Origin of the sequence: Paenibacillus sp. USHLN196 (assembly GCF_037144955.1) — a bacterium.
GTDB classification, from domain to species: domain Bacteria; phylum Bacillota; class Bacilli; order Paenibacillales; family Paenibacillaceae; genus Paenibacillus; species Paenibacillus xylanexedens_C.
Window position 1 is genome coordinate 230687 of the sequence record NZ_JBBCYH010000006.1, and the last position, 115343, is coordinate 346029.

General features: G+C 48.8%; 90 protein-coding genes and 1 riboswitch (1 of these 91 cut by a window edge). Of the genes, 25 read left to right on the forward strand and 65 right to left on the reverse strand.

What is annotated here, in order from left to right; translation table 11 throughout:
- Positions 1 to 842: the 3' portion of an MFS transporter gene (locus WFI24_RS16775; RefSeq protein ID WP_336762569.1), read on the forward strand. The gene continues 388 nt to the left of window position 1, outside the view; 842 of the gene's 1230 nt are visible here — the last part of the coding sequence; its start codon lies beyond the left edge, outside the window; its stop codon occupies positions 840 to 842.
- Between the two features lie 661 nt (positions 843 to 1503).
- Here WFI24_RS16775 and WFI24_RS16780 read toward each other — a convergent pair.
- On the reverse strand, positions 1504 to 3237 hold the full coding sequence (locus WFI24_RS16780) for a glutamine--tRNA ligase/YqeY domain fusion protein (protein ID WP_336762571.1): 1734 nt from the start codon (positions 3235 to 3237) through the stop codon (positions 1504 to 1506).
- A 444-nt stretch (positions 3238 to 3681) separates the two neighbouring features.
- On the opposite strand from WFI24_RS16780, the gene WFI24_RS16785 reads away from it, so the two are divergent.
- Both WFI24_RS16785 and WFI24_RS16790 read left to right on the forward strand, forming a co-directional pair.
- Positions 3682 to 3939 carry a DUF2164 domain-containing protein gene (locus tag WFI24_RS16785; protein WP_336762573.1) on the forward strand — a complete coding sequence of 86 codons (258 nt, stop codon included), beginning with the start codon at positions 3682 to 3684 and terminating at the stop codon, positions 3937 to 3939.
- Between the two features lie 215 nt (positions 3940 to 4154).
- Positions 4155 to 4703, forward strand: a complete 549-nt coding sequence (locus tag WFI24_RS16790) for a GNAT family N-acetyltransferase (RefSeq protein WP_145324523.1) — start codon at positions 4155 to 4157, stop codon at positions 4701 to 4703.
- 113 nt (positions 4704 to 4816) lie between these two features.
- Here WFI24_RS16790 and WFI24_RS16795 read toward each other — a convergent pair whose 3' ends face one another.
- Complete coding sequence (locus WFI24_RS16795; protein ID WP_336762576.1) at positions 4817 to 5605, reverse strand: SDR family oxidoreductase; 789 nt, start codon at positions 5603 to 5605, stop codon at positions 4817 to 4819.
- 26 nt (positions 5606 to 5631) lie between these two features.
- Entirely contained in the window at positions 5632 to 6132 is a 501-nt protein-coding gene (locus tag WFI24_RS16800; protein WP_145324527.1) for a GNAT family N-acetyltransferase, read from the reverse strand.
- A 258-nt stretch (positions 6133 to 6390) separates the two neighbouring features.
- Between WFI24_RS16800 and WFI24_RS16805 the strand changes: the two genes are divergently transcribed.
- Positions 6391 to 7590: a methyltransferase domain-containing protein gene (locus tag WFI24_RS16805; RefSeq protein WP_336762579.1), complete on the forward strand. Its 1200-nt coding sequence runs from the start codon at positions 6391 to 6393 to the stop codon at positions 7588 to 7590.
- A gap of 902 nt (positions 7591 to 8492) precedes the next feature.
- On the opposite strand, the gene WFI24_RS16810 is transcribed toward WFI24_RS16805, so the two are convergent.
- Positions 8493 to 11885 (reverse strand): GH36-type glycosyl hydrolase domain-containing protein, encoded by a 3393-nt coding sequence (locus WFI24_RS16810; RefSeq protein WP_336762581.1) that lies wholly within the window; start codon positions 11883 to 11885, stop codon positions 8493 to 8495.
- 160 nt (positions 11886 to 12045) lie between these two features.
- Complete coding sequence (locus WFI24_RS16815) at positions 12046 to 13035, reverse strand: LacI family DNA-binding transcriptional regulator (protein WP_336762583.1); 990 nt, start codon at positions 13033 to 13035, stop codon at positions 12046 to 12048.
- 529 nt (positions 13036 to 13564) lie between these two features.
- On the opposite strand from WFI24_RS16815, the gene WFI24_RS16820 reads away from it, so the two are divergent.
- From WFI24_RS16820 to WFI24_RS16830, 3 genes are all read left to right on the forward strand, one after another.
- Entirely contained in the window at positions 13565 to 15199 is a 1635-nt protein-coding gene (locus tag WFI24_RS16820) for an AraC family transcriptional regulator (protein WP_336762585.1), read from the forward strand.
- A gap of 110 nt (positions 15200 to 15309) precedes the next feature.
- On the forward strand, positions 15310 to 16338 hold the full coding sequence (locus WFI24_RS16825) for an ABC transporter substrate-binding protein (RefSeq protein WP_237177352.1): 1029 nt from the start codon (positions 15310 to 15312) through the stop codon (positions 16336 to 16338).
- A gap of 240 nt (positions 16339 to 16578) precedes the next feature.
- A complete protein-coding gene (locus WFI24_RS16830; RefSeq protein ID WP_336762918.1) occupies positions 16579 to 18291 on the forward strand; it encodes an ABC transporter ATP-binding protein in 1713 nt (570 codons plus the stop codon).
- 337 nt (positions 18292 to 18628) lie between these two features.
- Here WFI24_RS16830 and WFI24_RS16835 read toward each other — a convergent pair whose 3' ends face one another.
- The 12 genes from WFI24_RS16835 to WFI24_RS16890 all read right to left on the reverse strand — a co-directional run bounded on the left by WFI24_RS16835 (position 18629) and on the right by WFI24_RS16890 (position 34862).
- Complete coding sequence (locus WFI24_RS16835; RefSeq protein ID WP_336762589.1) at positions 18629 to 19933, reverse strand: ABC transporter substrate-binding protein; 1305 nt, start codon at positions 19931 to 19933, stop codon at positions 18629 to 18631.
- Positions 19930 to 21687 (reverse strand): sensor histidine kinase, encoded by a 1758-nt coding sequence (locus WFI24_RS16840; RefSeq protein ID WP_336762592.1) that lies wholly within the window; start codon positions 21685 to 21687, stop codon positions 19930 to 19932. Before WFI24_RS16840 ends, WFI24_RS16835 begins: the two co-directional genes overlap by 4 nt.
- A 92-nt stretch (positions 21688 to 21779) precedes the next feature.
- Positions 21780 to 23429 carry an ABC transporter substrate-binding protein gene (locus WFI24_RS16845; RefSeq protein ID WP_336762594.1) on the reverse strand — a complete coding sequence of 550 codons (1650 nt, stop codon included), beginning with the start codon at positions 23427 to 23429 and terminating at the stop codon, positions 21780 to 21782.
- Between the two features lie 26 nt (positions 23430 to 23455).
- A complete protein-coding gene (locus tag WFI24_RS16850; protein ID WP_076209737.1) occupies positions 23456 to 24325 on the reverse strand; it encodes a carbohydrate ABC transporter permease in 870 nt (289 codons plus the stop codon).
- Positions 24326 to 24340: 15 nt separating this feature from the next.
- On the reverse strand, positions 24341 to 25201 hold the full coding sequence (locus WFI24_RS16855; RefSeq protein WP_235193717.1) for an ABC transporter permease: 861 nt from the start codon (positions 25199 to 25201) through the stop codon (positions 24341 to 24343).
- 334 nt (positions 25202 to 25535) lie between these two features.
- The gene (locus tag WFI24_RS16860; protein WP_336762597.1) at positions 25536 to 27083 is read right to left on the reverse strand and encodes a response regulator; all 1548 of its coding nucleotides are present in this window, start codon (positions 27081 to 27083) and stop codon (positions 25536 to 25538) included.
- Positions 27084 to 27353: 270 nt separating this feature from the next.
- Entirely contained in the window at positions 27354 to 28268 is a 915-nt protein-coding gene (locus WFI24_RS16865) for a class I SAM-dependent methyltransferase (protein WP_336762599.1), read from the reverse strand.
- 205 nt (positions 28269 to 28473) lie between these two features.
- Positions 28474 to 29697: an MFS transporter gene (locus WFI24_RS16870; RefSeq protein WP_145325000.1), complete on the reverse strand. Its 1224-nt coding sequence runs from the start codon at positions 29695 to 29697 to the stop codon at positions 28474 to 28476.
- A 184-nt stretch (positions 29698 to 29881) separates the two neighbouring features.
- Positions 29882 to 31945, reverse strand: coding sequence for a molybdopterin-containing oxidoreductase family protein (locus WFI24_RS16875; protein WP_336762601.1), 2064 nt, complete (start codon positions 31943 to 31945; stop codon positions 29882 to 29884).
- Positions 31946 to 32153: 208 nt separating this feature from the next.
- On the reverse strand, positions 32154 to 32354 hold the full coding sequence (locus WFI24_RS16880; RefSeq protein ID WP_336762603.1) for a hypothetical protein: 201 nt from the start codon (positions 32352 to 32354) through the stop codon (positions 32154 to 32156).
- A gap of 15 nt (positions 32355 to 32369) precedes the next feature.
- On the reverse strand, positions 32370 to 33221 hold the full coding sequence (locus WFI24_RS16885; protein WP_336762605.1) for a formate/nitrite transporter family protein: 852 nt from the start codon (positions 33219 to 33221) through the stop codon (positions 32370 to 32372).
- 279 nt (positions 33222 to 33500) lie between these two features.
- Positions 33501 to 34862, reverse strand: coding sequence for an FAD-dependent oxidoreductase (locus WFI24_RS16890; RefSeq protein WP_145324555.1), 1362 nt, complete (start codon positions 34860 to 34862; stop codon positions 33501 to 33503).
- A gap of 461 nt (positions 34863 to 35323) precedes the next feature.
- On the opposite strand from WFI24_RS16890, the gene pelA reads away from it, so the two are divergent.
- Complete coding sequence (gene pelA, locus WFI24_RS16895; RefSeq protein WP_336762609.1) at positions 35324 to 36499, forward strand: pectate lyase; 1176 nt, start codon at positions 35324 to 35326, stop codon at positions 36497 to 36499.
- Positions 36500 to 36609: 110 nt separating this feature from the next.
- On the opposite strand, the gene WFI24_RS16900 is transcribed toward pelA, so the two are convergent.
- The 10 genes from WFI24_RS16900 to WFI24_RS16945 form a co-directional block, all read right to left on the reverse strand.
- Positions 36610 to 37089 carry a glutathione peroxidase gene (locus tag WFI24_RS16900; protein ID WP_336762611.1) on the reverse strand — a complete coding sequence of 160 codons (480 nt, stop codon included), beginning with the start codon at positions 37087 to 37089 and terminating at the stop codon, positions 36610 to 36612.
- A gap of 145 nt (positions 37090 to 37234) precedes the next feature.
- On the reverse strand, positions 37235 to 38047 hold the full coding sequence (locus WFI24_RS16905) for a (2Fe-2S)-binding protein (RefSeq protein WP_336762613.1): 813 nt from the start codon (positions 38045 to 38047) through the stop codon (positions 37235 to 37237).
- 93 nt (positions 38048 to 38140) lie between these two features.
- A complete protein-coding gene (locus WFI24_RS16910) occupies positions 38141 to 39025 on the reverse strand; it encodes an ABC transporter ATP-binding protein (RefSeq protein ID WP_145324561.1) in 885 nt (294 codons plus the stop codon).
- Between the two features lie 488 nt (positions 39026 to 39513).
- Entirely contained in the window at positions 39514 to 42696 is a 3183-nt protein-coding gene (locus WFI24_RS16915; protein WP_336762616.1) for a GAP1-N2 domain-containing protein, read from the reverse strand.
- A complete protein-coding gene (locus WFI24_RS16920; RefSeq protein WP_024632789.1) occupies positions 42693 to 43952 on the reverse strand; it encodes a TRAFAC clade GTPase domain-containing protein in 1260 nt (419 codons plus the stop codon). Before WFI24_RS16920 ends, WFI24_RS16915 begins: the two co-directional genes overlap by 4 nt.
- 90 nt (positions 43953 to 44042) lie before the next feature.
- Entirely contained in the window at positions 44043 to 44690 is a 648-nt protein-coding gene (locus tag WFI24_RS16925) for a beta-mannanase (RefSeq protein WP_336762623.1), read from the reverse strand.
- Between the two features lie 19 nt (positions 44691 to 44709).
- Positions 44710 to 45993, reverse strand: a complete 1284-nt coding sequence (locus WFI24_RS16930; protein WP_336762625.1) for a vWA domain-containing protein — start codon at positions 45991 to 45993, stop codon at positions 44710 to 44712.
- 85 nt (positions 45994 to 46078) lie between these two features.
- A complete protein-coding gene (locus WFI24_RS16935) occupies positions 46079 to 48529 on the reverse strand; it encodes a transcription initiation factor TFIID (RefSeq protein ID WP_336762627.1) in 2451 nt (816 codons plus the stop codon).
- A gap of 1 nt (position 48530) precedes the next feature.
- Positions 48531 to 51920, reverse strand: coding sequence for a tubulin-like doman-containing protein (locus WFI24_RS16940; protein ID WP_336762629.1), 3390 nt, complete (start codon positions 51918 to 51920; stop codon positions 48531 to 48533).
- Positions 51921 to 51938: 18 nt separating this feature from the next.
- Positions 51939 to 53732, reverse strand: a complete 1794-nt coding sequence (locus tag WFI24_RS16945; protein ID WP_336762631.1) for a vWA domain-containing protein — start codon at positions 53730 to 53732, stop codon at positions 51939 to 51941.
- Positions 53733 to 53993: 261 nt separating this feature from the next.
- On the opposite strand from WFI24_RS16945, the gene WFI24_RS16950 reads away from it, so the two are divergent.
- Both WFI24_RS16950 and WFI24_RS16955 read left to right on the forward strand, forming a co-directional pair.
- A complete protein-coding gene (locus tag WFI24_RS16950) occupies positions 53994 to 54137 on the forward strand; it encodes a hypothetical protein (protein WP_336762633.1) in 144 nt (47 codons plus the stop codon).
- A gap of 2 nt (positions 54138 to 54139) precedes the next feature.
- A complete protein-coding gene (locus WFI24_RS16955; protein WP_336762635.1) occupies positions 54140 to 55072 on the forward strand; it encodes a hypothetical protein in 933 nt (310 codons plus the stop codon).
- 380 nt (positions 55073 to 55452) lie between these two features.
- Here WFI24_RS16955 and WFI24_RS16960 read toward each other — a convergent pair whose 3' ends face one another.
- From WFI24_RS16960 to WFI24_RS17100, 29 genes are all read right to left on the reverse strand, one after another.
- Positions 55453 to 57060, reverse strand: coding sequence for a DEAD/DEAH box helicase (locus tag WFI24_RS16960; protein WP_336762637.1), 1608 nt, complete (start codon positions 57058 to 57060; stop codon positions 55453 to 55455).
- Between the two features lie 755 nt (positions 57061 to 57815).
- Positions 57816 to 59303: a SulP family inorganic anion transporter gene (locus WFI24_RS16965; protein ID WP_442956232.1), complete on the reverse strand. Its 1488-nt coding sequence runs from the start codon at positions 59301 to 59303 to the stop codon at positions 57816 to 57818.
- A 742-nt stretch (positions 59304 to 60045) separates the two neighbouring features.
- Positions 60046 to 61716: an ABC1 kinase family protein gene (locus tag WFI24_RS16970; RefSeq protein WP_237177321.1), complete on the reverse strand. Its 1671-nt coding sequence runs from the start codon at positions 61714 to 61716 to the stop codon at positions 60046 to 60048.
- Entirely contained in the window at positions 61717 to 62097 is a 381-nt protein-coding gene (locus WFI24_RS16975; RefSeq protein ID WP_091036091.1) for a phasin family protein, read from the reverse strand. It abuts the gene before it with no gap.
- A gap of 72 nt (positions 62098 to 62169) precedes the next feature.
- Positions 62170 to 62808 (reverse strand): ThuA domain-containing protein, encoded by a 639-nt coding sequence (locus WFI24_RS16980; protein WP_145324581.1) that lies wholly within the window; start codon positions 62806 to 62808, stop codon positions 62170 to 62172.
- 42 nt (positions 62809 to 62850) lie between these two features.
- Positions 62851 to 63573 carry an SDR family oxidoreductase gene (locus WFI24_RS16985; RefSeq protein ID WP_336762643.1) on the reverse strand — a complete coding sequence of 241 codons (723 nt, stop codon included), beginning with the start codon at positions 63571 to 63573 and terminating at the stop codon, positions 62851 to 62853.
- Positions 63574 to 63726: 153 nt separating this feature from the next.
- Positions 63727 to 65241, reverse strand: coding sequence for a cobyrinate a,c-diamide synthase (locus tag WFI24_RS16990; protein WP_336762644.1), 1515 nt, complete (start codon positions 65239 to 65241; stop codon positions 63727 to 63729).
- A gap of 137 nt (positions 65242 to 65378) precedes the next feature.
- Positions 65379 to 66467 carry a cobalt-precorrin 5A hydrolase gene (locus tag WFI24_RS16995; RefSeq protein ID WP_336762645.1) on the reverse strand — a complete coding sequence of 363 codons (1089 nt, stop codon included), beginning with the start codon at positions 66465 to 66467 and terminating at the stop codon, positions 65379 to 65381.
- On the reverse strand, positions 66460 to 67257 hold the full coding sequence (cobM, locus tag WFI24_RS17000) for a precorrin-4 C(11)-methyltransferase (RefSeq protein WP_145324589.1): 798 nt from the start codon (positions 67255 to 67257) through the stop codon (positions 66460 to 66462). Before cobM ends, WFI24_RS16995 begins: the two co-directional genes overlap by 8 nt.
- Positions 67254 to 67970 (reverse strand): precorrin-2 C(20)-methyltransferase, encoded by a 717-nt coding sequence (gene cobI / locus WFI24_RS17005; RefSeq protein WP_336762647.1) that lies wholly within the window; start codon positions 67968 to 67970, stop codon positions 67254 to 67256. The genes cobM and cobI overlap by 4 nt, the downstream gene beginning before the upstream one ends.
- Positions 67971 to 68002: 32 nt before the next feature.
- Positions 68003 to 69283 carry a precorrin-6y C5,15-methyltransferase (decarboxylating) subunit CbiE gene (cbiE, locus tag WFI24_RS17010; RefSeq protein ID WP_336762649.1) on the reverse strand — a complete coding sequence of 427 codons (1281 nt, stop codon included), beginning with the start codon at positions 69281 to 69283 and terminating at the stop codon, positions 68003 to 68005.
- On the reverse strand, positions 69246 to 70382 hold the full coding sequence (locus tag WFI24_RS17015) for a cobalt-precorrin-5B (C(1))-methyltransferase (RefSeq protein WP_336762651.1): 1137 nt from the start codon (positions 70380 to 70382) through the stop codon (positions 69246 to 69248). Before WFI24_RS17015 ends, cbiE begins: the two co-directional genes overlap by 38 nt.
- 941 nt (positions 70383 to 71323) lie before the next feature.
- A complete protein-coding gene (locus WFI24_RS17020; protein WP_062836865.1) occupies positions 71324 to 71971 on the reverse strand; it encodes a precorrin-8X methylmutase in 648 nt (215 codons plus the stop codon).
- Positions 71972 to 72042: 71 nt separating this feature from the next.
- Positions 72043 to 72813, reverse strand: a complete 771-nt coding sequence (gene cobK / locus WFI24_RS17025) for a precorrin-6A reductase (RefSeq protein WP_336762654.1) — start codon at positions 72811 to 72813, stop codon at positions 72043 to 72045.
- The gene (locus tag WFI24_RS17030; protein WP_336762656.1) at positions 72810 to 74060 is read right to left on the reverse strand and encodes a sirohydrochlorin chelatase; all 1251 of its coding nucleotides are present in this window, start codon (positions 74058 to 74060) and stop codon (positions 72810 to 72812) included. Before WFI24_RS17030 ends, cobK begins: the two co-directional genes overlap by 4 nt.
- 219 nt (positions 74061 to 74279) lie before the next feature.
- Entirely contained in the window at positions 74280 to 76211 is a 1932-nt protein-coding gene (gene cobJ / locus WFI24_RS17035) for a precorrin-3B C(17)-methyltransferase (protein WP_336762658.1), read from the reverse strand.
- A gap of 345 nt (positions 76212 to 76556) precedes the next feature.
- Positions 76557 to 76746: riboswitch (cobalamin riboswitch) on the reverse strand.
- Between the two features lie 208 nt (positions 76747 to 76954).
- Complete coding sequence (locus WFI24_RS17040) at positions 76955 to 77785, reverse strand: uroporphyrinogen-III synthase (RefSeq protein ID WP_336762660.1); 831 nt, start codon at positions 77783 to 77785, stop codon at positions 76955 to 76957.
- Between the two features lie 130 nt (positions 77786 to 77915).
- Positions 77916 to 79118, reverse strand: a complete 1203-nt coding sequence (locus tag WFI24_RS17045; protein WP_336762662.1) for a GerAB/ArcD/ProY family transporter — start codon at positions 79116 to 79118, stop codon at positions 77916 to 77918.
- Between the two features lie 33 nt (positions 79119 to 79151).
- Entirely contained in the window at positions 79152 to 79373 is a 222-nt protein-coding gene (locus WFI24_RS17050; RefSeq protein ID WP_145324609.1) for a hypothetical protein, read from the reverse strand.
- A complete protein-coding gene (locus WFI24_RS17055) occupies positions 79366 to 80565 on the reverse strand; it encodes a Ger(x)C family spore germination protein (protein ID WP_336762665.1) in 1200 nt (399 codons plus the stop codon). The genes WFI24_RS17050 and WFI24_RS17055 overlap by 8 nt, the downstream gene beginning before the upstream one ends.
- Before the next feature lie 4 nt (positions 80566 to 80569).
- Positions 80570 to 82165, reverse strand: coding sequence for a spore germination protein (locus WFI24_RS17060; protein ID WP_336762667.1), 1596 nt, complete (start codon positions 82163 to 82165; stop codon positions 80570 to 80572).
- Positions 82166 to 82336: 171 nt separating this feature from the next.
- The gene (locus WFI24_RS17065; protein WP_336762669.1) at positions 82337 to 82672 is read right to left on the reverse strand and encodes a hypothetical protein; all 336 of its coding nucleotides are present in this window, start codon (positions 82670 to 82672) and stop codon (positions 82337 to 82339) included.
- Positions 82673 to 82716: 44 nt separating this feature from the next.
- Positions 82717 to 83418, reverse strand: a complete 702-nt coding sequence (locus WFI24_RS17070) for a pirin family protein (protein ID WP_336762671.1) — start codon at positions 83416 to 83418, stop codon at positions 82717 to 82719.
- Positions 83419 to 83584: 166 nt separating this feature from the next.
- On the reverse strand, positions 83585 to 83998 hold the full coding sequence (locus WFI24_RS17075; RefSeq protein WP_336762673.1) for a DoxX family protein: 414 nt from the start codon (positions 83996 to 83998) through the stop codon (positions 83585 to 83587).
- A gap of 52 nt (positions 83999 to 84050) precedes the next feature.
- Positions 84051 to 84911 carry a M56 family metallopeptidase gene (locus WFI24_RS17080; RefSeq protein ID WP_336762675.1) on the reverse strand — a complete coding sequence of 287 codons (861 nt, stop codon included), beginning with the start codon at positions 84909 to 84911 and terminating at the stop codon, positions 84051 to 84053.
- Between the two features lies 1 nt (position 84912).
- Entirely contained in the window at positions 84913 to 85329 is a 417-nt protein-coding gene (locus WFI24_RS17085; RefSeq protein WP_017691824.1) for a BlaI/MecI/CopY family transcriptional regulator, read from the reverse strand.
- A gap of 200 nt (positions 85330 to 85529) precedes the next feature.
- Positions 85530 to 86993, reverse strand: a complete 1464-nt coding sequence (locus WFI24_RS17090) for a catalase (RefSeq protein WP_336762923.1) — start codon at positions 86991 to 86993, stop codon at positions 85530 to 85532.
- 226 nt (positions 86994 to 87219) lie between these two features.
- Positions 87220 to 88026, reverse strand: a complete 807-nt coding sequence (locus WFI24_RS17095; RefSeq protein ID WP_145324625.1) for a winged helix-turn-helix transcriptional regulator — start codon at positions 88024 to 88026, stop codon at positions 87220 to 87222.
- The gene (locus WFI24_RS17100) at positions 88002 to 88397 is read right to left on the reverse strand and encodes a Fur family transcriptional regulator (protein ID WP_145324627.1); all 396 of its coding nucleotides are present in this window, start codon (positions 88395 to 88397) and stop codon (positions 88002 to 88004) included. The genes WFI24_RS17095 and WFI24_RS17100 overlap by 25 nt, the downstream gene beginning before the upstream one ends.
- Before the next feature lie 284 nt (positions 88398 to 88681).
- On the opposite strand from WFI24_RS17100, the gene WFI24_RS17105 reads away from it, so the two are divergent.
- Positions 88682 to 89794, forward strand: a complete 1113-nt coding sequence (locus WFI24_RS17105) for a GGDEF domain-containing protein (protein WP_336762679.1) — start codon at positions 88682 to 88684, stop codon at positions 89792 to 89794.
- A 125-nt stretch (positions 89795 to 89919) separates the two neighbouring features.
- On the opposite strand, the gene WFI24_RS17110 is transcribed toward WFI24_RS17105, so the two are convergent.
- Positions 89920 to 90858 carry an aldo/keto reductase family protein gene (locus tag WFI24_RS17110; protein WP_336762681.1) on the reverse strand — a complete coding sequence of 313 codons (939 nt, stop codon included), beginning with the start codon at positions 90856 to 90858 and terminating at the stop codon, positions 89920 to 89922.
- Positions 90859 to 91033: 175 nt separating this feature from the next.
- Positions 91034 to 92671, reverse strand: coding sequence for an ATP-binding response regulator (locus tag WFI24_RS17115; RefSeq protein ID WP_336762682.1), 1638 nt, complete (start codon positions 92669 to 92671; stop codon positions 91034 to 91036).
- A gap of 480 nt (positions 92672 to 93151) precedes the next feature.
- On the opposite strand from WFI24_RS17115, the gene WFI24_RS17120 reads away from it, so the two are divergent.
- From WFI24_RS17120 to WFI24_RS17130, 3 genes are all read left to right on the forward strand, one after another.
- Positions 93152 to 95113, forward strand: coding sequence for an anaerobic ribonucleoside triphosphate reductase (locus tag WFI24_RS17120; RefSeq protein ID WP_336762684.1), 1962 nt, complete (start codon positions 93152 to 93154; stop codon positions 95111 to 95113).
- Positions 95110 to 95619 (forward strand): anaerobic ribonucleoside-triphosphate reductase activating protein, encoded by a 510-nt coding sequence (gene nrdG / locus WFI24_RS17125; protein WP_336762687.1) that lies wholly within the window; start codon positions 95110 to 95112, stop codon positions 95617 to 95619. Before WFI24_RS17120 ends, nrdG begins: the two co-directional genes overlap by 4 nt.
- A 182-nt stretch (positions 95620 to 95801) precedes the next feature.
- The gene (locus WFI24_RS17130; RefSeq protein WP_336762689.1) at positions 95802 to 96641 is read left to right on the forward strand and encodes a methyl-accepting chemotaxis protein; all 840 of its coding nucleotides are present in this window, start codon (positions 95802 to 95804) and stop codon (positions 96639 to 96641) included.
- A 73-nt stretch (positions 96642 to 96714) separates the two neighbouring features.
- Here WFI24_RS17130 and WFI24_RS17135 read toward each other — a convergent pair whose 3' ends face one another.
- Positions 96715 to 99537 (reverse strand): glycoside hydrolase family 3 C-terminal domain-containing protein, encoded by a 2823-nt coding sequence (locus WFI24_RS17135; protein ID WP_336762690.1) that lies wholly within the window; start codon positions 99535 to 99537, stop codon positions 96715 to 96717.
- Between the two features lie 368 nt (positions 99538 to 99905).
- Here WFI24_RS17135 and WFI24_RS17140 point away from each other — a divergent pair, with 368 nt between their 5' ends.
- From WFI24_RS17140 to WFI24_RS17160, 5 genes are all read left to right on the forward strand, one after another.
- Entirely contained in the window at positions 99906 to 101450 is a 1545-nt protein-coding gene (locus WFI24_RS17140; RefSeq protein WP_336762692.1) for an FAD-dependent oxidoreductase, read from the forward strand.
- Between the two features lie 296 nt (positions 101451 to 101746).
- The gene (locus tag WFI24_RS17145; RefSeq protein WP_336762694.1) at positions 101747 to 102076 is read left to right on the forward strand and encodes a PadR family transcriptional regulator; all 330 of its coding nucleotides are present in this window, start codon (positions 101747 to 101749) and stop codon (positions 102074 to 102076) included.
- Positions 102069 to 102662 carry an HAAS signaling domain-containing protein gene (locus WFI24_RS17150; protein ID WP_336762696.1) on the forward strand — a complete coding sequence of 198 codons (594 nt, stop codon included), beginning with the start codon at positions 102069 to 102071 and terminating at the stop codon, positions 102660 to 102662. The genes WFI24_RS17145 and WFI24_RS17150 overlap by 8 nt, the downstream gene beginning before the upstream one ends.
- Complete coding sequence (locus WFI24_RS17155; protein WP_336762698.1) at positions 102659 to 103558, forward strand: DUF4097 family beta strand repeat-containing protein; 900 nt, start codon at positions 102659 to 102661, stop codon at positions 103556 to 103558. Before WFI24_RS17150 ends, WFI24_RS17155 begins: the two co-directional genes overlap by 4 nt.
- A 77-nt stretch (positions 103559 to 103635) precedes the next feature.
- Positions 103636 to 104355, forward strand: a complete 720-nt coding sequence (locus WFI24_RS17160; protein WP_145324649.1) for a 3-ketoacyl-ACP reductase — start codon at positions 103636 to 103638, stop codon at positions 104353 to 104355.
- Positions 104356 to 104403: 48 nt separating this feature from the next.
- Here WFI24_RS17160 and WFI24_RS17165 read toward each other — a convergent pair whose 3' ends face one another.
- A complete protein-coding gene (locus WFI24_RS17165; protein WP_336762700.1) occupies positions 104404 to 104949 on the reverse strand; it encodes a helix-turn-helix domain-containing protein in 546 nt (181 codons plus the stop codon).
- A 43-nt stretch (positions 104950 to 104992) separates the two neighbouring features.
- Positions 104993 to 105358, reverse strand: coding sequence for a glyoxalase superfamily protein (locus WFI24_RS17170; RefSeq protein ID WP_336762701.1), 366 nt, complete (start codon positions 105356 to 105358; stop codon positions 104993 to 104995).
- Positions 105359 to 105586: 228 nt separating this feature from the next.
- Here WFI24_RS17170 and WFI24_RS17175 point away from each other — a divergent pair, with 228 nt between their 5' ends.
- The 5 genes from WFI24_RS17175 (at position 105587) to WFI24_RS17195 (ending at position 109482) form a co-directional block, all read left to right on the forward strand.
- A complete protein-coding gene (locus tag WFI24_RS17175) occupies positions 105587 to 106261 on the forward strand; it encodes an alpha/beta hydrolase (protein ID WP_336762703.1) in 675 nt (224 codons plus the stop codon).
- On the forward strand, positions 106261 to 107031 hold the full coding sequence (locus WFI24_RS17180; RefSeq protein WP_336762705.1) for a DODA-type extradiol aromatic ring-opening family dioxygenase: 771 nt from the start codon (positions 106261 to 106263) through the stop codon (positions 107029 to 107031). The genes WFI24_RS17175 and WFI24_RS17180 overlap by 1 nt, the downstream gene beginning before the upstream one ends.
- 355 nt (positions 107032 to 107386) lie before the next feature.
- The gene (locus WFI24_RS17185; RefSeq protein WP_336762707.1) at positions 107387 to 107575 is read left to right on the forward strand and encodes a hypothetical protein; all 189 of its coding nucleotides are present in this window, start codon (positions 107387 to 107389) and stop codon (positions 107573 to 107575) included.
- Positions 107576 to 107726: 151 nt separating this feature from the next.
- The gene (locus tag WFI24_RS17190) at positions 107727 to 108728 is read left to right on the forward strand and encodes a cation diffusion facilitator family transporter (RefSeq protein ID WP_336762709.1); all 1002 of its coding nucleotides are present in this window, start codon (positions 107727 to 107729) and stop codon (positions 108726 to 108728) included.
- Positions 108729 to 108981: 253 nt separating this feature from the next.
- Complete coding sequence (locus WFI24_RS17195; protein WP_017691802.1) at positions 108982 to 109482, forward strand: hypothetical protein; 501 nt, start codon at positions 108982 to 108984, stop codon at positions 109480 to 109482.
- A 296-nt stretch (positions 109483 to 109778) separates the two neighbouring features.
- Here the strand turns inward: WFI24_RS17195 and WFI24_RS17200 are convergent, their stop codons facing one another.
- The 4 genes from WFI24_RS17200 to WFI24_RS17215 are packed head-to-tail and all read right to left on the reverse strand — an operon-like array spanning position 109779 to position 113565.
- Positions 109779 to 110852 carry an ABC transporter substrate-binding protein gene (locus WFI24_RS17200; RefSeq protein WP_062836832.1) on the reverse strand — a complete coding sequence of 358 codons (1074 nt, stop codon included), beginning with the start codon at positions 110850 to 110852 and terminating at the stop codon, positions 109779 to 109781.
- Entirely contained in the window at positions 110849 to 111658 is an 810-nt protein-coding gene (locus WFI24_RS17205) for an ABC transporter permease (protein ID WP_062836831.1), read from the reverse strand. Before WFI24_RS17205 ends, WFI24_RS17200 begins: the two co-directional genes overlap by 4 nt.
- Positions 111633 to 112466 carry an ABC transporter permease gene (locus tag WFI24_RS17210; protein WP_017691799.1) on the reverse strand — a complete coding sequence of 278 codons (834 nt, stop codon included), beginning with the start codon at positions 112464 to 112466 and terminating at the stop codon, positions 111633 to 111635. The genes WFI24_RS17205 and WFI24_RS17210 overlap by 26 nt, the downstream gene beginning before the upstream one ends.
- Positions 112456 to 113565 carry an ABC transporter ATP-binding protein gene (locus tag WFI24_RS17215; protein ID WP_336762716.1) on the reverse strand — a complete coding sequence of 370 codons (1110 nt, stop codon included), beginning with the start codon at positions 113563 to 113565 and terminating at the stop codon, positions 112456 to 112458. The genes WFI24_RS17210 and WFI24_RS17215 overlap by 11 nt, the downstream gene beginning before the upstream one ends.
- 256 nt (positions 113566 to 113821) lie before the next feature.
- Between WFI24_RS17215 and WFI24_RS17220 the strand changes: the two genes are divergently transcribed.
- Positions 113822 to 115171: an MFS transporter gene (locus WFI24_RS17220; RefSeq protein WP_336762717.1), complete on the forward strand. Its 1350-nt coding sequence runs from the start codon at positions 113822 to 113824 to the stop codon at positions 115169 to 115171.
- Positions 115172 to 115343 lie beyond the last annotated feature (172 nt).

Sequence of the window (115343 nt, forward strand, 5' to 3'; positions counted from 1 at the left end):
ATGGTACAACCCAGAAATTTGGGGCATTCCGGCTATGGGGTTCACTCGGTTGGGCACTTACTGCCGTCGCTGCCGGACCGGTTATTGACCGTTTTGGCAGCGGCAGTGTATCCATTATATTTGCGTGCATGATTGTTATCGCCTTTGTATTATCCGTATTTCTGCCTAGACAGCCGATCGCTTCGGATACACCTGTGGTTACTTTTCGGCGGTTTGGCAAAGTCATGTTCAATCCATATTTTATGACATTTATCGGCCTGGGTGTACTCGTGTCGGTGCCCAATGCGATGAACAGCACATTTATGTCACTATATATCGTAGAGATGGGTGGCGACAAACAGATGGTCGGTTGGGCCATCTTCACCTCTTCCATTCTCGAAGTCGGTGTATTTCTGCTGCTGGACCGCTTACTCAAGCGTAAAATGAGCATACTCCTGGCATCCCTTATCCTGATCAGTGTGCTGTTTGCACTTCGCTGGCAGCTCATGGCACTGGCTAACAACCCGCTGGAGATTGTATTCATTCAGCTGATGCACTCCATTACGTTCGGTGGGTACTTCTATGTGGGTACGCAGCTGACTATGCTGTTTATCCCAAGACCTTATCGTTCTTCCGGTCAAGCGGTCTACACGATGGCCTGGGGCGGTCTCTCCGGCGTCATTGCCGGTCTGTTCGGTGGCTGGTTGTTCCAGAGCTTCGGTGCGGAAATCATGTATAGCATCGGTGTATTCTTCTCGCTCATCGGCGCGGTCGGATTCAGCATCATGTGGTTGTCGAATCGACGCAATGGCTATCAGCCAGTTGTGTTGACGGAGATGGGTAATATGGATGAGGACAGATAATCATTTGTTGCAGGGGGATATTTGCACGATTAAAGTTACACTGGCGCACTCCGATGCCAGAACAACCTTCTGATCGCTGTTATCTCCGGATTTTCTTGATTCCCTTTTTAAAGGGTAAAATCCGGAGATAAAGGCGAACGCTCCGCTTCTTCAGGTTATTTCTGTCCTCTACGTTAGGGTGTAACATCAGCGTACAAAAAACCGAAACAAAAGATTAAGAATAGGTGCAGTAAAGAGAAAAGGCGTCTAAGGTTTGTTGCTCCTAACGAATCTTAGGCGCCTTATTTGCAATAATTTCACGAATTTCTAAAACTAAAGAACCACAGCCACCTTATTTTGCATAAAAGATGTTAAAAACCCTAAAAGGACAAGCCTAACGAGGAATTAAGGTGTCTACGATTCGTTACGCTGCTGGAATGCCCAAATACACTTAAATAGCATGTCCTCGGTTCGTTAGATTCTTACCTCATACGTACATCTATGGCCTCAGCTCATGTTCATGTTCATGTTCATGCCGTATTGTATGCTCAGTCTAAAACTACCCAGAAAAACAAAAGGGCATCCTTCGCCATGATCATGACGAAGGATGCCCTTCCTTTAACTTAAAACTTGGCTGCTTACCAGCACTCTGATGAACAGACTTTAAGTTTATCCATCGGCCTTATGCCTTTGGCAGTTGGAACGAGCTTTTCAGGGATACGACCCGGTTAAATACGGGGCGTCCTGGCTCGGAATGTTTTGGATCTACACTGAAGTAACCGTGACGGAAGAATTGGAATTTATCCTGAGCATTCGCTTCCTTCATCTCTTGTTCCACATACCCATTAACAATCTCAAGGGAGTTCGGGTTCAATTGATCCAGGAACGTTTTCTCCGGTTGCTCTTCCACAACCTCAGTTTCAGCCCCAGCTACTGCCACTTCGACCTCTGCTTCCGGTGCTTCATCCAAGATCAAAGGCTCATACAGACGGAATTCAGCAGGTACCGCTTGAGTTGCTTCTACCCAGTGGATCGTGCCTTTGACTTTACGGCCAGTGAATCCACTGCCGCTCTTTGTCTCCACATCATAGGTACAATGAATCTCGGTCACATTACCTTCTGCATCCTTGATCACATCGTTACATTTGATGAAGTATGCATGTTTCAGACGAACTTCGTTGCCAGGGAACAAACGGAAGTATTTGTTCGGCGGATTTTCCATGAAATCGTCTTGTTCAATATAAATCTCACGGGAGAACGGAATTTGGCGATTGCCCATCTCCGGGTTCTCCACATTGTTCTCAGCTTCAAGCCATTCCACTTGTCCTTCAGGATAGTTGGTAATGACCACTTTGAGCGGGTGCAGAACAGCCATCGTGCGCGGAGCTTTCAGTTTCAAGTCTTCACGTACAAAGTGCTCCAGCGTTTGCAAGTCGATAACCCCTTGGCTCTTGGAGATGCCTGTCTCAAATACGAAATCACGAATGGCTTCCGGTGTATATCCCCGGCGGCGCAGACCCGAAATTGTCGGCATACGTGGATCATCCCATCCATCCACATGGCCTTCGTCCACGAGCAGTTTCAGCTTCCGCTTGCTTGTTACCATCTGGGACAGGTTCAGGCGGCCAAATTCGTACTGACGCGGCTTACTCTCCATCTCACATTCAGCGATAACCCAATCGTAGAATGGGCGTTGATCCTCGAACTCCAGAGAGCAGAGGGAATGCGTTACACCTTCAATTGCATCTTCGAGCGGGTGAGCAAAGGCGTACATTGGATAGATGCACCATTTGTCGCCGGTGTTATGATGGTGTGCATGTGAAATCCGGTAAATAACCGGATCGCGCAGGTTGATATTCGGTGCAGACATATCGATCTTGGCACGCAGCACTTTCTCTCCGTTCTTGAATTCGCCTGCACGCATACGTGTGAATAGGTCGAGATTCTCTTCCACCGAACGATCACGGTACGGGCTGTTCTTGCCCGGCTCCGTCAGCGTTCCGCGCATTTCACGGATTTCGTCGGCGCTTTGGTCGTCGATATAAGCTTTTCCTTTTTCAATCAACAAGACAGCACGGTTGTACATCTCATCAAAATAATCCGAGGCAAAACGTTTCTCGTTCCACTCGTATCCGAGCCATTTCACATCTTCCTGGATGGATTGAACGTACTCGACATCTTCCTTGACCGGGTTCGTGTCATCAAAGCGCAGATTCGTTTTGCCGCCAAATTCGCCGCCCAGCGTAAAGTTAATCCAGATCGCCTTGGCATGGCCGATATGCAGATAACCGTTCGGTTCCGGAGGGAAACGGGTAATAACTTCCTGGACTTTCCCTGACCGGAGATCTTCGGTAATAATATTTTTGATAAAGTTAGGTGGGGTTGTACGATTGTCCACAGGTATCAAACCTTTCATGAATTGATTGGAGCTTTCGGGAATTGCAGCAATTCCGGCTATAATTCCTTTATAACGAAGTCATTTCCTGAAAAAAACTGTTTTCTTGGAAAGTTTCGTACGCGTTTCATTTAAATATACCTTTAACGGGGGAGGAGTTCAATAAAGAACGACACCAAAGTCAGGATCAGCCTTGCATAAATAGGCCCAAAACCATTTTGACGGGTTCGCTCGAATCATGTAGCATGATAGTAAAAGTGCGTGTTCAAAAAGTTGGATTTTCAGTACCGAGAAGATGGAATGAAGCTAGAAATGGAGTAGCGGAGCGTAGGGAAAACTACGTGAGCAACGGACATTTCGGCTGAATTCCATATTCGATGCTGATCATGCCGCTAGGCATGAGTCGTAATCAAAAGCGGACTTTTTGAACAACCTCTAAAATCAAATTAAAGGGAGGGTTTCCCATTGAACACGCTTAAACTGACCAAAGAACAGCAGGATGAAGCCGTTCGCACCATCCAGTCGTATTTCGAAGAGGAACGTGGCGAAGAACTGGGTGATCTGGCGGCCTGGGGTGTCCTCGACCTGTTCATGACACAGCTCGCTCCCTACATATATAATCAGGCACTCCGTGACGCACGCACAACGGTCAATCAACGCATGGCCTCAATGGAAGAAGACCTGTTTGCACTGGAGCAAAAGTTGCCCAAGACTTCCCGTTAATCCACTACAAATACGTGTTCAAAAAGTCTGGTTTTCAGTACCGAGAAGATGGAATGAAGCTAGAAATGGAGTAGCGGAGCGTAGGAAACTACGTGAGCAACGGACATTTCGGCTGAATTTCATATTCGATGCTGATCATGCCGCTAGGCATGATTCGTAATCAAAAGTGGACTTTTTTGAACAACCTATACTAATAAGGAAAGAAGGTTGCATTCATGTTTACCTATTCATTGGATGAATATACCGAACTCCGGCCACTGGCCATGGAACATACCAAACCGCTGTTCGAACTGACGGATCGCTCGCGGGATCAACTGAGACATTGGTTGCCGTGGGTGGATCATGTGACAGAAGTGGAACACACCTCGAACTTTATTACCAACGCGTTAAAACAAGGTGCTGAAAATGGCGGCTTCACCGCCGGAGTATGGTTAAAAGGGGATCTTGCAGGCGTCATCGGATTCCAAGAGATTAACTGGACCAACCGCTCGGTAAGCATCGGATACTGGCTTGGAAAAGGCTTCGAAGGTCAGGGTCTGATGACAAGTGCTTGTCGCGTTCTGGTTGATTATGCACTGGTGACCCTGGATTTGAATCGCGTCGAGATTCGCTCAGCAACCAACAACAAACGGAGTCGCGCCATCCCTGAAAGACTCGGATTCGTTCTCGAAGGTGTCATTCGTCAGGCAGAGAAATTGCCTAAGGGATACGTGAACCATGCAGTGTACGGCATGCTGCAGCATGAATGGGAACTTTTACGCTAATTCGCCTACATAATAAATCAGGAGTGATCTCTCCCAACATATCGGAATAACAGGAATACCCTCTATCTCCACGTCATGTGGTGACAGAGGGTATTTTATTGTATCCATGACTTTTATAGTGCTCGGACCATACCACCATCCACGATCAGGGAGGTTCCCGTGATGTACGTATTGGCTCCGGATAACAGGAATACCACCGCTTTGGCGAACTCCTCCGGTTGACCGTAACGTCCTAGTGGAATCTCTTTACGGAACTGGTCAGATACCTCTTCCTCACTGATTCCGTTCTGCTCAGCCCGTGCTGCGTCCAGCTCACGAATTCGATCTGTTGCAATACGTCCTGGTGCCACTGTATTGATCAAAATACCGTATGGAGCTAGCTCCTGAGACAAGGTCTTCGCCAATCCGAAAACGCCAGTACGGAACGTGTTGGACAGCACCAGACCCGGAATCGGCTGCTTCACCGAAGTTGAAGCGATATTCACAATGTGTCCACCGCTTTCTTTCATATAAGGAAGAGCACCGCGAATCAGCCTTACATAACTGAGTACATTTAATTCAAATGCACGTTCCCAATCTTCATCGGTCAGTGACTCAAATGAACCCGATGGCGGGCCCCCCGAATTGTTCACCAGAATATCAATCTGCCCAAACAGCTCCGCTGTCTTGTGAATCAGAGCCTCAATATCTTCCTTGCGTGTCACATCGGTTGCACAATATTCCACACGTCCACCACCACCAAGCGCCAGAAGCTCCTGCTTCACTTCTGCGAGCTTTTCTTCGCTCCGGCTGGCAAGCATGACGTCAGCACCTTCTGCTGCCAATTGAGCGGCTACCGCTTTGCCCAGCCCTCGACTGGAAGCCAGCACCAGTGCTTTTTTACCTTGAAGTCCCATGTCCATCGTTGTTCCTCCTCCTCAGCTAGTTTCTATTTGGTCTGGATAAAATAACCCATAAGAATATCGTCCACATACTTGCCTCCGATATAAAACTCGGACACCAGCCTGCCTTCCGTCACAAATCCACACTGTGTATAAAACGTGATTGCTCCCGGATTGCTGGATAGTACGCGCAGCCTGAGCTTGCGAACGCCTTGTTGGGCCGCATGCTGCTTGATGGCATCCATCAAAGCAGTAGCAATGCCACAACGCCGATCATGAGGGTGAACTGCAATATGAATCTCGTAGACATGACGATTGACCGGCATACCTGTGGCTGGATTAAAGCCCACATAACCACATACCCGCTCTCCCTGCACCGCAATCAACTGGCTGCCTGGCGGACAATGCTGCAGATATTGCTGTCTGGACCGCCACTGCATCGGTGCAGGTGAGGTGTGTTTGTCCCATACCAGGGTGTCCAACTCCATTAGCTGGGCTGCATCTTTAATCTCAGATGGACGAATCGTAAATGTATGGCTGGTAAGCATAATGATTCAACCTTTCGTGCTATAGTCGACAACGCTGTACGTTACAACGTCGGGAGATTTAAGAAAGTTAAGAAACTTAGGAATAGGAAGACATTATTCGTTTACTTCACTATTTAAGTTTTTTTGTTCTATATATTGTAGCATAGCCTCAGCTTTGACTAAAATTCCACTCGATATTGAACCTTTTCGCAAAATGAAATAATCGCTTAACCTTGCCCTAACGTCATAGTTTATACTGGTTCGAGAAGGAGGGGATGCATGATGAATATCAAAGAGGCAGCAAGCAGACTCGGTATATCGGCGAGAACCATTCGTTTTTATGAGGAAAAAGGGTTAATTCTACCCGCCAAACAGTCCAGTAACGGGTATCGTACCTATACCGAGAATGATATCTGGCGGCTTCAGACCATTGCGGCTCTCCGTGAGATTGGCATGTCCCTACAGGATATTACACACGCGATCGGAGAGATCGATCAAGGAAACCAGCAGCGGCTGGAAGAATACCTGGAGCTGCAACAGGCCGTCATGTATGCCCAGTGGATCGAGTTGAAACGTATGATGGATACAACCCAGCGCATGATAGACCTGAATCGTCAGGACGGACCGCTGGATGTCAGCCATCTGCACGATCTCGCGGACAGTGCCCGTCGCCTGCGTGAAGCAAGGCAGAACTGGCATGATCGGTGGAATTATGATACGCAGGCAGCCATCCATGATCAGCGAGTGCAGGCGGAAGGCAGAGGCAGTACTGGACAACCCCATTCAGAGGACAGGCATCGTTCGGACAATGCATCGCCTGCAAGCCATGAGCATGGAGTTACACATTCATACCAAGATACAGACACTTCCGCGCCGAGCGATTCCAATGATGCGGTACAGCCTTATTTCTATCTGTATCACAACTATGATGAGGGGCTCGAACAGATAGTTCATTGGATCTCTCCCGCCCCTGGTGAGAAGGGACTTGATATAGGCACAGGCACGGGGAATCTGGCCGGGAAACTATTACAGAACGGCGCAGACATGACCGCAATCGATCAGTCCCGGGAGATGCTGCGCAGATGTCGCACCAAATATCCCGAAATGCATGTGAAGCTTGGGAATTTTCTGGCTCTGCCTTTTACCGATCATTCCTTCGACTTTGTCGTGTCCAGCTTCGCTTTCCATCATCTGAGTTCAGATCAGCAACTATTGGCATTACAGGAGATGCAGCGTGTTTTAACCTCGCGCGGGCGTATCGGTCTAACCGATCTGATGTTTATCGATGCTGCTCACCGCGAGGCTTATGTTCGTGAAGCTGAGTTATCAAGACACGAGGAACAGCTGCTTGCCTTGCGCGAGCGTCACTTCCCTCTGCTGGGTGAACTATGCGACTGGCTGGAGCAACAGGGATACGTAACGAAGCATGTGCGGCATAATGAGCTATTACATACATTGCTGGCAGTTCCACTGCGGTGAGCACCGAATCCCTAAGAGCGCACAAATGAAATAAATAGATTTATACTTAGACAATGAGGCCCACCCTATTTTATTGTGTTAAAGTCGAGAGGATTTAACGCAAAATGAAAGAGGATGACACTGAATTATAATGCCATCCTCTTAGCTATTAAATTTAAATAATAGCCACATATTGGTTTATTTTTTGAAACACTAATGTATCTTATATTTATCCAAGAGCTACTCTCATGAGTATAAAAAAGCTGCTCTTTGAAATGACCAGTTTCCGAGATTGTAAAGTATTTGAAGTGTTTCTTTACATCATCGTTCGTGCTGCTTGAAAATGGCTATCGCTTGAAATCAATCTCACTCGGAACTTCTCCCCAAATCTTCCCTTCCATTTCAAATCTATCTTCCCAATACGGCTCCATTCATTGATCTTCCCCTCATCCATTGAGTCATACTCTGCGCTAACTATGTAAAGTGAATTAAAGAATAATATATTTATTACTTCGATGATACAATAACCTTCCGCTCGTATTTGTCTCTATCGGAAAGGTCACATATTTAGAAATAGTCTCGGGTATAATTCCAAATAATAGTATAGTTAACTAAGTCTAAGACAACCATTTAAAGGAGTGACACACAATGAAATTGGTAGGTTTAATGATCTTGGGTTGTATAATTTCATATATCTTAATTTTATTAGGGACTGTAGGTGCAATAATTGGAATAGGCATACTAATCGGCTTCTTACTAAAACTCTATTTAGACATTAATGAAATCAAGAAAAAGATAAACACCCCTTAGAATTTGATTGATGAAATCTCGAGATTTCTCCAGTGTCTATTCTACCTAAGGGGTGCATATATGCTTATATTTCAGGAATTCGTTCCAATAACAATGTAAAGAACTTTCATTTCTTACATATAAATATCAACAATTGCACGTTCAGTTGCACTGCGTGCTTGTCTGAACTCATCAAGTGAGATGCTGACCCCGCCCTGACGGTAACGGTTCGCTGTACGCTCGGTACGAATGTCCTTGCCGTTCACCGCTACACGGCTCACAGCACCTTCGTTCAAGTGATAGATAAACGTCACCGGCTCACCTGCATACTCGAATTCGAATTGCATGCCGTTCAGCTCAGCTGGCAATACCGGGTCAATGACCAGATCGCCGCCCTCTTGACGAATACCAAGCGCGTTGGAGATCAGCTGGTTCATGTAGATTCCAGGGCCGCTGGAGTAGATTCTCCATCCGCCTTTCACTTGTACAGTCCCTTTACGAAGCTGGTCAAAATGTTCCTGTGCCTCGTAACGCGTATTGAACTTGCCGTCTGAACTGCTGAAGTACGAGTTCGCTTGACGAATCTCCGCGTTAGGTACAACCTCGCCGATACCAACCGGGTTGATCATCGCGAGACCATTCCACACCTGATCTGTCTTGCCGAGCTTCGCCATCGCTTCCACGTAACGGATATGAGCATGAACATATTGCAAACCAATCTCACGTCCGAAGTTGGACGCTTGCTCTGCACGCTTGAAGTGTGTGCTTACACCACCAGCATATTGAGCTGGACGATTCATCAGACGCACCCCATCCGGGCATAGGAACTGTTCACGGATCAAGGCATAATGCGATTCAGCTTGCTCCGCATTCAGCAATTCGCCGATCATGCTGCGCGTCATTGGCAGCAGACGATATTGAATGCCTGTCTCTGTGTCTGTTGGATGAAGCATCAGCTTCGCTTGGTCGGCTTCTTCCATGTATACAAAGCCTGGAATCACATCTGTGCCCAGCATGTAACGGTTAAAGTCCTCACGGATGCCTTGAGCCAACACGTCCAGCTCCTGTGCAAAGTCTGCATCCTTGTATTTCAGGGCTTGCGAGAGCACGTTCACGGACTGATACGTCAATGCTACAGTCCAACTGCTCACCATGTATTGCTTGAGCTGTGCATTGGCTGGCTGGAGCGTATCATCCCAGTCACCATCTCCGTAGGAAGACAGGAATGTATCGTGCAGGAAGTGCGAACGGATATACTCGATCTCTTTTTTCGCATGATCCAGTACAGTTGCCGTCTCTTCCGTGAACCCAAAGCTATGCTTGACAGTATAAGGTACTTTCTCATCCAGGATTGCATAGTCGCGAGTTGCTGTCAGGTAGTCCGCCAATACTTTCAGCGGCCATACGATGATATCACCATGACTTTCTTCCTGTTGAATCGCAAAGTATTTATCAAACATGAACCATTGCGGCCAGTTGCCATCATCTTCGTATTGGTGAGTGTAGACCATTTTGATGATATCGCGAACTTGCTCATATTTTTGCGTAGCCATAAAGTACTCTACCGGACCTTGGCACACATCCCGCGTACCCCAAGCTGCACCGCCGTACTGCTCCAAACCGTGAGGCACGGAGTAGTGAACCAGCATATTGTGGGTGTACCACCAAGCAAGCGCGTTTACTTTGAACAGATCCTCTGCACTCTGACCTTCTCCACGAGACAAACGGAAACCGTTCATCACACCCGCGAAGAACTCGCGGTATGCCTGCACTTCCTCTTCGAACGCCAGGCTTGAGCCCACTGCCACTCCGCTATCCACTTGGCCTTCCAATACCCCTTGTACCTTCAGCGTCCATTCAGCACTTGCTTCAAGACTAAGCGTAACCAGAGATGCAGACCCACTGCGGATACCACTTGCCAGCAGCGTTTCGTCACCTACATTTACAGCTGCACCATTCACCGACATGCGGTATTGCAGATCCGGATACGTTCCGGCACTAATTGCTTGTGGATCAGCCTTGAAGATCAAAGTATCGCCATCCTGCGTCATATGCAGCGGATACTCGTATTCATTCACATTCATCGTAATCTGGTTTGTTACCAGGTAACGGTATGCCGTACCACTTGTGGAGCGCACGTTCATGCTTAATTCCGTAGTATGTGCCCCTGTATAGTTCGTCACGATGATCGTATCGGATTCGGTTTTGTAGATCCAACGTACATAGTTGAAGCCAATCTCGAACAAGGAAGGCATCGTCAGCAGACGATATTGTCCGTCCATTTCCACATAAATGCGTTGTCCAGCCGTCTTCGGTACGTTCAATGCATTGCGGGCATTACTGATCATTTTATTAAAATTGGTGTTACCAATAACCAGCTGTGAGTTGAAAATACCGTACATATACGACGTTGTCGTAATAACCTGTGCTCCAAGTTGCACATTGCCACCACTCATCAGAATGTGACCGTGCGGACGCTCTACGAGCAATTCTTTCGCTTTCAGAACGATATGTTCATAGCTGCCTGTGAAGAAGGATAACAGTTCCTCACCGCTGTGCTCTTCCTGATGACGATCAGGGAACAGATCATGTATCTCATCTTGCGTCAGATCGAGTGTTACCAGTGGTTCACCCAGGAAGGAGGACAGTTTCACCTGTTCCAACATGTCACCTTTCTCCACAGTCAGAGCCTGTACTTCATTCCATGCTGCAGTAACTTCATCCCCGAATTCCAGTGCAGAGATTCCTTCGGCATGATTAGGCTTCGCTAGTCCATAAAACACTACCTGTGATTCTCCGTTCAGATTCAGCAGTTCAGATTGCAGCGCCGTGTAGGCAAATTCATACTGATACGTCTCATTCGCCAACATTGGGCGCTTCAAGCCCTCTGGTTGATTCGTTTCCTTGTACGACAGACCGAAGAATTGGAATCCGTCTGTGGAGTAACCGACTGCTTTGGTCAGGGAACCTTGTTGCATATATGGAAATGCACCGCCCTGAGGCTGGTTTTGACGGGAACAAACGACATAACCTTTGGCTTCATCTTCAAATACCGTGTGGTCGATGTATTGTGACAGATAAGCTTCATTGCTGCGTACCGCACCCGGATCAGCAAGTCCTACATCCTGTCCGTACACCACGTCTACGTTATCTTGTTGTCCTGTGAGCTTCACATCCCAGAACCAGACACCTTGCGGTGTAGCCGTAAATACGACCTGGTAGCCAATGCCTTGTTCATTACCTTCCAGCTGGACTGTACCCTCCCAGATCAACTGGTTGCTGGATTGTGCCTTGCTTGTAATTACCTTGCTATTCGAACGTACACCCAGCAGCGGGAACGAGCTAATTTTCTCTCCCTCATGCACACGCAGGTACAGGTTGTTCAAAGATCCATCAATCTGGTTGCTGAGCAACTGATTCAGCATGGTTGTGCCGGATGTGGCCTGATACAGGTCTCCACTGTTCAAAAAGGTAAAAGATAACTCTCCGGCACTCAACCGGATCGGTTCATTAATCATCGTTGTCATAAGGTTCACTCCTTGAATTAGTTAAAATCGAAACGTTTCGATACATTTGAAAAAGAATAGGGGCCTCTTCAAACCGGCCATTTACAGCCCGTCCGGACGATAACCCCATCATTAAACTTTCACTTCAGCATGCAGGCAATTCTTCGCTTCCAGACCCGTTCTAAACCGAACGTACAGAGCTGCGCTCGATCATATTAATCGTTAATGTATACGATGGATCCACCGCTTCTCCGTTGAGCATTTGGAATAACAGATGTCCTGCAAGCGACCCTGCTTCATGCTTCGGCTGGCGTATCGTTGTCAGCGGTGGACGCACATATTCGGACAACTGAATATCGTCAAAACCGATCACGGAAATATCATTCGGCACCGATACACCACGCTCTTCCAATGCCTTCAGGCCGCCAATCGCCATCTCATCGTTACCGTAAAATACCGCTGAGGGAAGCTCGCCCTGCATGATCATCATCTTGGTCGCACTGTATCCGCCCTCACGTACAAAATTGCCGTTCAGACGCCATTTGGACTTTTCTTCGAGTCCCGCTTCCCGCATCGCCCGCAGATACCCTTGGTAACGCAGTGCATTGTCATACGAGTTGGATGGGCCGCTGATATATGCAATCTTCTGATGTCCTGCCTGAATCAGGTGGCGGGTAGCAAGGTAACCGCCCTGCTCTCCATCCACCAGCACGTTGACCAGATGGTCACTCGACAGCTGACGATCCATCACAATGATCGGAAAACGAGGACCGGCAGATTCCACCAGAATATCATCATGAATGTTATGCGCCAGGATGATGGCTCCATCTACTCTTTTTTCACGCAAAAATCGTACTGCTGTTGAATCCCGTCCACCCATGGAACTGCAAGCAATCAGATCATACCCGTTCGCAAGTGCTACATCCTGTACACTACGAATCAACTCCGAGTAGTACGGACCTGACAGATCTGTCAGAATCAAAGCGATGGTGTTCGTCCGGCTCCGTTTCAGGTCCATGGCAAAGCCGTTCTTGCGGTAATTCAGTTCTCGTGCTGCCTCAAGCACTTTAGCCTTGGTCTTGGCACTAACCTTGCTATCCCCGCTCAGCGCATAGGAAGCAGTCGAGAGTGCTACACCTGCGAGCTTTGCCACATCCTTAATCGTTGCCATTCCACGTTCGCTCCTTCTAAACTAAAACAAATTCTAAGGTTATCTACATTTTATACGGTACACGGTCTTAACAACCACTAAATCCTGTACAATCGTTCATTAATCATTTTACATATCAATGGTATAGCTATCAATCGAAACGTTTCGAGGTATTCTCAAAAAAAATCCCTGTCTCCATCCTTAGGGTACTACTGTTAAATGTTCCTCATTCCAATCTATACCAATAATGATGGTTATGACCCGTCTTTCAATCTGGCGTCCTATGAACCGTTATTGCCTAACACAATGAAACGGGTAGCAAACGTCAGATTGAAACGTTTCGACATTTTCATTATAGTCGGTGTTGATAGCGATTTCAACCACTTTATCCATTTTCCACAGAAAAATATAAAATGCTCAATCTGTCCATCCCCGTCACTTCGTTTATAGTATATACTGCATAATAGTTCAGATTCGAGAATTCCGCCAGTATACGAAGGGCATAAGACGAATGATGCCCTTGCTACCTATGTAAGGAGACGGTTATTTAATGCATACATCCAAACCAACTTATCCTAAAAAATCGCTGTCGCGCCCAGTTCCCTTGCAGAAAATTCAGTCCATCCCTGGTGTCCTGTTCAAGCTGCGCCATCTGGTTCAACTTCACGACCGCGAGGCGTTCTCCCATACAGATGAATGGTGGAGCACACATCATGTACTATACGTCATTACTGCTGGCCAGGCCAGGCTGATCAGTGCAGAGGGCAAACTGACATTAAATGCGGGCTCTGCAGTCGTCCGTCAAGCCGGAAGTCTGCTTCAGCACGAGAACAACCGCGGCTCTCTGTCGCCAATACAGGGCATTGCTATTGCTTTTGATTCCACTGAAAATGAACAGCTGTTCTGGCCTTTCGGGATACCAGCCCCCATTGCGAGCCGGACGCTCACTGACAGGGCAGTAGAGCTGATTCAAGCAAGTTCGACAGGCCATGATTCGAGCCCCTTCAGGCCACATATGCTTTTCTATGAATTACTGGATATTTTGCGGGATCATGTAGCTCATTCTGCTCATGAAGATCACTCCTGGCTCGATGCTGTACTCAGACATATCCATCAGATGTACACGCATCCGCTGACTCGCGAACAATTGGCACGCGATGCGAATGTGAGTCCCGAGCATTTTTCAAGAGAGTTCAAAAAACATACGGGTCTTACGTTTGTTGAATATGTGACCCGTCTCAGAATCAGGATGGCTCAGGAGCATCTGTTGTTCGCGAACCCTACGCTACAGGAAATTGCACAACTGACAGGCTACAGGGACACCTTCTATCTGAGCCGCAAATTCAAACAGATGGTTGGCTCAGCACCAACACACTACCGGAAAATGCCCAAAAGGATCGTATCTCTGACTTATAACTACACCGCTTCTCTACTGGCATTGGGCCATACGCCTCACATGGGGGCCGTAGCCAGCTGGATGGAAGAAAAATTGGGTGAACATGGTCATGATTTTGAACAGCATTCCGAATATGAGCTGGTTAAGCATACCGATCTGATTACCAATGCTCATCCTGATGTCATTGTCGGTTATGCACCGCATCCCGCTTCCGATAACCTGCGTCTGATCGCACCGACTATTCTGATGCCCTTTGAGGAACTCGATTGGCAGCAGCAGCTTCTTCATCTCGGCCGAATTACTGGGCTGGAGTCCAATGCACAAGCGTTGTTAGACCGATATCAGCAACTTGAGCAAGAAGCCAATCATACGTTGGACCAACAGATGGAAGGAACACGAGGGTCCGCCGTTTGCATGTTTATTATTGGAGAAGACGGGGCTTATATCTACGGTCATGGCTGGGGCAGAGCTTCTCATGTGCTGTATCAATCGCTGGGCTTCACTCCACCCTCACGTATGGAGCAGGATGGACAGTTACTCACGGGGTACGTTCATGTTCCGTTGTCCGAGATTCACTTGTATGCAGCAGATCACATGTTTGTTGCCTACCCTGAGGAACTCACCGAACGAGAAATGCTGGATAGCCTGCTGAATCAGGAATCATGGGGCACCCTCTCCGCCGTTCGTGAAGGACGTGTATACGAGATTGATGCCGACATGTTCTATGGATTCGATCCCCTGTCCGTTATGGAGCAGTTGCAGCATATCATGCGTCACCTGACATCATAATTGTCCATGCTGTAGTGATCATAGTTGTCCATGTACAAATATCACATCTTCCTCTATGTTATTAATGAGAATAATAATCATTATTGATTATACATAGGGGGAACAATAATATGTTTGCTGCAAAAAAACGCTTTTCCGGCTTGCTGCTTATGCTCGCCATTATTATGATTCTGGCTGCTTGTAGCAGCGGTACAGGCTCGACTGCCACTGAACAGACATCGGCAGCGGGAACAGAAACGACAACCGGCTCTTCCGAGACGAACACAGACACGTCGTCCGGTTCGGACAATTCGAATGCTACACGGATCTACAAGTCATTAAGCGGGGATGTTGAAATTCCGGCTGAACCGAAACGAATCGTCACGGATATGTACGTAAGTGATCTGCTCGCACTGGGTGTGAAACCCGTTGGGGCTGTTCAATATTATTTGGAAAACCCGTTCTATGCAGATCAGGTGGCGGGCATCGAAAGTATCGGTGATCGGGCAGCGGTATCCATGGAGAAGGTTATTGCCTTGAACCCGGATCTGATCATTACCTACTCTGATCAAGCCGAAGAGATTGAAAGTTATAAAAAAATCGCACCTACCGTGGTCATTCCGTATGGTACATTCACCAATGTACATGACGAAATCCGGGGATTCGGAGAGCTGATGAACAAATCCGAAGCAGCCGAAGCTTGGCTGAAAACGTACGATGAACGAATTGAAGCCGCTCGCGCCAAGGTGAAAACAGTCATCAAACCGGAGGAAACCTTCTCCATCCTTGAAGTATCCGACAAGAGTTATTATGGATATGGAGACAACTTTGGTCGAGGAGGACAAGCGGTCTACAGTGCTTTGCAACTTGCCCCACTCGAAATCACCAAAAAAGAACTGATGGGCGATACCCAATGGAAAGAGATTTCGCGTGAAGTTGTTGGTGATTATGCAGGGGATCATATCTTCTTAACCGTTGGAGAGAACAATAAAAATTACAAAGGTGATGCCATCTGGCAATCCCTGCCGGCTGTGAAAAACAATCAGGTGTATGAATTATTGGAAGACCGTTACTGGTACTTCGACCCGATTGCGATTCAAGGTCAGGCTGAAGAATTCGCCGATATGATCGTAGAACGTGCAGAGCAAAACCGTAAATAACATAAGCATAAATCCAGGTGTCCGGACAGGCTAGGGCGCGTCTGAAAACTCCGAAGGAAGCAAATTTTGCCGAATTTTCGTTCCAAGCAAGAAAGTTTTCCGCAGGCGTGCCGGGGCACGTCAAGGGAAAGTGACGCAGCAGGGGGCGAAAAGGCGGTAAAAGATGCACTTCAGCGAGTTTTGAGACACGCCCTGATCAGCCTGCTCGGGCATTTGTGTCATATCAAGGAGGACTTACATATGCTTCGCCGTTTTATGTCTTATTATCGTCCTTACAAAAGGCTCTTTATCTTGGACTTCTCCTGTGCCATCGCCGCCGCTCTGCTGGAGTTGGCCTTTCCACTCGCCGTTAACCGGGTGGTCGATCAGCTGCTTCCGGCTGGCAATTGGTCCATGATCTTAGCGGCGTGTGTCGGGTTGCTCGGCATCTACCTGCTTAGTTCCTTTTTCCATTATGCAGTCACCTATTGGGGACACAAGCTTGGCATTAACATCGAATCCGATATGCGGCGTGAACTGTTCCAGCGTGTACAGAAGCAGTCCTTCCGCTTCTTCGACAATAATAAGACCGGTCATCTGGTCTCCCGCATGACCAACGATCTGATGGATATTGGTGAGATCGCGCATCACGGACCCGAGGACCTGTTCATTGCCCTCATGACACTCGCCGGAGCTTTCGGGATTATGCTGGGAATCAACTGGAAGCTCGCTGTGATGACGTTCATCATCGTGCCGCTGATGATCTACCTGTCGCTGTATTTCAGTCGCAAAATGTCCAAGGCGTTCAAGCGCATGTTTGCGGATATCGCCGATTATAATGCACGGGTCGAGAACAATGTGAGCGGCATCCGTGTGGTACAAGCTTTTGCCAATGAAAAACATGAAGTAGGACGTTTCGTCGAGAACAACGAACGTTTCAGACTCACCAAACTGATCACCTACCGCATTATGGCTTGGAACTCTTCACTTAGCTTCATTCTGATGAAATTTGTATCACTTTTTGTACTGGTATGTGGAACCTGGTTTGTCATTCAAGGCAGTATGACCTACGGGGAATTCATCGCTTTTGTGATGCTGTCCAATGTATTCCTCGGACCCATCGAGAAGATTAACTCCGTTATCGAGACGTATCCCAAAGGCATCGCCGGATTCAGACGTTACCTGGAGCTGCTTGAAGCTGTACCGGATGTAGAAGATACACCACAGGCAAAACCAATTCCGAATGTCAAAGGCGATATTGCTTTCCATAACGTTACCTTTTCTTATGGAGAACACAAACCTACGCTGTCTCAGGTTAATCTGGATATTCAAGCAGGCCAGACGGTTGCCCTGGTTGGACCTTCGGGCGGGGGAAAAACGACGCTATGCAGTTTGATCCCACGTTTCTACGATGTGGATGCGGGACATATCTCCATTGATGGCATTCCGGTGAAGGACATGACGCTGGAATCACTGCGCTCCCATATCGGGATTGTGCAGCAGGATATCTTCCTGTTTGACGGAACAATTCGCGAAAATATTGCATACGGCAAATTGAATGCTTCCGATGAGGAAATCTGGCAAGCCATTCGCCGGGCCCAACTGGAAGAGCTGGTACAATCCCAGCCAGATGGACTGGACACCATGATTGGTGAACGTGGCGTGAAATTGTCGGGCGGACAGAAGCAGCGTCTATCCATCGCCAGAATGATCCTGAAAAACCCGCCCATTCTCATTCTGGATGAAGCCACTTCCGCGCTCGATACCGAGACAGAAGCCGCCATTCAACTGGCGTTGTCCGAGCTGGCTCAAGGACGTACGACATTGGTGATTGCCCATCGACTGGCGACCATCAGACACGCCGATCGCATCGTGGTGGTGGAGAACGGTAGCGTAGCTGAACAAGGCAGCCATGAAGAACTACTCGCACGCAAAGGCTCTTACAGTAGACTGCATCAAGCCCAGTTTGGTTAGAGATAAGACTTAAAAGCTATAAGTTCAATATATGAGTAGTACAAATAAGTCACTACAACAACAGCAGAACAACCCTCCCTCTGTACTAGAGGGAAGGTTGTTCTTTATATTTACTATTCGTTATATAAATTGAACTACATATTTACACGAGAACGCAGAGGACAGAAATAACCTGAAGAAGCGGAGCTAAAAGCTTTCTGAAAGAAAGCTGCATCGGAAGCATATGCTTCGCCTTTATCACCGGATTTTCCCCTTTGAAAAAGGGAATTCAAAAAATCGGGGGATAACAGCGATCAGAAGGTTGTTCTGTCATCGGAGTAGTAAGTGTAAATAACCATTAGTTCAATTTATATAACTTCCCACCCAGTATTTCGTTCGCCCGCTCACGAAAGTCAATCGCCGCCTGCTCAGGCGTAATTTTGCCAAACAGCAGAAGATCATACAACTCACGTAACACCGCAGTCACCTCGGCTGCACCTACAGGATCAGGTGGGTCCATCTGGCTGCTGTGATCGGCAACCCAATCAATATAGTCAAACACCTGCGCCAGTTCCGGTTCAACCAGCAGCTTCATTCGCTCTTTGACACTGGATGAGACGGGCACACCCCGCTCCCCTTTGAGCAGCAGATTGGCTTCCAAATCATTCACGAAAAAGCTGATGAACTTGGCAGCCTCCTCCTTATGTCTGGAATTGCCCGCCATGGAGAAAAACATGCCTGGCTTCAAGAACAACCCCTCCTGGCTGTTTGGCCCAGGCATCGGGGAGATGGTTAATGGCTTGCCATAACGCTGAGCGGTGCTGATAAATTGGTTGGAATACCCCCAGCTAAACAAAGCCTCTCCCAGATAAAACGGGTCGTTGTCGGGTTTGCCAATGTCTGATGTCCAGATATCCGGTGCAAAAATAAGCTTCTTCTCCGCGAGCTGCTGCATCCTGCCAAAGTATTCAATAAACAGCCCATCATCCTCATAACCCAATCCCTTGCCATCCTCTGCGTATAGCTTGGAACCATACTGTCTCAAGTAATACGCGAAAAACTGTTCCGGTGTGAAATAGGTTCCCAAATAGATGCCCTTCTCCAGTAATTGCTCGCCCATCCGGTCAAAGTCCGCCCATGTCCACGTCTCCGTTGGCAATTCAATATCATTGGCCTTCAACACTTCCGGATCATAGATGCTGAGCATGGCGTTAACCCCCAAACTGAGCCCGTAGGTTTTTCCATTCAGGCTACCACTCTCCAGCTGTTCCTTCTCAATATCTGTTGTATCAATCAGTCCGCTCTGCATGTACGGCGTCATATCCTCCAACAGTTGCAGCGAGCTGTACTGCGATAGATAGGAGATGTCCATCTGGATAATGTCGGGCAACGCATTGCCTGCTGCATGCGGGGCAAGTTTTCTCCAATACTCGTTGAAACTGCTATATTCGTATTCGATGTTCACATGTGGATTCAACTTCTCATACAGGTCGATAACAGCTATCGTTGCATTGTTGCGGAACTCCCCGCCCCACCAAGCGATTCGCAGCGTAATCGGTTCTTCCTCCACAATCATGCCTGGCCTTTGATCCAATTGACTCACGCAGCCAGGAAGAGTCAGTATAAGACAGAGCATGCCTATCATTCGCATCCATCTTCTCATAGCTTCTCCTCCTGACCTGGTGATGGTGGTGGAAGCAGTACCGTTACTTTCGTTCCACGCCCCGGCTCGCTCTCCAGCATAACATCGTATTCTTCGCCAAAAGCTAGACGCACCCGCTCCCTGATATTCAGCAATCCAATACCTGTACCTCTGGTTTTCACTTCTCCACGAAGCACTTGTTCCACATATTCAGATTCCATGCCAGGACCGTAATCCTCAACGATAAGGGCTAGCCTGCCACCTGACATTTCGGCATACACTCGAATCAGACATGATCCAACCTGTGGTTCCAATCCGTATTGAATGGCATTTTCCAACAGGGGCTGTAGGGTTAGCTTGGGAATGGCACACCCCAGATAGGGAGCGGGCACATCCATGCGAAAATCAAGCCGCTGCCGGAAACGGTAGGTTTGGATGGTGATGTAATGGTTGACGATCTCCAGTTCTTCAGCGATGGTAATGATATTTTGCTTGAAGCTGATGGAGGAACGCAGCAAATATCCGAGTGACAGCACCATACTGGAGATTTGCTCCTGCCTGTTCTTTTTGGCGAGCCAATGGATCGAATCCAGCGCATTATACAAAAAGTGGGGATTGATCTGTGCCTGCAACGCCTTAAACTCCGTTTCCTTAATGACCAGCTGGCTTGCATAATTTTCTTTGATCAATGTATTAATATGTGTAATCATCAGTCGATACGTGCGCTGTAACAATCCCAGTTCATCCATGTGGTGGTGTGTTGGAATGGACAGATTGGCATCTATGTTCTCCAGATCACCATACTGAACCTCCTTCATCTGACTGATGAGTTGCCTGATCGGCCTCGTCAGACTGCGTGCGAAGACCATGCCGAGCGCAAGCACGACCAGAATTGCGATAAGATAGATGACAATCAGTATATTTTTCAACCATATAATACGTTCAAAAATTTCATCGTAAGAGGCCATATTGTAATAAACCCAGCCGGTATAAGAGGATTTCTTCTGGGAAAGAAATATCTCCCTCCCATCCAGATTCTTGATCTCATATCCCCCACTGCCTGGAAGTGGATTCAGTCCGGCGGACACCGCTTCCGGAAGCTGGCGATAGGGATAGACAACTTCACTGCCTGCTTTTAAAATAATGTCACTGTCCTGGCTGTCAATGCCCGCATACTCCTCAACGAGTCGCTCGATATTAATACGCAGAAACAGTATACCTACCGGTTCCAGGGTCATCGGTTCATAGGCTCGCACCTGACGTACCATAACCAGCATCGGATCATCGTCATCCGGGTATAACCATCTCACTGCACCATTGGCCTGCTCCGCAGCCGCTATCATCCGATCATATTTTTCCTGGGATACGGTGAGTGTCTCGCCATATTTATTCACTCTTCCCCTGGAATCAATCAGGTGAACGGACTGCACATAACGTGCAGCCCCACTAATATGTTCCCATAACCGGTCCGTGATCTTCTTACGTTCAATAAAGCTTGAATATGCACTATCGTCATCCAGCAACGACTTCAAAGCTCTTTGAATCTGCGTATCGGAAATCATGTTTATTGATAACGCTTCCAACTTTTGAAGTTCAACATCCACTGTAGAAGAGGAAAGGTTCAGGAGACGGGACGACTTATCAAATAGCTGTTTGTCATACACCGAGTACGTATAGTACAAGGACCCAAACGCCAGGATGATGATAAACGCCATCATGGACATAATCATCAGAAACATTTTCATTTTGATGCTCAGTTTTCGGTAGGCTGTCATGACCAAAGCGCTCCTTTGAACCACGTGATACTACTAGGTATATCACATGCAGGAAGGTTTTCCCAAAGTTTTAGCGCTCGATTTCTTACGTATTATTTGGACTGATATCGATCATAGGCAGCCTGATGAACCTCAATCGCCCGTTCAATGTCCATGCTCTTGATCGTTTCAGCCATGGTGTCAAATTCGGTGATTGGCTTCTGTCCGCTGATAATGGCAGTCATCGTCTCATTCAAATACGTATTCACCTGACTCATGATGGATGTACTTGTGGTCACCTCATCTGTTGACAAACGAATTGGGGGAAGCGTTAAAGCAGAGCTTGCTTTCATCCATTCCGCATTCGCCGCGCGCTGTCCATCGTCAAAAAGTAAGGCATCCAGGTAACGGCTATCCTGATTAATTGGACCGTCCATAATGGATAAGGCATAGGAAGCCAGTGCCTGGTCATACGTCAGACCGTTCGGATTATCAATGATGGTATCTGTGAATTTGACACCTTCCCCGTCACGAACATAGCTGTCATTTTCGATACCAAAGTTGAACAGATCACTACCCTCTTCGCTATAGTTGTAGTCCATCCACTGAACAATGTATTTCAATTTGTCTTCGTCTGCGGAAGCCGTAATGGCCTCACCATAACTTAGTACCTTATTCTCCAGATTGAAGGTAGCATAAGAAGTTCCATCCGGAGATACGGGCCACGGCACGCCGGTTACGTTAAAGTTCGGATCGGTATCTCTCATCAGATTGAAGTATTTCCCCATGCCACTGAATACACCACCCTGATATGCGCCGGCCAGATTGCTGGTAACCTTATAGTCAAACGCTTTCCCGTCATTGGTCATGATCTCGGGATCAATCAGCCCTTCCTTGTACCACTTGGCCATGGTCTCCAAGAAATCACGGTAGCCCGGCTGAATCGGTCCGAATTCCACCTTGTCTCCATTCATCTGGAAGCCACCAATTACCCCAAAGGCCGCAGCAAAATCATGAAGCTTGGTCAGGTTGCCCGGCCCCCAGTTTCCGGTGAATGGCAGCTCATCTGGCTTGCCGTTGCCGTTAGGGTCCTGTTCCTTGAATGCCTTAAGCACCGTATACCACTCATCAATGTTCGTAGGTACTTTGAGATTTAATTGTTCAAGCCAATCCTGGCGCATAATTAAACCGGAAGTGGCATTCAGCTTCAACGCATCCAGCTTCAGCAGCGGGAACATATAGATTGTCCCATCGTCGAGAGCTATCTGCTTCTTCACATCCGGATCGGATTCTATTATCCGTTTCAAGTTCGGTGCATAACTGTCGATCAATTCATTCAACCGGATGATTCGGCCATCCTTGATCATTTTTTCCGGTCCGCCAACGGCATCTGCCCAGTTATAATAAATGACGTCCGGCAGCTCCTTTGTGGAGATCAGCAGATTGAACTGGTCACGCTGTTGTCCAAGCGGGGGATGTGTGAACTTCACTTGGATGCCTGTTAGCTTCTCCTTTTCCTTGTAAGCCGCCATATCGCCAAAATTGTTCAAGGAAGCCGTCAGTTTGGCATCATTGGCGCGCCAGTAGTCGATGGTAAATGGCTCACTTGTAATCGGTAGCGGAATCTCGGTCAACGCCTGAACTGCAGGTTCTGTTCCTTCTGCTGGCTCTGCGGTACCTGGTTCATTATCACCTGTACAACCCGCTAATAAAGACATGGTAAGTAGCGATGACAACAGGATGGACCCCATTCTTTTTTTCACACCATTCGCCTCCATAGATTACATTTTTATTGTTTCACAGCGCCGATTAGAGCGCCCTGAACAAAATAACGTTGAATGAACGGATATACCAGCATAATAGGCAGCGTGGAGATAATGATGGTTGCATATTTGATGTTCTCCCCAATGGCGAAGCCGGTATCGGCGCCCGCACCCATGGCCTCTGTACTGCTGCTGATCAGAATATCACGCATAATAATCTGGATCGGATATAGCTCCTGACTGCGCAGGTAGAGCATCGGTCCGACATAATCATTCCAATGGTCAACCGCATAATACAGCATCATGACCGCCAGGATCGGTTTCGACAAGGGCAGCACAATACGGAACAAAATCAGAAAGTCATTCGCGCCATCGAGCTTCGCCGATTCGATCAGACTAATCGGAATGCCCTCAAAGTTTGTTTTCATAATGAGGAAATAGAATGTGCTGATGGCACCCGGAATAATAAGCGCAAAACGGGTATCCACCATGCCCAGATTCTGAATCAGCAGAAAAGTCGGAATCATACCCCCGCCGAAGAACATCGTGAACGTAATTAATTTCATCAACGTCTTTCTGCCCATCAGATCACCGCGTGACAGCCCATATGCAGCCAGCGAAGTCATGAGCAGATTGATGGCGGTACCCACCACAACATAGAACAAGGTGTTCATGTATCCCGTATAGATGCGAGTATCCTGAAATACCGACTTGTACGCTCCCAGCTGAAAACCTTCAGGAATGAGCATCAGTGAACGGGAACGCAGCATCTGGTCCGGGTCGCTGATTGAAGAATTGAACACGTACAGCATCGGGTAAAAGCATAAAACCATGATCACCAAGAGCAGCAGTGTATTAAATACATCAAAAAGTCGTTCCCCTATAGACTGTTTCATCGCTTCACCTTCCGATTACCATAGACTGGTTGAATTAAGCTTTCTGCTGATCGCGTTCGCGATAATGAGCAGCGCGAAATTAATGACGCCGTTAAATAGTCCGATGGCGGTTGAATACGTATAGTTCCCCTCCAAAATACCCGATCGATACACAAAGGTGGATATGACATCCGATGTCTCATAGGTCGGTGCCGTTTGCATCAACAATATTTTCTGAAAATCTGCATTCATCACTGCCCCCATGCGCAGAATTAACATAATCACAATCGTTGGCATAATGCCTGGCAGTGTAATATGAAGCAGCTGTCTCCAGCGACCTGCACCGTCAATTTTGGAAGCCTCGTACAGCTGCGGATCAATCCCGCTGAGCGCCGCCAAAAAGATAATCGAAGCCCAGCCTGCACCCTGCCATATGTTGGACAGGATGTACATCGGACGGAACATATCTTTTTCCGCCAGAAACATAATCGGCTGCAGATCGAAAAAGTCACGAATGACGTTAAATAACCCACCGTCCAGAGATGAGAACGTTTTCAACATTCCGACCACGACGACAACCGAAATAAAATGCGGCATATAACTGATGGTCTGTACTGCGCCTCTGAACCACTTTTTCCGGACTTCATTCAGCAGCAGTGCTAGTAGAATCGGAGCCGGGAAACCAAACACAATACTGTAAAAACTCAAAATCAGTGTGTTCTTAATCAGTCGCCAGAAATAATAACTTTCAAAAAACATGGTGAAGTTGTCAAATCCAACCCATTCGCCTGCCAAGATTCCTTTGATCGGGTTGTAGGATTCCTGAAATGCCATCAGTAGCCCGTACATTGGACCATAGCTGAAAATCAGATAGTAGGCTACAACAGGAACGAGCATCAGATAGACGTATCTGTTGTGGACAAGTTCCTTTTTCACCGAACTCCATTTGCCAGCTGGCTTCAAACGCCCAGGTTCAATCCCCCGGCTTCGATTCAGCTCCATCCACTCGCCCTCCACTCTCGGTATTGATTCACTAACATGACACTTCTAATGATAGAAGCGAGCACCATTTCTTCCCATGCTCATTTCCGGTAAATGGATGTTCAAAACCGAGTTCTGTCCGACAAAAAAAGACCCTGCTGCCGATGAATGGCAAACAGGGCACGATCACAGATTAGATGTAGATCGGATATACAGGTAAGCTATGCAGAAGCCGGTACCAACGCTGGTCTTAAGGTACTTTTTTATACTCGGAAGGGGAGAAGCCCGTGTATTTCTTGAACATTTTGCTGAAATACGGCCAGTTGGCGCCAAACCCTGTCTGTTCAGCAAGCGAGGATACAGTGTAGTTCCCGTCCTGCTCCAAAAGCTCCAATGCTTTACGGATGCGGTAGCTCAACACATAGTTCGTAAATTTCTCACCGGTTTCTTTTTTGAACATTTTGCCGATGTAGTCTGGATTCATGTATATTTCCCCGGCGATGGACTGGAGTGTCAGTGTCTCGTCCCTGTAGCGTTTCTCTACCAACTGTTTCACACTACCTACCATCTGCGATTGTCTGGATCGGTGTTGTTCGTAGCGACGCAGGGTGATTTCTTTGGCGACGGCAAGCAGAAACTGTTGAAAAGAATGTAGCGTGCTGGTTTCAATCATGCCTGGCAACTGATCCATATACCTTTTCATCTCGGCAGAGCCACTGAGTCGAATCATCTCCATAAACATCTGAATAAGATAGGACTTCGTTTGGGAAATATCGTATCGCAAGCTGGCAAGCAGCTGAAACATCCGGTTCAGCTCTGTTCCAACTTCCTGCCAGTGTCCAGCCTTGATTGCAGTAACCATCCGCTCCGGATCGTATTCGAATTCAGGAAGACTGTGCTCCCCGGGAGAGTAAATATCCCGCTCCATAATAAGACTGCCCTCACCGAGATAGAATCGGTAATTGAGATAGACCAGCGTCTGCATGTACAAATGGCGTGCCTGCGAAAGATCTCCTGGCTCGCTCAGCGCAATCGTGAGATCATCATGATAATATCGGGTAAATGTGGCGCGAATCTCATCGATATTATGGAACAACTGCGTTTCAGACAACTTGTCCTCCATGATTAGTAGCACATGCCCCCCAACCGTGGCACTTAAGATGGGATTGTGAAAAATATCCTCGGCAATGTTCTTGACCGCGAACAAGTGCAAATACTCATGCTCTCCCTCAATCTCTACCAGCAACAACCGCACACGCTGATCCTGAAACTGTACATCGAATAATTCCTCGAAATACTTCCATTCCTTGACCCCGTATGTTCTGTTCGTGACCAGCTCTTTCAGAAAATATTCCTTGGCATGCGGCAGTACACGCTCCAGATTATATTGGATCGACTGCACAAAACGCTCCTGATCGGTTAACTCCCGCTTCTCACTAACCAATTCACTAATAGCCTGTACAAGATGCTCTTCACTGCAGGGCTTGAGCAGATAGTGCTTCACTCCATAATGCATGGCCGTCTTCGCATATTCGAATTCGGTGAAACCCGTGAGCATGATGAATGAGATATCCTGATACTTCTCCGCCACTGCTTCAACCAGCTGTAAGCCATCCATTCCCGGCATGCGAATGTCCGAGATGATAATATCGGGACGTTGCCGCTCAATTGAAGCAAGCGCTTCCAATCCATCTTGAGCAATGCCGATCAGTTCTGTTCCTAATCGGGACCAGTTCACGACACTGGAGATCCCGTCCGAGATCATAAATTCATCATCAACCAGCAAAACCTTGTACATTGTATGCATCCTCCTGCCTTTAACCAGTTCCATTCTATTATATGGGCATTATGCTCAAATAGAGAGGAGAACGTTGAATGACATGGAATTGAACCCTAACAAGTCTGATTGTTGAACATTTGTATCACGTACGAAGTTATTGGCTACCGAATCAGGGTTTATGCTGGTCCTTTGTTCAAACCAAACGACCTTCACCCTGCCACAGGGTGAAGGTTTGCCGCTGCTATGCAAATGCGGGCTATATAGGTGACCATACATGCCCGGATCGATTTATTTTTTTACTGCGTGAATGAAATGTATCGTTTCAAATGCCCTTAGATGATCGATTCGATCCTGGAAAAACTGTTCCTGAATCGCCTCGGGAGTCAGATGCTCATAAATAAGCAGCCCTGCTTCATCAAGCAAGGCCTCCATCTCCACATATGCGTAGCCGGATTGCATCGGCTCACCACCCATTGCAGCCAATTTAACCATATTTTCAACCCGATTAAACATTCCTTTTTCCTCAAAAAGGTGCTCATCTGCATAATCCAGAACTATAGAGCTTCCGGTTGGCAGGTTCGCAAACACATGACGAATCACGTTAAACAGATCATTTTGGGGCAAATAATACGAAACACCCAAGAGACTAGCCAACGTCTTCCGTTTCTTCAAACCTTCAAGAGCCAAGCTGTCATTCGAAAGCTCACGCGTAAAATCCATGGGTACAAAGTGAAGATTGTCCGGAATAGTCAGCTCGGCCTGATTCAGCCGCTCCTTCTTGAATTGCTGTGTAGCCGGATAATCCACTTCAATGATCTCCAGCGTGTCCTCCAATTCCGGATGCCTCAAAGCAAACGTATCCATCCCGGCGCCAAGAATGACTACCTGCTTCAATCCCAACGCGACTTCATGCAAAAGTACATGCTCACAGTAAGCGGCCCGAGCCAGAGTTATTGGAGATAACTGTACCTGGGTAATCCATTTTAGAACCTTTTCCGGGTCGTCCTTGAGCTCGTGAGCCATATCCGGGTTGAAAAAATGAATGCCTCTAACCATGTTATTGCTGATATCTGAAAACTCTTCAGGAGAAATCAGCAATCTCGCCAAAAAATCATCGAAAATGAGGGGGGTGTCATGTTGGCTGTGATAGGCTCGGCCAAAAGTCGAAATCAATGATGTGATACTGGATTCATTTTGCTTCATACTTATTCCTCCCTTACAAACAAAAATAAGATTCCCCTGGCCAGGAGAATCTTATTATATACGGAATAATTTTATATGTAAATTATAGCATAAATATATTTTTTTGTCAACCATAATTTACGGATGAGCAGACCGAATAAAGTGGATTTACCGTCCACTTCAACTCATTCTTCCTTCCGCATCCTATCCAACCCGATGAGATCTGTTAGGCGTCCATCCCATACTCCTTCACCTCACGATTACGGTTCAACACCGCGTGTAATACAAAACCAAGTACCGCAATCGCCGCTGTGCCGGTTGCCAGCCACGCTACAGGAATAAGTCCCTGTTTGTCATACATAACCCCCATCGCATAGGGGCCGATAACCCGTCCAACTGCACCGATCCCACCCGATATCCCGATGTAAAAAGGTGCTGCCCTGCCTGCATGCTCCGATATAAAGGCAGGCGTCGCAGGGGAGATCAGCATCTCTCCAAACGTGGCAAGTACCATTGCAAGCACCATGCCCGGATAGCTGTACATGGTAATCATGACAATGTAGGCCATGCCATAGAATACCGCACTCGCCGTCATCTGGGCAGTGGAGGTACGGGCCATGGTCCGTTTCACCCAGCTGGTAAAAGGTTGTCCCACAAAGATCAGCACCCCGTTCAGGGTCCAGAGCAGACCGTACATTCTTTTTTCCATACCCTCAGAGATGATATACGGGGACACGCCTGTGTTCCAGATGGAATTGCCGAATAACAGGAACAGCACGCCCAAGCTCATAAACAGATATAATCGGGTATTGCCCAGCAGTGCCCAGACGCCAGGCCCATCGGGAACGGTTTTGCGTTTGGTCAGATGTACTTCCCCCTGATCCGGTTCGACTCGCGACAGATAATACCAGAAGAAAATCGCGAACCCGGCTGAGGTCACCCCGTTCAGTACAAAGCTGAGGTGATAGGAAAAGTCAGCCAGAAAACCACTCAGCGCTGTACCAATTGCCACCCCGATATTGTTCGCCACATAGATAATATTGAATAATTCACCGCGTCGCTCCGCAAACCGGAAGCCAATAAAGGCCTGAATCGCTGGCAGCGACAATGAACTGAACAGGCCAATCCAGCCCATCGCACATATAAATATAACCCAATACGCGCTAATCCAGGGCAGCGCAAACAAACCTAACGCATTAAGCGCCAGTGATCCAATGATCAGCTTCTTCACGCCTACCCGGTGATATAACGAACCGCCGAGCAATTGTCCGAAGATGCCACCCAGGGACTGAATGAGGATTACAAAACCGGCGTTGGCCATCGTCCGTCCAAGCTCATCAAACACATACATGGTGGTCAGCGGCCACATCAGTGCACTGCCTGTTGCGTTAACCAGACTTGCTAATAAAAATATTCTCACTTCTTTTGGATAGTTATCCAGCCATCTCATCATCTCTAATCCATTCTCCTTAGTACCATAAAAACGTATTAACATACCAAAAAAGCCTTTGCCCTGACGGCATAACCAGCCAGAACGAAGGCCTTTGGAAGTGTTACATCTATTGCTCTTTAGTCCCTACTCAAGTTATATCCTTTGTTCATCTTACCTCAAAAAAATCACGCTGCAAGCACACTCATTGACGCTTCACTTCGACAGTGGCCGAGAAGAAGGTAGCCCCGTTCCCCATGTCCGACAACCGATTGGACGTCAGTGAATTCGCTCGCTGTTTCTTGCCGTCACCATCCCACCATAAGCCTTGGCTGATGACGGTTCCTGGCAACATGGCTTCACTCACCTTGGCGGTAAGTTCGATGCACCCGCGATCATTCCATACGACCACTGCATCGCCATCCTCCACGTTTCTACGGATGGCATCCTCGGGGTGCATTTGCAATAGAGGCATCTTTTCCAAACGCTGATGTTTGGCTGAATTACCGAAGGTGGAGTTCAGAAAATTATGGTTTGGCGGCGATAGAAACATCAATGGATAGGTATCGGCAGGTCCAGCCGGATTCTCTCCATCATATCCTTCAACCAGCGCGCTATAGGTAGGGAGTGGCGGAAGCCCTCGCTGTTCCATCGTCTCCGAATACAATTCAATTTTGCCTGAAGGTGTGGGCAGCTGATCCAGAAATGCAGCATGTGGCGTCATATCCAGCTTCACGAATCGATGTTCCTTCAGTCCCTCCAACGTGACTCCATTCATATAGGGGTTGTCCGTTCCCTGAAGTGCGTCCTCAATCATCTGTTCCGGCGTTTCTCCGAAGATCACAGGGTCATACCCCATGGCCTGTCCAAGCAGGGAGAACAGTTCCACATTACTCTTGCTCTCCCCAATCGGTGCAATCACCGGCTCTTGCAGATGAACGTACTGATGCCAATAGGAGGTGTACAGGTCCGTCGCTTCAAATGATGACGTGGCTGGCAACAAGATATCTGCATATTTGGCCGTATCCGTCATGAACAGATCATGCACAACCGTGAACAGATCCTCCCTTGCAAAACCTCGCTCTACCCGCTCGGTATCCGGTGCCACCACCAGTGGATTACTGCAGTAGACCATCATGGCCCGGATTGGCTGCTCCGCTTCCAGCAGCGCTTCACCAATCCGGTTCATGTTCACCACTCGCGGCTCCGGATTCTGCCGCAGCTCCGGACGTTCCAGCGCGTCGCTATTCGTGCTCGCGTAACTGTTGGTGCGAACGGCACCGCCGCCTTGCTTCAGCCATTGCCCTGTAATGGCAGGCAGACATGCAACGCTACGTACGTTCATCCCCCCATTATCATGGTGCTGGAGGCCATTGCCGATGTGAATATGGGCGGCCTGGGCGTTGCCGTATAATTCCGCCAGCTCCACAATCGTCTCCTCCGGCACGCCCGTAATGCGTGCAACGCGGTCAGGCGTGTAACTGCAGACATGATCACGCAGTGCCTCATGACCCACCGTATACTTTTGCATAAACGCTTCATCCGTCAGGCCCCGTTCGAACAGAACATGCATCAAACCCAGCGCCAGTGCGCTGTCCGTGCCCGGGTACAGCGGAATAAACCAGTCGCCCCATTGGGCCGTACGATTACGATGAACGTCGATTACGACAATCTTGGCGCCGTTCTTCCGAGCTTTCTCCGCCAAAACGACCTGATGCATATTCGTACTGACGATATTACCGCCCCATACCAGGATGAGATCCGAGTGCTCCGTATCTTCCGGCACTGTTCCCCGGTTGGCGCCCATCGTATATTTCCAGCCAGTATTTCCGGCCGCATTACAGATGGTCTGCTCCAGCACACTCGCACCTAGCGCATTGAAGAAACGTCGGTCCATGCCGTCTACGCCAAGAATGCCCATGTTGCCGTAAAAGCTGTAGGGCAGGATGCTCTCCGGGCCGTAGGTCTCGGACAATGCAGTGAATTTGGTCGTAATCTCTCGAATCGCTTCATCCCAACTCATTCGTTCGAACTTGCCTTCGCCTTTGGCTCCTACACGTTTCATCGGATATTGTAGACGCTCGGGGTGATACACCCGCTCGGTCATATTTCTGACTTTATTACAGATGGCACCCTTCGTTATCGGATGGTCCGGATTGCCAGCTACCTTCACAATTTTACCGTTCTCTTTATGTAATAACAGACCACAAGTGTCCGGACAATCGAGCGGGCATACCGCTGCAAATACCCCATTCTCCTGATCGATCATCGTATGGCTCCCCCTCTTTAAAAGCTATCCCTATATCATATCTTCTTCGAGGTTATCACGTAAAGAGAACAGTATATTTTCGCCTAATATTCGCCGCTATAGCAGCTTCAAATTATTTTCAAAAAAATGTTTTGTCGTTTGATTCAACTTCAGAATTCAGGGGTAAATTAAAAATAAGGCATTAGGCTAGTGTTTCCCCACTTCCTCCTCATGCCATATCATGGACCACTCCCGAAATTCGCCATGAACAGGTTTCGTTCCCCCGAACCTTGTCATGGCGAATTTGCTTTGCGTTGAATTCCAACAAGGACCCCATACAAAAAACGATCCCGACCTTCTCCGTCACAGCATATTCGCCATGAAACGAGAAGATCAGAATCGTCTTCACTTCTGTAATACGTGCACACATGCTACGCAATGCCCTCTATGCTTGTTTGCTCCACATCGCTCTAGCCTCCGTCTCCATAGGTTCGATTGATGTTGCTATCTCTGGCTTCACTTTTGGCTCCAACTCACGTAGGTACACCATCCAATAAGCTGCGGCTACAAACAGAGCCCCACCAGTCAGATTCCCGAGCCATACCGGAATGAAATTCATTACATATTGTCCCCATGAATAATAGCCTTCGAAGATCGCTGCCGGAATGAGGAACATATTGGCCACAACGTGCTGGAATCCAATCGCCACAAATGCCATCGTTGGAAACCAAATGCCTAGTACTTTGCCACTCATCGTATCGGATGCATAGGATAACCACACGGCCAGCGCAACCAGCCAGTTACAGCCGATGCCGGAGATAAAAGCCTGCAGGAATCCATCATGCAGCTTATGTCCAGCCATATCCACCACTTTCGCCAGATATACACCCTCTCCAGTCAGACCAAGCACATGTCCAAACGCATACGCGACAAACAAAGCTCCAACAAAGTTACCAATCGTCACTAACGTCAGATTTTTCAACATGCTGCCCCCGGATAATTTTCGTGCAATTGTCGCGAGTGGAACAGCCATCATATTTCCCGTCAGCAACTCGCCACCACCAATGAGCACCATAATCAATCCAACTGGGAATACCGCCGCACCGATCAAATTAACCAAGCTTCCCCACTCTGCTGGCCCAGAAGCAATTACTCGAATATCCAGTAGAAAACCCAGCGCGATAAAAGCCCCTGCCAGAAAACTGAGCACCAGTACAGAAGATACCGGATATTGAGCCTTCTTCATTCCTGTTTGCGCCGTATATTGTGCAACCTCAAGAGGTGTTTTTGCTGCCATATCATTCATCCTCTCCTTCATTGTTCATTCATCATTGAAACAAAACCATTTGGAAATTCCTTAGTTACGCGTCGAACGCCATATCCTAATTGTATCTTGGTCCTATGTAAAACTTTGTGCAAATTATCACAATGTTGATTATAAAAGTCTTTATTCATGATTGTCATTCAATGACTCTGACAGCAAGATATATAGCGCATGCTAGGATGTAACTTTATACAAAAATCAAAAAAAGACTGACGATATGCTCGCCAGTCTTTGTGTATTTTTATGGCTTCCTTACACCATTGCTGGTGCTTTTACTTCTATTGGAGGCAGTGCTTGCAGACCCGCCGTGTTCAGGAAGTTCCACGGTTTGTTGTAATGTGGCTGGAAGAAGAAGTCGATGAAGGCCAGCTCATCTACGGTCATGTTGTTTTGGATGCAGACCGAGATCGTATTAATCGATTGAGTCAGATCAACCTGTGACATCACCTGTGCTCCGACAATTCGACGAGTAGCCTGCTCATATACCACTTTGAGTAACAGTTTCTCAGCCGTAGGCATGAACTCCGGACGGTAGCTGTCTTCCAGTACCACAGATTCCACGATCAGACCTTCGTCAGCAGCAGACGTTTCCGTCATCCCGGTACCCGCGATATTTTGCTCGTAAATTTTGATACCCGATGTTCCTTGTGTACCCATATACGGTGTCGTAGGGCGAACCAGGTTGCGGGCTACCAGTGTACCCATCCGCACAGCGTTAGTCGCCAGTGGAATGTAAGATGCTTTGCCTGTCGGGTTGTAATGGATAGCACAGCTGTCACCCGCAGCGAAGACGTCTTTTTGACTGGTTTGCATATATTTATCCACGATGATCGCACCGTTTGGCAGCATATCCACTTGGCCTTTGAGCAGCTCTGTATTTGGACGGAAGCCGATGCACAGAATAACCAGATCGGTTTCAAACTCACCTTTGGACGTGATCACCTTGGTCACTTTGCCATTTTCTCCAGTAAACTTCTGTACCGTTTGACCAAGAGCCAGCTTGATGCCGCGTCCAGTCAACGTATCTTCGATCGCATCTGTGAATTCAGGGTCCAGGTATTTGTTCAAAATCCGGTCCACACTGTCGATCAGGGTAACTTCCTTGCCGTTCATCTGGAAAGCTTCAACCAGCTCTACGCCGATATATCCTGCACCTACAACGGTAACGCGTTTGGCATCTTTGGCTTTTTCAATAATCGTATTGGAGTGATTGTAGTTTTTGCAAAGTAAAATGTTATCCATGTCGATGCCTTCAAGCTTCGGAACGACAGGCCAAGAACCCGTTGTCACGATCAGTTTGTCAAACGTATCTTCAAATTCTTCCCCAGTTTTCAGGTTTTTAGCCTGAAGAGTATGGCCCTCGGCATCGACTGCCGTCACTTCATGAAGCATCTTGGTTACAACACCAAGCTCTGCTAACTGATTAGGCGAAGAATAGAACAAGCCGTCAGGGTCTTTCACGACCCCACCTACGTAGAGCGCAATGCCACAAGATAGGAAGGAGATATTGTCATTGCGCTCATACACCGTGATGGTAGCATCCGGGTACAATTTGGCGGTATTTACGATGGCTGCGGTCCCTGCGTGTGTACATCCGATAACTGCGATTTTCATTAAAAGTTCCTCCTCGAAATATATAAATGAGTTTGAATATAACGTTATTGTGGTTGTGAAATATTTCACTTCTTAATCGATACTGTGTATGTGATTTATTTCACTTTATACACTCATTATAATGTGATCTTTTTCACATTGCAATAGGTTAAGCAAAAAAAGTTTGTCGTAAGAAGTTATTCCCTTTTGTTTAAGCCTTTCTTCCCTTCGTTTTATTGATTTCATTGTCCCCGTTTCTAGGGCAGTTTATGCTATGTAATGGCTTCCGCAATCCCTATATGGGCGCATAAAGTTAGCGGCGTCTCCTGCATTCATGTTTTACTTGTACAAAAAATAAATGGCTTCAATTTTCATGACAGGGTTGATTTTTAAATCGGTAAGCGCTTACAATAATATTGATCCTTTAAATGGATTTTATGTAAATAAACCACCAGATCTTATTTCGTTCAGGAGGCGTTCATTTGAAGAAAAGTCCAATGTCTGTTGCTTTCCGCATGGTTCCCGTTACGCTTGCCATCACCATGATGACAACTGGAGTAGCGATCCCCTTCGCTTCTGCTTCTGCAGATTCTCCACCCGTTACGATTAAAACCGAGGTTCTGTCCTCCAAAGTCCCAGCAGGTACCGATGTGTCTTCGCTGCTTCAGAAGTTCAGGGATTTCAGTCATTTTGCAACTGGCGATCTGGCCAAAGATACGGCCTACGCCCTGAATATCGTTTCGTGGCAAATGCCTCACGGAGGATTTTACAAAGACATGAAAGAGCAGTACGCAGCCCCCTGGGATGGAGTAACAGCACGATCAGGCTGGAAAGACCTGAATGGCATTGAACTTGGTACCTTCGATAATGATGCAACAACTTCCGAGATCCGCTTTCTGGCTGACATGTATGAAAAAACCGGCAATCTGGCCTTTAAGAACAGTGTTCGCAAAGCGGTGGACTTTATCCTGATCTCCCAATATCCATCTGGAGGATGGCCACAGGTCTATCCCAAACGAAGTAATTACTCTGACGCGGTGACTTACAACGACAATGCCATGGTACAGACGATGGTTTTGTTAGACGATATTGTTGAGCGAAGACATGGGTTTAACAACGATATATGGACCTCCAATGATCGCAGCAAGCTAAAGAAAGCGCTGGACAAAGGGATTGAATATACGCTGAAAGCGCAAATTATCAATGATGGTCAGCCCACCATTTGGGGTGTGCAGCATGATCCTGTGACCTATGCTCCTGTGACGGGCAGAGCGTATGAATTAGCTTCCAAGTCGGGATCAGAGTCGGTGGCAATTACTGCTTTTCTCATGTCCAGGCCTCAGACTCCCGAGATTGAACAAGCCGCCAAAGGGGCTCTGCGATGGTTCGATACGGTGCGAGAGAATGGAACCAAATATAACCGGCAAGGACCCGTATATTTTGAACCGGACGCAGGAAGTGTAATCTGGTACCGTTTCTATAACGTGGATGAAGATGTGCCTTTCTACGCGGATCGGGATGGTATGAAGTATATGAACATTCTGGACATCAGTGAGGAACGAAGGCACGGCTACTCCTGGGCCGGAAGCTATGCTCGTAACCTACTTAAGCTGGCCTCGGATCAAGGCTATTACACATTAAGTAAGCCCTTGCCTTGATCCTGGAGCTACATCTACCTGATGAGAAGCTAAATCTACGTCGTATGTAAAGTCATCTAAAAAAAGCCTATCCTCGCATAATCAAGGATAGGCTTCTTAACGTTCATGGTTTAACCGAGTAATTTCTCGATTTCTGCACTCATAGCTTCCGGGGATTCTTTCGGTTCAACACGACCTACCACTTCACCTTCACGATTAACAAGGAACTTGGTGAAGTTCCATTGGATGTCGCTTGTTTCACCTGCGCCGGGTTGTTGCTCTTTAAGGTATTGGAACAGGGGATGTGCTTCCTCACCATTCACATCTACCTTGGCAAACACCGGGAAGTTCACACCATAGTTAATCTGGCAAAATGATTCGGCTTCCTCACTTGTACCTGGCTCTTGCCCTCCAAACTGGTTACAAGGGAACCCCAGTACAACCAAGCCTTGATCGCGATAACGATCGTAGAGCTTTTGCAATTCACCGTATTGCGGGGTCAGTCCACACTTGCTGGCTGTATTGGCAATGACCAATACCTTACCTTGATACAGATCCAGTGAGACTTCCTGATTCGCGGTGGTTACCGCCTGATATGAATATACGGACATGACTGATTCCTCCCATGACATACGTTGGTTTGGGCTGTTGCGAGCACGTTGAGATCCAATGTTCTACAGCCTGTCCTATTATTATAGACCTGATCCGATGCGATTACCAAATCCCGGTCTACCCATACCAATGCTCAGGGTTACTTTAACCTGACTTGGCAGCCACAATGGCATCATACCGCTCTTGCCGCTCTGCCTTGGTTAGTTTGGGACAGCTGTAACAGTAGTTTTGCCCGCCATACACTTGATAGTGCAGACAGCATGTCGGCTTCATCAGCATGGTCTCTCCAGGTTGATGGGGATTAGCAATCTCGACCGGTTTGAATGACAGCAAGTTCTTGCGTAACCCCAGAGTTTCCGGTGGCATGGCGATGACATGCTCATACCCCTGAATCACTGCTTCTCGTTCTGATTCTGTAATGTCCATCTTCACTACGGTTGTCTTGAACCATCTCAGGATGGATGCGAGCTGTGCCCACATCTGACCGGTGTTCGCTTCTCCGGCAAGTGCCACGCCTTCAATCATGGGACGCAGTTGTTCGCCGTAATATGCTGTAAGTAACTCATTCCGCCAAGGAGATACAGCTCCAACACTGCTGTCTACTGAACCAGGGTGGGCACGCTCAGTTGCATCTGCAAGTTGAAAATGGATTACGGGGCGCCCTTCCTGAACCTCCAACTGCAATTGGACATTCTTCAGGGAGATGTCTACCGACGTATCACAAATGGATGTCATGTAATGAATTCCGAGCAGCAGACCACGCACCGAATGCATGAAATATACAGCAGCAGAGCGAAGAGAATCCGCACGCAGATGCTCATTATAGGCTTCGAGCATAAGCTTTGCGTTCTCCGGATGTCTTAACAATGTCAGAGGCATGCCAAAAACCGGTTCGTTAACCGGACCGGTCGTTATACGTCCATATTGCTCTAACCACGTGTAGTTAATTGCTCCCATCGGTTGCAAACCTCCCATGAATGCGAATGAGCCGCGTGCGTTACGCACAGCGGCTTCATTCTATAGTGTAAGGACCACGTATGGCCCATTTCGTTAACTTCCTGTCGCTTGAACGCGTTGTTCTGTCCGTCCACCTGCATGAACCATCGCGCTGTTCATGACCATCTGGTCTGGTGTTTTCGATTGTTGGCGTTCACCTGCAAGAGCGTAAGGCAAGCAGAGCGGTACACCGGAACGCGGGTCAATCACGATATCTGCTTCAATGTTAAATACTTCACGAAGCACATCCGAGTTCATAACTTCCACAGGTGAGCCATGAGCGATGGCTTTACCTTTTTTGATACCAATCATGTGATGTGCATAGCGGGAAGCATGATTCAAGTCATGCACAACCATAACAATGGTACGATTGGCTGTGGCATTCAGCTGCTCCAGTAATTGCAATACTTCGAGCTGATGAGCCATATCCAGGAACGTAGTCGGCTCGTCCAGGAAAAGGATGTCGGTTTCTTGGGCAAGTGCCATGGCGATCCAGGCACGTTGACGCTGTCCACCGGACAGTTGATCAATCGGACGATCATGGAATTCAGTCATGGCTGTCACTTCGATAGCCCATTCAATCATACGTTTATCTTCAGAACGCATGGAACCAAATCCTTTTTGATAAGGAAAACGTCCGTAGGATACCAGTTCAGTAACCGTAAGTCCTTCAGGAGCTGTCGGGTTCTGTGGCAAAATCGCAAGTTGCTTGGCAACTTCACGCGTAGACTGCTTATGGATGGACTTCCCGTCGAGCAATACATTACCTGCTTTTGGAGCCATAATACGTGCCATCGTTTTCAGGATGGTCGACTTCCCTGAACCATTGGCTCCAACAAGTGCTGTAATTTTTCCTTGGGGAATCTGAATATTCAGATCCTCTACAATTAGTCTTTCCTCATAAGCGATATCCAGCTTGGTCGTCTCCAGACGAAACATGCGATCATCCCTCTCTCATTTATCCCGGTTATGTAATCCGGCTATAGACAACGAAAACGAAATTGTAATTAAGTGTATTTCCGGCTCAAATATCTTCTACACTAAAGATACTGATAATCATTATCATTTGTCAACATAAAAAACCAAATTCTCTGCTCTTTTCTTGCTTTATTCAGTCATTCTGAAGCAAATTGCAGACATTCTTCCCAAATACATATGAGAGCTTTTCTCATTCATCACGCGCATTTCATCACTTCTGCTTATCTCTCGAACTCTTGAATCACAAACTTTGTGTCCGATTTGTGAATGACTGATTTATTTTTATGCAATGGGCTATATCCGACATTTGAAACAAAAAAAGATGACCTTGAAATTCAAGTTCAAGGTCATCTACACACTCTCGTTCACTAGGGTATGAAGTCAGCTTTTTTTGTTATTTCATCAGAAGACACTCCATGAATCTATGCAACATGCTCAGATGAAATAACTTACAGTTTCGGCTGCGGCATCAATTGGATCACCGTCATACTGCCCTGCGTACTCTTCACACTGACAATGCTCTCGGCATCCATATCGGCTGGAAGATCGATCTGCAATCCATATGGATAGAGACGATCTGCCTCTCCAATAGACATCTGTGAAGAATTCGTCGCATCCTGTTCATTGGATACAGATGTGTCAGGCGAGGTCGAACCTGTAGCTTGATCTGCTTCGGTGCCTTGATCCGTGTCTCCACTCGCAGCATCAGACGATGCATTCGTCCCTGTATCCGTTGTAGCATCGTTAGCAGGATCTGCCTGCTGATCGCCATCCTCCGTCTGCTCTGTGTTCCCCGCATTTCCCGTTGAAGAACCATTCGCGCTTCCTTCGGAAGCACTTCCTGAACCCCCATCGGAGGCATCTTGGGTATCCGGTTCTTCATTCCGATTAAAGCTCTCCCACTTGCCTGTTGAATCTAATTCCTGCGTGCTGCCATCTTTCATCATCAATTGGAGTGATCCTTGCTTAAACTGATCACTTCCCGTATCATTCCTGAATCGGATGACCAATTGAGCAGCGGATTCCGTACCCTCCTGTTCACTCCCAGGAACCATATAAGCAATCTGCTCCGCGAGCTGTACCTCAGGTTCAGCCGGAATGACAGGCTCCTCGGTGGTAGGAGGGGATGCCGCTGGCGGCTCCACAGAATTCATCCATGCATATGTACCGCCAGCAATACCCAGAACCAGGATCAAGAGGATTAATCCGAACAGATTCTTCCTTTTACCCGTTAGCATCCGCACCAAAGGAGAAGACAATTCGGTCTTGGCACGGTCATAGGCCGGCTTCATCGCCTTGTTTGCTCTCGCGTAATACGGTTTGAAAGCCGACTTCGACTTGAAAGCTTCACGGTCATGGGACTTGAAATAGGCCACAAGGGCATCCGCATATCCTTTATGTGCATTGGAACCCCGGACAAACATCCGTTGATTCCCTGACCATTCGAAGAATGGATACAACCCTTGGATACGATCTGCATGACTACGAACAAATTCAATTAGGCCAGGATAATCCAACCGGTTGCTGCCGCTTCCTCCTCGATAAAAAGCCATTGGCAAAGCTTCATAGGCCGCTACTCCCGGGTGAGCCTGCAGCTCTCCGGCAAGCCAGCGACGCGTCCAGCGCTGAAGTTCATTGCGCTCCGCCAGGGAGAGTGTCTCCAGTTGCTCTTCGTCATTCCCCTCACCACTAAGCCATGCTCTTGCAGCCAGCATCATGTTCGTTCGAGCGGATACATCGGAACCTTGGCGTGCCGCCCAGTCCCGAACCTCATCGCCATGCTGCAAAATATCGATGCTTAACAGCTGTTCACGATCAACCCGTTCCAGATCCAGATCCTGAATCATAAACAGGTTAATGACATAGGCCAGCTTGTCCGCAAGGCGAGTTAACTCCTCCAGATATGCCGGATCTTGACTGGCAGCTGGAGAACCCCCTTTTCGATTAGGGCGGGCTGTAGCTTCAGATTGACCTATTCGTGCCGTAATGCCTGTATCATACGTATCTTCCATGGATACCCGGTCGAGCACACTAACTCGCTGTAGGGCTTCATTAGCAGACTGTACCGGATTAGGCGCAGAACATAATCGTTCACGCAGCTCACTGGCTGTCCGCTCCAGCAAGTAGTTGTAGTGAATCGCAGATGGATGAGCTGTAACCCAACTTCGGATCACTTCCACGACGTTTGCTGCTGATTCCGTGCGTTTCAACTGATTGTCCAGATAAGGCTCAAACAATAACTTGGTGAGCGATTCATTGGCCAACACTTTATCAAAGAAAGCCCGATTCAGCTGCGGATCCCGATCCAGCACAGCATACAATTCCTGCACAGCACGCATACGCTTCTGGGCACGGGCATTATTTACACCGTAGATGAAATAGTCCACAATCCGGGATTGTACCACGGGCGCAGCAACACTAAAATATTCTCCAATGCGAGCAGCAACGGCTTCTTCGGGTACATTCTCGCGCTTCACACTGTCCAGTTCCCGGCTAAGCAAAGTCAGGAACAGCTCGTTCAGACGTGAACGTTGCTTGGACCCACCTTCCGGCTTCAGATAGGTTAGCAAACCACTCAGGACATGGCTTTTGTTATCCAGATACAGGTCTTCCATGCCTTGTTCAAGACCATAGAACACCGATAGTTCGCCATATGCTTCAATGGAAAGTTCCCGTCCAGGCTCCATACCGGACAGCATCTCATCGGCAAACGTATAGAACGCATCCGCCGCAGCAGGTTCCTGCAACAAGTACCAGGCGAATTCCGCATAAGGCAGTTTCGCCACAGATGCATCTGCATGCGTAACTCTCCCGGATACCAGATCAAAAGTGAAATCCTTCTCCGTGTTCCGGTCTTTCGGACGCAGTGTACCACGCTCTACAAACTGGACGTGAATGCCCTTCTTGGCCTGTGGCTCCTTGGCAAACGTCATGAATCCCAGCTGCCGCCGGAATGCGTAGGGTAACGCCGTGTACAGCAAACGTAACAATCCTTTGGCCCCTGCGGTCACTTCCTCTGCGGGAAGGTCCAGCGCAATGTATACTTTTCTACGTGTCGCTACAGACTGCATTACCGCATAGAGCAGGCGCTTGAACAGCACTTCGTTCATTTTCAAAGCGCTCAGCACTTGGGTTGGTGATCCTACGCCAGCATCGGTCGCCCCACCCTGTCCGCTCCTAGGTGATATAGGCAATTCAGCAAGCGCCGGCAGAACTGTACCTTGTTCGATGTCATAGGACGTGGCGAACACGGCATCCAGCCAGCCGCCTTGTTTCATCTGCTCTTCCGAGCGTTCGGGAGACAAGACGTAATTATGTGCAAAAAAGGCACTGCGCAGCCCGGTGAAATCCGCAGACTGGTACACATTTTGCCCAAGGATCGTCTCTCCACTCTCCAGATGAAGCAGGTGAATGGAAGCCGGAAACTTCGTCTCGTCCTTCTCGCTACGGCCTGTTAGCTCCGCTGGAGCGTCATAGACACAGTAGGGGTGAAGCACTTTTTTGATAAAAGATGGGTCCAGTCCCGGCGATGCCGCAACCGTATCAAACCCCTCTGTTGTGCGAAACACCCCGCGCCGCTCTCGGGTATACAACTGTTGTTCAATGGGCGGGGTTACGGAAGAACGCATCATCCCACTCTCCCCTCAATGTACTTCAGCTTGTACAGCAGCCACAGGAAGGGTTCATCCACGCGGATCGGGCTAACCACACCCTGCAATTTCATATCCACCGGATTGCTGCCCAACGCAGATACTGCGAAATAGGCTGTATCCTTGAAGTACACATCCATCGTGCCCTTGAACGGACGATCCACCTTCTCGATAAAACGCCGGATCTCCCCGTCGATATTCTCGAACTCGGTTAAGTCGAACCAATCGCGGTGCACCATGTTGCGAAAGACATTACTGTTGGATTTGATATAATCGCCCTCTTCATCCTTGAGGGAATGCAGCATGTCGCTTTTCGTAAGCACAACGGCTGTTGGAATATTGGTCTTGGCTTTATCCTGATACGCGATAAAATCTCCGAACATCGTCAGTACCACGTCACGTGGCTCATCGTATCGTGGTGTCCACTCTCCCGGCTCATTGCCGAGGTTAATGCGGATTTTGTCCCGAATTGAACGAATCTGAAGCGGGTCCACCATAAACAGAATGCCTGCCGAGTTCTTGATGTGCTGCCCGTGAAGTCCGAGATAATCCTGCTCCACCATACCTTCACCTGCGACGTCAAAGAACACCAGCGTCAGCGGAGCTTTATCTTCGTCCTTGAACACAAACTGGAAGATAAACGGCTCCTGCAACTTCTCCTTCTGCGTGGAATCCAGCAGATCGCCCCGTTCGAACAACGGTTCTTCATAATCCGCACGGAACCGGCGGCTGATCTCCGCATTCAGTGGCATGCAAGCCGCGTCAAAATGATCGGCCGTATAATGCTGCAACGTATGAATTAATGAAGTCATGTAGACGGATTTCCCTACCTGGGATGCACCAATGATGGATATGATATTGCTCGGTGCTTTACCCGCCGTAACAGGCAGCTCATTGTGACACTGCGGGCACAACCGGCGGCGTGTAACGACACCATACCGATCGTTAAGACCCATCACGATGTTATCGGAATAAATACGGTGTTCCTCCGGTACATCATGTGGAGCCAATACGGCCTCCATATCAAATACCGTATCAAGTCCAAATCTTTCGCGATACCGATTCAACTTTGCATCTTCCCCGAGTGCGTAGTCCTCGTCATCATCGCGGTGATGGGCGGCGCGGAACACCACCTCTTCTGGTGAAAACTTGCTGAAACAATAAGGGCATACAATATCGTAAAACAGCGGACGTTCCTCCGGCTGTTGTCTCTTCAAAAACCGACTAAAAAAGCTCATAGCCACTCCCCTCCCCTGATCAGTCAGACTAAGGTGATTTACACTTGCACTACGATGACAGAGTAACCTTCCCATCGGTAGTCCAACTATCTAGTCTGATATAAGCCGATAGGCAGCTCCATACTTTGGTCCGTCCGTGAAGAATAATCGCACATAATCATCCTTGGCGACTTCAACGGGCGGCAGCTCATTTCTTCCGGGAGCAAAATCACTCACAAAAGGATACACCGTACCATCTTCCTTATTCAGCGGAACCCCGCCCTGCTTGCGAACATAACAGAGTGCTTCCTTTGGAACAGGTACTTCCGCTGTGACGGTGATCAATACACTTTTTCGTTTCTGAAAAAAACCGCTCTTGTAGCGAATGGAAAAGCGGATATCCGCCTTCCCTGCGCTTGCAATCACCATGTTTTCCTCGTCTCGTTGACGAATCAGCACAGGCCCGTCGTCCTGCATCTGACACACATACACCGTGTACTTGATGGCACCAAAACCTGTGATCCGATCCGTGTAACCATTGCTCGCCTTGTATTCCTCTCTCGTGTACAGCTTCAGCTTGCCCTGTGCAGGCTCTTCCCCGGTACGATCATCGCTCATCATATCCAGCTCCAGCCGCTCGACATATACAGCTTCTACCCGTTCCGGCCAGAGCCAGCGAAGTGTACAACGTCCTTCGTCCACCGCAAGTGTCAGTTTTCGAATCAAGGGTGTCGAAGGGTCTGCATCCGTAAACCGCATTTCCATTGACCTCCCGACGTTAGAATCCTTTGCTGCGTGTATCTCTTGGTCTCTGACCAAACCCTTCGGCAGAAGAAGTTCCGCCGCCAGCTTCACGACGACCCCGGCTCTTCCGCGGCGTGTTCTCCTTAATCGGAACAATCCAGGAGAAGAGGGTCAGCACACCAGACAAGATGAGCATCGCACCAAGACGTACGAATGTATCACCCACGTTCGAACCGTCGAGTCCCCATTCCAGCAGCAACCCTGCCAGTAGACCCGACACCGCACCACCAATGCCAAAGCTGAGCGCGAGATGACGGTTATCAAATACAAGTCCAAGCGACACACCCAGCGCCACGCCGATTAGTAACACGGCTGCTACACGGAAAATCGCTAGATAAACGCTCTGTTCCATCATGCCTGTACGCTCCGTTACCAGCGTCCGTTCATCAATCGTATCGTAGATCTGCTGGAATGCCAGATTCAGATCACCGGAATCCGGTACATCATAGTACATGCCACCCGTTTGCTGGGCAATATTACGCAGCAAATCCGTTCCTGATGGGTCCACCAGACTGAGGCCGACTGTATTAATGGAAATCTGTTCGTTGTTATATTGGGACAAAATATCGGTCGTATCCGCTTCACTGAAGCCATCGGATAACAAGATGACGACGGTACCGCGTTTTGGGTCCTGTTTGCCCTGAATCTGTTCCATGCCTTCCCGCAGCACGGCATCAAAATTGGTGCCGCCCGAAGTTGTGACAATGCCATCGATTTTGCTATAAACCTCATTCTTGGCCGCTTCACTATCCAGCGCAATAAACGGCTGTAACAACTGCGGTTGGTCATCAAATGTAATGACAGCTACCTGTTTGTCACTCTCCATTTGGCTGATTAGTGTCTTGGCCGCTTCAAAGCGTCCGTTATCCGGATCTGTATCATTCATGCTACCCGAGTTGTCGATCATTAGTACGATATCTTTTACTTGCTTCGCACCGCCCGGATTGATCTGGTACAACAATTGCAGGGCGAGTCCAACAACAAACAATAGAGCCAGTGTTGCCGGAACAAGCAATTTCCACGATAGTCCCAGATACCGGAGCTTCCATGAAGCGCCATTCAGCTTGGGTGAGATCATCTCTGCGATTAAACAGAACAACCCAACGCTCAGCGCCAGTACGCCAAAGTATAATCCCATCAGCAACAGACGCGGCATCTCCCCAAGCCATTGACGCAGCATGATTTCTCCTGCCGCAAAGCCCACTGCACCGCCAATCAGGCTGAACAGGACCAGGAGAAGATTGATTTTTCGCTGCATGTCTACATGCATCCTTTCCATACCAGCCGTAAGCAGGCTGAGTTAATACAAGATTGTAGCAGGGTGTCATGACACCCCCGACGTCTTAACGCATGGGCGACAACTTCTCCACCAGACCTGCGGGGTGAAGTTCATAGCCATTCTCCGTATAGGAGTCATAATATACCTTACCGTTCCGATACACCATGAGATCCTCCAGATGGAAACCGCCCATCAGATTCAGCTTCTCCACACCACTGCTGCGTTCTTCGTACACCACACCCAGCTTGTAGATGCGTGACGTCTCTTCGGCATGTGCCGCGTAGTCCATGAAAGCACTATGATGGTCACCAAAGAAGTACTTTTCTTCATACCGATGTTCCTGCGTATAATCGAATACCCGTACCCGAACAACCGCCTGATCCTCCAGCGTGTGGTACAACCTGCGGAACAGATCATCCCGGGTTAATACGTCTTTGTCTCCGTAGGCAATCGTCACATTGGCCCGTTGCAACAGCTCTTCTTCAAATGGCAATTGCAGCGGCTCGGCCGTAAGCAGCAACGAGTGACATACCTCCATCAGACGTTTCAGCAGACGGTCATCGCCTTCCGTTGCGAGCCGGTTCATGTCTCCCATGTAACGGTCCTCAAACCATACATCCCGTCCGCGCTTGGCCTCCAAATCAATGATTAGCTCTTCTGTCACTTTGCCGTAGTACTCCATCACGTTCTGGCCGATGTATTCATCCGCAGCGGCGATACTTTGGACAGCTGTATCTCGCAATGTGCGTTCCAGTGCTTCAAGTGCTGCTGTGACATGGCGACTGAGATGGTGAAGTTCTTCCATCTCTGTATCGTAGATACGCAGCAGATGTAATTCATTTTCCAGTCGCAGTAATTCTACCTTCGGTACATACACTCGCTCCAGCATGCAGTCAATCAGATTGCGTACATTCTGTTTATCACGGAACAACGCTCGTTTAAACGACTGATCTTCCACACGCTCTTGCTGACGTTGCTCCAGCAGAGCACGTGCCAATTCAAGCTGCATCGATTTATCCCGAATCAGTCCGAGCAACGCTTCACGTACACTGCCAGGCTCACTGTCACTCCAGGCTACCCATTGGAAATAGCCAACCTCAGGATGCTGCACTCGGGATTGTTCGGCCTGACGGCGCAGGGAACCGCTAGAGCTGCGCTCGCGCACACGTTCCTCCACGAGTCGTACTACGTTGTCGCGGAAGTATGACTCGGCTCCTTGTCCGAACAACACTCTCTCCGCTTCACGTAGGGAGAGTGGCTTCAGCTCAGAGAAACCAACGTTATGCGTCATGATGCCGCTCATGCCACTAACCAGATCTTCATCGGGCAGCAGACCTTCGACTTTGCGTTCCACCGAGGCCGCATCCAGTCCGAAAAAAGCGAGTTTGTCCTTGATGCTCCAATCCGGCTCCTGCCGCATACGTGCGAGCAGATACCGATACAGGTGATATAACACCGTCAGCGCAATCGGTTTGTTGGGCCGCCTGATCTCGGCAAAACCCGCGCTTGCATAACCGTGCTGATCAGAGGTGGTACGAATATTGTTTTTAAAGGATGTATTGTTGTACGTGTTCGCTCCGGTACTTAAAACGGTACCCGAGTGATCCGTATCCTGCTTCCGGTTCTTCAGCAGGCAGATTCGGCAGATAATCTCTGCATTCTCGATCCAACCACCGGGGACGCCAGTTCCACGCTCATTTTTGTCCGACAATATATAGACGAGATCGAATAAAGGAGACGCGGGATGTGTAACCGGAATGGAGATCCCATCCTCCGTCACCAGCAGTTTACCGCTGAACGTGTAGTCCAAGGACTGCATATAATCCAGTTCCCTCAGAAAAGCAAGACCTGCTGCGCTGGCATACCCGAAGGAATCCACCTGTTCCATCTCACTGACCAATACATGCAGATCCGTCTGCACCGACTTGAAGGCTTGGGACAAAATGGTCTCCGTCAGCTTGGTGAGCTCTGGCAACAATACATTCAGCGGATCATCCGCTCTGGTTACCACCGTAACGTAAATCCGATCAAATGACGAGTATAACCGTCCATATTCGGCAATTCGGTTACTGACCCGCCGAAGCGTACGATTCAGATCGTAGAGCGTCTGATCCGATTCATGGAAACTGCGGTGCACATCCTTACGCCGTGTTTTGGACGGTCGCTCCTTCTGCCCAGTGGACAGTGGCAAGCGGTGCAGAGTTACCTGTCCGTCGTCACCGGATGAGCCATCATTCCTCGTTTCACCCGGATCTGCTTCCTGATCTTCTGTCCCAATCTGAACGTAGACCACACCGTCTCCATTATCCCACTTCAACCGGTTAATCTCCCTCACGGCAGACACGGCAGGTGCAACCTGATCACCCACGAACAGAAACAAGGCCGGGTAATGGATGCTGCTGCGTCCATCACCCAGGCTGCCTTGGCGCTCCTGCTCTGTTGCGTACTGTACCGCGTACTTTTCCAGATCGCGCTTCAGGGTATTGCTCGAGCCCAACTCCATCCCGGCCGCCATCTTACTTCAGCCTTCTGCGAATGTCGTTCAGCTTCGACGACATCGTTCTGTAGAACTGATAGATGTCTTCTCCGTTAGCCAGTTCTACTCGTTCATACTCCAGACGATCACGTGATTCCATGAACAGCGCAGCCAGATCATCCAGCTTCGTCAGCAATGGGGTGATATCTTCTGAAGCCGTCAGATCATTATCCCGACGGGAGGCTTTACGCAGCAGTGTACTGCGGTCTTTTTCCGCCAGGCCGCGGAAGTTACCAAACACTTCATACTCGGCAAAGTTACGGCTCTTCATCAGGTTAGCGAATGGCTCCCATGCGTCTTCTTCCGGATCACGGTCATAGACGTAGAGCGCACCTTTTTTGACGATGGTGTCGGTATATAGCGCTTCGATGAAGCGGTCATACCACTGCTCTTCGTCCTGGTACTGGGCAAGAATGCCTTCGAGTTCTGCAACTTTGGCCGAGATGGCATTCATCTTCGCCAGTTCCTCTCGTACGCGCGCGATCAGCTGCGGGGAGCGTACCAGGTTTTCTTTGGCCATATCTTCATTAATACTGCCGAAAATATCCTTAACTCCCACACGCGGCAACCCTTCGGATTGCAGTCGTTTCAGCTCGATCACGGCCCGCTTCACTTCGCCGAGGTTCGGCGTGCTGGACGTGAGACGCATGTCGTAGGCTCCCAGTTTGGCAGACAAATCAAACGCTTCTGTTGTCACAATCGCATACCGGTTACTTGTATTCTCATCAATGGATTTGGCTGTCACAATGTTGTACCCAAGCGCCTGCTCGAATTCGTTACGCACACGGGCGTTATACTGCTTCACGCGGGCATTCTCGTACACATCTCCCCATGATTTTTCCGGAATCGGAGACGGCAGATAGGTCCAGTTATTTTTCTCCGTTTGTACCAAGTGTCGACCAATGCCTTCTTTATCCAAAATGGTACGTTCATAGCTTTCCTCATATACTTTGAGCGGTGTATAGACAAAAAGAGGTACCCCGTTGCGGGTGTTCAGCCAGAATATCCGGTTACGCACTTCACTTTCCTTGACGGTAAAATGAGATTTGCCTACCGCATTGTTCTGATAATTGCGAATCCCTTTCAGAATGCCTGGTGCCTGTGCCGGTACCGATACAAATCCCCATGAAGGGAAATGCAGACTGCCTGTACTGTTGCTCAGATTGAACACTGGAACGGCCTCATCATCCAACTTGCCAGCAATGAAACGTTCCACGAATTTCTCGACTGACTCATCCTGACCATATTTGATCACCAGGAAATCTTCCATGGAACGGGTAATCAGATCACCGAACTTCTCACTCAGGAAGTCAGAGATGGAGCTGACGATATCAATCTCGTTCTCTTTCACCCACTGGCTGGAGTTTTCCAGCAATTCACGGGAGAAGTCACGGATCAGATCATCCGTATCGCGCTTGTCCAGCAGCCCGTCCACCACACTGACGATATCCGGTACACTTACCACGTTCCAGTAATATGTCTTGTTGCCTTTGTGATCGGCTTGTTCTTCACCGCGTGTCAGCAAATCACCATTCTTGGCGAATATCGAGCTAAGAGCGTTCAGCGTTTCGGTAAATACATTATAAATGCGGCTGTTTTCCTGGTTCAGCAACTCATACAGATCTTCATAGAACTCGATCATCTGATCGTTGCGTTCCACGTCAGCGTGCAGCCAGTACTCATGAATTTTTGCTTCAATATAAGCATTCTTTTTCTTCTCTTTGGAGACAAATGCACTCTTTGCATCGCCCAGCTTCTCTTCGGACTGCTCCTGAGCTGCTTCAATATCACGCGGAATGCGGAAGGCATTCTCACGCAGGGTTTCGATGTACGACTGAATCATCTTCAGTACACAGAAGCCTTTTTCCGTATAAATTAGACGAGAGACATAGAACGGACCTTGTTCGGGATGCAAAAACATACGCCGGATCTGTTCGGTGAACTGTCCCGCAATCTCACCAGGCAGTTGTTTCTTCGCCTTGATATATTCTTCACGGGCACGCGCCAGGAAGTTCTGCTCCAGTTCGGTGTCCATATTCACAACCTGTGACTTCACCACGTTGCCATAGGATAGACGTTCGCTGTTCTGATAACCAGGCAGCGGCTCAGGCACACGGGCTTCAAAGGACTTGACCACACTTTCGAGATCAATGCCCAGCTTGCGGGCGAACTTCTCGGTATCCTCCTGGTTCGGCGCTTTGGAGAACATGGTGTTCATTTTGTCGAACATCCGGTAAGCCAGATACGTGGTCATCTCTTCAATCGGCAGTACAGCCGAAGAAGCACCGATGATGTTGTAATCATAGTTAGCTGGATACACCTTGTTCATCTGTGCAATGTTGGTTCGAATGTTGCTGATATAGTCATGGATCGCAAACTCCTCACCCGACTGCTTCTCCTCACTTGCCATGAAGTTCGTAATGTTCTCGGCCGTAACGTTCATGCAGTAATCGTAGGCGTTCTCCAGCAATTTACCTTCGGTATTCGTCGCAGAGATCAGATGACACAGGTTAAATGGCGGCAGTGGTGAGTTGACGGTTAAAATATTGCCGTACTTCTGTTTAAACCGCTCACCGCGGCTATCCACGTTCATCCAGTAATCCAGCTCTTTGAGTGCAGCATATCCGTTCTTGCGAATGTATTCACGAGTGTGTTCGCTCAAGCTTTTGTTGGACAGGTTCACGTCTGGCGTGAACAGGTAGCCCAGCGTATTCACGCGGTCAATCCCGGCAGAGCCGTGATCCCGTTCGATAATGCCGCGCACGATATAGGAGATATCGAGGAAGCAACCGCTGCCTGTACCGCCGGACAAGCCTGTCAGCAGGAACACCATCAGTTTTTTGTTGGTACCTACAGATAAGGTTTTGATCTTTTTATCGATGGCCTGCACGACCTGATTAATCTTGGTGAACAGGAGTAGACGTCCAGCCTGACGCACCCCTGCGGCACCGTTCATGCCATCCGTGATGCTCAGTTCCGGAGACAGCCAGTCCGTAATGTACGGCTCCAGCACACTGCGGTTCTGAAGAAGTCCGCCAATCTCGGCATTGGACAGCAGCACGAATTCATTAATCGGATCGAGTCCGATCCCTTTATACTTTTTGGCACGATCCTGTTCGTTCGTCTCAAAAGCCAGAAACTCCACATTGTCCGGCTTGTCCATTTTTTTCTTGGATACCGGGTCCTGTGGCAGCTTGAAACGACGGTTAATCTGATATTTGAGGCGCAGCAGCGCGTCAATTCCCGTTCCTCCCAGACCGATAATCAGAATGGGGTTATCAATCGTATCGACTCTGATTTTCTCACTGACAATACCTCCGCCAAGTGATACATCCAGTTGCTGAATATGTTCTCTAACAATCGGTTTCATTCCATGTCCTCCCTTTAGTTAAACCAAGTACTCGATCAAAATGGTCTTGTCCGCCTGTTGCAGCGGGATGCTCAGTCGGTCACCGTTCTTCAGTTCAACGCCTGAGCTTGCATCGACTGCACGACCGGATTTCTCCAGCGTACCGCCAGCGGTGTTACGAATTATAATTCGATCCCCATTGCTGGGCGTAAATACATATTTTTCGGTTTCCTTCAGCTCGGGGTCCAGTTGCAACAACTGATGCAGATGGAATCTGCCCCGGAAGGATACCAGCTTTTTATATTGCGGATAGGACTTGTCTCCCGTGTTCTCATCACGAATTTCCACAACCATCTGACCTACAAACCCCCGGTTTTTGCGTTTCAGCAAGCCCATCAGGAACCAAGCACCCACACCGACCACAATCAGGGCTATAACACCTAGGATGACAGGTAACCAAGGAAACGGCTTATCCTGTTCACCGCCTGATGTTGTCGGTTGAGTTCCACTTCCGGCTGCTCCACTGGCGTTGATCGTTATTGGCGCACTTTCACGGTAGAAGCTGTCTTCTTCTGCACGAATGACTAATTCATAGTTATGATTGTCTGGTACTTCAAACGTTCCGGCAAAACCAGAACCTGTGTTTTCCAGCGGTTGTTCTTCACTTTTGCCTGTATCCACATCTTTCACAACCAGCGTGGCCTTCATATCCGTATACAGGTCATTATCCTGAAGTGGCTGACCGCCATTCTCCAGTTTGGCTGCAAGATCAACCTTGTCCCCTTTGGTATAGGACTTGGTCTTAATTGGGTCCACAACGAGCTGAAGATCATAGTTGAACAACAGGTTGATATCGATGCTGTCTTTCGGAGCCCCTTTTACCCGAAGTTTCCAGTCTCCTTCTTGGGGTTTCAACAGCTTCACCAATGAGTAACTTTTCGACGTCGAGAGCTTGGCTGCATCCGAGTTCAGATCCACGGCTTGTCCGGATGGATCCGTCAATTGCACTTCCACCGGCTTCGAGGACATGATCGAAATATTTGCCTCCAATACACTATCGTTCGGTACGTTCACGGTAACTTCCTGATAACTGCCGTTTCCCGTTACAGAGGGCAGTTTCACAACATTCAGTTTGGCATGATCGGCGAAGATCTCACTCAGAATCTGAGGCAGATCATCCGGCGTATCGGTAATGAATGATTTACCTCCGGTCTGCTGAGCCAGGTCTGCGAGTGCATTCTTGTTCAGCTTGCCATCGGCGTTCAGTCCAATCGTATACACCGGAATACCCTGATCCTGTGCTTCCTTCACGGCTTTTGCCAGGTCAGCATCAGATTGTGCCTGTGTACGGCCTTTGGTTTTGTTAAAGTCATTGTTGCCATCCGCCAGCAGCACGATCATTGGCGAGTGGGATGGGTCTGCACCATGATTCAGTATGTTGACGGCTTCAGCGACACCAACAGAGACATCTGTATATGGCCCCCGGCCGAGCTGATCAATAAAATCCTTCAGGCTGCTCTTGTCCGCATCGGACTGAATCTCCAGCATAGCCTTTTCCCGCTCCACCTGATCGGTATAAGCGACAATCCCTACCTTGTCCCCCTGGACGGGCAGCATATCAATAAACATTTTCATGGCTTCATTACTAATCTTGTCACGGTCACTTGTATTCATCGAGTTACTTACATCGGCTACAAGTACCGCATCGATTCCGCTTGTCTGTGCCTGAGCCGCTGCAGCTTGTGGCAGCAACGCCTGAGGTAGCAGTAGCGTTAGAATTGCCAGCAGAACCATCGTTCCGCTGAGCCAGCGTATTTTGCGTGTCCGCAGCATTGGGTGTACTCCTTCACGTTTGAGATTAAAATGGGAATAGTTTATTATAGGCGTCAAGCCTTAAGGAAATCTTAACAGTCTACTAATAAATTCTGAAAAGCACCCCTATCTTGAGTTACAGTTTTGTAATGACTGACAAAAATCGACGATTTCACGCCTGTAACTGGCACAAAAGTACCAACTATGGAAATATGATATAGTTATTGCCAGCAAACTGCAATATAACAGCGCTTGATTACAAGCCATAGAAGGGAACGGATTATGGTTACATACGGATGCCTCGCCATATTGTTTCTTTTTGTCATGATAAAGGGTTTTGCACTCCAGCTTCATCGGCGGAAACCGATCTCCCGCGAAGACACGGATCGTACCCTCTACACTATTCTGAATGGTGAGCGTGATTGAGCATGAGTACTAAACTAGTTGTATCCATAAGACCATTTCAACGAACGACCTATGCCTATGAAAAGTTGCAAGTCTGCACCCGTTGTGGACAGTATACCTGCCTGTGGGAAGAGGAGTGCACGGCCTGTGGCCGGGGTACCCTGAATTCCGTTCAGGCGAAGGCGACTTCTCGTGTGAAACGCCGAATTGCACGCGACTTGTTCATTACGATATTGTTCGGTGCAGCTGCTACCTATTTCGGTGAGACCATAGATCAGACCATGGCGGCAGCCAGCGTTTCCCTGCTGCTTCTGGCCTTACTGATCTTCATGCAGAGACGTTCGTTCGAGGTAGAACAGCAGCGCGAGTTGAAGCGCATGTTGCAACAGGATGAGGAAATCATCCGACAGGGCATCAATCGCAACTGGGCTCTGGTCGCCGAAGCCCGAAAGCAGGATGAAGCACTGGCCTATGAGATGCTCCGCGAGATCGGCTCACTTGTCTACAACGACCGAGTTCGACTGCAACAGGTTGCATTGTTACAATCCTTTGTCCTGCGTAGTGATATGGATCTGCAGCTCAAGCCCTTGCTGCTACACAGCTTCGAGCGGCTACTGGCTGAATATATCGGTGAGATTGCACGACTTAAGCCGGAATTAATTCGTGAAGATGCGATTCGTTATATCGCTACCTATGAAGTGAACATTTTACAGCTCCACAATGGAATTCAGATTCTTACAGCCGTAGCTGCTGCTGCTGTGCGCAAGAGCAAATATATTGAGTTATTCCCTAGTCTTATTACCCGTTACGCCCGCTTTATGCCCAAGGATCGATTCATGCGGCTGTATCACACGATTGAACGCTATCCAAGTAAAGCACGCGGGGGACTGGCAGAGTCGGTAGGCCGGGTGTATAACGAGAAATATCGGGATCAGTACGCAGACGTTCACGTGTAGCAAGGATATATTGGGAATGAAAAACGTAGTTTAGTGCAAACTCACTCCGTGTATATAGACGAATGCAATTTCAACCACCCCTGCATGCACATCGGCAACAGGTATCGAATGTTATGATTCTAATGATATAAGAATTAATCCAAAAACACCCCATCCTTAGGTCTAGGATGAGGTGTTTTGAAGTTTATGGCAGAGCAATAAGCAGTAACCATATTCTATTCTGGAGAAAAAAGGGCCGCGACGTGCTTCCGTCGCAACCCTTGTTCCGAGGGTTCGGTACATCTGTACCGGAACCCTCTCATGCTATTCGCCATGCCAATCTCTGTGGCATGGCATGGTGTGGTGCAATTGCGGCTGCATCGCCGCTTGCACCGAAATCTTTACCGTCCGCGACGAGAATCGCGACGGTCACCCTTCGCCGGTCCGCGTCCTGCGGATTCCGGACGGCGAGAGCCTTCGCTGCTGCGCCCGGAGCTGCGCTTGTCGGCGCTACGGCCAGCCCAGCCGCTGCTAGCTGCACCGCGTCCGCCTTGACCCGCTGCACCGCGATTGCTGTCGCTGCTGCGCGCGGAACCACGACCTGCGCTACGCTCGTCGCCACTGCGACCCGCACCGCGTCCACCTTGGCCTGCTGCACCGCGACTGCTGTCGCTGCTGCGGCCACCGCTACGCCCACCACTGCGTCCACCTTCACTGCGACCGCCTTCGCCGCCGCGGGAACCACGCCCCCCACGTCCGCCATCTCTGCGATCGTTACGGCCTGCACCGCGACGGGCACTGCCTGTCCCGGAAGAGCGTCCGCCTGAACGTTCGTCATCTCCCTGGCTGTTTATGGAACGTCTAGCTGCTCCAGTCGAAGCAATTGGGCCTTCACTCGTCCACTGGATGCGGGACAGCTTCTGGTCGATACCTTGTTCAATTCGTGCAAGCTCTGGTCTGTCGTGCTCTGTTGCAAACGTTACAGCAAGACCCGTACCGCCTGCACGGCCTGTACGACCAATCCGGTGGATATAACTTTCCGCATCATGCGGCATATCGTAGTTAAATACATGCGTGACGCCTTCTACATCAAGTCCACGTGCAGCTACATCTGTAGCAACCAGCACTTGCAGTTTGGCATCGCGGAACGCTTTCATCACGTTCTCACGCTTGGATTGGGACAGATCTCCATGAAGTTCATCACTTGCATAACCTGCTTCACGCAGATCTTGGTTCAGCTTGGATGCACGACGCTTGGTCCGACAGAAAATGATCGCCAAGTATGGGCGATACGTATCAATCATGCCGCGAAGTGCTTCTAATTTACCACGATCCGTGCATTCCAGCACTTGCTGGCGAATTTGTTTGATCGGGATAACAGATTGGGAAGATACCTTCACATCTTCCGGATCTTTCATGTAGGTCTTCGCCAGGTTGCGAATGCCCTTCGGCATTGTTGCTGAGAACAGCATGGTCTGACGTCTGTGTGGAAGCTCACTAAGAATCGTTTCCACATCGTCCAGGAAGCCCATGTGCAGCATTTGGTCGGCTTCATCCAGCACCAGTTTTTTCACATTATCAAGCTTCAACGTGCCACGGCGCAGGTGATCCAGAAGACGCCCTGGTGTACCAATAACGATTTGGGTACCGTTCTGCAATTTACGCAGTTGCTTGTCCACATCCTGCCCGCCGTATACGGCAAGCACGTGCAGTTTATCGTCGTTAGCAGTGAGCTTCTTCGCTTCTTCCGTAATTTGCAGCGCAAGCTCACGCGTAGGCGCGATAATCAGCGCTTGCGGCGAACGGTCGGATACGTTAATTTTCTGAATAATCGGCAGCAAAAATGCCAGCGTTTTCCCTGTGCCTGTCTGTGCCTCGGCGATAATATCGCGTCCACCCAGCAGTACCGGAATCGAACGCTCCTGTACCGGAGTCGGCACGGTGATGCCCTGATGTTTCAGGATCTCACACCATTCCGGGCGAATGCCCAGTTGTTCAAAGTTTGCCAATCGTTACACCTCTGTATATTCATTTAGATAAGTCCATTTCATAAAGACTTCAGTATCTGCAATCAAGACTAGCTTTCCTTATATCAATCATGATTATGAAATGAATTTTTTAAAAAGCAATCCACTCGTTGCTCTTCTTCTCCATACCCTGTAGTTTACACGTTAGTCAAGCAAAACAAAAGGGGATACAGCGTTACACCCTAACTTGTAGCACAAAATCTCGAGATTAGCGTGACTTGTCTCAACCAAGTGAGTTTGAGGAAGGTTTTGTAACGTACTCTAGGAGCTGCCTTTTAACTCTCACGATGAAACTCCCTCGAACCACTAATCTTTAACAAATCCAGGACACCTTATTCCGTCAATTAGAGCCGTATGGAATTTCTAACGAACTCCAGCCACCTTATTACTCGGAAACATCCGCGGAACGGCTTCATTATTGGCGAAATAAGCAAAATAAGATGTCTGAGATTCGTTAGAATAACGAAAACATGAAATAACCCCATTTAAGATGTGCCAGCTTCGTTAGAACCCTACATACAATCAGAGAAGGCACAAGCTTCAGCACAATTACATGAGCTACAGCTACAACAAGATCATCATCAACTAGAACAAGAACTACTGCTAAGCAGTGCACACCTCAAACTATAATAAAAACAGCGACGCCTTCTCCCCGATTAAATCCGGAAAAAGTGCGCCGCTGATTACAAGGTATCTTTCTATGTTATCTATTCGTTGTTTACTTCGTTCCAACCAAGTTAAGAACCGTGCCCTCCGGCTGTGGCAAACCCACTCCGTTCAAGAATGCGAGTGCTCTCTTCGTTCAACCCGCGCAGGTGCACGGTTTTGCCCAGCTTCGCGTATTTGAACTTCACTTTGCCAATAGCCACAACCGCAGTATTGTCCCAGATATGCGACCCTCCGAAATCAATCGTAATCTCCTTCGGATCGGCTTCTGCATCAAACTCATCCACAAACCGGGACGAAGAACCGAAGAAGAACGGGCCGTGAACCCGATATACTTTGTGCCCTTGTTCCTGGCTCGCCTGTACGCGAATCTTGGTCTGTTTCCAGCCAAAATGCAACACACTGAGCACAACGCCGACCATGACCCCGATCGACAGATCGTGGGTATAGACCACAATTGCCACCGTCACGATCATGACAAAGGCTTCCGCCCGCGGCACACGGGCAATATTTTTGATGGAACTCCAGTCGAATGTTCCGATACACACCATAAACATTACACCGACGAGCGCACCCATCGGCACCTGTTTCACCACTCCGCTGAGCAGCAACAACAGGATCGCGAGAAACGCACCTGCGGTAAACGTGGATAATCTTCCGCGTCCGCCCGACTTCACATTAATCACCGATTGCCCAATCATGGCACAGCCCGCCATACCACCGAACAAACCGTTAATGAAGTTGGCAATCCCCTGACCGCGTACTTCGCGGTTTTTACTGCTCTTGGTCTCCGTCATCTCATCCACAATGGTAGCGGTCAGGAGAGATTCCAGCAAGCCGACGAGTGCCAGAGTGAATGAATAGGGCAGCAGAATCATCAGCGTGTCCCAAGTCCATGCAATATTAGGCAAGTGGAACATCGGCAATGTACTGGTCAGGTTCCCCATATCGCCGACAGTCCTCACATCCAGATTTAACATCGCCGTAATGATCGTCATCACGATAATGGCAATCAGCGGAGCCGGTGCGGCTTTGAAAAACCTTGGCAAAATATAGACGATCGCCAGCGTACCTGCCACCATCGCATACATGATCCAATTCGCTCCCGTGAAATGGGTTAACTGCGCCATAAAGATTAGTATAGCCAGTGCGTTCACGAATCCGGTCAGTACCGAATGAGGCACAAACGTAATGAATCGCCCCACCTTGAAAATACCCAAAATAAACTGAATAATTCCCGTCAATATCGTTGCTGCAAAAAGATATTCCACCCCATAATCCTTGACGAGTCCAACCATCAGTACCGCCATGGCTCCTGTTGCTGCCGAGATCATACCGGGTCTTCCACCTGCAATCGAGATCACAATTGCAATCGTAATCGAAGCATACAACCCGACCATCGGATCAACACCTGCAATGATGGAGAACGCAATGGCTTCCGGAATTAACGCCAGCGCTACCGTAATGCCTGCCAGCACATCTCCGCGAATGTTGCCAAACCATTGTTGTTTTAACGTATTCATAAGTTCTTTGCCGTTCCTCCTACGTGTATCCCTCATATTGGACAATCCTACTGAAGGGAAACGGAATCCGTACACCACTAACCAACTACCCAGGACAGCACAAAACAACGGATCCCTCTCCGTATCATTCACCTATGCTCTTGCCTGAATTGCATCATTAACCATCTGTATAACCTTGACGGGTTAATGAGCACTCACGTCTTTTCCGTTCCAGTGTGTACCGCTGATATTCCATTACTGCCTTCAGTTGTCTTACTCGTGCGACACATCAGGAGCTGATCCTGATGCCAATAGGTTTTCCCCTCTCAGAAAAACCGGGTCCGTTAATGTACTGACCTATTATTATAGTCACAGGAGCGGATATGTACTAATACAGTTAAGGCGAAAAAATAGAACCTTTTCTTCTATTATCTTAATATTTCTATAATTTACTCATCAATGCTCTATTCACATACAAATATGCAAAAGCTATTGCCGTACCAACTCTAGTTTTTAGTTTGTCGACTTCTCTTCATCCAAAACGCTAGCAGATAGAACATAGCCACAATGCCAGTGGCTATTAGACTGACCCATATCGCATTTAGGGTTTGAGTCCGTGCTACTACATAATATGCGAGAATTCCGGTTAGAAACGTTAGAACAAGGTTGCTGAACATCTTTTTCAAAACAATTTATCCCCTTTCATCTATCGGAATTATGCAAAATACTACAAATATAACCCGCAAAGATCCTTTGGAGAAAGTCTCTTTACGGGTATTCTTGTGATGTCATGCTGTTGCTAGAACCTTCCCGATTTGAATATCGAATAGAGCAGGAAAGCCACCATCAGAATCGCCACCAGGAAACCAATCTCAATGACCGGAATATCCCACAGCATCGTGGACTGATGACTGATCGACGAACCTATAATCAAGCCCACCATGATGATACAAAAAGCGAGTAACACAATACTGAAAGATAGCCGATTGCTGATCTGGTCCATTCTGCGCATGAGTGCATCCAGTTCAGGAACACTGATCTCCAGCCTCAGCTTGCCTTTGCTAATAATGGATGATAACTGCCTTAACTGCCCCGGTAGACCAATGACACTCTCAGCCATATCAGCTGCACTACGGAACAACCGATTCTTGATTCTTCCTGCGCTAAAACGTTCCTTGATCAGCTTCCGGCCAAAGGGCTCGGCCATATCTACGATGCTCAGGGAAGGATCGAGATGTTCGATGACACCTTCCATTGTCAGCAACGATTTGCCGAGCAGCAGAATATCGGCAGGCATTACCACACGGTGCCTCTGGGCTACGCCGAACAAGTCATTCAACGCCTGACCCACACTGATCTTGGAAAAGGGAATATCGTAATATTTGGTACGCAACTTGTCCAAATCCACATGAAGTCCACGCAGGTCCATGTCATCTGGCATCATGCCCAATTTCTCAATTGCCCGGATCATACTGTCCGTATCTTTGCGCATTAACCCAATAATAAGCGAAGCGAGCTGTTGTTTCATCTCATCACTCAGACTGCCCACCATACCGAAGTCTATAAAAGCAAGACGTCCATCCTTTAATACCATCAGATTGCCCGGATGTGGGTCAGCGTGAAAGAATCCCTGAATAAAGATCTGATTCAATAATGAATCCACCAACCGCTCGGCAATGTTATTCAGATCATGGCCGCGTCTCACCAGTTCTTCACGATCATTGAGTTTAATGCCTTCGATATACTCCATCGTGAGTACACGTGATGAAGTCTGATCCCAGTAAATTGTCGGGATTTTGACCTTGTTGTCCTGTTGGTATTGCTGTGCAATCTTTTCCGTATTTCGGCCTTCAACCGTATAATCCAGTTCAGCCATCAGTGCCTGAGCATATTCTTCTACCATTTGCGGAATCTGATATTGCTTCACCCAGTCCCAGCGTTTCTCCGCCATGGCTGTCAGTTCACGCAAGATATCCAGGTCACGCTGCACAATACGCGATATACCCGGCCGCTGAATCTTGATGGCTACCGACTCACCGCTTCGAAGTTTGCCCAGATGCACCTGTCCAATGCTGGCCGCAGCTACAGGGGTATCCTCGAACCGGGAAAAGATCTCCTCCAGCGGTGTATCCAATTCCTGTTCCAAAATACCCCGTGCCGTCTCGGAAGAGAACGGTGGGACCTGATCCTGCAACTTCACCAGCTCGCGAATGACAGACTCAGGCAATAGATCTGCCCTTGTGCTTGCGAGTTGCCCCAGCTTGACGAAAGCTGGCCCCAGCTCCTGCAGCACAAGCCTGATGCGTTCACTCAGCGTTTTGGTGGTATGTGCTTCACGTGACATCCACCGTCTGGGCAGAGCCAGCAGCTGGAACAAACCCAGCTCCTCGACCATATAACCGAAGCCATGACGCACTAGCGCCATGGCAATTTCACGGTATCTGCCGACATGTTTGATTCGCACTGCCATCTACTCGATCTCGTTTCCTTTGAGAGGAGGAGGAACTTCAAGTGGAGCCGGGGATTCATCAGGTTGGAGTTGTGGTGATTGGCCCAGTTCGGCAAGTTTTTTCTCCAGGACAGCAACGCGCTGTTCCAGACTGGTTACATCACTTTCGGATGCCACACCAGCTTCCTGAAGCACTCGCTTGACCTGTTCCTGAATCATTCTCTTGAACTGACCCTGCTCTTCATCGCCCCGTTCCAGCAGACGTTCAACCAAAGCTTTGGATTCACCGGGCGCAAGTTCCCCGCGCTTGACCAAATCATCCACGGTTTTCTCAATTTTTTCTTTGCTTACGACAGTAAGACCAAGCCCTAACGAGATCGCCTTTTTGAACAAATCGCTCATTTTTGTCATCCTCCTCTTCGTTGATCTTTATATTATACCCCTTATACTCTGCATGCAAAGATGTCCGTCCGATCAGACGTAACGCGCAGCCCATTTGCCTGCTTGCAGGAGTAATTTACGGTACGTTTCGTGCGCAAAAGACGGCACATGATGACCTGGCATCAGATAAACAATACGTCCAATACCATATCGATGTGCCCAAACCGCAGGCTTCGGTCCTTCTTCGGATTGATATTCCAGCAAAATCTTCGTTTCGGCAAAAGAACCAAACTCGAACTGATAAGGTTCTTCTTCCATTGTGAAATTCGAAATACCCTCCGTCACTGGATGGCTTTCGGCCGTTACAGTGAATTCAAGCGGTGCATAAGCCGGATGATGCAGGAACTTGGCACCGATCATCTGTTTGAGTTCATAACGATTTTGGAGCGAAATGCCGTTATGTATAATGACCAGCCCACCTCCATTACTTACATAGGACAACAAACCTGCTGTCTGCTGTGGAGAGACTTTCCCCTTCCAATCGTCCATGTATGAGATACATACATCAAACCCGGTTATATTTTCTTGCAGCAGCATATTCCGATTCTCACTGCACTGAACAGTCATAGTATCATGGAAAATTCGGCTAATCTCTGCATCCACACCTTGAAGCGGGTGCCAATCCGGATGCGTATAATCGCCAAGTAGTAATGCTTTTTTACGATGATCCATTCAATCAATCTCCTTTCTTGTTCACCTCACTGTATACAACCACTACCAGGGAAGTGTGTCTCCCTTGTAGTCCACATATGCGGGCTGATCTCCTTTAAACTGCTCATGGCGGTCGATAAGTACTGCGATATGCTGTGCAGATTGCTCGGGCGTGAGATCCGCAGAAGCATCCAATTCTCCCCGCATATAACTCTGTACCCAACCGGGATGCACAAGCATCACTTGTCCGCCTTCATCCTTCAGACCATTGTGCACAAGACATGCCTGCATGTTCAAAGCAGCTTTGGACATGCAATAGGCAAACCATCCATCCCGACTGCATTGCTCCATACTTCCAGCCTCGGAAGAGATATCAACAATCAGCTTGGTCTGACCTTGAAGAAGAAGGGGTAACAGAGAATGAGTCACACGCAGTGTGCCAAGAGTATTTACATTAAATACTTCAGCCATCTCCGCCATATTCAACGGCCCGCGGATATGATCCGTAATACTTCCTAGTATAGCCGCATTATTGATCAGCATATCCAGATGATTCGTACCTAGCTTCAATGTCTCCGTGAACAGAGCTACCGACAGGTCGTCCGCAATATCCAGTTCGATCGCCCGCAGATGATCAGGGTATGCTTCTGCAAGCACACGAATCCCCTCGGAATCTTCCACATCCAGACCGGCCGCATACACGAGATAACCTCTCTTCAGCATCTGTGCTGTCAGAGCGAGTCCCAACCCCCGGGCAGCACCCGTTACACATACGGTTCTCATCATATTGTCCCTCCCTCGCCAATGATTCTGTCTTTAACTCATTCCACATATTCATCTGAAAACCTTTAATTCAGAATGGGGTTCCCCAACTTCACGACCAAAGACTCATGAGGTAAAAGCGAGATTAGAGCCATTCTGCTTATTGAATTGAGCGGTTTATTGCTCTGCTATTATTCCTGACCCATATCGCTCCTGCCGATAGGCTAAACAATGTTCCACCCATCTTCGAGCGGCTGCCGGGTAAGAGCCCAGATGAACGTGCGTGTACCCCGCCACGATGTTGCCGGCAGCATACCCTTCTTGCTTCAAGCCACGCAACCCCTTGGTCTCATACGCATAAGGAATCGTTTCTTCTTCACGATAGGTCATTGTGGAGTAATGAAATTCATGACCCCGAAGTACTTCACCCTTTTTGAGCAAAAAGGAATCCTCAACCGCACTCGCTTCACGGTAACCAAGTGCAGCTCGCTTCTTCTGCATCTGCACCTGTGCGGGGATAATGCCCGCCATCTCGAAAGTAACGCCCTCTCGGTCGGTCAACGTTTCCCCGAGTACCATGTAGCCACCACATTCTGCGAATAAAGGCATGTTCGAACGCGCTGCTTCACGAAGTCCTCCTAGGAAACCCATGTTTCCTGCAATCACTGCTGCAAATTCCTCTGGAAATCCGCCGCCCAAATAGACGCCATCCACATCCGTTGGAATGCCTTCGCCAGCGAGCGGACTGAAGTATTGTAATCGAGCCCCGGCCGCTTCGAGCAATTCCAGATTATCGGGATAATAGAAATTAAACGCCGCATCACGCGCAACGGCAATGACAGGCTGTACTCCATATGATACATGTCGATTATTAACGTGGATCACTGAATCGAATTGTGAATCGTAATTCGAGCCTGATTCAGCATTAGCCGAATCCGTGTGGGTAGTAGCGGCAAGACTCCCTTTTTCTTGTTGAAGCGGCGGGGCGCTTGCTGCGAGCTCCAGCAGAAGATCCAGATCAGTGCCTTCCATTAACACATCGGCAGCCCGCTGAAATAACGGTTCCAGTTCACCGCGCTCAATGGCAGGCACCAGTCCCAGATGTCTCTCGGGGATGGACATGTCTTCATCCCGCTTCAGCCAACCAACCACCGGAATGCCGCACATCTGCTCAATGGCTTTTTTCACAATGGTGTAATGACCCACACTTCCACAACGGTTGACGATCACTCCGGCAATATGTAATTCAGGCTCCAGCTGTTGAAAACCAAGAACAATCGCGGCCGCACTGCGAGCCATGCTGCGTACATCCACGACCAGGATCACAGGGGTCTGCGTGACCAGAGCAATCTCTGCAGTCGAGCCTGTATTGCTAAGCGGATCTTTGCCATCGTAGAGGCCCATAACGCCTTCGATAATGGATATATCATGTCCAGCCGAGGCCTTCTCGAACGTATCCTTTACATACTCAGGTGAAGTCATCCATGCATCCAGATTGCGTGATGGCCTGCCGGTAACGGCGGTATGATATGTCGGATCAATATAATCAGGGCCACATTTGAACCCTTGTACACTCAAACCACGCTGGGCGAGTGCTCTCATCAGCCCCAAGGTTACTGTCGTTTTCCCTGCACCACTTCCGGTGCCTGCAATGATCAGTCGGGGTCTGGCGTTACGATTTGCAATGGTCATCGTCAATTCCACCTTTTCTTCGAGATAACAAAACCGCATCATATACCGATGCGGTTAAGATTAATACACACTAGTGATCGGAAGGTTATTCTGTCATCGCAGTACCTGTGTAAAGTAGATTCACTTCATGCATATCTCTACTCAAATGAAATCCGTGCTACGGAGATCGTCAGATTGCCGCTCTTTTTCTTCTCCAGCAACCAATGATTAGCTCCCGAAGAGAGCAACGCCGCAGGTTCACTTACGCCATATGCTCCAGTATATTTGAATACCGTCTCGGAAGGATTCGCAAGCTTCACCGTATTCAGCTCCGCAGGGGTGTAGGTCACCAGCTCCCACCCGTATTTAGCGCATAGGGCCAACAAGCCCTCTTCATCCTTTTTCAGATCAATCGTGGCAATGTTGCGCACGCTCTTCACGGAGAGGGATAACTCCTCCAAGGTGGCGAGGACTTCCTGCTCCAATTCCTCCACAGATGTGCCGCGATTGCAGCCCATGCCAAGCACGAGGCTTTTCGGACGATACAATACACCATTGGTGAGAAAACGTTCCTCTTCTTCTGCCGAAAGCAAGCGGTCACTGACGACCAGCGCAGCGTTGAACGGGAATGATTCTGTTTCCTCCAGGCTGTTGAAGACGCGAATATGATCCGGTACAGGTTTGTTATATTTCCACCAGTTCCGCTCCCCTGTCTCCTGAATGAGAGCTACAGGCTCTTCGTTCACAACAGCAGCACTGACAGGTGTCGCCTTGTCGAAGCTATCCACGATCCAACCCAGCTCCCGGCCAAACATATCTACCGGAATGGTGCCTTGCACGTCTGAAGCCGTCGTAATGACCGCGCGTGCGCCAAGCACCTCTGCGACCTGACGAGTCAACTCATTCGCGCCCCCAAGGTGACCAGACAGCACGCTGATGACGTTCTCACCGCGGTCATCAATGACCAGCACGGCGGGATCGACTTTTTTGTCCACCAGAATCGGAGCGATCATACGCACAACCGCACCCAAAGAGATGAATAGAATAATGCCATTATATCGTTTGAACAAATCAGGCAAAATCAGCTTCACCGAGCCTTCGAACAGCTCATAACCCAACTGTTCTTCATCCCCACGAGCAAACTTGCTCATATAATACACGTCCGTACCCTGGAACTGCCCCGCCAGATTACGCACCATCTCCACGCCATGCTTCGTGATGGCAACGGCTGCAAACGGATTACTCACCGGACTTCACTCCCTTGCGATAGCCGTGGGTGAAAGATTTATCGTACAGCTTGGAACGGTGGGCATCTCGGTTCACGAGGTCGGGATCAAGTGCCCAGCCCGCCAGAATCATGGCATGCATTGTAATGCCTGCGGCACGCAGATCTGCTGCCAGATTGGCAAGCGTAGTCCGTACAATCTTCTGATCAGGCCATGTCGCCCGCTGCACCACTGCCACCGGTGTATCTTCGCTCCAGCCTGCGGCGAGGAATTCAACCACGACTTTTTTCGCCAAAGTCGCACTCAGGAAGAGCGCCACCGTACAGTGATGGGATGCCAGATCACGCAGCTTCTCCCGCTCAGGCACAGGTGTGCGCCCTTCTGCACGCGTCAGAATTACGGTCTGAGTGAGTTCCGGTACAGTCAATTCAGCTCCCAGCGCAGCTGCTGAAGCAAAGACCGAGCTTACACCCGGAATGATCTCATATTCTACACCCTGCTGTTTCAGCAGTACCATTTGTTCCAGAATTGCGCCGTACATCGCCGGATCACCCGTGTGCACACGAGCTACACTGCGACCCGCACGAGTGGCTTCACACATCAGCTCGACCTGACGCTCCAGATCCATACCAGAGCTTTGCAGCACTTCTGCTTCGGGTTTCGCGGTAGCAATCAATTCATCGTTCACGAGTGAATCTGTATACAGCACCATATCCGCACTCTTTAAAATGTTCGAACCTTTCACGGTAATCAGTTCCGGGTCACCCGGGCCTGCACCTACAATGTAGACTTTCGCTTCCAATGTCTTCATTTGCTCACCACCATCAGGCTTAGATATTCCAGCTCCTGCCCTTTTAGTTCACGGGCATCACGCCAGACCAATTCATATGGAGAAGTGACTTTGGTAACGACCGAAGCTTTGCCGCCGAGTCCCATCTCGTCCAGCAATTCAAGCATCGGATCAAGCACCTTCGCCACTTTGATAAATACAATCGTATCGTGATGCTCGATCGCCTGCCTCATCGCTTCTTTATCTGCCGTAGCCGGAATAATGCCCACCTGCTCGTCTCCGTCTGCCAGATGGATATCCAGCGCTGCCGCTGCACCCAACACGGATGAGATACCTGGAACTGAACTAATCGGCACTTCAGGATGCAGCTCTCGCATCAGCCGGGCCAGATGAATAAATGTGCTGTACAAGTTCGGGTCACCCTCGGTTACAAAGGCCACATTCTTGCCTTCCTTGAGCGCACCCCAGCATGCTTCAACGGTCTTGCCCCACTCACGTTCAAGCACAACCGGATCCTTGGTCATCGGGAAGATCAGGCCGAGCATCTCTTTCTCTTCCGGGTTCACGTACAGTTCCACGATCTCATGGGCATATGATTTGCCGCCTTTGCGCTTCTTCGGATAAGCGACCACTGGACATTCCCGAATCATCCGATATGCCTTCACGGTAATCAGTTCCGGGTCTCCCGGCCCGACACCCACGCCATACAGCGTACCTACTGCTGCCGTACTCATGTTGTTTTCCCCCTTGTCCTGTCCTTGAAAAGTCATTCTGCCGCTCCAGCTTCCGCTTCCTCTGTTATTCCGTGCTGTCCTGTGATTACGTAAATCGGATTCAATCCGTCAAAACGGGTCATGTTCAGGATCGGCTTGCTGCGCGCCGTCTGAAGTAACGTCACGGATGCGTCCAAGCCTGCTTCGCGCATGGCCTTCATACTGTCATGCAGCGTCTCGATGGTCGCTGCATTCACCACGATGCGTCCCTCTGGGCGTAGCCGGGACGCACACAAGGCGATCAGCTGCGCGAGTTCGCCGCCGCTGCCGCCAATAAACACCGCATCCGGATTCGGTAGTTCGTCCAGCCCTGCTGGTGCTTTGGCATGAAGGACGGTGAAGTCTGTCCGGAATTGGATCCGGTTGGCCTCGATGTTCACGAGGTCACCTTCATTTTTTTCGATGGCGAAGACTTGTCCCTGCGGCGCGAGCCGCGTGCATTCTACCGCCACCGAGCCAGAGCCAGCACCGATATCCCACACAATGCTATCCACGCCAAGTCGCAGTTCAGCCAAGCTGAATGCGCGGACCTCGCGCTTGGTGATCAGGCCTTTCTCCGGTTTGCGCTGATGGAATTCCTCGTCGGCAAAACCGAATCCCCGGCGCGGCGCAGGTGCATCCTTGCGGCGCAGCAAAATCACGACGTTCAGCGGACTGCATTCTGCTGCCGCCAGCTCGTCCAGGGTGTAATGGCGGGCACGCTCGTCTGCCCCGCCCAGGTTCTCGGCAACGTAGGCATCATACTCGGTCATGCCGAACTGTTGCAGATATGCCCCGATCGCAGCGGGGCTGTTGTGCTCGTCCGTGAGCAGCGCAATTTTGGCTTTGCCATCGATGCGCTGTGCGAGGCCCTTGAGCGGGCGTCCGTGCACGCTTTCGAGCACAGCATCGTGCCAGCTCTCGCCAAGCTGGGCAAATGCCAGCTGCAGCGAACTGAGATTAGGCCGGATCTCCAATTGATCCGGGCCTAATTTGCGCACTAAATACCCGGCGATGCCGTAGAACAGCGGGTCTCCCGAGGCAAGCACAACGACGTTGTGTGTGGCCTGCAAGGCTTTTATTTTCACAACCAGATCGCTTAAACCACTCTTGATCGCTAACTTCTCACCCGCAAATGCCGGGAAATAGTGCAGCTGACGCTCTCCGCCCACAAGTACATCTGCCTCCTGAATGAGATTCAGGCTATCTGTTGTCAATCCTGCCGCGCCTTCTTCACCCACGCCGATAATGCGGATTCTACGATTCTTTGCTCCAGTTGCTGTCTTCGAGTTCACTGATTTCCGCCCTCCCCAGTTCCATTCCTTTCATCGTAACCAATATCACTTCCACGGTTACGCCGCCTCCCGCATGTTCCAAACAGTGCTGGCAAGCATATGTACATAACTTTTCAAAATAGGGCAAGTACCCCGCTTCAGTCATCATATCTGCTACCTGAGTCGCCGTGTTGGCTTCCTCAATCGCTTGCGCCAGTTCGTCTCCAGCTCCGGTCTCGCGGGCCACAGACGCAAGGAATCCAAAATCCACCGGCGCACTCTTGGAGTGCACCATCATGACGCCTTGAGCTACTTTGGCAAATTTGCCTGGCATTCCGACCAGACTGATGCGTTTCATGCCCAGTCTTTTACCGTGTTTGATAGCGAACCCGACAAAGTCACCCATCTGGATAAAAGCTTCCTCCGGCAGCTCCGGCATCATCTTCATCGCGTATTTCTCACTACTACCGCCCGTCGTCAGCACAATATGTTCACAGCCCGATGCCTGAGCAACGGAAATAGCTTGTACTACACTCGCTCTGTAGGCAGAGGTGGAGAACGGAACGACCACGCCGCGTGTACCTAAAATAGAGATGCCGCCCAGAATGCCGAGCCGTGAATTCAGGGTCTTCTTGGCGATCTCTTCGCCTTCCGGCACGCTGATCACGACCCGCACCCCTCTGGCTGTGCCATGTTCGGCAAGCACCTGGGTAACCGCTTCGGTAATCATGCGGCGTGGAACGGGGTTGATTGCCGCTTCGCCTACAGGCACGGGCAGTCCGGGCTTCGTGACTCGGCCTACGCCGATTCCCCCATCCAGCTCCATGCCAGGCTCGTCTCGCCACGACACATGCGCGATGATCTTCGCCCGATGCGTGGCGTCCGGGTCATCCCCCGCGTCCTTGATGGTGGCACAGGTCGCTACGCCATCGGTCAGTTCCTGCTCGATCAGTTCGAACGAGTGGTCAAAGCCCGCAGGCAATGAAACCACGGCCTGTGCCGGCGTAACACCTGTTAACAGGAGTTGCGTGGCTCCCTTGGCAACGGCTGTCGCGCACGCTCCTGTGGTGAAACCGGAACGCATTGGTTTGTCGGGGTCTGGGGTATTGCCGCCTACCATGGGTTTTGAACCTCCCGTCCTTTAATTAGCTAGTTTAAATGAGGTGGCATTACGCTGCGTACGTGGGTGGGGCTTTGGGCGCTTGGGTGGACGCTACGGGTACGGATCGTTCTTATGATCGCTGTTGTCTCCAGATTTCTTTGATTCCCTTTTCTAAAGGGAGAAATCTGGAGACAAAGGCGACCGCTCCGCTTCTTCAGAATCGATTCCGTCCCCTTCGCTGCTACCTGCTTCTGCCTCCACCTGGCACAGTACGCAGTGCAACCTCTTGGGCTAAACATGCCCTGAGGTTTGTTTTGGGTAACTGATCATTCCACGCCAGTAGGACTTGGCATGGAATGTAGTTACGCGGTGTTGCGGTTATCTGGAAACTCACCTCTTTGGTGGACCACCCCGGGGCCGGATCATTTTTATGATCGCGATTGTCCCCTCGTTCCTACCTGCGTCTGCCTCCACCTGGCACAGTGCTTAATGCCACTTCATGGGCTAAACAATGCCCTGAGGTTTATTTGGGTAACTTATCATTCCATGCCACTAGGAGATGGCATGGAATGTAGTTACGCGGTTTTGTGCTTGTGCTTCTGCTATTCATTTTTGCAGATGAGCGATACTTGGGGATTAACCACCTTATAACGGTGAACCAAGCTTACCCATGAAATTCGTTTCAGTCATGCGAACATGGATGTATGCCTTTTCGATGACATCTACCTTTTTACGAACCGAGGAGACGCTATTGGGGCCAAATACTACAAACGAAAATTGTAACGAATCGTAGAGACGTTATTTCATTACAAAGGTGATGTTTCCAACGCTTTTTGGCGTTTTTCACCGGAATAGCGTTACTTAGGTTCGTTAAAATATGAAATGGATGATAATCCACAATATAAGATCTATACGGTTCGTTAACGCTGGCCAATACCCTATGGGCGGTTACTTAAAGATTAAGCTTTTACTGCCATCAGGGAGATGGCGTTCAGAGCCGCTACGACGATGGTGCTTCCGCCTTTACGGCCGATGTTGGTGATAAACGGGATGTCGAGTTTACGCAGCTCGTCTTTGGATTCTGCTGCGGATACGAATCCTACTGGCATACCGATGATCAGGCCTGGTTTGGCTTCCCCTTCTTTGACCAGACGGATCAGTTCCAGCAGTGCTGTTGGTGCGTTACCAATGGCGTAAATTCCACCTTCGTACAATTGATTTGCTTTACGCGTCGAGATAATTGCCCGAGTAGTGTTCAAGCGCTTGGCTTCCTCCATCACATCTGGATCCGAAATATGTACATGCACATCTCCGCCGAAACCGCGAATGCGATCCTTGCTTACGCCAGCTTGGATCATCTGTACGTCAGCAATGACAGATTGTCCGGCGCGGAGCGCTGCAATTCCTGCTTGAATGGCATCCGGGTGGAACACCATGCTACGGCCCAGTTCGAAGTCAGCCGAGGCGTGAATAACACGCTGTACCACGGGATATTGCTCATCCGTGAAAGGATGCTCACCCAGTTCCTCCGTGATCATCTCAAAGCTTTTGCCCTCAATCTCCTGTGGTTGTACGGTCAACGGTTTAAATTCCGTTTTGAAATCCATATGCGTTTCACTCCTTCAAGTAGTGGTGTCATTCAAATATTCGTTATTCAAATTAAGACTATCGGGGTGTTCTACTGCACCAATACGCGCTTCAGCTCATCCAGTACACCTTCAAAATGATCAAACACCGTCCCAAATTCAGCCTCGGGGCGTGAAATCAGCACAACGTGAATGCCCAGCTCCAGTGCAGACTGGATTTTCTCATCCACTGCTCCGGTCTTGCCGCTCTCCTTGGTAACCATTACAGTCGTCGCATAGTGCTTGTACAAGGCTTCATTCATTTCACGGGAAAAAGGTCCCTGCATCGCAATAATATTGCGCTGTTCCACGCCAAGCTCACCGCATTTCTCCATATTGTCGAGACGTGGGAGCATGCGGGCAACGAGACGAATGTCCGGATCACCGAGCAGGTGCTTGGTGAAGATCTGCAACGTTTTGCTACCTGTGGTGAGCATGACGGAGCCCTTCAGCTCTTTGGCCTTGAGTGCCGCTTCATCGTAGGAAGATACAACATGAAGTAACGCATGATCATCGTATGCCAGGCCTGTCCGTTCATAACGAATGTATGGAATCCCCGCCTGTTTCGCTGCTTCCATGGCATTGGCATGTGCTTCTTCGGCAAATGGGTGACTTGCATCCACGATGGCACGGCTACCTTTTTCACGCACCAGTTCCACCATTGCCTCCACCGTCAAACGGCCTGTACGAACGGGTAATCCGGCTTCTGTTAGGCTATGCGCCGCACTGTCGGTTACAACGGAAGTCAGCACGTCTGTTCCTTGCTGCTGAATCTGTAAAGCTAGTTCCCTTGCATCACTCGTACCACACAACATGAAGATCATGGACGATTCACCTGCTCTGAAGTTGCTGCAACCTCAGCCTGATCGGGAGAAGCATCTTCCTGTACGGTTCCTTCGTGCTCGTGATGCGTATGATGCAACTCTTCATCATGATCATGATGATAATCGAGTGATGCTTGACGATCGACGGCAGCATGAGTGTGATCATGATCGTGGTCATGCATATGCGGGTGATCCTCGTGTGTATGTACGTGCTGATGGTCATGCTCATCAGGATGATGCGAGTGATCATGATCCGAATGATCGTGGTTGTGCGCATGGCTGTGTTCATGATGGTGATCGTGACTATGCTCGTGATCGTGATGATGGTGATCATGGTCGTGGTCGTGATCATGGTGATGATCGTGGTCATGCCCATGGTCGTGATCATGATGGTGGTGATGGTGTTTGGCTGCTTCAAGTCTGAACTGGCAGTTGTCACAGTTGGCTGTTACGCGTCCGTATAACCCCTCATGGGCCCGCTCCAGTACAAGTTCAACCAGCTTCGGGTGAAATCCGAAATATCCGCCAACCTCGACCTGAATGTCTGGATGTGCCGCTGCAAATTCCGCAGTCATTTCATCAATGCGCTTGATCAGTACGCCTGTAAACAGGAAATAAGGCATGATAATAATTTTCTTCGCACCCAGCAATAGACAGCGCTCTAATCCATCCGGGAATGAGGGCTGAGTCACGCCAATAAAGCTGCTTTCCGTCCACTTGTAAGGCAGTTTCTCCCACAACATCCGGGTCATTTTGAAAAAGTCACTATTGGCATCCGGATCACTGCTTCCCCGTCCAAGCACCAATACTGCGGTCTCCTCATCCGTCACTGGAGCAGGTGGAGCTGCTACCGCTGTTCCGCCTTGGGATGCCACGAGTACAGGTTGTGCCTCTTGCAGACGGGTCTGCATAATTTGAACGACTTTCTCATGAACACCGATAGGACGACCATATACGAATTCCACCTGCGGATAACGTGCCTTGGCACGATCAATGGCATTAGGAATATCAATCTTGGCATGACCGGCAGCAAACAGAATGATCGGCACCAACACGACACGTGTTGCCCCACGATCCACACAAGCGGTAACGCCTTCAGCAATACTCGGTCTGGTTAACTCCAGAAAACAGGTCTCCACCAACGTATTCTCCGGTGCCTTCGCTGCTACCTCACTTGCAAACTCCTTCAGTTCCCGGTTCCCCTCGGGGTCACGACTCCCGTGTCCCACCAACAATATTGCATCCATCTTCTGTTATTCCTCCCCCGCCTGACCCACAGATCAGGCTTTTCATATTCATTCTTCTGGCATTCCATTCGATACATTACTCGAAACATCAATCCATCTATGTCAGCTGAAATCCAGCGAATATTGCGAAATATTAGATACGTCCTGACAAGCTACACCATCACGTCTCCCCGAAGGAGGCGATTCAGTCAAGGACTTAATCAAGGACTTAATTAAGATTTAGTCACCGCATATCGGGTTTACTTCCACAGTGACCGGTGCATCCACATGGCGGAAGCCCTGAATCACGCCAACCCGCTTAAAGAATTTGTGGAATCGCTCGTTCGGATGGCCTTTTTCCTTGTAATCTGCCACAATGCGCTCCACAATCCCACCAATCTGGTCACCCGGAATTCCCTCCGCTACGGGCTGTGCAGGGTGAGCATTGCGTCCGAACTTCTTACCGCCGAGGAATAGGTCATATGCACCTTTGCGATACACGATGCCGATATCCTCCAGCACTGCCCCATAACATGCCATGCCGCAGCCATTCAGTGCCACACTCGTTTCTTTGGGTGCACCCAGTCCGCCGATCACCGCCTGCAGATGGTTTGCCATCGGGACAGCATCATCCTTCTCCATGTTGCAGAAGTCACAGGCCTTTACCTTGATGACATCTCCAATCGGTACAACGATAAAATTCGCTGCACGCAGCTCTTCTACCAGCGATTCAGGTTCAAAAGTCGGCACTCTCAAAATGATCTGGTGTTCCGGCGTGTACTCCAGTTCGCCGTCTTCACTTGCACACTGCGCCAGCAGCGCCATCTGGGCGGCAGTGAATTTCTTGTTGCCCACGCCGGGCGACACGCCGACTTCGAACAGCGGTGCCTTGCGCCCAGGCTCGGGCGCGGTGCGTACCGCCGTTGCGGTCGCAGCCTGCGGCGCACTTGCCGTGTGGCTCGGCGCTGCTGCGTCCAGCCAGCGGCTCGCCGATTCACTCGCGAGCGCTCCCCCTGCCGCGAGCCGCGTCAGCGCCTCGGCGGCGAGTGCAGCTGCGCCGGCGCGTGGCGCTTCTGCGACTGTGCGCGGAGCGGCCTCTGCCGCCGCGAATGCAGGTCGCTCGACGGCAAGCACGGCGGTGCCAGCGCTGCCGGCCGGGCTTGCCGCAGGCATAGCGGCAGCAGCCCCGGCGCCAGCGGGCGGCTGCCCTTGCGGAGCCGTGCCCGCTCCGGTGCTTGCGCCGCGAAGGGCTGGCTCCGCCTGTGGTTGCGCGGCCGATGCATCGCTGGCCGCGCTCTCGCCCGCTGCCTCGCCGGAGGCGGCAGCGCGGGCTTCCCTTGCGCCGAGCGACCATGGCTCGGCTTCCGTGCGAAGTCGCTCATGAGGTCTGAGCGACTGTTCCGCGGTGTTCAGCGTATATTTCCGCTGATACCCGCGCGGGGTGACCATGAGTCCTTCGTACATCATGGTCGAGGAGTTGCCGATAATCACCGTCGTCAGCATGCCGATATCATGATTCAGCATATCCTCCAGTGTGGTCATGACAACGTCCTGACGCTCACGATATGCACTCTTCACCAGACCTACCGGGGTCTGTGGGTCACGATAACGCAGGATCATTTCCTGTGTCTCCACGATCTGGCGTGTGCGTCGTCCACTGCGTGGATTGTACAAAGCAATGACAAAATCAGCTGATGCTGCGGCTTCGACCCGGCGAATAATGGTCTCCCACGGCGTGAGGTGATCACTCAGGCTAATCGTACATGCATCATGCATGACGGGGGCACCAAGAAGTGAAGCACAAGACTGAATGGCCGACACACCTGGAATGACCTCAACAGCAACACCTGTATCCGGCTTCCAGCCTTGCTCCATAAGCACCTCGTATACCAGACCCGCCATGCCATATACACCTGCATCACCACTGGAGATTACAGCAACGATCTTGCCCATCTCTGCCTGCCGGACCGCTTCTTGCGCGCGACTTACTTCCTCCGTCATGCCCGTGCGCACAATTGCTTGCCCTTTCAACAGAGGTCGGATAAGATCCACGTACGTGTTGTATCCGATAATAACCTCACTCTCCTGAAGTGCTTCGAGTGCCCGCTTCGTGATGTGTTCCATCGCCCCCGGACCGAACCCGATAATTAGCAGCTTGCCTTGACCTTGCATTGCTTCTCCTCCTTCATCACACTTGTCGTACGGATTAAACAGTGAAGAAGGACGGCTATGCCGACCTTCTCCCCAACTGTTAAGCGTGTTCAATTTCCAGCTCTGTTAAATTATTCCTCTGCTTCTATCCTTCCAACACTGGAGATCGTAGGGGCATCACTTTCATGGAAAACAAAAAAATCCCATCCTTATAACGGATGGGATACGCATGTACGTACACTCAAGAACACAGTCCCAGACTCCCAGAGGGAATCCTGTGACTATGTGGCCCAAGGGGGCCAGCCGGGCGAACCGCTCGTTCGCCCAATTCCTGATTCTTCGTACACCATTCCTTTCCGCGAAGGGTTCGGTGACACATGCAAGGTAGGTCTCCTGGCTCTGGATCATCAGCTTCCTTTTCTGTCTTCCCCGGCTATGCGAGTGACTTGGATCAAAAAGGGCTTCACCATTACAGTGGCGGGACCGCTCGGGACTTTCACCCGATTCCCTGTTACCTCTTGCTTTACGCAAGAGCACCTTGCTTGTTTTCATCAATATTGTCTTCATAATAACACCGCTCAGGAAATAATGTCCATGCTTATGATACTTGTCTCTTCTTCTATTTTCAGACAAAACAGAAAAAAGTCCTGATCCAAAAATCAGATCAGAACCCGGAATAACATATGCATATACCACTCGTTTTGAATCATCAAACTGCCGAAGGATTGAATTCGTTTATACTCATTGCTCGACTGTTTTTGCTGCTATTTGCGGATCTTGTCCGCATGTCCCGCTGCGAAGTAACGCCCGAGTTCAACGATGAGTGCGCCCATCTTCTCTTCCTCCGGAATCACCAGCGCCTCAATGCCTTCTTCTCGCATCGAATTCGCCGTCACTTTACCTACAGACGCAGGGATTACACCTTGTCTGAAAGCTTCCAGCATCGATTCGAGCTTATTCTGCGATGCCGCATATTGCGTCAGAAATCTAACCTGTGGTCCACTTGTGAAAGCAACAGCATCTATCTCGTACTGTACAATCTCATTCAAAAGCTGTTCCAGTTCAGCCTCTTCCGGTGGTACATGGCGGTAAGGAAGCACTTGGCGCACGATTGCTCCTTGTTCCTCTAACCATGCAACGAGTTTGGGAGCTGTCTCTCCATGAAGCTGCAACATCACCTTTTTCCCTGCGAGATCATGTGGGGCGAATTCACGAATGAGCCCGTCGGTGCTGCCATCGTCATCCCGTACTAGCGGCGTTAACTTGCGCTTTCTCAGTGCATTCACCGTCTTGTATCCTCTGGCCGCAATTGAGGATTCCGACAGTGCATCCAGTAATTTTCCCGCAACTTCCATATCCTCAGCCATTTCAAATAACGCGTCCAGACCCATGCCAGTGGTCAATACCGCCCAGTCTGGTGGGTCCGAGATCCAGGATACCAGACCATCCCTGATATTCCGATCATCCAGAAATACCGTTCCCTGTGCCGGTCGCACAAGCGGAATGCCACCCATTTTTTCAACCAGTAAGGACATCTCTTTCGACTTTCGTGGTCCTGTCAATGCTACACGTACACCTGCCAAATGTTGAGCCATTCATGTTCCCCCCGTTAGTTCAGCCGAATGTTCATCAGTCTGACTACAGTATACAGGGTACTTCTGCGAAGGGAAACTGCGCTTCCCCTCTTTTGGCCGTTTCATCTATAACGATTTTTGATGGAATGTATCAGGAAGGCTGGAGCTCCCCACCATGGGAATCCTTCCGTCTCTTCTCCCCATCCTTTCCTGAATCAGCCGATTTCTGCTCCTTTTCCTGCTTTTCTCGCTTGGATTGCTCTCCGAATTTCTGTTCGGAAGATTCATCTGTATCCTTTTTGCGAGGACGAAGGAAAAGAAACAGCACGAGAGGGAACAGTGCTTCAAAAACAATGGCAATCCATGTCCATTCCCGGGTAAAACGATTGAGCTGAATCGCGTTTCGGAAGAACCAGAAAGCACATACGAATCCAACCAAGGCCACCGGGCCTGTCATCATCTTTCCCGACACTTTCGGAATCATCCGCTTCAGTCCCCAGCAGACAAAGTATAGATCAAATGCAATCTTCGTGATCATGGTCGGCATGGTTGCTGCTGCCAGCGCAAGGTCAAACCGGTCCAGAAAATCACTGATTTGCAGCTGCCTTGCCAGCTCATAGGATGGGTATACCAGTCTGGAAGCAATAGGGACTCCGATCGAAGTTATCGTCTCCACAAGGATAAGCATCATTAGGAGTGCAGAGATGATAATTCCCCATAGAACCGACTTGAAACGAAAATCGCTTCCTTTGACTACAAATGGCAATGCAATCATCTCTCCATAAAAAGAAAATATGTACCAACTCCCTTTGCCTACTCCTGCAACATCAACATGAAAATATGGCATGAGATTATCCATATTTACCTGCTGAATAAGCATGAAAGGTATAATCAACGAGATCAGCAGAAACAGCATAACATACAATTCCGCCATTCCGATTAAGGAACCGAGTCCCCCTCGAACGATAAAGACGCCCATGACCACCAGAGATAATACAATGATGGAAATGGGTGTGTTCTCCAGTAGCGTTATACTTATATAGTCACCTGATAGTCGGATATCTCTTGCAAACACAAAGAAAAAAAATAAAATGTACAGAAATCCCATTACTCTCCCCAAAAACGGGAATCGCTGAACAATGGATTCGAACAGATCCTGATTGGGAAATCGTCGCTGGACCCGACTTATTAACCATAGAGATACTATCATCACAAAAACAACGGGCACATACGAGAGATAAGCATGCTGCTCCGCGTAGAAAATGGCCTGAGCGTGGGGCTGAATCAGCGTACCTGTAATACTGAGTATCAGCACGAGCAGCACAATCTGCCGATGGGTCACACTCTGATTCATACAATACCTCCTTTCCGTCAGTTAATCTGCAATCTATGGTAAAGGTAAAAATCGCTGAATAACGTGGCTTATCCATACCGTGACAAAAACCGTTTTACTCAAGTGAGTGACATAGAACCAAATGACCGTTCCCAATGCAATCAGACCATAGGATATCCAGCGATTAATGGCTGCTGCCTGCTTCATATGTCTGAAATCCATCAAGATGACCACAATTGCCATGCCCAGATAGGTAAACAAAAGCGGTTTAATCATGTACGACCTCCTCCTCCACGACACCGATCGGTTTATTGATTACTCCTACATTTTCAATAATGACATGGGGAATAACGGTTACCTCAACTTCAGGATAAATGACTTCCCATCGATCCTTCATCTTGTCCCATTCCGCCGGCAGGTGCTGATGGATAGATCGACCGATTCCAAGAATATCGGCATGATACTTCTGCTGAACCAATCGGATGCCTTCCTCAATATCTGACTTTATTTTCTTGTGGATGGCGTCATTTAACTTTAATATCTCATCCTCCCGCCGGTCACCGTAATTCGATTCGTTATCGACAATAACTCCCTTGGCGTACATTTGAATGCTCACCTTAACCTTGTCATTCTTGACACTGGGATGCAGCGAAGAATTGTTCTCGTTCAGTTTAATGAATATATCTCCTTCTCCCCCTGGAGCCTCGACCATAACCTCTGGTGCATTGGCCTCACCCATGGCCAGAATCAGTGCATCTGCCGGTGCTTTATCGATCATGCCTACCAGCTTGTCTTTCTTGAAAATGGCCAATCCATCCATCTTGATGTTCGTTTTGGGGTCCTTCCAGTTCTTGGGCACAGTGTCAACAACCGAAGCTATGGGCAGAAAAGGATCTACGCCTTCGCTAAGAATGGAATCTATAAACGTCTTGAGCGAGCGGGGATTTCGCATATTTAAAAAACACAATTCCCGTACCATCTCAGATGGAAATTTTTCTATAGGTGCATCAGTATCCATGACCTTATATGCTTCTCCTCTTGTCACAACCGGCAACGCTGAGAAACGATTGAGCGGATAACGTGTCATCAAATCCAGCATAGGGGCAACGCCCTCCCTCGCCAAATCCTCACCGATTAGCAGAGTACGCCGATGAGCGTAATATATTTTGCGTGAGAGCGCCTTTTGCCCTTCTAGAGATGTTCCGTGAAAGGTTTTGGCTGTATTGGACAATATGAACCAGGATTTATCACCACTTGTGCCTCCTCCTCCTCCTTCACTACCCGAAGAACCAGATTGTCCTGGAAGAGCAATCTGCAGACTGGATCTGTAGTTTTGTTCCTCCTTATCCATAGCGACACCAATTACAAAGGCAACATCGTTTATTTCCTCTCGATCCCAGCAACCTGAAATGAGAGAGGTACATAACAAGAGAGCTATAACTGCCCGGTATTTATACATAAATTGCATGGGTTTACCACCCTTCCTCTGCTTCGGGGGAACCATTGATCTTCTCATTCATCCGTTTCTGGTTATCATGGACGGTAGATGGACGATTGATCATTTTCCACCACGGCACACGAATGAGAATATCCTTGGTATCCGTTTTGCTGTATGGGCTAAGACCCGACAGATAAGGCACACCAAATGAAGTCATCTGGGTCAGATGCACCGAAATCAGGACCAGACCGATCACGATGCCATACAGTCCAAACATGCCAGCCAGTAACATGATTGGAAAACGCAATAGACGAACGGTAATCGCAAAATTAAACCGCGGAATCGTAAATGAAGCGATACCTGTCATGGATACGATAATAACCATCGGTGCAGATACAATCCCTGCCTGAACGGCTGCCTGCCCAATTACAAGTGCACCCAAGATACTGACGGCCTGCCCAACCGTTTTCGGTAACCTGACTCCTGCTTCACGAAGTGCCTCGAAGGATAGCTCCATGATGAGAGCTTCAACCAGTGCCGGAAAAGGAATAGCTTCCCGTGCCCCGGCAATACTCAGTATCAATGTGGTTGGCAGCATGTCCTGATGAAATGTCGTAATAGCGATGTACAGTGCTGGCAGGAATAACGCAATGGCTACGAACAAAAAGCGAATCCAGCGCACCAGATTACTGATAAAGAATCGCTCATAATAATCCTCGCTGGCTTGAAGCATCTGCCACATCGTGACAGGGGCAATCAGTGCAAATGGCGTACCATCGACCATTATCGTAATTCGACCTTCCAGTAGATTGCCTGCTACTGTATCCGGACGCTCCGAATAGTGCATCTGTGGAAAAGGAGAATACGGATGATCCTCAATTAACTCCTCGATATACCCACTCTCCAGGATGCCGTCGATTTTTATTTTTTCCAGGCGCTCCTTAACGTCCTGGACCAGCTTTGGGTCCGCGATCCCTTCCAGGTAAGTCAGAACGATATCGGTTTTGGTTTCGGTACCCAGCGTCATGCTCACCATCTTGAGGGCAGGTGTCTTCAATTTGAAGCGTAATAATGCTGTGTTCACTCGTAATGTTTCCGTAAATCCTTCCCGCGGCCCCCGAATGACCGATTCCGTCTGAGGTTCCTCCACACCGCGTCTTACGCCACCTTTGACATTGAACATCCAGGCTTCGGCACTTCCATCGACCAACAGAAGTGCGGAGGATGCAAGGACACCTTCTGTCGCAGCAGCCCAAGTCTCAACTCGTTTCACCTGCGTCAGCTCTACGCGTGTATCATCCAGTGGAACATCAGGTTCGTCTGTACGCTGCTGTATCAATCCACGAATAATCGGACGCAGCATGTGATCCTGAATATCAGCCGAATTAACAATACCTTCGATGTATACCAGCAGCCCTTTCACTTCAGGCGTGATCATGACATTACGGAAAACCACATCCGAGCATTCGGAGAAGATCTCCTTAATCGCCAGAATCTGAGTCTCATGTACTGCGCTGATCGGCTGCCGCAGAAAAGGCGGGGACGGCAGTCCCAGAGGAACATGTTTTTTTTCTTCTGAAGCTGATCCCGAAGTTCTGGACTTGTCTTTCCCTGATGTTTTGTCTGCCATATGCCGTCCCTCCGCTCTGTTTTTTATACAAGGTAGCTTGTGCCAGAGAGCAGGGAATTATGTGGTCTTTTTTGCAAAATGAAGAATGCATTCTCCGAATACAAACAGCAAAAAGGCCTCTGTATTCACAGAGACCTTCTGGGATGTTCCAATTCTATCGTTACTTACACGTTAATCGGCAAAATAATCTTCAGGGACATAACGAATTTCTGACTTCGCATAGATACGTAGCGTGTGACGCTCCTCGTCATACGCTACTCGCTCACCCTCTACGTAGTACCAGTGCTTCAAAAGGGGCTGATCCTTGCGTTGGACGAATCGAAATACATTCAGTTCTTGTCTGAGCTCCAGGATCTGTTCCACGGTCTGCTCGTCCAGACCCGTCACGGTAAATACGAAACCTGTGCCCTCCTGCTGGAATCGATAGGACAGTGTATCTGTTTTGCTGTTTGCCAAACCTCGACCAGTCACCGCATGCTTAACCATAAACCATTCCTGTTGCGCCATACGTATAATCCTCCTCTGTTCTTGGAGTTTATTCCAACACCCATCTACGGCAAATCAATGATCATATAGAATGTATCTTCGTTTGCTTGCAGCTCTATGGAACTGTGTTGCTCCACACGAGCCGTGTCGCCTTCATTCAACAGGTACTCCCCATTCAATCCCAACGTTCCTTCGATGGAGAAAATGTACATGCGACGTCCCGTATCCTGATTAAAGGTTAACGTCTTGTCTTTGGCCAATCGGCTGAGGTAGATCGTCATATCTTGATGAATGGTTGCCACTCTTGGTCCCCCATCTGGCGATACAATAGGTACAAGCGCTCCTGCCAATGCTGCTGGATCAAATGATGTGGTCTCATAGGAGGGCTCCAACCCTTTTGTCTGTGGCATGAACCAGAGCTGAAGCAAACGTACTTCTTCGGTATCGGATGCATTATGTTCGGTATGAATCATGCCACTGCCTGCTGACATCCGCTGGATACCACCAAAGCCTGTAACGGCTACATTCCCCAGATTATCTTCATGTCGCAACTTGCCGTTCAGTACGATGGATACAATCTCCATGTCACTATGCGGGTGAGCCCCAAAACCGCGACCAGGCGCGATCACATCGTCGTTCGCTACCCGCATCGGTCCAAACGAGGTATTCTCCGGATCTTGGTATTCTCCAAAGGAAAAGCTGTGACTGCCACGAAGCCAGCCTCGGTCAAAGCTGGAGCGGGCATCGGATGGAATGATGTTAATCATAAAATTGCATCCTCCTTATTTTTTCTTAGTAGCATACTTATTCTCATTGTATCAAACCAAAGGCTTGTCGTCCAAACCAAAAAGCTCCCTACCGATCAGCCCGGTTCGCGAATACAACTTCGGAACCGGGCTGGCCAATAGAGAGCTTCAATGCAGGTTATTGGATTCAAGCACTCACATTCTGGCGAGCGTTCCCCTGTCTGGAGATAAGATAATCCACAGCCAGGAAGCGGCTTCCTGTGAAGAGCAGAGTCAGGGACCCTGCCAGCAGCAGGTAATCTAACTCAGTACCACTCAGGAACGGCTCACCCATTTTGGCTGTAAACAGAACTCCAACCATCACGATGACAAACAAAGCCGCAAACACGCGTGTACCCAGACCCAAAATCATCGCCGCACCACCCACCAACTCAATGATGGCTACAACGGATGCAAGAAATCCGGGAATACCGATACTTTCGAAGAAACCTACTGTACCGCTGATTCCACCTTCGAATTTGCTCCAGCCGTGCAATACAAAGATCAAACCGATCATAATCCTTGAGAAAAGTAATCCAATCTCTACACTTTTATTATTCATGTTCATCTTCCTTCCTAGTGTTATACTCGACCTCACATTTAGCTAAGTTAATTCATCCAATGGACCATACAAACAAGATAGACAGCAACAGGAAAACGGTAGCCGACATCAGAACGGCGTAGCGTGGCAATCTCAGCGTGACGTCCTGTTCCGGGTCCAGCAGACGTGAAATTCGGACATTTACCGACGTATCCGCAAATGACGATTGAACGGTTAGTTCTTTTGCTCCCCACGGTTCAGGACAAGCACGAAGCAGCTTAAGCAAAGCACTGCCAATACCTGCCGCGTTTCCTGTACGTTCAATGGCCTCATTGTCCGCCAGAATCTCTCTGACGATATTGTAATGTTTCGACGTATGCTTCAATACGGGAATATAAGGCATCATAATTGCAAACACCGACAGCAGCGTGGTCTTCAGTGGGTCACGGTGCCACAGATGGTGGACTTCGTGATATACAACCGCAGTCTCCTCTTCTGCCTCAAGCATCGTTAGAAGCCCTGTGGAGAGTACGATACAAGGTCTCCATAAACCAATTGTAAATGCAACTGGGGATGGCTTGTCCACGACAATGAATCCGGGCTGTCCGAGATGGTGATACCTCGACTCCAGTTCACAGGACAGTGCCCGGATCTCCATGGAGCGGAGTTTACGCACGGCTGCCCTGGTCTTCATCATGCGAACCATCAGCAACCAGCCTGTTCCGGCGAATGTCAGCAAGACGAGTGCGAGCAGAAAATGCCCCACGGATAACCAACCCAGTCGGCTCATCCAATGATTGCAAAGCCAGAGCAGATTAAACGGGATATCCCATCCAAAAATCTTGTACATCGCGTACATGAACATCTGCATGAACACGAGTAACGGAATGCCAAACCCGACGGTAAACAACAGCTTCGAGCGGGCCTTCCACATCTTAATCGCTATCCTTTTTCCACTGCTTGATCTTCTGTTCCAGGCGTTCAATCAGACCCGCATCTGCTTCATCCAGGGCATCCAGCATATGATTCAATGCCAGCGCTCCGAATTCATCCACCAACTCATGTGACAGTTCCTTGGATTGGTCGTTCATAAACTCCTCCTTGCTCTGTACCGGTTGGTACAAAGATGTTCTGCCCTTTTGAGACTTGCCAAGCAGTCCTTTGTCTACGAGCCGATTCATTACGGTCATGACTGTATTAAAATTGACGTCTTTGTCTTGTTCAAGTGCGGTCTGCACTTCACGGATGCTGCTGCCGGGACGAGCCCATAAAATGTCCATGATCTTGGCCTCCAGCGGACCGAAAAATCGGTTGAGCCCACGCTCACCCACTTTGAAATTGTGTATTCTCATATTCTGACACCCCTCACACTACTCATTGTAGTGCCATCAAGTGAGAAGTCAACCTCTATGTCAGCTATTTTATGTAAATGATTTGTAAATTTGTTTTCCATTTCACCAAAAAAGCGGAAAGACCGGGAGTTCCGCAATTTCACGGTTCTGCCCGGTCTTCACCGAAATATCAGCCTATATTATGTTATACAGACTGCAATTTATTTTCTATCCTGTGACGGCATATGTGCAGAAATATCCACGCCAAGTCCATGGGCCAAACGTCCACCAAACTGTCCATCCGCCCGGAAGAAGTGGCAGAGCGCACGCATTTGAATATCAACAGATACACCCTTGAGGTCATTGATCAGATTATCCAGCAAATGCTGCTGCTCTAAAGGCGTAAATGAACGGAAAAGCTCCCCTGCCTGCGTATAATCATCCGTCTTCTCGATTTTCTCACGTGTAACGTGCCCTTTCAATGGCATCTGACTGTCCCGGTATGCCGGATCTTCCTGCGGGCTGTTCCCGGAACTGTTGGGTTCATAGTTCACCGGAGATGGGTCCTGATTCACATTCATAAGTCCATCACGCTGATGATTACGAACGGGTGCGTACGGGCAATTGACCGGAATTTGCAAATAGTTCGTTCCAAGCCGGTGACGTTGTGTATCCGGATAAGAGAATAAGCGTCCTTGCAGTAATTTATCTTCAGAAGGCTCAATTCCAGGTACAACCGCACTAGGAGAAAACGCAGCCTGCTCCACTTCAGCAAAGAAGTTTTGCGGATTTCGATTCAGGGTCATGGTTCCTACCGTATGGAATGGGAGTTCATCCTCAGGCCAGGTCTTCGTAGGGTCGAGTGGATCAAAGGCAAAATCATCCATCTGTTCAGGCTTCAACAGTTGTACCTGAAGCTTCCACTGCGGGTATTGCCCGTTCTTGATATGTTCACGCAGATCACGGGTTGCATGGTTAAAGTCTTGGCCCTGTACCTCGGCAGCTTCCTGACGAGAGAAGCCTCGAACTCCTTGTGCAGACTCCCACTTATACTTCACATAGTGGACCTGTCCCTGTGCATTGATCCATTTGAAAGCATGTACGCCGAATCCATCCATCTCCCGATAATTCGCCGGTGTACCCAGGTCAGAGAACAACCAGGTCATCATGTGAGTTGATTCCGGCGAGAGGGTCATAAAGTCCCAATAGCGGGCTGGGTCCTGAATATTGGTATCCGGAGCTGGCTTCAGGGAGTGAACCATGTCCGGGAACTTCATGGCATCACGAATGAAGAAGACGGGCAGATGGTTGCCCACAATATCATAGTTGCCTTCGCGTGTGTAGAATTTGACGGCAAATCCACGTGGATCTCGTGCAGTCTCTGGTGATCCCGTTCCGTGAATAACAGTCGAAAAACGAACCAGAACATCGGTCTCCGTACCCGGATCTTGCAGGAAGTCCGCTGTTGTATAAGCCTTCATACTCTGCTCTAGCGTGAATACGCCGTGGGCTCCGGCACCTCTCGCATGCACGACTCTTTCGGGAATACGTTCACGGTCAAAGTGGGCTATTTTCTCAATAAGATGGTAGTCTTCAAGCAGTGTCGGTCCTCTTCTGCCTGCTGTGCGGGAATTCTGATTGTCACCTACAGGTGCACCTTGATTGGTTGTCATACGTTCTGTCATCATGTCGTCCTCCTCTAATGGGTCTCACAGCTGCTATATATCCACTATTAAAATCATATTCGGCTTCGATTTAAATATACATTTAGACTTGATCTAACTGTTAAATTGATTCTAACATGTCCCATTCATCTGTTGCATGAGGTTCGCATGAGATTACGATGAGGTTCTTGATCCAATCATGAATGACGCATGAACATACGTGAGCGATAGATATAAAAAAAGCGGACTAATCCGCCAGGCGGTAGCCCACTCCTCTTACAGTTACAATATATTGCGGCGAAGACGCGTTATCGCCCAATTTTTTGCGTAAACTTTTGATATGAACATCGACCACATTACTTCCACCCGTAAAGTCTGTCTCCCAGATATCGCTGAGCATCTCCTCACGGGAAATGACTGCACCTTTGGCATCAATCAGCTTGAGCAACAGATCATACTCGGTCTTGGTCAGATGAATCCGGTTATTGTCGCGCTGCACACTCATCCGTTCACGATCCAGCCAGAGATCCTTGAAGCCGATACGCTGCCCTTCCTCAGGCAAAAATCCACGTTTGGGCATAGCAGGACTGTTGCCGATCATACGTTGAACCCGGTAAAGAGCTTCCTGCGGACGTGCAGGCCACACCAACAACTCTTCCTGAAGCATCGGTCCACTCGCGCTGCCGATCATCTTCTCACCGACCAGATAAAGACATGGCGTTGTGTGTTCTGCCTCCCGGTTCAATCGGCTGCTGATCCCAGCGAATGCATCGATAGTTCCGGCAACTGACAGATCATAGATCAACAGATCGAAGACAAGGCGTTCATGCAGATCCGGTTCCCAGCGGTGAAAGACCAGCACATCAAAGCAACTATCCGTCAAGGCCTTAACCAGTTCGTGTACCTGCCCCGGCATCGGGCTGATCAGAATAACACGTCGTGTAACCGGACAATTGTCCACAAGAGGTGTTGAATCGGACAAGGCGGGTTTAACCCGAATGGGTAAACGGCGGCCAGGCAGCTTTATTTTTACTTGATCCGTTTGTTTCTGCATTCCCCGCAGACACCTCCAAAGACCACATGAGCATGGTCGATTGCATATCCGGTTTCTTCAGCTACCTGTTTCATCCATTGTGGAGGAACCTCCGTCATCACCTCGTCCACTTTGCCGCACACTTCACACATAATGTGCTGGTGATCATCCATGCGGGCATCATATCGGCTTGCTGTCTCTCCGAGTTTAAGCTCCCGTATCAATTCTTTGTCCGTCAGATAACGAAGGGAATTATATACCGTGCCATAAGCCAGGTTATATCCTTGTTCCACGAGTCGATTCATTACCTCAGCAGCTGTCGGGTGATCTTCCGAATGGCGCACCACATCATATACTGCTTGCCGTTGTATCGTCAGATTTAAAGTTCTCACAACCATTTCTCCTTTATCATGAATGCATTTTATATGAAATCAGACGCTGATTTTCTACTTACATCTACTTACAATAGTCTTCCCATTTAAAGAGGATGAATTTTGATTTAGATTAAGTATAAATCTCATTGTATAATGAAGTCAATATCCACGCCCACAACCCGCCTATGGAATTAAAAACAACTTTCCCAGCAATCCCCTCAATAATTTGGGATAATATGGTTCGCTACTGCACCATTTTTCAGATAAAATGTAGGGATGTGCGTAAAAAGGGGGAATGTCGGTTGTTAAGCACTTTTTTCATCAATATCTGTGTCATGATTACGTTTATGTATGTGTCCGGAATCATCGCCAAGTTCTATAGTATCCGATTGCCTTTTCCCTCCTTACGTGTTCAGTTGATCGGCGGCTTATTATTCGGCATATATGGCACAGTACTCATGAACTATTCCTTCCCTCTGAATGAAAGTACGATTGTAGACCTACGGCATCTAGCCATCGTTACCGCAGCGGTATATCTGGGAGGACTGGCTTCGGTCGTTACAGGACTTGTTATCTCAATTCTTCGTATTCTGATGTTCGGCATATCATCTTCTGCCATTGATGCAGGATTTATCATGACTCTGATCGGATTGTCCGGTGTATATTTCGCCTATGCTTCCTGGTCCAGACTGACCAAAATTATTACGATGAACCTGCTGGGTATTACGTTGATCTTTATTATTCTTATGTTGAACACGGACAGCATGAATTCATTAATGAAGGTATATCCGTTACAGATGACGATTTCCTTTGTCGGTGGAATCTTTATCTATTTCATCGCAGAATTTATTAATAAATCGAATGAAATGTTATTTCTTTTGGAGAGAAGAGCATCTACCGACCATCTTACCAACCTGAGCAATCGAAGACAGTTCGAAAAATCACTTCAATCAGAGCTTCAGCATGCCCGGGAATACCAACAAAAGCTCTCCTTGCTTGCCATTGATATTGATCGATTCAAAAAGGTAAACGACACCTTCGGTCATTCTGCCGGTGATGCAGTTCTGAAGCAACTCGGACAACTGCTCGTTGAGCATGCGCGTTCCACTGATATCGTGTCACGAAACGGTGGTGAAGAATTCGCCATTCTCTTGCTCGATTGTGGACACCGACAGGCCATGGCTATCGCTGAATCGATCCGGCAAGGGGTAGAGAAATATCAATTTGCCCTGCCTGACGGGCACACGATACGTCTAACGATATCCATCGGTGTAGCCGTATATCCGGATCATTGTGATGACCACGATGATAACGACTTCTTCGAGCAGGCTGACCGTGCACTATATGAAGCCAAGAATACAGGGCGTAATCGCGTCTGTGCCTTACCCCTTCGCTCTCTGTCTCTTACGCTTTAAAGCCCGTTATCACCTGTCATGCTCCACTTAAAAAAAGGGATGTCTCGTTCGCCATTCAGGCGCACAGGACATCCCTTTGCTTATGGATGAGTATCTATCATCCGAGCTTGTGTGCTGACAGGAGATTAAGCAAGGATGCGCTCAATTTCCTCAACAATGGCAGCATCCAGCTTCACACCAGAAGCAGCTGCATTCTCTTTGACCTGCTCTGGACGACTCGCCCCTACAAGTGCGCTGGATACGTTGTTCTGGCGCAGAATCCACGCCAGGGCCAGTTGACCAACCTTCAGATCGAGCTTGTCCGCCACCTCAATCAGTTGACGAACTTTCCCGATGCGATCTGCATTGATCTTACCTTCGTCCCAGCCCAGTTTGGCAGCACGGCTGTTCTCCGGAATATCGGAAACGGACGTATATTTGCCAGTCAATAGACCTTGAGCAAGCGGCGAGTATACGACTTGTCCGATGCCTTTGCGTTCACCCAGCGGAATAATCTCATTTTCGATATATCGGTCGAACATGTTGTACACCGGCTGATTGACCACGACATGATCCAAGAGCAGGCGGTCTGCTGTACCCAAAGCAGCTTCCATCTGAGCCGCAGTCCACTGGCTGACGCCAACATACAATACTTTGCCCTGACGCACCAGGTCATCAAGCGCACGCAGTGTTTCTTCGATCGGTGTTTCTGTATGATAACGGTGGCAGTAATAGATATCCACATATTCAGCGCCTAAGCGCTTCAAACTGGCTTCGCATTGCTCCATGATATGTTTACGAGACAGCCCCTGGTCATTCGGACCATCCCCCATTTTGCCAAATACTTTGGTTGCAAGTACATAAGAGTCACGGGAGTAGGCTTTGAGCGTCTGCCCTAGCAGTTCTTCTGCTGCACCCCGTTCGTATACATTGGCTGTGTCAAAAAAGTTAATGCCTTCATCGAATGCAGTTTCAATTGATTTCACCGCATTTTCACGTTCCACATACCCTCCGTACGTCAGCCAGCTTCCCAGGCTGATCTCGCTTACTTTCAGTCCGCTTCCACCCAATCTGCGATAATCCATTGATTGCATATCCTCCTCTATTGGTTATAAAGATGAAGTTCACATTCTATTGTAGCGTAACCAGCTCGGATGAAAAGAGTTTTGGCTCAGAAAATGGAAAATTCAAAAGCAGAACCAAAAAAGCGCACCTATAGCAGGTGCGCCAATTATGATATTCCTTCATCTATCTGCTCATTTAAGGCAGCGTAATACTCAATGCATTCAACAGATCAGCTTGTCTGACCGGCTTCGTCAGAACAGCATCAAAGGCTTCCGCTTCATGCAGGTCAATATGCATGCCATAGGGAACCAGAATAATGACGGGCAGATTCTCCGTGCGCTGCTTCAGCTCATGTACAAAATCCACTGCGCCGCCTTCCAGAAGTCCCATATCCACAACGGCCACATCCGGCTTGAAGCCTTCCTTGATCCACTCACGTGCTACACTCGAGCCTGAAGTCATACGCACATCCATTTCCCATCTGCGCATCAGGGAAGAGACACCTTGCAGAATGTCAGGGTCCTTGGCAAGCAACACCTTTTTCCCTTTTAACCTCTGCTGAATACTTGCGAGTTGAGGTAACTCCCAGTATCTGCGTAACGGAAGGGCAATGTGGAATTCCGTCTCATTCTCCTTCACATTACTCACCTTAATACGGCCATGCATGAGAATCGCGAGATTCTGGCTTACAGCCAGACCCAGATTGCTTCCGATTAGTTTTTGGATATTCAAATTCTCATCTTGGCTATTGAAGGTTTGCATCTTCTTATCTGATAACGTCTGACCTGTGTACTTCACCTTGATCAGGAGTGTACCCGTCTCTTCGGCGTCTTCTTCGTTCACCACTGCCGTGATCAGGACGGAGCCTTCACGCGTTGAATCGAGAGCATATTGAATGACATGTGCAAGCAGCTGTCCGATCTTGATCTCATCACCAACGAATACTTGCGACACATTCAGCTCAAGATTCAATCCCAGCTCAATGTTCTTGCCAGCCGCTATCCCGGCATAGAGATAGACGGTATTCTCAATGGTACCTACCAGATCGAATGGATCATCATGTATAACCGTTTTACCTGCCTCATTGATGTTGAAATTCATCATATTGTTCAGCAAGGAAAGCAGAATATTGCCGCTTGTCTCGATCATATTCACATACTCTGACTGCTCCTCAGGCATATCCGGTGTACGCATCAGATCTGTCAGTCCCAGAATACCGTTCAACGGATTGCGAATCTCATGACTCATCAGCTTTAGCATCTGTGATTTGGTCATGGCCTCCGATTCAGCTCGTTCTTTCTCTGCCTGGAGCTGCTCTTGCATTTGTTCCGAATCAATCAATTTACGCTCCTGAACATGCAATGTGCTCTCCAGATCCACAACATAGCCCAGGAATACAGCCATCGCCTTCAGTGTCTTCATGTCGGTCTCACTGATTACATAATCAGGATTATCCATCAGACAGATGGTACCGAATGTTTCGCCAGATCTTCGCATGATGGGCACACCCACGAAGAAACGATTGCCAAGTCCGCTCGTGACGTCCATGGATCGTGTCATCGGATGTTCACATGTATTCTGGATTGTAAGGTTTTCATGTTTATCTTTTAATACCAAGCTGCAGTATGAATCTTCAAATGGAAGTTCACTACCTTTAACAATCAACTCTTCCGTACGATTGAATGCCTCCAAAATGAAATTCGTCACCCCGTCATTCGTGGCAACGAAAATGGTATTGACCTTTAATATACCGCTTAATACATCTACGATATGGGCCGCCGCTTCCTTTATATCTTCATAGAAGCCTTTCGTAATGCCTTCTGCCGTCCCCATGATTCACCCCTCTAGTCTTAGCTGCACTTTCAAATCTGTATATCAGAATGATTAATCACGTACAGGGGCCATTAAAAATCCGAATAGCTGTCACAATCTATACTTATATGATTAACACCGTAGCTGTATAAGAGAATCATACTTCCTGCTTATTGCCCATTTGCGGTAAAAAACAGGTCTTAAACGGATGGTTGAACAAACGAAAAGTTATGGAAGAACGCCTTTTCAGATTGATTAGAGTCCATCTTGTCCGACTTCGGAAATTATACTTGCAGGATAACTAGAAATTATACGCTTCCGCTCAGACTTTGGGAACCTATATCCACAGCAATTAAAGGAAAGTGCAATTTGTCCTGTAAGCTATGTGATCATTATCACACCCAAACAACCACATATAGTTTATAAATGGATAAGACGAATCTACATATAGTGTTATATGGAAATTGAATGATATCGAAATCATTTTAGGAGGAACCTTACATGAACATGCTTGAGTATGCCACTCCACCGGCATCCGATCTATTATCCGACCTGGGAAGACGAATTATTGGCGCAGAAGACGCCGATACGCTGAGGGAAAATGCCAATCTGAACGGAGACTCCTTCAGCGGCAAGATGAGCAGGCTCGGTTCGGAGACCGCCAAGTGGCATGCTCTGCGTCATGTGCTGCCTGAAGAGCTTGCTCAAGCTGTGGAGAACGGGGATCTGTACGTGCACGATCTGGACCAGTATGCACTCGGAACGACCAACTGCATCTTTATCCCGTTTGACCGTCTTCTGACTGCAGGTTTCAATACAGGTAACGGATCGGTTCGCACACCTCAGACGATCATGTCTGCCATGGCCTTGGTTGCGATCATCTTCCAGTCCCAACAGAACAGTCAATATGGCGGTGTGTCAGCCAACAAGATTGACTGGGATCTGGCTCCCTATGTACAGCGATCGTTCCGCAAACATTACCGCAAAGGACAACGTCTCTTCGGTGAAAATGTCCTGATCGGGGATGAACAGCTTCATCTGGATAGCATCGAAGCGAAGAATCAGTGCCCGCAGGCGTATGCCTTCGCCTATGAAGAGACTGAACTGGAGACAGGACAAGCTGCTGAATCGCTGATTCATAACCTGAATACGATGAGCAGTCGTGCAGGTGGTCAGATCCCGTTCACTTCACTGAATTATGGATTATGTACATCAGCGGAAGGTCGGTTGGTATCACGCTCGTTGCTGGAAGCAACGATCCGAGGTCTGGGTAACGGAGAGACTCCCGTGTTCCCTCAACATATTTTCCAGTGCAAACAGGGGATCAATCAGGCTGAAGGCGAGCCGAACTATGACTTGTTCCGTCTCGCAGTCACCTGTTCATCCCGGCGGATGTATCCCAACTTTGTCAATGTGGATGCCTCCTTCAATCTGCCCTTCTATCATCCAGAAGATCCGGATACGATCATCGCCACGATGGGATGCCGTACACGTACACTGGCTGACCGGTTTGGACGCAATCGTCAGAGTGGCAAGGGGAACCTGTCCTTCAACACCATTAACCTGGTTAAGCTCGGCATCCGGTTTGGTATCTGTCAAGGCAGCAGAGCCGTTGCAGATCGGGCAGGATTCTACACCGCACTGGAATCCGTGATGCATAATGCTGCTAACGGTCTGTTACATCGCTACCGTATCCAGACCGCGCAACCTGCCAAGGCATCCGATTTCATGATGCGGGAGGGTGTCTGGGAAGGTGGAGAGCAGCTCGCTCCCAATGAACCCGTTGCGGATCTGCTGAAACACGGCACGTTATCCCTTGGCTTTATCGGTCTCGCTGAATGTATGACAGCTCTCTATGGACGTCATCATGGGCAGGACACTCATGTACATCGTGAAGCGCTGAACATTATTCGGACCATGCGAGAGTTCTGTGATCGGATGAGCGAGCAGCATAACCTGAACATCACCCTGTTTGCCACGCCTGCTGAAGGGTTGTCCGGCAAATTCACAAAGATCGACAGAGAGCGTTATGGCCTCATTCCTGGAGTTAATGATCGGGAGTATTATACGAATTCATTCCATATCCCGGTCTATCATACCCTTCCAGCTTATCGGAAGATTGAACTGGAGGCCCCGTTCCATACGTTATGTAATGCGGGTGCAATCTCCTATGTGGAGCTTGACGGGAACGTTCGAGCCAATACCGCAGCTTTCCTGCGGATCGTGCAATATGCACTGGCACAGGATATCGGATATTTCTCCATTAATCACCCGATCGATCGCTGCCCTGCTTGTGGTTATGAAGGGGTCATCGGGGATGTATGTCCAGGCTGCGAAGCTCACGAGAACCATGTGCACTTCCAGCGTTTACGCCGCGTAACGGGTTATCTGACTGGAGATTACAAAGTACGCTTCAATGCTGCGAAGCAGGCCGAAGTGCGGGATCGGGTGAAGCACCGGTGAATCTGTATGGTTACATTCCGGAATCGGTGAATGAAGGGACAGGCCTGCGCGCCGTTTTATTCATCAGTGGATGCCGTCACGCCTGTCCAGGCTGCTTCAGTCCGGATTCATGGAGCTTTCGAACAGGTGAGCCCTTTACAGAGGAGCGGCAGCAGCAGATTCTGCATGAAGTAACGACCCATCCCCTGTTGGATGGCGTTACGTTGTGTGGTGGTGATCCCTTTTTCTCGGCAGCAGAATGTACGTCCTGGGTTCAGCAGCTTCGCGCTGCACGTCCTGATCTGACGGTATGGGCCTACACCGGATTTGAATATGAAGAACTGATTACCCACCCTGCGAGAGCGGAGCTTGCCCGGTTGTGCGACGTCATTATCGACGGGCGATATGTTGAAGCTGAGCGTGATGTCTCCCTGCCCTTCCGCGGCAGCCGGAATCAACGTTTGATTGATGTCAGTGCAACACTAGCCACTCAAAAGGTCGTCACGATACAGCTCAGTATGTTGTAGGCACGAGTCCCCAAGGACTCGTGTCTTTTTGACGTAGAGTCGCCTATTTGAAAGAAATGGTTGTATCCATTCTCTCTACTTTCTTCTCTATTGCATGATGATATATTATATAAGTAGTTATTATTTAGTTTTTTAAAATTTAACCGTTTACATAAGGTAGCCAGGGAGGATTAACCTTTTATATGGATATTGTTCAAGCATTAATTACATGTATGCCTTTCTTTCGAGACACCATCCGTCAAGATGTAACTCTGTCCGTTATTGACCATGAGAAATTCCTCTATTTCTCAGCAGGGGAATCGTTAAAACAACTGAATTATCAACCCGGAGATCCTCTGTTGGATGGGAATCGAAATTTTGCAGATCTGAACGGCGGTACAGTCAAACGATTCGATCACTACCCTAAAGATTTATTCGGCATTCCTTTTGACGTGGCTTTCATTCCTATTAAAAACGAACAAGGTGAAGTCATCGCCCTGTTTAACCTGCTCTACAGTATGGATGACCAGGACCAGCTGCAACAGCTCATGGATGCTACCGAAAATCTGACCAACCAGTTAATTGACAGTGTACAGCACGTAGCCGCGCACTCCGAAGAACTCAGTGCCACAACTGAAGAGATCCGGAACAACTCCAAACAAGCCGTACAGAAATCAGGAAATGTAACTCAAGTTGCCAGCTTCATTCGTGAAATCTCCGAACAAACCAATCTGCTCGGCTTGAATGCAGCGATAGAAGCTGCTCGTGTAGGGGAAGCAGGTGCAGGTTTCGGCGTTGTTGCCAAAGAAATTCGCAAACTGTCTGTCGATACCAAGGAAGCGACGGCCCGTATTGAAGATTCTCTTCTCTCGGTCCGGCAATCCATTCAAGGCATGGAGAATGAACTTGGTGAGATTACTGCGAGCTCTCAAGAGCAGGCTGAGCTTGTGAACAATTTCATGAGCACGATTGAGCAATTGAATGAAACCAACAAGCAATTGAAGCAATTTGTGCAAAAAATGATTTCGTTTGATAAGAAATAAAGATATGTTTGATAGCAAACAACAAACTAAAGCCTCCGAATGCATTCGGAGGCTTTTTCATGAGTTATTTGACTTAACGAATCTCAAAGTGACTGATGCGCACGCCTGCAGACAACACAATGTATACATCCTGCGCACCTGATGCACCTGTGAGTTCCGCCTTCACGGTAGACCACTGCTGGGCTTCACCTTGTGCCAGTTCCACACGTCCTGCGAGCGTACCCTCCGGAGAGCCGAATCGCACTTCCAACACAGCGCCTGCTTGTTCTGCGGAGACACGCGCTTCAATTGCTGCTGCCCCACTAACCAGATCGGCATCCTTAAAAGCAATCCATCCTTGCTCTCCAATTACGCGAACAGCACTTCCTCCCTCTTTGCTCTCATCCAGATCAACACCCAGATAAGCATCATAGTTCTCGGCACGAGTAGCCACACCCAGATTACGAGCAGGGATTGTCTCTCCTTCTACCATCAGGTCTGCAACCAGCTGAACATCGGAGGATGACTTGGCAACCATAATAGAGTAAGTTCCACTTTCCACGACATACCGATCACGAGTTACATCCCAGATGGCCAGTTCCTGAACAGGCAGGGTGAAGCTGACTTTTGCTGTAGCTCCCGCTTCGATATGAAGACGACGGAATCCTTTTAACGTTTTGAGGGGACGTTTCACCCGGGATTTGCCTGCACGAACGTACAATTGTACAACCTCGTCACTGGCAATTGAACCGGTATTGCTTACATCAACAGTTACCGTAACGTTGCCTTCTGTACCCACTTGAGCTGGGCTAAGTTCCAAATTGCTGTATTTAAACGTCGCATACGTCAGACCATGTCCAAACGGATACAATACATTACCTTCAAAATATTGATATGTCCGACCGGATTGAATGATATCGTAATCCTTGATGTCGGTCAGTTGATCTACTGATTGTACCCATGTCATGTTCAAACGTCCGGCAGGCGCATAGTCGCCATAGAGTACGTCAGCTACTGCGTTGCCCAGTTCCTGTCCTGCGTGTGAAGTATACAATACAGCCGGGATGTTCTCCTGAACCCAATTGGATGTGAACGGATAACTTCCCACGATGACCACAACCGTGTTCGGGTTCGCGGCATAGACCGCTTCAACCAGACGTTGCTGAGATTCAGCCAGATCCAGACTAGGACGGTCAATCTCTTCTTTACCATTTACAAGCGGATTGTTACCCACAAAGACAATTGCCGTTTCCGCAGCCTTGGCAGCTGCTACCGCTTCCTCAAGTCCATTCACAACTACATCCTGCTTGAATGTCTCTGTGGCACCGAAGGTTTTCAGTTCTTCGGACACCGCGAATGCATCGTTTCCACCATTAGGTGCAGTCACCGTTTTGCCATTCCATGTGGTCAGACCTACACTGCCATCCTCTTGTGGCAACAGGTGGAATACTTCCTTCACGAACCAACCATACACTTCATCTGCAGATGCTGTAACGGTCTCTTCATCTGTTGTCAGATATTTGCCGTTGCTTTCGGCTTGCAAGGTATAACTTCCGAAGCCCCAATCGGACACCATAAACGTCTCCGCTTCTCCCGAAGCAATCACAGGTGATTTCTCACCTTCCGCCAGTCCAATTTTCTTCCCATTGGCTACGGAAGTTAACGTAATGCGATCATTGCCATCCTTGAAAGCCACCTTGTCACTGCCTACTTTGCCACGGATCGCTTCAAGCGGGGATACGTTATACGGCATGGTGCCTGCATACCAGTCCCGATAGACCGTTCCACCCAGTTGACCAATCACAGTCACTTTACCTGCTTTTGTTTTGTCCAGTGGAAGAGTGCCTTTGTCGTTCTTGAGCAATACTACTTGTTCTCGCGCGGCTCTGAGAGACAATTCTTTCGCTTTCTCCGTCATCATGGACTCTTCACCAATAGCAGCGTAAGGATTGCCCTCTTCCGGATCAAACTCGCCCAGACGGAAACGCACACGGAACGTATTGAACAACGCCTTGTCGATGTCATCCATCGTAAGTGTGCCTTGTGCCAATCCTTCACGCAGCGCCTGCTTGGACAGATCAGCATCATCCGTGATGCTATCAATTCCTGCCTTCACAGATTCTACGGTACCCGGTGTGTGGGAATCATAGTATTTATGATCGTTCTTAATCCCCATCACATCGCCTGCGTCACTTACAACGAAGCCATCCATGCCCCATTCGCCTTTGACAATCTCGTTCACAAATGGATGCAACAATGCTGGTGTACCGTTAATGGAGTTGTACGCAGTCATCATGGACTGTGCGCCGCCTTCTTTGAACGGCTTCTCGAACGCTTTCAGATAATATTCACGCATATTGCGCGGATCAATGCTGGACGAACCACTTCCGCGATCCACTTCGTTATTGTTGGCGAGGAAATGCTTCAAGGTAGCGACCGCTTTGTAATACTTTGGATGGTCACCCTGAATTCCTTTGACCAATGCTGTCGTCAGCTCGGCTGTCAGTTCCGGATCTTCACCATAAGCCTCTTCATTTCGTCCCCAGCGCGGGTCACGTTCCATATCCACTGTAGGTGCCCACAGCGTAAGACCGTTTACTGCCGGGTTGCGTTTGTAAAATACACGTGCCTCGTCTCCGAGCACGGAACCAATCTCCTTCATCAGATCCGCATCCCATGTGCACGCCAGCCCCACCGGTTGTGGGAAAGATGTCGCTTCTCCAAGCCAGGCCAGACCGTGTGCTGCTTCTGTACCATGTTTGTATGCAGGTACACCCAAGCGGTCTACTGCCGGTTGATATTGCAGCATGGATTCAATTTTTTCATCTTCAGTCAAGCGGGATACAAGATCCTTCACCCGGGTGTCTAACTCTAGTGCTGTATCTTGAAACGGATATTTCGTTTGGTTGGTCGTCATATGGAATCTCCTTTGGTGATCGGTAGTTGGTTAAAATGATAGCGAATACATATCCTATTAAAAAACGTGTATAATTTCGGCTGTATTCGTTCTCCCATTTGGTGAACTAATCCTTTTTTAATAAGCGTTTATAGCTGTGTAAGTTCTATTTTATTCCCACACCTAAAACGGTTTCGGTAATCTTATCATATAGCATGTTTAACAAAAAAAACAGAGGTGCATCACAGGAAATTGTGAACATCCCCCTGCAAAATCTGAATCGTATCGTTTTTTTCTGGAACAGTCTGGCCATCATGAATAAGAGTATAACGACTTGCGCTGAACAACATCCCATTCGATAGATTGAAGATAATCAAGGAGGAAGCAAAATGAGCGACAACCAGCAGCCCAAGACGGGTCTGCCCCCGGTCCCGGAATCACTGTGGCGTGCTACGCATGAATTCGATAGCTATCCGAAACTGACAGAAGATATTACCGCTGATGTGGCCATTATCGGTGCAGGTATTGCCGGCATTACTACAGCCTATTTGCTGGCACAGACAGGTATGCGTGTGGTCGTGCTCGAGGCTGGAAAAGTACTGGATGGTACGACCGGCCATACCACGGCCAAGGTATCTGCACAACATGGTGTCATATTTGATGAAATTATGCATCATTTCGGACAAGAACAGGCTCGAATGTACTATGAAGGCAATGCCGATGCCGCAAAGTGGATGCGTAATCTGGTAAAGGAAAAACAGATTGATTGCCAGTGGGCAGAGGAAGATGCATACGTCTACATTCAATCAGAGGAAAACATTAAAAAACTGGAAATCGAGCTGACTGCCTATGGTAAACTCAATATTCCTGGGGAGTGGGTCGATCCCCTCCCCATTCCGGTTCCCGCAAGAGCAGGCATTCGCATGCCGGGTCAGGCACGATATGATCCGCTGGCCTACCTTCACTACCTGCTCAATTCAGCCGTAAAACACGGGGTACAGATCTACGAGCATACGACAGTTACGGATGTAGAGGAAGATGCTTCTCTGCATGTACGAACCTATGGCGATGGCCCATCTGTAACAGCAGAACATGTTGTCGTGGCTTCTCATTTCCCTGTCTATGATCCCGGATTCTATTTCACGCGGTTACACGCGGAACGATCCTACGCCGTATTAGTCGAACCGGAGAAACCCTATGCAGGCGGTATGTATATCTCGGACGATAAACCGTCCCGTTCCTTGCGTACTGTCTTGCATGACGGAAAAGAACATATCCTCTTTGGAGGCGAAAATCACAAAACCGGACAAGGCATCTGCACCTTCGGTCATTATGAACGCCTGGAGCAGTTCGCAGCGGAGACATTTGGCATTCGCAACATTCCATATCGCTGGTCTGCTCAGGATCTCATCTCCATTGACAAGGTGCCCTACATCGGACCGATTACCGGAAGACATGAACGCGTCTATGTCGCGACTGGATTTGCCAAATGGGGTATGACAACGGGTACCATGGCTGGTCACATTCTCGCAGATCGCATCACCGGACGTGACAATCCGCATGCTGAAGTATTTGATCCAGCAAGATTCAAGGCAGATCCTGGCATGAAGAACTTTATTGTGGAGAACGCCAATGTAGCCAAGGAATTAATCTCTGGTAAAGTAGGCATTGTTCACAAAAATGTTAGCGATATTGGTGAAGACGAAGGAGCTGTCGTTCGACATAATGGCAAACGGGCTGGCGCCTACAAGGACACCAGTGGCAAGCTGTTTCTGGTGGATACCACCTGCACCCATCTGGGGTGCGAAGTCGAATGGAACGAGGGCGAGCGTTCATGGGATTGCCCGTGCCATGGTTCCCGCTTCGATTATGCAGGTCATGTCATTGAGGGCCCTGCTGTGGAAGACCTTAAAGTTCTGGACGCTCAGAATTAACCGACACTTAGGGATTAATCTGTAAACCGCTGATACAAAAATTCATCTCACAGACCGGATCGGAATCCGCCTCCAGACGGAAGTAACCGATCCGGTTTTTGCGTATGCTGAATGATAGCTAAACAAACCGTTTTGGCTGCGCATCAACATCAAACGAATAGATACGGGATAAATCGTGACATGGAACTATTTTAAAATCACTACCTTGCATTAATCAGTACTGAATGCTATGATGAATTCACTACTACTGAACAATACACACTAGCGATAAATGAAGCTACGAAGGAGGAACCTGTGTGAATGTGAACATCCAGTTCAAAAAAGGAGTATTGGAGCTGTGCGTCCTGGTATTAATTAACCGCCAGGATCGGTATGGCTACGAACTGGCTCAGGCGGTCTCCAAACATATTGAAGTTGCTGAAGGTGCACTGTATCCCTTGCTTCGACGGCTTGTAAATGACGGGTACTGCACCACCTATCTGCAAGAATCAACGGAAGGACCGCCACGCAAGTATTACCGACTGTCTAATACAGGTCGCGACTACATGACGGCACTGACGACAGAATGGAATGAATTTGTGCGCAATGTCGCAAATCTGATTGAGGAAGGAATCCCCAATGAATAGACAACAGTTTATGAAAGCCATGGAAGTTCATCTACGGCCGATGGACCCATTCGAACGGGCTGAGTTGCTCGCCGACTATGATCAACATTTCGAGCTCGGATTAAGAGAAGGCCGACTGGAAGAGGAGATCGCTCGGGAACTCGGACAGCCGGAAGAAATCGCCAAGGAAGCACTCGGTGATCGGTATGACATCCATACACCGGGTTCAGATGCGTTCTATGCACCGACGTATCAAGAAATGCGGTCACCCAGAAACAGCACCCGAGCCACTCGCAACTTTTTCACCGGAATCGGCCTGTTGTTCCTGAATCTGATTCTAGGGATACCTCTTGGTCTCATTATGTGGTCCGTATGGCTTATCATTGCCAGCCTGTCCTTGCTGGTATTGGCTCCTGTGGCAGCGGTTGTGGATTTCGTATTCCTGAGCCAACTCGATAAAGCAGAGATCTTCGTTGCGATTGGTGCATTCGGTGTCGGCATTTTGTTTGCCATCACATCCAAATATGTTTTTAAAGCCTTCAAAATCGTCACTCTTCAATACATTAGATGGAATAAAAACATGATGAAAGGAGATGTTTCCGCATGAGCACCAAAAAATGGCTTGCTTTGGCCGTGATATGTATTGGAATCGGTTTGCTCGGAACATCGATCTATGGAGTTCAGTTCGGAGATGAACGGGAGAATTACTCCAAACGATGGGATTTCAAAGAGGATGAATTGCAGAACATTATTATAAATGCTAATTTCAGTGCGGATATTGAATTTGTTGTAAGCCCGGATTCGAACGGTTATATCGAAGTGGATGGCAAATGGGACCCTGCCGTAGTCAAAAGCTTCGAACAAGCCACCTTATCCAACGGCACATTCCAACTGTCTCAGACAGAACGTGAACGATTGCAGTTTTTCACCCTGTACTGGAATGATCGAGATTCCACAATAACTGTGGCCCTGCCTGAAGGACACCAATTAAATGAGGTTAAGCTGGATTCTTCTTCAAGTGACTGGAATCTGACAGATCTGAGTGCCAAGCAGCTTGAGCTGAATAACACCTCAGGTTCCATTCGTCTGGAAAACATCAAGGCACCCCGTATTGAGCTGGCTCTAACTTCGGGTGACATTACCGCTTCCATGATTGATGGAGACATGACCGTGAAACAGACATCGGGAAGCCTCACTGCTGATCAGGTAATAGGTCATGTAAACAGTGAGATCGAATCAGGTGATATTGAGATCACTGAATTAAACGGCGCAGCCGATGTTCAATTCACTTCGGGAAGCATCCATATTGAGCAGTCCCATTCTGCACCGATTAATGCATCCGGAACATCAGGAGATATTTTCATTCAAGCTGCACCTGATTTTGACGGAATCTATGACGCTAAGGCTACTTCCGGAAGTGTAGATGTACCTGAATCCCCAATGGTGAGCCGGGAATTAATCAAAGCTCGTACCTCTTCCGGGAGCATCGAGATTACCAAATAGTGATGAAGCAAATTTCCGAACTGTGGGTAATATAGTATAATCAGATGCCAGTCCAATTCTAAGGAGGAATTACCCACATGGAACTTAAAAATAAAACAGCGATCATCACAGGTGCTGGTAAAGGTATCGGACGTGCGATTGCTGAGGCACTTGCCAAAGAAGGTGTGCACCTTGGCCTTATCGCACGTACTGCTGCCGATCTTCAGGCTCTTCAACAGTCTCTTAGTCAAGAACACGGTGTGAAAGTAACCAGTGCTGTAGCAGATATCTCGGATCGTACACAGGCAGAAGCCGCTGTAGCAGCCATCGAGATGGAACTCGGCGCGGTGGATATCCTGATCAATAATGCAGGTATCGCAAGCTTCGGCACATTGCTGGATATGGACCCAGAAGAGTGGGAACGCATCTTGCATGTTAACGTTATGGGTACATATTACGTCACACGTGCTGTCCTTCCTAGCATGATCAAGGAAAGTAGCGGCAGCATTATCAATATTGCTTCCACTGCAGGTGAGCGCGGATTCGCTACAGGTTCGGCATACTGTGCATCCAAGTTTGCTCTACTCGGCATGACCGAATCTCTAATGCAGGAAGTGCGCAAGTCCAACATTCGTGTAACGGCGCTGACACCAAGTACAGTGAATACGGAGCTTGCGACCAATGCCGGACTGAAAATCGGAGACGAAGATCGCATGATGCAAGCCGAAGATGTAGCTGAACTGGCACTGGCAACGCTCAAGCTGTCCGACCGTGTATTCGTCAAAGCCGCAGGCATCTGGACAACCAATCCGCAATAGGCCGCATGAGATAGATAAAGGTGGGAGGGAGCATAAGCTCCCTCCTCTTTATGTATTCCATAGATCCAAACCCAACTCCTTGGACACAGCAATCAGTACGACCGCAGGCTCCTCACCGATATTGGTCACTTCGTGGGGCACAATGGCATTCCAGGTAAACGAATCACCCGCTTCGAGAACTTCCACATCTTCGCATTGCTCCGCACGAATCTTACCCTGCAAGACCAGATGGCTCTCTTCTCCGGCATGTTTGCTAACCCCGGTCGATGCACCTGGCGGTAACTCCACAATGGACATGCGCATCGCACCTTTGGCTGTAAGCTGCTGTACTTTGATCTGTCCGCTTCCCGCTGTCGTTTCCTTGCGCTCGTTCTTACGCACCACGTTCATCCGTTGCTCCGGTGTCAGCAGCAAATAGGGAAGTGGCACTTCCAGATAATCTGCAATACTTTCAAGCGTAGCAATGGAAGGTGACGTTTTGTTATTTTCCACGTTGCTGATAAAACCTTTGGACAACCCGGTGCCCTCGCACATCTGCATGATCGTAATCTGTTTCTGCTTGCGGATCGTACGAATAGCAAAGCCGATATCCATATCGCGTCCCTCCCCTTCTATTGATTGAGACATAAACCTCCATTTATTCGGCGCGTGCCTCCACAAATATAATCCGATTGCCGAACGGATCTGTCACGGTCAACTCCCTTGAATTCCAAGGCGTCTCCTCTATACCGGGCCTAGCATGTTTGTACTCTTTCTTACGAAGTGCACCATGTAATGCATCCAGGTTATCCGTCTCCACACGTAAGGCGGCTCCAGGTGTACAATCCCCATGATGTTCAGATAAATGAATCACAATAGAATAGAGCGAAACCTGCATATATAAGGGCATATCATGCTCAAATCGATGTTCCCAATCCAATTGGAAACCCAGGTATTCAAGGTAGAATTCTCTGGCCTTGTTTTCATCAAATATTCTCAGAATAGGCACGATACTCTTTAACATCCTGATCACGTCCTCGGGAATAAGATATGAACCATGCGCAGCGGCATTTATTGTAGAACCATTCAAGATTTTTTATAAACAACATATATTCATCATACAAAAAAAGTATTGACCCTACAATGAAACCATGATAAATTTTGTTCATAAATAAGAATATTTATTTCATATTGGTGAACTTTATGATCAGAACAATATATTTAACTCATTCCTCTTCAGGTGGTGTTTTCAATGAATTCTCCTTATATACATGAAGTCCGATTACCGTCTCATTACAATCCAGATCAGCGTTATCCCGTAATCTTCGCCTTACATGGTATGGGATCAGATGAGCAAGATATGCTTCGTTTAATGGAGCCTATGAAGTCTGATTTTATTATTGTTGCCATCCGTGGGCCTATCGTTCAGGGTAGTGGTTATGCTTATTTTCAGATTAAAAGCATCGGCAACCCTATCCGTGAATTGTATGATGCCTCTGTGCTGGGACTGCAACAGTTGATTGTTGATCTGTCCGCCAAATATGCTATTGATCCCACGCGGCGTTATATCGCCGGATTCAGCCAGGGTGCCATTATGGCGATGACTTTATCGCTGGTGATGGGAGATGAAATTAAAGGCATTGTAGCGATGAGTGGGTACATCCCGCAATTTGTGAAAGACGAGTACACGCTGCAACCCGGTTCGGAGCTATCTGTGTTTATCTCGCATGGAGATCAAGATCATCTATTCCCGCTCCAACTGGGTGAAGATAACGCCGATTTCTTCCGTCAACATACCGATCACATCACATATGTACCTTACAACGGTGGGCACCAGGTGACCCCCGATCTATACCGTCAATTCCAACACTGGCTTCGGGCGGATGCAAATCTGACTGCCGAAGACCCGAAAGGACTGAATGCATAATGATGCCATCCCTGTTTATTGCCCACGGCGCCCCTTCACTGGCTTTGGAGGAGAATGGGTACACTGAGTTTGTGCAAAAACTTGGACAAGAACTGCCGAAACCCAAAGCAATCGTATTGTTCTCTGCTCACTGGGAATCCACTACTCAGCTTGTATCCTCGGTAGCCAATTACGAGACCATCTATGATTTCGGCGGTTTCCAGCCAGAGCTGTATCAGATTAAATACCCGGCTCAAGGACATGCAGAGACCACAGCCGAAGTGGAGCGTTTATTTGCAGAAGCCGGGATTCCAGTACAGACCGATGACGTCCGTGGCCTGGATCATGGCGCTTGGGTTGTTCTGCGTCTGCTCTACCCGAATGCGGATACTCCCGTAGTAGCCTTGTCCGTGAATCGCTATCTGACAGGTGAGCAGCAATATCAGGTTGGACAAGCGCTCGCTTCCTTGCGTGAGCAGGACATTCTCGTGATTGGCAGCGGCGGAACGGTACACAATCTGCGTCGGTTGAACTGGGAAAGTAACGGCGTTGACCCATGGGCATCAGAGTTCGACAACTGGCTGCATGACAAGCTGGTGAGTTGGGATACGGTGTCTCTCTTCGCCTATGACAAGCTGGCGCCTTCAGCTCAAGCCGCCGTGCCTACTCCGGAGCATTTTGTACCGCTGTTGCTCGCTATGGGTGCGGGAGATCAAAACAAGCAGGCATCGCTCCTGTTCAAAGCCTATCAGTATGGCAACCTTAGTCTGTCCTGCTGGAAGTTTGATTAAAGAGGACTTTGTAAAAGATTAGTCTCATTTATATAGTAGATAAAAAATATAGCGTGGGTTACAGGGATTGCTCCTGTTGCTCACGCTTTATTTGTTGTTAGGAGCAACTTCCATGAAGTTAATAGATGGAGCTGTGGATGTAACCAGGTATGCTGATTATGCAACAACCGGCTTTGAATGATGAGACCATCGGAGCAAGGAAGACAAGACTCTTGATTCTTGTGTGCTTTTTCGGATTATAACTATAATATGAGGTGAAATTAGGCATAGTTTACTCGGATATCATTCAACATATTATCTCAATAGCTCATACGGAGGGGAATCGGATGCCAGAACAGCGCAAGAGCCATTTTACATGCTGTCCCTGGAAAAGATTCAAAAGGAGCAGTCCACACTGGTGGAGAACCGCCTGGATGATTATTATACCGAAGAAGAGCTCCGTGAGCTTGATCCCGAATCAAGCCGTATCTGTTTCAAAAGAAATGGATTACGTTTGGCATGCTCGGCAATCCAACCGGAACTTACGTGCTCTGGAGGCCATTGAATACTGAGATACATATGGTGATATGACCTTTTTTGCATAATGCTGGGATATGTCAAAGCGGTTATAATAACATTTAGTGGAAATGCACATGCTGTATAGATAAGATTGCCTTTTCTGCACCTAATACATTGATCTGGGAGGGACATACGAAGTGGCTGAACAACCGAAGTCTGAGAGCTTTCTGTCTCTCGTCAAAAAGGGGAATACATCCTCCGCTGTAGCGATGGCAGGGAATGCCGTACTTGCCGTGTGCAAAGGAGGGGCTTTCCTATTCAGTGGCAGTGGTGCCATGTTCGCTTCGGCGATGCATTCATTTGCTGATGCCATTAACCAAGGATTTGTCTTTGTCGGCAGTGTGTTGTCCGAGAAAAAACCTACACGCCGCTTCCCGACCGGATTCGGACGGGTCATCAACATTTTCTGTATGATCGCCGTTATTGTCGTGACGATTATGGCTTATGAAACTATCCATGAGGGTATCCATCTGCTCCAGCATCCTGCTGGTCATTCCGGGGGACTCTGGATTAACATCGGTGTGCTCGTCTTGAACATTCTGATCGACGGGGCCATTCTGATCAAAGCCATGAAGGAAATCCTCAAAGAAGCACGTGCACCCAAAGCCGCTGGATTTGCCTTGGTCCCTGCTGCCATCAAAAACGTAGGCCGTGCTGCACCGCCAACCCGTCTCGTATTCTACGAAGATGTTGTGGCTGTACTTGGTGCCCTTCTAGCGTTGATCTCCGTCGTGGTCATTGCCTTAACCAATTTTGCATTGCTTGATGGTATTGTAACGACGATTATTGGATGCTTGATGATCGCTGTAGCCTTCCGTGTCGGTTATGATAATATGATCGGATTGATCGGTGTAGCGGCTCCGCAGGATATTGAGGACAAAGTGTCCCAGACCATTCTGGCAGACACACACGTTGCCGATATTCAGATGATGCGTATCATTCAGGAAGGCCGTTATTATCATGTGGAAGGTCTGATTGAACTGACCAAAGGACTCAGCCTGGCTGATGCGGATGACATCAAGTTCCGTATTCAGGAGAAGTTGATGACGAACCCCGACATCGCTGACGCAGCCATCTCCATAATTGAGGATGACGGCGTGAACAGCTGGGGCAAGAAACATTCAGATGTGGTGAAATAACGAGCTTCGCTTTTGATAAAAAGAATGACAGAACCCACTCTCAACAGAGTGGGTTCTTAGCATGTTCAACTACACCCTCATCTAGGGAGTATAGTTTCTCCAATTTGCCTACCTAGACTTTGGTCTAGGTTTACTTTAACTCCAAAGGCGGAGGATATCCTTTTCCAGTTCATGGTATGCTGTGAATAACGAAAGAATTGCTCTACATACAACTGTTCGGAAAATTGATCTTGTATTGAGAAGGAGAGATATTATGGCTAAACGTACGATCCTTGCGCCTGTTCTCATTTTGCTGGGCGTGTACCTGATTCTGAACCAGGGAGGTTCACTCGGTCCGGGTACGATCTTTGCGACCTTCTGGCCCACGTTATTCGTGATTCCACTCGGGCTGTTCTTTCACTGGCTGTACTTCTCCATGATTGGCAGAGGGGTAGGACTGCTGGTTCCTGGTGGGTTGCTGCTCACGGTGGGTATCGTCTGTCAGATTGCCATGCTGTTTAACAACTGGGGTACGATGTGGCCGGGCTTCATTCTGGCTGTAGCTGTTGGTTTGTTTGAATTATACTGGTTCGGTGGTCGGAACAAATGGTTGCTGATCCCCATCAACATTCTAACGGTTATATCGCTGCTGTTCTTCGCCGTAATGTCAATTGGCACGATGCTGAGCAGCTTGAGCTTTATCCAACCGTTCGTGGCCATTGTGTTGATTATGGGTGGGGCATGGATCATGGTGGGGCGCAAAAAGCGCATGTAACCCTTTATTCGTTTCCACTTGATCACTGCGGTGACAGAACAACTTCGGATCGCTGTTATCCCCGGATTTTTTTGAATTCCATCTAGAATGGGAAAATCCGTTGATAAAGGCGACCGCTTCGCTTCCTTCGTTTGTTCTGTCCCCTCCGTGAATGTGTTCACGAAAAAAACATGACCTGAGCTATTGCTCTGAAGAAGGTAATAAAAAAAGGGGTGCTGCTCGTCATCTATTGATATGACGAGCAGCACCCCTTTATTTTTTTCAGATCTAACGAACTGTACATACGCTATTGGCGGTTATTTACTGTGCATTTTAAACTCTAGGAACAGGTCGTTATAATGCGAGAGCATTTTTTTACCCAGATTATCGTAGACCTCCAGCTTACCTGTCAGTGTCTCGTCCGGATAGAAACGTTCATCCTCCGAGATATCCTCCGGCAGCAGCTTAAGCGCCTCGGCGTTCGGTGTGGAATATCCGACATACTCCGCATTGCGAGCGGCATGATCCGGGTCCAGCATGAAGTTGATAAACTGGTGTGCTCCTTCAATATTACTCGCTGTTTTTGGAATAACCATGTTATCGAACCAGAGGTTCGAGCCTTCTTCCGGCACCATGTAATCCAGCTTGTCGTTCTCATCCATAATCTCGGACGCATCCCCGGACCATACGAGCCCAACGGCTGCTTCCTCATTCGCGAGCAACATCTTGATCTCGTCTCCGACAATCGCTCTCACATTAGGTGTCAATGTAGACAGCTTCTTCAGCGCTTCTTGCAGATGATCTTCGTTGGTATCGTTCAGGGAATACCCGAGACTGTTGAGACCCATACCAATGACTTCGCGTGCGCCATCAAGGAGAAGGATCTGGTTTTTTAGACGCGGGTCCCACAGGTCGTTCCAGCTATCAAACGTTAATCCATCCACCAGTTCGGGATTGTACACAACCCCCACCGTTCCCCAGAAATAAGGGATGGAATACTTGTTGCCTTCATCAAAGGACAAGTCCATGAACCGCGGATCAATGTTGTCCAGATGAGTCAATTTGCTGTGATCGAGTGGAACGAGCAGGTCTTCTTCTTTCATTTTGCTAATCGCATATTCGGAAGGAATTGCCACATCAAACGTGGTTCCCCCCTGCTCAATCTTGGTCAGCATCGCTTCATTGGAGTCAAACGTCTGATAGATCACTTTAATGCCCGTCTCGTCCTCAAACTCCTTAAGCAGATCCGGGTCGATATAATCGCCCCAGTTATAGATAGTCAGCGTGTTGCCGCCAGAATACCCCTGACTCTTGTTCAGATACGAAGCCAGGATCATCAGGGCAAAGGCGGCCACGAATACAATTGCAAATGTCCGTACCAGTTGCTTCATGGACGCAGCCCCTTCCCTCCAGGTGGAATCCGCGTTGCACGGCGGTTAATGAAGTAATATCCAACGACCAGCAACACCGTCAGCAGGAACAATAGGGTCGACAGCGCATTGATGGACAGGGATACGCCCTGCCTTGCTCTGGAGTATATCTCTACCGAGAGTGTAGAGTACCCATTACCCGTGACGAAGAATGTTACTGCAAAATCATCGAGCGAGTACGTCAAAGCCATGAAGAATCCAGCAAAAATACCTGGTTTCACGTATGGCAGCACCACACGCGTCAGAATCTGCCATGAACCAGCGCCCAGATCGCGTGCCGCATCCATCAATGTTGGGCTCATCTCTTGCAGCTTTGGCAGCACCATGATCACGACAATGGGTACACTGAACGCAATATGAGACAGCAGAACCGAAGTGAAGCCCAGTTTGATGCCAATCATGGTGAACAAGATCAGGAACGATGCACCAATGATGACATCGGGACTAACGATGAGCACGTTATTGAGTGACAGCAGCGTATTTTTGGTCCGTTTGCGACGCACATGGTAGATCGCCAGTGCTCCGGCTACACCAAGGATCGTGGAGATCGCTGATGACAGCAATGCTATAATAAATGTGTTAAGCACAATGATGAGCAGCCGAGTATCGGCGAACACCTCTCTGTACCATTCGAGCGTGAATCCTTCGAAGCTGCGCATGTGGCCGCCACTATTGAAGGAATAGAAGATCAGATACGCAATCGGTGCGTACAGTATGGCGAATACAACGGCTAGATAGACGTTAGACAGCTTTCCGTTTCTTCCCATTACGCACCTCCTTCTTTCCTGATCCAGTCAGGAACATAATAATCGCCATCGCAATAATCAAAAAGACGGCAATCGTAGAACCCATCCCCCAGTCCTGGGTGACGAGAAAATGTTGTTCAATCGCTGTTCCCAGCGTAATCACACGGTTCCCCGCAATGAGACGGGTAATCATGAACAGGGACAGCGCAGGAATAAATACAGCCTGACAGCCTGATTTCACACCGCTAATCGTCAGCGGAAAGATAACCCGGCGGAATGTCAGCCACGATGAGGCACCCAGATCACGCGCCGCGTAGATCAAGGATGGATTCATCTCTTCCAGCGCATTGAAGATCGGCAGGATCATGAATGGAATGAAGATGTACACCGAGACAAAGATAAAGCTGAAGTCGGTGAACAAGATCTGTTGTGTGCCAATACCCACGACTTCAAGCAGAGAGTTGGTCAAGCCGTACGTTCCGAACAGGCCGATGAAGGCATATGCTTTTAGCAAAAGATTGATCCAGCTTGGCAGAATGATCAGCAGCAACCACAGCTGCTTGTGCTTCGTCCGGGTTAGCATATACGCCGTCGGGTAGGAGATTAACAGCGAGAAGGCCGTAATCAGAAATGCATACCAGAACGAACTGAGCGTCATCTGCAAGTACACAGGTGTGAAGAACCGGGCGTAGTTGCCAAACGTGAAGTTGCCTTCGACGTCGAAGAACGAGTAATAGATGACCAGCAGAACCGGCGCCACAACGAACAACACCATCCATAATACATATGGAATCAGATACGCATTGCGTGTGCTGGCCTTAGTCTGCATGAGCGGCCTCTTGATAGGCTTCGAGTCGTCTATCGAACTCTTCCTCGGTCTCGTTAAAGCGCATAACATGTACCGCTTCCGGGTCAAAATACAGTCCAATCCGTGCGCCTACAACGGCTTTCTTGGTTGAATGAACAAGCCACTCATTGCCCGCATCGTCGTACGTGGATATCTCGTAATGCACCCCACGGAATAACTGGGAGTCTACATTGACTTTGAGCTTGCCTTGGTCTTCGGTTGTTATCTCCAGATCCTCTGGACGAATGACAATCTCTACTGGCTCGTCCGGCTGGAGACCCTGATCGACACACTCGTGCTGTGCGCCAGCGAATTCCACCACAAAGTCCTGCTTCATTTTCCCCGATACAATATTCGATTCCCCGATAAAGTCTGCCACAAAGCGGTTAATCGGCTCATCATAGATATCATTCGGTGTACCGCTCTGTTGAATCACGCCGCCATTGAGGACAAAGATCTCGTCCGACATCGCCAACGCCTCTTCCTGATCATGTGTAACAAAGATAAACGTGATGCCCAGTCGTTGTTGCAGCTCCCGCAGCTCATACTGCATTTCGGTCCGCAGCTTCAGATCGAGTGCTGACAAAGGCTCGTCCAGCAGGAGAATTTCAGGTTCATTCACGATGGCGCGTGCAATCGCGACACGTTGTCGTTGTCCGCCGGACATTTCGCCAATTTCCCGGTTTTCATAACCGGACAGATTGACGAATTTGAGGGCTTCCAACACTTTGCTGCGAATTTCAGCTGTTTTCATCTTTTTGATCCGCAAACCAAAAGCCACGTTCTCAAATACATTCAAATGTGGAAATAATGCATAATCCTGAAATACGGTATTCACCTGCCGCTGGTGGGCAGGCACTCGGTTGATGAGCGCACCGTTAAAATAAATACTGCCCTGTGTCGGCTCCGCAAAGCCGGCAATCAGCCGCAATATGGTTGTTTTCCCGCACCCTGAAGGGCCAAGAAGCGTATAAAATTTACCCCGCTCAATCTCAAAGCTGACTGCCTTCAATACGGCTTCATCCTGATCGTATTGCTGAGTCACCGCTTCGAAGCGGATAATCGGTTGTTGTTCTGACATGCTTCACATCGCCCCCTTATACTTGAGGTACATCTTAAGTCTGTACACTTTCGTCCATGTTCCTTATTGATAACCCATCTATTATATATGATTCAGGTATATCCGCAATGGTTTTGATGTAAACGCCACGTGTCATTTCTTCTTATTTTCATAAATCCTGCATACATTACGGGTATATGTCGATATCTACGCATCCATATGAGGTGAAGGAAGGAATTATAGGATTCCATTTTATGTGGGAGAGGAGTCTTGGCTCTTGGATATTCGTCGTAACCTGCCTTTGCTGATGACGATTTGTTTCCTAAGTCAGATGGGCGGATTCATGATTCTGCCCCTGTTTCCTTTATTTATTGAGGAATTCGGCCTGTCTGGATGGATGATGGGGGTTATTTTTGCACTTTTTTATGTGGGGAAAGTCATTGGTGGCATTCCTGCAGCGGCAATTTATAAGAAACTAGGTGGTAAAAAAGCTCTCATCCTCATGCTGTTACTACTCGCTGTCTGTATGGGTGGCTTCGCGCTGTCTACTGCTGCGGTGTTATTCGGCCTGCTCCGGCTGCTGCAGGGGCTCGCTTCCACCGGTCTTACCGTGGTTGTGCGTTCGATCATCGGGGACGGAGGGAATATAGATAACCGCGGCCTGTACAATGGATATATCAGCAGCAGTGAGGGTGGCGGTATGGTGCTCGGTCCTGTAATAAGTGGCTGGCTCGCGCTGCACTGGCCCTTGTCGGTGCCTTTTCTACTCGTGACCATATGTTGTCTGATGGCCGTTGTCGCTGCGATGGGGATGAAGACGAAAGCACAAGCTAGAGCCAATCGTGGATCTGGGGATACGTTAAGTGATCATCTAATTCCTTCGGCTACTGTGACACAAGAACCTTTGCAACACTCAACACATTCGCTACTCTCCACGGATGAAGCTGTTGTAGATTCCACCACTAGTGACTCCCATCCTCATACTGTAACGACTGCACCTCCTTTATCTTCATCACCGTCTGATGCAAAGCATACTCAGGAGGCGTATACAAGGCTCACCCGGCGGCAACAGCTGATTGGCTACGGTACGGTGCATTTTCTGGAGATGAGTGCCTATGCGGTATTTCTCACCTATTTCGCACTATATGCAGCTCACATCATGCACTGGGACCCCTTTGCAACCAGTCTCGCCTTCACCGTCTCCGGGATTTCTACGCTTGCCGCTGCTCCCTTTGTTGGTTATCTCTCTGACCGGATGGGCGATCGCCTGCTGCTCTGCATGCTTGGCATGTTCCTGATTGGAATTGAAGTTGCTGTATTTCTAAGCACGTCCTCCCATCTATGGGTCTACGTTGGCATGCTGATTGGTGGGGTCGGTGGGGCTTGTTACATGGATTCATTCTTTGCCCATATTGGTGACCACATCCCAGACGAGAGTCGAAGTTCTGTCATAGGCAAAATCGTCTCTGCGGCCGAGATCGGCTCCATCGTGTCGCCATTGGTGGCAGCACTAATGATGGAGGTTGGGTCGCTGTATTCCGTTTTTGTGTTCAATCTGGTGCTGATTGCTGCTGCCATTGTAGTTCAGGCCGCGATGCGGAGTCGGTACAAGACAAAACGGGTGTAAACGCAAAAGGGAGATGTCCCTCAAGTCATGAATATGACGGAGGACATCCCTTAATTGGCATAATTATTTCTAACGAACTGTGCAAGTGCTATTCGCTTCAATTTCCACAGGGTTGTAGACTAACGAATCACAGAGGCGCTATTCCCTTGATTTGTTGCTCCTGCATCGGTTT

What these genes read in the sequence shown, in the direction of transcription:
- WFI24_RS17160 (WP_145324649.1), top strand. Translation starts at nt 103,636, where the DNA reads ATGGAACTTAAAAATAAAACAGCGATCATCACAGGTGCTGGTAAAGGT.
- cobM (WP_145324589.1), bottom strand. Translation starts at nt 67,257, where the DNA reads ATGAAGACATTGGAAGCGAAAGTCTACATTGTAGGTGCAGGCCCGGGT.
- cobK (WP_336762654.1), bottom strand. Translation starts at nt 72,813, where the DNA reads ATGATCTTCATGTTGTGTGGTACGAGTGATGCAAGGGAACTAGCTTTA.
- WFI24_RS16825 (WP_237177352.1), top strand. Translation starts at nt 15,310, where the DNA reads ATGTTTGCTGCAAAAAAACGCTTTTCCGGCTTGCTGCTTATGCTCGCC.
- WFI24_RS16865 (WP_336762599.1), bottom strand. Translation starts at nt 28,268, where the DNA reads ATGAAGCAAAATGAATCCAGTATCACATCATTGATTTCGACTTTTGGC.
- WFI24_RS16855 (WP_235193717.1), bottom strand. Translation starts at nt 25,201, where the DNA reads ATGCTCGTTCCTGTTGTAGCCTACTATCTGATTTTCAGCTATGGTCCA.
- WFI24_RS16795 (WP_336762576.1), bottom strand. Translation starts at nt 5,605, where the DNA reads ATGGACATGGGACTTCAAGGTAAAAAAGCACTGGTGCTGGCTTCCAGT.
- WFI24_RS17055 (WP_336762665.1), bottom strand. Translation starts at nt 80,565, where the DNA reads ATGCAATTTATGTATAAATACCGGGCAGTTATAGCTCTCTTGTTATGT.
- WFI24_RS16985 (WP_336762643.1), bottom strand. Translation starts at nt 63,573, where the DNA reads ATGATGAGAACCGTATGTGTAACGGGTGCTGCCCGGGGGTTGGGACTC.
- WFI24_RS17015 (WP_336762651.1), bottom strand. Translation starts at nt 70,382, where the DNA reads ATGGTAGGCGGCAATACCCCAGACCCCGACAAACCAATGCGTTCCGGT.
- WFI24_RS16860 (WP_336762597.1), bottom strand. Translation starts at nt 27,083, where the DNA reads ATGTACAAGGTTTTGCTGGTTGATGATGAATTTATGATCTCGGACGGG.
- WFI24_RS16875 (WP_336762601.1), bottom strand. Translation starts at nt 31,945, where the DNA reads ATGATCGATCAGGAGAATGGGGTATTTGCAGCGGTATGCCCGCTCGAT.
- WFI24_RS16965 (WP_442956232.1), bottom strand. Translation starts at nt 59,303, where the DNA reads ATGAGGGATACACGTAGGAGGAACGGCAAAGAACTTATGAATACGTTA.
- WFI24_RS16820 (WP_336762585.1), top strand. Translation starts at nt 13,565, where the DNA reads ATGCATACATCCAAACCAACTTATCCTAAAAAATCGCTGTCGCGCCCA.
- WFI24_RS16980 (WP_145324581.1), bottom strand. Translation starts at nt 62,808, where the DNA reads ATGGATCATCGTAAAAAAGCATTACTACTTGGCGATTATACGCATCCG.
- WFI24_RS17135 (WP_336762690.1), bottom strand. Translation starts at nt 99,537, where the DNA reads ATGACGACCAACCAAACGAAATATCCGTTTCAAGATACAGCACTAGAG.
- WFI24_RS17030 (WP_336762656.1), bottom strand. Translation starts at nt 74,060, where the DNA reads ATGGATGCAATATTGTTGGTGGGACACGGGAGTCGTGACCCCGAGGGG.
- WFI24_RS17140 (WP_336762692.1), top strand. Translation starts at nt 99,906, where the DNA reads ATGAGCGACAACCAGCAGCCCAAGACGGGTCTGCCCCCGGTCCCGGAA.
- WFI24_RS17020 (WP_062836865.1), bottom strand. Translation starts at nt 71,971, where the DNA reads ATGGATTTCAAAACGGAATTTAAACCGTTGACCGTACAACCACAGGAG.
- WFI24_RS17095 (WP_145324625.1), bottom strand. Translation starts at nt 88,026, where the DNA reads ATGCAGAAACAAACGGATCAAGTAAAAATAAAGCTGCCTGGCCGCCGT.
- WFI24_RS16925 (WP_336762623.1), bottom strand. Translation starts at nt 44,690, where the DNA reads ATGCGGTTTACGGATGCAGACCCTTCGACACCCTTGATTCGAAAACTG.
- WFI24_RS16975 (WP_091036091.1), bottom strand. Translation starts at nt 62,097, where the DNA reads ATGAGCGATTTGTTCAAAAAGGCGATCTCGTTAGGGCTTGGTCTTACT.
- WFI24_RS16945 (WP_336762631.1), bottom strand. Translation starts at nt 53,732, where the DNA reads ATGCTGCGGACACGCAAAATACGCTGGCTCAGCGGAACGATGGTTCTG.
- cobI (WP_336762647.1), bottom strand. Translation starts at nt 67,970, where the DNA reads ATGAGTACGGCAGCAGTAGGTACGCTGTATGGCGTGGGTGTCGGGCCG.
- WFI24_RS17165 (WP_336762700.1), bottom strand. Translation starts at nt 104,949, where the DNA reads ATGGATATCGGCTTTGCTATTCGTACGATCCGCAAGCAGAAACAGATT.
- WFI24_RS17050 (WP_145324609.1), bottom strand. Translation starts at nt 79,373, where the DNA reads ATGATTAAACCGCTTTTGTTTACCTATCTGGGCATGGCAATTGTGGTC.
- cobJ (WP_336762658.1), bottom strand. Translation starts at nt 76,211, where the DNA reads ATGCAAGGTCAAGGCAAGCTGCTAATTATCGGGTTCGGTCCGGGGGCG.
- WFI24_RS17115 (WP_336762682.1), bottom strand. Translation starts at nt 92,671, where the DNA reads ATGGGGACGGCAGAAGGCATTACGAAAGGCTTCTATGAAGATATAAAG.
- WFI24_RS16955 (WP_336762635.1), top strand. Translation starts at nt 54,140, where the DNA reads ATGAGTACTAAACTAGTTGTATCCATAAGACCATTTCAACGAACGACC.
- WFI24_RS16780 (WP_336762571.1), bottom strand. Translation starts at nt 3,237, where the DNA reads ATGAAAGGTTTGATACCTGTGGACAATCGTACAACCCCACCTAACTTT.
- WFI24_RS16905 (WP_336762613.1), bottom strand. Translation starts at nt 38,047, where the DNA reads ATGGGAGCAATTAACTACACGTGGTTAGAGCAATATGGACGTATAACG.
- WFI24_RS16815 (WP_336762583.1), bottom strand. Translation starts at nt 13,035, where the DNA reads ATGGCAACGATTAAGGATGTGGCAAAGCTCGCAGGTGTAGCACTCTCG.
- WFI24_RS16915 (WP_336762616.1), bottom strand. Translation starts at nt 42,696, where the DNA reads ATGATGCGTTCTTCCGTAACCCCGCCCATTGAACAACAGTTGTATACC.
- WFI24_RS17200 (WP_062836832.1), bottom strand. Translation starts at nt 110,852, where the DNA reads ATGAAGCAACTGGTACGGACATTTGCAATTGTATTCGTGGCCGCCTTT.
- WFI24_RS17045 (WP_336762662.1), bottom strand. Translation starts at nt 79,118, where the DNA reads ATGAATCAGAGTGTGACCCATCGGCAGATTGTGCTGCTCGTGCTGATA.
- WFI24_RS17210 (WP_017691799.1), bottom strand. Translation starts at nt 112,466, where the DNA reads ATGCAGACTAAGGCCAGCACACGCAATGCGTATCTGATTCCATATGTA.
- WFI24_RS17075 (WP_336762673.1), bottom strand. Translation starts at nt 83,998, where the DNA reads ATGAATAATAAAAGTGTAGAGATTGGATTACTTTTCTCAAGGATTATG.
- WFI24_RS17215 (WP_336762716.1), bottom strand. Translation starts at nt 113,565, where the DNA reads ATGTCAGAACAACAACCGATTATCCGCTTCGAAGCGGTGACTCAGCAA.
- WFI24_RS16870 (WP_145325000.1), bottom strand. Translation starts at nt 29,697, where the DNA reads ATGAGATGGCTGGATAACTATCCAAAAGAAGTGAGAATATTTTTATTA.
- WFI24_RS16850 (WP_076209737.1), bottom strand. Translation starts at nt 24,325, where the DNA reads ATGAAACAGTCTATAGGGGAACGACTTTTTGATGTATTTAATACACTG.
- WFI24_RS17195 (WP_017691802.1), top strand. Translation starts at nt 108,982, where the DNA reads ATGGCTAAACGTACGATCCTTGCGCCTGTTCTCATTTTGCTGGGCGTG.
- WFI24_RS16835 (WP_336762589.1), bottom strand. Translation starts at nt 19,933, where the DNA reads ATGAGAAGATGGATGCGAATGATAGGCATGCTCTGTCTTATACTGACT.
- WFI24_RS16970 (WP_237177321.1), bottom strand. Translation starts at nt 61,716, where the DNA reads ATGGCAGTGCGAATCAAACATGTCGGCAGATACCGTGAAATTGCCATG.
- WFI24_RS17090 (WP_336762923.1), bottom strand. Translation starts at nt 86,993, where the DNA reads ATGACAGAACGTATGACAACCAATCAAGGTGCACCTGTAGGTGACAAT.
- WFI24_RS16900 (WP_336762611.1), bottom strand. Translation starts at nt 37,089, where the DNA reads ATGTCCGTATATTCATATCAGGCGGTAACCACCGCGAATCAGGAAGTC.
- WFI24_RS16990 (WP_336762644.1), bottom strand. Translation starts at nt 65,241, where the DNA reads ATGACCATTGCAAATCGTAACGCCAGACCCCGACTGATCATTGCAGGC.
- WFI24_RS17175 (WP_336762703.1), top strand. Translation starts at nt 105,587, where the DNA reads ATGAATTCTCCTTATATACATGAAGTCCGATTACCGTCTCATTACAAT.
- WFI24_RS17070 (WP_336762671.1), bottom strand. Translation starts at nt 83,418, where the DNA reads ATGATTAACATCATTCCATCCGATGCCCGCTCCAGCTTTGACCGAGGC.
- WFI24_RS16810 (WP_336762581.1), bottom strand. Translation starts at nt 11,885, where the DNA reads ATGACAACGATGATTAATGAACCGATCCGGTTGAGTGCCGGAGAGTTA.
- WFI24_RS17120 (WP_336762684.1), top strand. Translation starts at nt 93,152, where the DNA reads ATGAACATGCTTGAGTATGCCACTCCACCGGCATCCGATCTATTATCC.
- WFI24_RS17130 (WP_336762689.1), top strand. Translation starts at nt 95,802, where the DNA reads ATGGATATTGTTCAAGCATTAATTACATGTATGCCTTTCTTTCGAGAC.
- WFI24_RS16805 (WP_336762579.1), top strand. Translation starts at nt 6,391, where the DNA reads ATGATGAATATCAAAGAGGCAGCAAGCAGACTCGGTATATCGGCGAGA.
- WFI24_RS17060 (WP_336762667.1), bottom strand. Translation starts at nt 82,165, where the DNA reads ATGGCAGACAAAACATCAGGGAAAGACAAGTCCAGAACTTCGGGATCA.
- WFI24_RS17110 (WP_336762681.1), bottom strand. Translation starts at nt 90,858, where the DNA reads ATGGATTATCGCAGATTGGGTGGAAGCGGACTGAAAGTAAGCGAGATC.
- WFI24_RS16950 (WP_336762633.1), top strand. Translation starts at nt 53,994, where the DNA reads ATGGTTACATACGGATGCCTCGCCATATTGTTTCTTTTTGTCATGATA.
- WFI24_RS17170 (WP_336762701.1), bottom strand. Translation starts at nt 105,358, where the DNA reads ATGTTAAAGAGTATCGTGCCTATTCTGAGAATATTTGATGAAAACAAG.
- WFI24_RS16880 (WP_336762603.1), bottom strand. Translation starts at nt 32,354, where the DNA reads ATGTGTGCACGTATTACAGAAGTGAAGACGATTCTGATCTTCTCGTTT.
- WFI24_RS16935 (WP_336762627.1), bottom strand. Translation starts at nt 48,529, where the DNA reads ATGGCGGCCGGGATGGAGTTGGGCTCGAGCAATACCCTGAAGCGCGAT.
- WFI24_RS17155 (WP_336762698.1), top strand. Translation starts at nt 102,659, where the DNA reads ATGAGCACCAAAAAATGGCTTGCTTTGGCCGTGATATGTATTGGAATC.
- WFI24_RS16920 (WP_024632789.1), bottom strand. Translation starts at nt 43,952, where the DNA reads ATGAGCTTTTTTAGTCGGTTTTTGAAGAGACAACAGCCGGAGGAACGT.
- WFI24_RS16930 (WP_336762625.1), bottom strand. Translation starts at nt 45,993, where the DNA reads ATGCAGCGAAAAATCAATCTTCTCCTGGTCCTGTTCAGCCTGATTGGC.
- WFI24_RS17080 (WP_336762675.1), bottom strand. Translation starts at nt 84,911, where the DNA reads ATGTGGAAGGCCCGCTCGAAGCTGTTGTTTACCGTCGGGTTTGGCATT.
- WFI24_RS17150 (WP_336762696.1), top strand. Translation starts at nt 102,069, where the DNA reads ATGAATAGACAACAGTTTATGAAAGCCATGGAAGTTCATCTACGGCCG.
- WFI24_RS17085 (WP_017691824.1), bottom strand. Translation starts at nt 85,329, where the DNA reads ATGAGAATACACAATTTCAAAGTGGGTGAGCGTGGGCTCAACCGATTT.
- WFI24_RS17040 (WP_336762660.1), bottom strand. Translation starts at nt 77,785, where the DNA reads ATGGCTCAACATTTGGCAGGTGTACGTGTAGCATTGACAGGACCACGA.
- WFI24_RS17180 (WP_336762705.1), top strand. Translation starts at nt 106,261, where the DNA reads ATGATGCCATCCCTGTTTATTGCCCACGGCGCCCCTTCACTGGCTTTG.
- WFI24_RS16840 (WP_336762592.1), bottom strand. Translation starts at nt 21,687, where the DNA reads ATGACAGCCTACCGAAAACTGAGCATCAAAATGAAAATGTTTCTGATG.
- WFI24_RS16890 (WP_145324555.1), bottom strand. Translation starts at nt 34,862, where the DNA reads ATGAAAATCGCAGTTATCGGATGTACACACGCAGGGACCGCAGCCATC.
- WFI24_RS17185 (WP_336762707.1), top strand. Translation starts at nt 107,387, where the DNA reads ATGCTGTCCCTGGAAAAGATTCAAAAGGAGCAGTCCACACTGGTGGAG.
- WFI24_RS16830 (WP_336762918.1), top strand. Translation starts at nt 16,579, where the DNA reads ATGCTTCGCCGTTTTATGTCTTATTATCGTCCTTACAAAAGGCTCTTT.
- WFI24_RS17065 (WP_336762669.1), bottom strand. Translation starts at nt 82,672, where the DNA reads ATGGCGCAACAGGAATGGTTTATGGTTAAGCATGCGGTGACTGGTCGA.
- WFI24_RS16910 (WP_145324561.1), bottom strand. Translation starts at nt 39,025, where the DNA reads ATGTTTCGTCTGGAGACGACCAAGCTGGATATCGCTTATGAGGAAAGA.
- WFI24_RS16940 (WP_336762629.1), bottom strand. Translation starts at nt 51,920, where the DNA reads ATGAAACCGATTGTTAGAGAACATATTCAGCAACTGGATGTATCACTT.
- WFI24_RS16790 (WP_145324523.1), top strand. Translation starts at nt 4,155, where the DNA reads ATGTTTACCTATTCATTGGATGAATATACCGAACTCCGGCCACTGGCC.
- WFI24_RS16885 (WP_336762605.1), bottom strand. Translation starts at nt 33,221, where the DNA reads ATGGCAGCAAAAACACCTCTTGAGGTTGCACAATATACGGCGCAAACA.
- WFI24_RS16800 (WP_145324527.1), bottom strand. Translation starts at nt 6,132, where the DNA reads ATGCTTACCAGCCATACATTTACGATTCGTCCATCTGAGATTAAAGAT.
- WFI24_RS17205 (WP_062836831.1), bottom strand. Translation starts at nt 111,658, where the DNA reads ATGGGAAGAAACGGAAAGCTGTCTAACGTCTATCTAGCCGTTGTATTC.